Source organism: Xylanibacter caecicola, assembly GCF_013166515.1.
Taxonomy (GTDB): domain Bacteria; phylum Bacteroidota; class Bacteroidia; order Bacteroidales; family Bacteroidaceae; genus Prevotella; species Prevotella caecicola.
In genome coordinates this window covers 230,687-346,029 of sequence record NZ_JABKKJ010000001.1, presented here as the reverse complement: position 1 = coordinate 346,029, position 115,343 = coordinate 230,687, and the positions used below count along the sequence as shown (strand labels likewise).

Annotated in this window: 99 protein-coding genes and 2 tRNA genes (2 of these 101 running past the window's edge); 38 read left to right on the top strand and 63 right to left on the bottom strand. The window is 48.4% G+C overall.

Annotated features, from left to right (window positions below):
- Positions 1-499, top strand: partial view of a 5'-nucleotidase C-terminal domain-containing protein gene (locus HPS54_RS01415; protein ID WP_172343705.1) — the 3' portion only. 275 nt of this gene lie to the left of the window's left edge; the window shows 499 of its 774 coding nt (coding positions 276-774); its start codon lies off the left edge, out of view; it ends in the stop codon at positions 497-499.
- 15 nt (positions 500-514) lie between these two features.
- Positions 515-1,351 (top strand): bifunctional metallophosphatase/5'-nucleotidase, encoded by an 837-nt coding sequence (locus HPS54_RS01410; protein WP_172343704.1) that lies wholly within the window; start codon positions 515-517, stop codon positions 1,349-1,351.
- Between the two features lie 50 nt (positions 1,352-1,401).
- Here HPS54_RS01410 and pgeF read toward each other — a convergent pair whose 3' ends face one another.
- From pgeF to hpt, 4 genes are all read right to left on the bottom strand, one after another.
- Entirely contained in the window at positions 1,402-2,181 is a 780-nt protein-coding gene (pgeF, locus tag HPS54_RS01405; RefSeq protein WP_172343703.1) for a peptidoglycan editing factor PgeF, read from the bottom strand.
- Positions 2,178-3,347 (bottom strand): GTPase ObgE, encoded by a 1,170-nt coding sequence (gene obgE, locus HPS54_RS01400; RefSeq protein WP_172343702.1) that lies wholly within the window; start codon positions 3,345-3,347, stop codon positions 2,178-2,180. The genes pgeF and obgE overlap by 4 nt, the downstream gene beginning before the upstream one ends.
- Before the next feature lie 57 nt (positions 3,348-3,404).
- Entirely contained in the window at positions 3,405-3,977 is a 573-nt protein-coding gene (locus HPS54_RS01395; protein WP_172343701.1) for an adenylate kinase, read from the bottom strand.
- Positions 3,978-4,118: 141 nt separating this feature from the next.
- A complete protein-coding gene (gene hpt / locus HPS54_RS01390; RefSeq protein ID WP_172343700.1) occupies positions 4,119-4,658 on the bottom strand; it encodes a hypoxanthine phosphoribosyltransferase in 540 nt (179 codons plus the stop codon).
- Positions 4,659-4,743: 85 nt separating this feature from the next.
- On the opposite strand from hpt, the gene HPS54_RS01385 reads away from it, so the two are divergent.
- Positions 4,744-6,261 (top strand): NAD(P)H-hydrate dehydratase, encoded by a 1,518-nt coding sequence (locus HPS54_RS01385; protein WP_172343699.1) that lies wholly within the window; start codon positions 4,744-4,746, stop codon positions 6,259-6,261.
- A 25-nt stretch (positions 6,262-6,286) separates the two neighbouring features.
- Positions 6,287-7,351, top strand: coding sequence for a DUF4831 family protein (locus tag HPS54_RS01380; RefSeq protein WP_172343698.1), 1,065 nt, complete (start codon positions 6,287-6,289; stop codon positions 7,349-7,351).
- A 201-nt stretch (positions 7,352-7,552) separates the two neighbouring features.
- On the opposite strand, the gene HPS54_RS01375 is transcribed toward HPS54_RS01380, so the two are convergent.
- Both HPS54_RS01375 and HPS54_RS01370 read right to left on the bottom strand, forming a co-directional pair.
- Complete coding sequence (locus HPS54_RS01375) at positions 7,553-8,557, bottom strand: class II fructose-bisphosphate aldolase (protein ID WP_172343697.1); 1,005 nt, start codon at positions 8,555-8,557, stop codon at positions 7,553-7,555.
- A 485-nt stretch (positions 8,558-9,042) separates the two neighbouring features.
- Positions 9,043-11,994, bottom strand: a complete 2,952-nt coding sequence (locus HPS54_RS01370; RefSeq protein ID WP_172343696.1) for a PEP/pyruvate-binding domain-containing protein — start codon at positions 11,992-11,994, stop codon at positions 9,043-9,045.
- A 642-nt stretch (positions 11,995-12,636) separates the two neighbouring features.
- Here HPS54_RS01370 and HPS54_RS01365 point away from each other — a divergent pair.
- From HPS54_RS01365 to HPS54_RS01335, 7 genes are all read left to right on the top strand, one after another.
- Positions 12,637-14,496 (top strand): fibronectin type III domain-containing protein, encoded by a 1,860-nt coding sequence (locus HPS54_RS01365; RefSeq protein ID WP_172343695.1) that lies wholly within the window; start codon positions 12,637-12,639, stop codon positions 14,494-14,496.
- An 11-nt stretch (positions 14,497-14,507) separates the two neighbouring features.
- A complete protein-coding gene (locus tag HPS54_RS01360; protein WP_172343694.1) occupies positions 14,508-17,363 on the top strand; it encodes a thiol protease/hemagglutinin PrtT in 2,856 nt (951 codons plus the stop codon).
- Positions 17,364-17,368: 5 nt separating this feature from the next.
- Complete coding sequence (locus HPS54_RS01355; protein ID WP_172343693.1) at positions 17,369-18,661, top strand: O-acetylhomoserine aminocarboxypropyltransferase/cysteine synthase family protein; 1,293 nt, start codon at positions 17,369-17,371, stop codon at positions 18,659-18,661.
- Between the two features lie 138 nt (positions 18,662-18,799).
- Positions 18,800-20,137: an NADP-specific glutamate dehydrogenase gene (gene gdhA, locus HPS54_RS01350; protein ID WP_172343692.1), complete on the top strand. Its 1,338-nt coding sequence runs from the start codon at positions 18,800-18,802 to the stop codon at positions 20,135-20,137.
- Positions 20,138-20,599: 462 nt separating this feature from the next.
- Complete coding sequence (locus HPS54_RS01345; protein WP_172343691.1) at positions 20,600-20,944, top strand: hypothetical protein; 345 nt, start codon at positions 20,600-20,602, stop codon at positions 20,942-20,944.
- Between the two features lie 31 nt (positions 20,945-20,975).
- On the top strand, positions 20,976-21,164 hold the full coding sequence (locus tag HPS54_RS01340) for a hypothetical protein (protein WP_172343690.1): 189 nt from the start codon (positions 20,976-20,978) through the stop codon (positions 21,162-21,164).
- A 374-nt stretch (positions 21,165-21,538) separates the two neighbouring features.
- Positions 21,539-22,042, top strand: a complete 504-nt coding sequence (locus HPS54_RS01335; protein ID WP_172343689.1) for a septal ring lytic transglycosylase RlpA family protein — start codon at positions 21,539-21,541, stop codon at positions 22,040-22,042.
- Positions 22,043-22,226: 184 nt separating this feature from the next.
- Here HPS54_RS01335 and HPS54_RS01330 read toward each other — a convergent pair whose 3' ends face one another.
- A complete protein-coding gene (locus HPS54_RS01330) occupies positions 22,227-23,015 on the bottom strand; it encodes a glycine zipper domain-containing protein (RefSeq protein WP_172343688.1) in 789 nt (262 codons plus the stop codon).
- Between the two features lie 278 nt (positions 23,016-23,293).
- Between HPS54_RS01330 and HPS54_RS01325 the strand changes: the two genes are divergently transcribed.
- The 4 genes from HPS54_RS01325 to HPS54_RS01310 all read left to right on the top strand — a co-directional run bounded on the left by HPS54_RS01325 (position 23,294) and on the right by HPS54_RS01310 (position 33,949).
- Positions 23,294-23,758, top strand: a complete 465-nt coding sequence (locus tag HPS54_RS01325) for a MaoC family dehydratase (protein ID WP_172343687.1) — start codon at positions 23,294-23,296, stop codon at positions 23,756-23,758.
- A gap of 105 nt (positions 23,759-23,863) precedes the next feature.
- Positions 23,864-24,586, top strand: a complete 723-nt coding sequence (locus HPS54_RS01320; RefSeq protein ID WP_172343686.1) for an SH3 domain-containing protein — start codon at positions 23,864-23,866, stop codon at positions 24,584-24,586.
- Between the two features lie 761 nt (positions 24,587-25,347).
- Positions 25,348-27,657 (top strand): M6 family metalloprotease domain-containing protein, encoded by a 2,310-nt coding sequence (locus HPS54_RS01315; protein ID WP_172343685.1) that lies wholly within the window; start codon positions 25,348-25,350, stop codon positions 27,655-27,657.
- A gap of 142 nt (positions 27,658-27,799) precedes the next feature.
- Positions 27,800-33,949 carry a GLUG motif-containing protein gene (locus tag HPS54_RS01310; protein ID WP_172343684.1) on the top strand — a complete coding sequence of 2,050 codons (6,150 nt, stop codon included), beginning with the start codon at positions 27,800-27,802 and terminating at the stop codon, positions 33,947-33,949.
- Between the two features lie 1,035 nt (positions 33,950-34,984).
- On the opposite strand, the gene HPS54_RS01305 is transcribed toward HPS54_RS01310, so the two are convergent.
- A complete protein-coding gene (locus HPS54_RS01305) occupies positions 34,985-36,397 on the bottom strand; it encodes a right-handed parallel beta-helix repeat-containing protein (protein ID WP_172343683.1) in 1,413 nt (470 codons plus the stop codon).
- A gap of 225 nt (positions 36,398-36,622) precedes the next feature.
- Here HPS54_RS01305 and HPS54_RS01300 point away from each other — a divergent pair, with 225 nt between their 5' ends.
- Positions 36,623-37,333: a YiiX/YebB-like N1pC/P60 family cysteine hydrolase gene (locus HPS54_RS01300; protein WP_172343682.1), complete on the top strand. Its 711-nt coding sequence runs from the start codon at positions 36,623-36,625 to the stop codon at positions 37,331-37,333.
- Positions 37,334-37,398: 65 nt separating this feature from the next.
- On the opposite strand, the gene HPS54_RS01295 is transcribed toward HPS54_RS01300, so the two are convergent.
- The 38 genes from HPS54_RS01295 to HPS54_RS01110 all read right to left on the bottom strand — a co-directional run bounded on the left by HPS54_RS01295 (position 37,399) and on the right by HPS54_RS01110 (position 60,458).
- The gene (locus HPS54_RS01295) at positions 37,399-38,538 is read right to left on the bottom strand and encodes a hypothetical protein (RefSeq protein ID WP_216653010.1); all 1,140 of its coding nucleotides are present in this window, start codon (positions 38,536-38,538) and stop codon (positions 37,399-37,401) included.
- 529 nt (positions 38,539-39,067) lie between these two features.
- The gene (gene rplQ, locus HPS54_RS01290; protein ID WP_172343681.1) at positions 39,068-39,559 is read right to left on the bottom strand and encodes a 50S ribosomal protein L17; all 492 of its coding nucleotides are present in this window, start codon (positions 39,557-39,559) and stop codon (positions 39,068-39,070) included.
- A gap of 87 nt (positions 39,560-39,646) precedes the next feature.
- Entirely contained in the window at positions 39,647-40,639 is a 993-nt protein-coding gene (locus HPS54_RS01285) for a DNA-directed RNA polymerase subunit alpha (RefSeq protein ID WP_172343680.1), read from the bottom strand.
- Positions 40,640-40,650: 11 nt separating this feature from the next.
- On the bottom strand, positions 40,651-41,256 hold the full coding sequence (gene rpsD, locus HPS54_RS01280; RefSeq protein WP_172343679.1) for a 30S ribosomal protein S4: 606 nt from the start codon (positions 41,254-41,256) through the stop codon (positions 40,651-40,653).
- 68 nt (positions 41,257-41,324) lie between these two features.
- Complete coding sequence (gene rpsK, locus HPS54_RS01275; protein WP_172343678.1) at positions 41,325-41,711, bottom strand: 30S ribosomal protein S11; 387 nt, start codon at positions 41,709-41,711, stop codon at positions 41,325-41,327.
- Between the two features lie 11 nt (positions 41,712-41,722).
- Positions 41,723-42,103, bottom strand: a complete 381-nt coding sequence (gene rpsM, locus HPS54_RS01270) for a 30S ribosomal protein S13 (RefSeq protein ID WP_094401291.1) — start codon at positions 42,101-42,103, stop codon at positions 41,723-41,725.
- 81 nt (positions 42,104-42,184) lie between these two features.
- Positions 42,185-42,301: a 50S ribosomal protein L36 gene (gene rpmJ / locus HPS54_RS01265; protein WP_006950529.1), complete on the bottom strand. Its 117-nt coding sequence runs from the start codon at positions 42,299-42,301 to the stop codon at positions 42,185-42,187.
- A 15-nt stretch (positions 42,302-42,316) separates the two neighbouring features.
- Complete coding sequence (gene infA / locus HPS54_RS01260) at positions 42,317-42,535, bottom strand: translation initiation factor IF-1 (RefSeq protein ID WP_004341775.1); 219 nt, start codon at positions 42,533-42,535, stop codon at positions 42,317-42,319.
- A 2-nt stretch (positions 42,536-42,537) separates the two neighbouring features.
- A complete protein-coding gene (gene map, locus HPS54_RS01255; RefSeq protein WP_172343677.1) occupies positions 42,538-43,338 on the bottom strand; it encodes a type I methionyl aminopeptidase in 801 nt (266 codons plus the stop codon).
- A 12-nt stretch (positions 43,339-43,350) separates the two neighbouring features.
- Entirely contained in the window at positions 43,351-44,694 is a 1,344-nt protein-coding gene (gene secY / locus HPS54_RS01250; protein WP_172343676.1) for a preprotein translocase subunit SecY, read from the bottom strand.
- 4 nt (positions 44,695-44,698) lie between these two features.
- Positions 44,699-45,145: a 50S ribosomal protein L15 gene (gene rplO, locus HPS54_RS01245; RefSeq protein ID WP_172343675.1), complete on the bottom strand. Its 447-nt coding sequence runs from the start codon at positions 45,143-45,145 to the stop codon at positions 44,699-44,701.
- 30 nt (positions 45,146-45,175) lie between these two features.
- Complete coding sequence (gene rpmD, locus HPS54_RS01240) at positions 45,176-45,352, bottom strand: 50S ribosomal protein L30 (protein ID WP_172343674.1); 177 nt, start codon at positions 45,350-45,352, stop codon at positions 45,176-45,178.
- An 11-nt stretch (positions 45,353-45,363) separates the two neighbouring features.
- Positions 45,364-45,876, bottom strand: coding sequence for a 30S ribosomal protein S5 (gene rpsE, locus HPS54_RS01235; RefSeq protein ID WP_172343673.1), 513 nt, complete (start codon positions 45,874-45,876; stop codon positions 45,364-45,366).
- Positions 45,877-45,882: 6 nt separating this feature from the next.
- On the bottom strand, positions 45,883-46,227 hold the full coding sequence (gene rplR / locus HPS54_RS01230) for a 50S ribosomal protein L18 (protein WP_172343672.1): 345 nt from the start codon (positions 46,225-46,227) through the stop codon (positions 45,883-45,885).
- 18 nt (positions 46,228-46,245) lie between these two features.
- The gene (rplF, locus tag HPS54_RS01225; protein ID WP_172343671.1) at positions 46,246-46,812 is read right to left on the bottom strand and encodes a 50S ribosomal protein L6; all 567 of its coding nucleotides are present in this window, start codon (positions 46,810-46,812) and stop codon (positions 46,246-46,248) included.
- Positions 46,813-46,828: 16 nt separating this feature from the next.
- Positions 46,829-47,224, bottom strand: a complete 396-nt coding sequence (rpsH, locus tag HPS54_RS01220; protein WP_172343670.1) for a 30S ribosomal protein S8 — start codon at positions 47,222-47,224, stop codon at positions 46,829-46,831.
- A gap of 109 nt (positions 47,225-47,333) precedes the next feature.
- The gene (rpsN, locus tag HPS54_RS01215; RefSeq protein WP_172343669.1) at positions 47,334-47,636 is read right to left on the bottom strand and encodes a 30S ribosomal protein S14; all 303 of its coding nucleotides are present in this window, start codon (positions 47,634-47,636) and stop codon (positions 47,334-47,336) included.
- A gap of 5 nt (positions 47,637-47,641) precedes the next feature.
- Positions 47,642-48,196, bottom strand: a complete 555-nt coding sequence (rplE, locus tag HPS54_RS01210) for a 50S ribosomal protein L5 (protein ID WP_172343668.1) — start codon at positions 48,194-48,196, stop codon at positions 47,642-47,644.
- Positions 48,196-48,513: a 50S ribosomal protein L24 gene (gene rplX / locus HPS54_RS01205; RefSeq protein WP_172343667.1), complete on the bottom strand. Its 318-nt coding sequence runs from the start codon at positions 48,511-48,513 to the stop codon at positions 48,196-48,198. The genes rplE and rplX overlap by 1 nt, the downstream gene beginning before the upstream one ends.
- A 21-nt stretch (positions 48,514-48,534) precedes the next feature.
- A complete protein-coding gene (gene rplN / locus HPS54_RS01200) occupies positions 48,535-48,900 on the bottom strand; it encodes a 50S ribosomal protein L14 (RefSeq protein ID WP_007899763.1) in 366 nt (121 codons plus the stop codon).
- Positions 48,901-48,902: 2 nt separating this feature from the next.
- Complete coding sequence (gene rpsQ, locus HPS54_RS01195) at positions 48,903-49,169, bottom strand: 30S ribosomal protein S17 (protein ID WP_172343666.1); 267 nt, start codon at positions 49,167-49,169, stop codon at positions 48,903-48,905.
- Positions 49,170-49,171: 2 nt separating this feature from the next.
- Complete coding sequence (rpmC, locus tag HPS54_RS01190; protein WP_172343665.1) at positions 49,172-49,366, bottom strand: 50S ribosomal protein L29; 195 nt, start codon at positions 49,364-49,366, stop codon at positions 49,172-49,174.
- A 2-nt stretch (positions 49,367-49,368) separates the two neighbouring features.
- The gene (gene rplP, locus HPS54_RS01185) at positions 49,369-49,797 is read right to left on the bottom strand and encodes a 50S ribosomal protein L16 (protein ID WP_172343664.1); all 429 of its coding nucleotides are present in this window, start codon (positions 49,795-49,797) and stop codon (positions 49,369-49,371) included.
- Positions 49,798-49,811: 14 nt separating this feature from the next.
- Positions 49,812-50,531, bottom strand: coding sequence for a 30S ribosomal protein S3 (gene rpsC, locus HPS54_RS01180; protein WP_172343663.1), 720 nt, complete (start codon positions 50,529-50,531; stop codon positions 49,812-49,814).
- 5 nt (positions 50,532-50,536) lie between these two features.
- Positions 50,537-50,944: a 50S ribosomal protein L22 gene (rplV, locus tag HPS54_RS01175; protein WP_172343662.1), complete on the bottom strand. Its 408-nt coding sequence runs from the start codon at positions 50,942-50,944 to the stop codon at positions 50,537-50,539.
- Between the two features lie 35 nt (positions 50,945-50,979).
- Positions 50,980-51,246 carry a 30S ribosomal protein S19 gene (rpsS, locus tag HPS54_RS01170; protein ID WP_172343661.1) on the bottom strand — a complete coding sequence of 89 codons (267 nt, stop codon included), beginning with the start codon at positions 51,244-51,246 and terminating at the stop codon, positions 50,980-50,982.
- A 21-nt stretch (positions 51,247-51,267) separates the two neighbouring features.
- Positions 51,268-52,092 (bottom strand): 50S ribosomal protein L2, encoded by an 825-nt coding sequence (gene rplB, locus HPS54_RS01165; RefSeq protein WP_172343660.1) that lies wholly within the window; start codon positions 52,090-52,092, stop codon positions 51,268-51,270.
- A gap of 7 nt (positions 52,093-52,099) precedes the next feature.
- Complete coding sequence (rplW, locus tag HPS54_RS01160; RefSeq protein ID WP_172343659.1) at positions 52,100-52,393, bottom strand: 50S ribosomal protein L23; 294 nt, start codon at positions 52,391-52,393, stop codon at positions 52,100-52,102.
- Positions 52,394-52,407: 14 nt separating this feature from the next.
- Positions 52,408-53,037 (bottom strand): 50S ribosomal protein L4, encoded by a 630-nt coding sequence (gene rplD / locus HPS54_RS01155; RefSeq protein WP_172343658.1) that lies wholly within the window; start codon positions 53,035-53,037, stop codon positions 52,408-52,410.
- Positions 53,037-53,651 carry a 50S ribosomal protein L3 gene (gene rplC, locus HPS54_RS01150; RefSeq protein WP_172343657.1) on the bottom strand — a complete coding sequence of 205 codons (615 nt, stop codon included), beginning with the start codon at positions 53,649-53,651 and terminating at the stop codon, positions 53,037-53,039. Before rplC ends, rplD begins: the two co-directional genes overlap by 1 nt.
- Positions 53,652-53,674: 23 nt before the next feature.
- Positions 53,675-53,980, bottom strand: coding sequence for a 30S ribosomal protein S10 (gene rpsJ / locus HPS54_RS01145; protein WP_024990908.1), 306 nt, complete (start codon positions 53,978-53,980; stop codon positions 53,675-53,677).
- A gap of 113 nt (positions 53,981-54,093) precedes the next feature.
- Positions 54,094-56,211: an elongation factor G gene (fusA, locus tag HPS54_RS01140; RefSeq protein ID WP_172343656.1), complete on the bottom strand. Its 2,118-nt coding sequence runs from the start codon at positions 56,209-56,211 to the stop codon at positions 54,094-54,096.
- 21 nt (positions 56,212-56,232) lie between these two features.
- Positions 56,233-56,709: a 30S ribosomal protein S7 gene (gene rpsG / locus HPS54_RS01135; protein WP_172343655.1), complete on the bottom strand. Its 477-nt coding sequence runs from the start codon at positions 56,707-56,709 to the stop codon at positions 56,233-56,235.
- A gap of 140 nt (positions 56,710-56,849) precedes the next feature.
- The gene (gene rpsL, locus HPS54_RS01130) at positions 56,850-57,233 is read right to left on the bottom strand and encodes a 30S ribosomal protein S12 (RefSeq protein ID WP_172343654.1); all 384 of its coding nucleotides are present in this window, start codon (positions 57,231-57,233) and stop codon (positions 56,850-56,852) included.
- 524 nt (positions 57,234-57,757) lie between these two features.
- Positions 57,758-58,285 carry an outer membrane beta-barrel protein gene (locus HPS54_RS01125; protein WP_172343653.1) on the bottom strand — a complete coding sequence of 176 codons (528 nt, stop codon included), beginning with the start codon at positions 58,283-58,285 and terminating at the stop codon, positions 57,758-57,760.
- Positions 58,286-58,697: 412 nt separating this feature from the next.
- On the bottom strand, positions 58,698-59,018 hold the full coding sequence (locus HPS54_RS01120; RefSeq protein ID WP_172343652.1) for a DUF3467 domain-containing protein: 321 nt from the start codon (positions 59,016-59,018) through the stop codon (positions 58,698-58,700).
- A gap of 11 nt (positions 59,019-59,029) precedes the next feature.
- Complete coding sequence (trpS, locus tag HPS54_RS01115) at positions 59,030-60,121, bottom strand: tryptophan--tRNA ligase (RefSeq protein WP_172343651.1); 1,092 nt, start codon at positions 60,119-60,121, stop codon at positions 59,030-59,032.
- Positions 60,122-60,215: 94 nt separating this feature from the next.
- A complete protein-coding gene (locus HPS54_RS01110) occupies positions 60,216-60,458 on the bottom strand; it encodes a hypothetical protein (protein ID WP_172343650.1) in 243 nt (80 codons plus the stop codon).
- A 659-nt stretch (positions 60,459-61,117) separates the two neighbouring features.
- Between HPS54_RS01110 and ribD the strand changes: the two genes are divergently transcribed.
- Positions 61,118-62,083: a bifunctional diaminohydroxyphosphoribosylaminopyrimidine deaminase/5-amino-6-(5-phosphoribosylamino)uracil reductase RibD gene (gene ribD / locus HPS54_RS01105; RefSeq protein ID WP_172343649.1), complete on the top strand. Its 966-nt coding sequence runs from the start codon at positions 61,118-61,120 to the stop codon at positions 62,081-62,083.
- Here the strand turns inward: ribD and pelA are convergent.
- Both pelA and HPS54_RS01095 read right to left on the bottom strand, forming a co-directional pair.
- Complete coding sequence (pelA, locus tag HPS54_RS01100) at positions 62,080-63,198, bottom strand: pectate lyase (protein WP_172343648.1); 1,119 nt, start codon at positions 63,196-63,198, stop codon at positions 62,080-62,082. The two genes, ribD and pelA, sit on opposite strands and share 4 nt — an antisense overlap.
- 298 nt (positions 63,199-63,496) lie before the next feature.
- Positions 63,497-67,846 carry a choice-of-anchor J domain-containing protein gene (locus HPS54_RS01095; protein WP_172343647.1) on the bottom strand — a complete coding sequence of 1,450 codons (4,350 nt, stop codon included), beginning with the start codon at positions 67,844-67,846 and terminating at the stop codon, positions 63,497-63,499.
- Between the two features lie 447 nt (positions 67,847-68,293).
- Here HPS54_RS01095 and HPS54_RS01090 point away from each other — a divergent pair, with 447 nt between their 5' ends.
- Positions 68,294-70,717, top strand: coding sequence for a right-handed parallel beta-helix repeat-containing protein (locus HPS54_RS01090; RefSeq protein WP_172343646.1), 2,424 nt, complete (start codon positions 68,294-68,296; stop codon positions 70,715-70,717).
- 480 nt (positions 70,718-71,197) lie between these two features.
- On the opposite strand, the gene HPS54_RS01085 is transcribed toward HPS54_RS01090, so the two are convergent.
- The 7 genes from HPS54_RS01085 to HPS54_RS01055 all read right to left on the bottom strand — a co-directional run bounded on the left by HPS54_RS01085 (position 71,198) and on the right by HPS54_RS01055 (position 78,986).
- Positions 71,198-72,517 (bottom strand): acetylxylan esterase, encoded by a 1,320-nt coding sequence (locus tag HPS54_RS01085; protein ID WP_172343645.1) that lies wholly within the window; start codon positions 72,515-72,517, stop codon positions 71,198-71,200.
- A gap of 17 nt (positions 72,518-72,534) precedes the next feature.
- Positions 72,535-73,437, bottom strand: coding sequence for a helix-turn-helix domain-containing protein (locus HPS54_RS01080; RefSeq protein WP_172343644.1), 903 nt, complete (start codon positions 73,435-73,437; stop codon positions 72,535-72,537).
- 113 nt (positions 73,438-73,550) lie between these two features.
- The gene (locus tag HPS54_RS01075; RefSeq protein ID WP_172343643.1) at positions 73,551-74,021 is read right to left on the bottom strand and encodes an RNase H family protein; all 471 of its coding nucleotides are present in this window, start codon (positions 74,019-74,021) and stop codon (positions 73,551-73,553) included.
- 99 nt (positions 74,022-74,120) lie between these two features.
- Entirely contained in the window at positions 74,121-74,489 is a 369-nt protein-coding gene (locus HPS54_RS01070; RefSeq protein ID WP_172343642.1) for a four helix bundle protein, read from the bottom strand.
- A gap of 46 nt (positions 74,490-74,535) precedes the next feature.
- Positions 74,536-76,353: an arginine--tRNA ligase gene (argS, locus tag HPS54_RS01065; RefSeq protein ID WP_172343641.1), complete on the bottom strand. Its 1,818-nt coding sequence runs from the start codon at positions 76,351-76,353 to the stop codon at positions 74,536-74,538.
- A gap of 208 nt (positions 76,354-76,561) precedes the next feature.
- Positions 76,562-76,954 carry a hypothetical protein gene (locus HPS54_RS01060; protein WP_172343640.1) on the bottom strand — a complete coding sequence of 131 codons (393 nt, stop codon included), beginning with the start codon at positions 76,952-76,954 and terminating at the stop codon, positions 76,562-76,564.
- A 115-nt stretch (positions 76,955-77,069) separates the two neighbouring features.
- Positions 77,070-78,986, bottom strand: coding sequence for an AAA domain-containing protein (locus tag HPS54_RS01055; RefSeq protein WP_172343639.1), 1,917 nt, complete (start codon positions 78,984-78,986; stop codon positions 77,070-77,072).
- 593 nt (positions 78,987-79,579) lie between these two features.
- Here HPS54_RS01055 and eno point away from each other — a divergent pair.
- Positions 79,580-80,887 carry a phosphopyruvate hydratase gene (eno, locus tag HPS54_RS01050; RefSeq protein ID WP_172343638.1) on the top strand — a complete coding sequence of 436 codons (1,308 nt, stop codon included), beginning with the start codon at positions 79,580-79,582 and terminating at the stop codon, positions 80,885-80,887.
- A gap of 171 nt (positions 80,888-81,058) precedes the next feature.
- Entirely contained in the window at positions 81,059-82,696 is a 1,638-nt protein-coding gene (locus HPS54_RS01045) for a pseudouridine synthase (protein WP_172343637.1), read from the top strand.
- 141 nt (positions 82,697-82,837) lie between these two features.
- Here the strand turns inward: HPS54_RS01045 and HPS54_RS01040 are convergent, their stop codons facing one another.
- Together HPS54_RS01040 and HPS54_RS01035 are read right to left on the bottom strand one after the other, a co-directional pair.
- The gene (locus HPS54_RS01040; protein WP_172343636.1) at positions 82,838-84,871 is read right to left on the bottom strand and encodes a protein-disulfide reductase DsbD family protein; all 2,034 of its coding nucleotides are present in this window, start codon (positions 84,869-84,871) and stop codon (positions 82,838-82,840) included.
- Positions 84,872-84,874: 3 nt separating this feature from the next.
- A complete protein-coding gene (locus HPS54_RS01035) occupies positions 84,875-86,161 on the bottom strand; it encodes an L-cysteine desulfidase family protein (protein ID WP_172343635.1) in 1,287 nt (428 codons plus the stop codon).
- A gap of 221 nt (positions 86,162-86,382) precedes the next feature.
- Here HPS54_RS01035 and greA point away from each other — a divergent pair, with 221 nt between their 5' ends.
- Positions 86,383-86,850, top strand: a complete 468-nt coding sequence (gene greA / locus HPS54_RS01030; protein WP_172343634.1) for a transcription elongation factor GreA — start codon at positions 86,383-86,385, stop codon at positions 86,848-86,850.
- A 6-nt stretch (positions 86,851-86,856) separates the two neighbouring features.
- Positions 86,857-87,258, top strand: coding sequence for an HIT family protein (locus tag HPS54_RS01025; RefSeq protein ID WP_172343633.1), 402 nt, complete (start codon positions 86,857-86,859; stop codon positions 87,256-87,258).
- Positions 87,259-87,342: 84 nt separating this feature from the next.
- Here the strand turns inward: HPS54_RS01025 and HPS54_RS01020 are convergent, their stop codons facing one another.
- Entirely contained in the window at positions 87,343-88,434 is a 1,092-nt protein-coding gene (locus HPS54_RS01020) for a mannose-1-phosphate guanylyltransferase (protein WP_172343632.1), read from the bottom strand.
- Positions 88,435-88,579: 145 nt separating this feature from the next.
- Here HPS54_RS01020 and HPS54_RS01015 point away from each other — a divergent pair.
- From HPS54_RS01015 to HPS54_RS00940, 16 genes are all read left to right on the top strand, one after another.
- Positions 88,580-88,661, top strand: a tRNA-Leu gene (locus HPS54_RS01015).
- A gap of 175 nt (positions 88,662-88,836) precedes the next feature.
- Complete coding sequence (locus HPS54_RS01010; protein ID WP_172343631.1) at positions 88,837-89,646, top strand: Fic family protein; 810 nt, start codon at positions 88,837-88,839, stop codon at positions 89,644-89,646.
- A 345-nt stretch (positions 89,647-89,991) separates the two neighbouring features.
- A complete protein-coding gene (locus HPS54_RS01005) occupies positions 89,992-90,693 on the top strand; it encodes a NigD1/NigD2 family lipoprotein (protein WP_172343630.1) in 702 nt (233 codons plus the stop codon).
- A 36-nt stretch (positions 90,694-90,729) separates the two neighbouring features.
- On the top strand, positions 90,730-91,326 hold the full coding sequence (locus HPS54_RS01000; protein WP_172343629.1) for an RNA polymerase sigma factor: 597 nt from the start codon (positions 90,730-90,732) through the stop codon (positions 91,324-91,326).
- Positions 91,298-92,575, top strand: coding sequence for an outer membrane beta-barrel protein (locus HPS54_RS00995; RefSeq protein WP_172343628.1), 1,278 nt, complete (start codon positions 91,298-91,300; stop codon positions 92,573-92,575). Before HPS54_RS01000 ends, HPS54_RS00995 begins: the two co-directional genes overlap by 29 nt.
- 235 nt (positions 92,576-92,810) lie before the next feature.
- The gene (locus HPS54_RS00990; protein ID WP_172343627.1) at positions 92,811-93,398 is read left to right on the top strand and encodes a serine O-acetyltransferase; all 588 of its coding nucleotides are present in this window, start codon (positions 92,811-92,813) and stop codon (positions 93,396-93,398) included.
- A 124-nt stretch (positions 93,399-93,522) separates the two neighbouring features.
- Positions 93,523-94,080 carry a sugar O-acetyltransferase gene (locus tag HPS54_RS00985; RefSeq protein ID WP_172343626.1) on the top strand — a complete coding sequence of 186 codons (558 nt, stop codon included), beginning with the start codon at positions 93,523-93,525 and terminating at the stop codon, positions 94,078-94,080.
- Positions 94,077-94,568, top strand: a complete 492-nt coding sequence (locus HPS54_RS00980) for a low molecular weight protein-tyrosine-phosphatase (protein WP_172343625.1) — start codon at positions 94,077-94,079, stop codon at positions 94,566-94,568. The genes HPS54_RS00985 and HPS54_RS00980 overlap by 4 nt, the downstream gene beginning before the upstream one ends.
- 294 nt (positions 94,569-94,862) lie before the next feature.
- A complete protein-coding gene (locus HPS54_RS00975) occupies positions 94,863-96,170 on the top strand; it encodes a hypothetical protein (protein WP_420907304.1) in 1,308 nt (435 codons plus the stop codon).
- 19 nt (positions 96,171-96,189) lie between these two features.
- Complete coding sequence (locus tag HPS54_RS00970) at positions 96,190-97,431, top strand: imelysin family protein (RefSeq protein ID WP_172343624.1); 1,242 nt, start codon at positions 96,190-96,192, stop codon at positions 97,429-97,431.
- 228 nt (positions 97,432-97,659) lie between these two features.
- Positions 97,660-99,336, top strand: a complete 1,677-nt coding sequence (locus HPS54_RS00965) for a di-heme oxidoredictase family protein (protein ID WP_172343623.1) — start codon at positions 97,660-97,662, stop codon at positions 99,334-99,336.
- Positions 99,337-99,478: 142 nt separating this feature from the next.
- On the top strand, positions 99,479-101,671 hold the full coding sequence (locus HPS54_RS00960) for a cytochrome c biogenesis protein CcsA (RefSeq protein ID WP_253951900.1): 2,193 nt from the start codon (positions 99,479-99,481) through the stop codon (positions 101,669-101,671).
- 599 nt (positions 101,672-102,270) lie between these two features.
- On the top strand, positions 102,271-105,603 hold the full coding sequence (locus HPS54_RS00955) for a hypothetical protein (RefSeq protein ID WP_172343621.1): 3,333 nt from the start codon (positions 102,271-102,273) through the stop codon (positions 105,601-105,603).
- A 9-nt stretch (positions 105,604-105,612) separates the two neighbouring features.
- Positions 105,613-105,822, top strand: a complete 210-nt coding sequence (locus HPS54_RS00950; RefSeq protein WP_172343620.1) for a hypothetical protein — start codon at positions 105,613-105,615, stop codon at positions 105,820-105,822.
- 228 nt (positions 105,823-106,050) lie between these two features.
- Positions 106,051-109,134, top strand: coding sequence for a hypothetical protein (locus tag HPS54_RS00945; protein WP_172343619.1), 3,084 nt, complete (start codon positions 106,051-106,053; stop codon positions 109,132-109,134).
- A 9-nt stretch (positions 109,135-109,143) separates the two neighbouring features.
- Positions 109,144-109,323, top strand: coding sequence for a hypothetical protein (locus HPS54_RS00940; protein ID WP_172343618.1), 180 nt, complete (start codon positions 109,144-109,146; stop codon positions 109,321-109,323).
- A gap of 248 nt (positions 109,324-109,571) precedes the next feature.
- Here HPS54_RS00940 and HPS54_RS00935 read toward each other — a convergent pair.
- The 5 genes from HPS54_RS00935 to HPS54_RS00915 all read right to left on the bottom strand — a co-directional run.
- Positions 109,572-109,646, bottom strand: a tRNA-Val gene (locus HPS54_RS00935).
- Between the two features lie 193 nt (positions 109,647-109,839).
- Positions 109,840-110,991, bottom strand: a complete 1,152-nt coding sequence (locus HPS54_RS00930; RefSeq protein WP_172343617.1) for an OmpA family protein — start codon at positions 110,989-110,991, stop codon at positions 109,840-109,842.
- Between the two features lie 148 nt (positions 110,992-111,139).
- Positions 111,140-112,945 carry a DNA mismatch repair endonuclease MutL gene (gene mutL, locus HPS54_RS00925; protein WP_172343616.1) on the bottom strand — a complete coding sequence of 602 codons (1,806 nt, stop codon included), beginning with the start codon at positions 112,943-112,945 and terminating at the stop codon, positions 111,140-111,142.
- Between the two features lie 12 nt (positions 112,946-112,957).
- Positions 112,958-114,676, bottom strand: coding sequence for an OstA-like protein (locus tag HPS54_RS00920; RefSeq protein ID WP_172343615.1), 1,719 nt, complete (start codon positions 114,674-114,676; stop codon positions 112,958-112,960).
- Positions 114,673-115,343 carry the final stretch of a peptidylprolyl isomerase gene (locus HPS54_RS00915; protein WP_172343614.1) on the bottom strand. It continues 775 nt past the right edge of the window, so 671 of the gene's 1,446 nt are visible here — the last part of the coding sequence; the start codon falls outside the window, past its right edge — the gene reads right to left on this strand; its stop codon occupies positions 114,673-114,675. The genes HPS54_RS00920 and HPS54_RS00915 overlap by 4 nt, the downstream gene beginning before the upstream one ends.

Sequence of the window (115,343 nt, the reverse complement as noted above, 5' to 3'; positions counted from 1 at the left end):
GATACACGGCAGCGCGGACTACGGCGAGAAGCCCGACTTCTCGGTATACAACATCGGCGGCATACGGTCGGCATTTGCCGAGGGCAACGTGACATACGGCGATGTGACAGACGTGGCGCCTTTCGACAACAAGATATACTTCATGACGCTCAGCGGAAAGAAGGTCAAGGAGCTGTTCAGACAAATAGCCGGTACAGGCGGCGAGGGTGTAAGCCACGGTGTGGAACTGGTAATAGACGGCAAGGGACACCTGCTGTCCGCACGACTGAACGGCGAGGAGGTAGACGAAAGCAGAAACTATCGCGTGGCAACGCTCGACTATCTGGCACAGGGCAACGACAAGATGCTGGCGTTCAAGGACGGAACAGACATTAACGCACCGGCATCTGACGACAACAACGTGCGTTTTATAATAATGAAATACATGAGCGGACTGATGAAGAGGGGCATTGCCGCCGACTCGAAGATAGAAGGACGCATAACCGTAAAACAACAGTAAGGAGGAACGGACATTATGAAAAGGCTTTTTATCGTATGCATGATATGTGCCGCGGCAATGGCAGCAAGGGCACAGAAGGAACTGACAATACTGCACACCAACGACACGCACAGCTGCGTGTCGCCGCTGAACCCCAATCTGGCAGACACCATGATTGCCAACCGCGGGGGCTTCATACGCCGTGCGGAAATGGTGAGACAGGAGCGCGCAAAGTGCCCGGGACTGCTGTTATTGGACAGCGGCGACTTCTCGCAAGGCTCACCTTATTATAATATATATAAGGGCGAGGTTGAAGTGGGACTGATGAACCTCATGGAATATGACGCCGCCACAATAGGCAACCACGAGTTCGACTTCGGTCTGGAGAACATGGCAAGGCTCTTCCGCATGGCAAAGTTTCCCATTGTATGTGCCAACTACGACTTTACGGGCACACCGGTGGAGGGACTCGTGAAGCCATACGTAATAATACGCCGCAACGGATTGAAAATAGGAATATTCGGTCTTTCGCCCAAAATGGAAGGACTTGTCCTTGCCGGAAACTGTAAAGGCGTGAAATACAAAGACCCTATAAAAGCGGGCAACGAGACGGCTAAGATGCTTAAGGAAGAGAAGCGGTGCAATGTGGTGATATGCCTGTCGCATCTGGGCTGGAACATCAAGGGAACGGACGACACGGAGATGATGCGCGGAACACGTAACATAGACCTGGTACTGGGCGGACATTCCCACTCGTATTTCAAGGAACTGCGATATGAGAACAACCTCGACGGCACTGCCGTGCCTAACGACCAGAACGGGAAACACGGCGTTTTCGTGGGCAAACTGAAAATAAAATTCGATAAAAAGTAGAACCGCAAACCGTAAGGCAACGGCATAGGGTGACGGCAAACAGGCAGCCGTCACTTCAGAACGACACCTGTGAAGATACGTCCGGAGGCTGTTCCGAGCCTTCGGGCGGAGAAATAGTCGGCTGAATTGTTATATGTGCATATTCCGCACATCTGTATATTACCGGCAGGAATGCCCGAAGCCACCAATTGCAGACGGTTGCACGTGGGCAGGTCTATATGCCATCTGTCTCGGCGGAACGATATATCGTCCATTCTGAAACCGTTATTCAGGAATTCATCGTACACTTCATCGCCTACCTCAAAGGCATCGCCCGATATGCCGGGACCGACAACAGCCTTCATCGTATGCGGTGACGAGCCGTAGCGGCGGCACATGGCGGCAACGGCTTTTTCGGCAATGCGCGCCACAGTTCCGCGCCAGCCGGCATGAACTACGCATGCCGCATGGCACACGGTATCATAGATGATAACAGGAATACAGTCGGCAGTGGACACGCCGAAGCATACGCCCGGCACATTGCTCATAACGGCATCGACGCCGTCGAGTATGTCTTTGCGACGGCATGCGGACATGGAAAAGAAATCAGGTTCAACCACGGCAATCTCCGTGCGATGAACCTGATGTGGTAAAAGAAGATGACTGTCGTCCACGCCAAGCAGACGACAGAGAGTCTCGCGGTTTGCCGTCACAGCCTCTGAGGCATCTCCACAATAAGGATTAATATTGAAACTGCCATACGCGCCGCGGCTTACACCGCCGTGACGGGTGGAACTGAACGCCGTAACCTGCGGCGCAATATCATAATATGTCAGCCCCGGGGCTTTCATTCGTCTATATCGACAATTTCGTAATCGTCGAGTTCGTCAATGTCTTCGATGTCTTCATCATCAACAAACTCAATGTTGTCCTCGCCCTCTATGTGCAGCTCTTCGGACAGACGGCTCATGTCCTTGTCGCGATGAACAAGCGTGTCTTCTGCCGTGATGTCATGGAGTTTGTTGCTCTCGCTGTTCAGTTCGCGCCACAGCACATCCTTCAGTTCTTCAAGACCTTGACCCGTAACGGCAGAAATGAACACCACGGGTATATCGTCGGGCGTGGTCTCGCGGAGCATCTCTATAAGTTCGTCGTCCAGAAGGTCGCACTTGGTGACGGCAAGCACACGGTGTTTGTCTGTCATCTCAGGGTTGAAACTGCTCAGTTCGTTGAGAAGTATCTCGTATTCGCGCTTTATATCGTCAGTATCTCCCGGCACCATAAAGAGCAACAGCGAGTTTCGCTCGATATGACGAAGGAACCTCAGCCCCAGTCCTTTGCCCTCGCTGGCACCCTCGATGATACCCGGTATGTCTGCCATGACGAACGACTGGCGGTCGTGATAGCTCACGATGCCGAGCGAAGGTTCGAGCGTTGTAAACGGATAGTTGGCAATCTTGGGACGTGCACTTGACAATGCGGACAGCAAAGTACTCTTACCGGCATTGGGGAAGCCCACCAGACCCACATCGGCAAGCAACTTAAGCTCCATTATAACGGTAAGTTCTTGCATCGGTTCGCCCGGCTGAGCATAGCGCGGAGCCTGGTTGGTGGCTGTCCGGAACTGAAAGTTGCCCAGTCCGCCTCGACCACCCTTGAGCAACATAACGACCTGTCCGTCGTGCATCACATCACATATAAACTTACCTGTCTCGGCATCATACACAACCGTTCCGCACGGCACGTCTATATACTCGTCCTTTCCATCGGTACCGTGACATTTGTCGCGACCTCCGTTTCCACCGTGTCCGGCACGTACGTGGCGCTGATACTTGAGATGAAGCAGCGTCCAGTAGTTATGGTTTCCACGCAGATAGACATTACCTCCGCGACCTCCGTCGCCCCCGTCCGGTCCTCCATTGGGCTGATACTTTATGTGGCGCAAGTGCATGGAGCCACGACCGCCCTTTCCGGAACGGCAATAAATCTTTACGTAGTCTACAAAGTTAGATTCCATTATTATTGATTTGGGGTTTCGGAATATGTTTCGTCAATGCGGCGGCACTGACCTTTATTATACGTTTTCGATAACGTCGCAGACATCGGCGAATATGCGGTCAAGGTCGCCAAATCCGTCGATGTGGTGGTGCAGGCTCTCTTTCTTGTACCAGTCTATGAGCGGAGCCGTCTGGTTGTGATATACATCAAGACGCTTCTTTATCGTTTCCTCATTGTCATCGGAACGACCACTCTCCTTGCCACGGTTGATGAGACGTTTCATCAGTTCGTCTTCCGGCACGTCAAGCTCTATCATCGCGGCAATATCATGCCCGCGTTCGGCAAGCATATTCTTAAGTGCCTCTGCCTGTGGAATGGTGCGCGGAAATCCGTCGAATATCACACCGTTATGCTCACTGCCAAAGCTGTCGTATACGTTTGCCAGTATATCGATCATCAGTTCATCGGGGATAAGCTGTCCGTTGGATATGAACTTGTTGGCTGTAACACCAAGTTCCGTACCCGCCTTTATCTCTTTACGGAGCACATCACCCGTGGAAATGTGTTCCAGTCCATACTTGTCGATAATGAGATCGCTCTGTGTTCCCTTACCGGAACCCGGTGCTCCGAATATTACAATATTCTTCATTGTCCTTTTCTTTGTTGTATTTAAAAACCAAACCTATTACTTTTTTACATACAGACATTGTGCGCCGCCGCAATAAAAGGTGCCCGCACATGCCGTCAGGGTATAAATATAGGGATACGGCATGCCGCATCCCTGCAAGGATTATTCCTCTACCAAAGTGTATATATCGCGCAGGTTGCGTCCCTGCTGGTCGTAATCAAGACCGTAGCCCACGATGAAATCATTCGGGATTTCCATTGCCGCATACTCTATGTTGAGGTTTATTTTCAGCTTTTCGGGCTTCAGTAGCAGTGTACAAATATGTATAGACTCGGGATTGCGGGTGCCCAATGTGTCTATCATACGCTTCATCGTAAGTCCCGATTCGACGATGTCTTCCACAATGATAACCGTTCTTCCCGCCAGGTCTTCGTTAATTCCGATGACCTCTTTTATCTCGCCCGTGGATGTGGTTCCCTGATAAGAAGCAAGCTTGACAAAAGATATCTCACACGGAATGGTTATCATGCGCATCAAGTCGGCAGCAAACATAAACGATCCGTTGAGTACTGCAAGCAGCAGCGGGTTCTTGCCTGCCATGTCGGTATTTATCCTGTCGGCAACGGCTTTGACTCGTTTTAGTATCTCTTCTTCAGGATAAGAAGTCTCAAACTTCTTGTCCAAAATGTTTATAACAGCCATAATTGCTTTTTATTTTGGCACAAAATTACTAAAAATATATCAAACAATAAGCACTGATTGGTATTAATTTAGTATTTTTGCAACGATGAAGATTTTTACCGGAGCTCAGGTTAAGGAGCTTGACAAATATACAATCGAACACGAGCCGATAAAGTCGGAGGATTTGATGGAACGTGCGGCGGATGCGCTCACACGTGCCATTACCGCGTCTTGGGGCACGGATACAGCGGTGGTGGTATTTGCCGGACCGGGCAACAACGGCGGCGACGCACTGGCAGTGGCACGAATGCTGGCTGAAAAAGACTATCGGACAACCGCATATCTGTTCAATATCGGCAACACGTTGTCCGAAGACTGCACAATAAACAAGAAGCGGTTGCAGGACTGCAAGAAACTTAGGAAATTCATAGAAGTAACCAACGAGTTCGACCCTCCACGGCTTGAAAAGGGCATGTTGGTCATCGACGGACTGTTCGGTTCGGGGCTCAACAAGCCTCTTGCAGGAGGTTTCGCATCATTGGTAAAATACATCAACCAGTCTCCGGCGCAGGTGGTGAGTATCGATATACCGTCGGGACTGATGTCAGAAGACAACACTTACAGCGTAAGGGCAAACATCATCAAAGCCGACATGACGCTTACGCTACAACAAAAGAAACTTTCTTTCATGTTTCCCGAGAACCAGAACTTCATCGGAAAACTGCAAATTCTCGACATCGGACTGAGCAAAGACGGTATCGAGAGCATACCTGCCACATACTCGGTGGTAGAGGAAAAAGATATAAAAGCACGCATCCTGCATCGCAACAGCTTTGCACATAAAGGCGATATGGGTAGCGCATTGCTCATTGCCGGAAGCTACGGGATGGCAGGAGCCGCCGTTCTTGCGGCAAAGGCATGCCTGCGTTCCGGAACCGGAAAAGTGACGGTAGGAACACCAAAGCGCAACAACGATATCCTGCAAATATCCGTTCCGGAAGCGATCGTGCATCATGACAAGGACGACAAGTACTTCACCGAACCGATAGACGTGGAAGAATTCGATGCTCTCGGCATAGGTCCGGGACTGGGACAGAATGAAAACACAGCCATTGCACTTATCACCCAAATAAGGAAAACACAGGTTCCGATTGTGCTTGACGCCGATGCATTGAACATATTGGCAAGCCACCGTGCATGGCTGCAACAGCTTCCGAAAGGCATAATAATGACTCCCCATCCCAAAGAATTCGAACGTCTGGCGGGCAACCACTATGTAGACAGCTACGAAAGACTGTGCAAGGCACAAAGCATGGCACAGCAACTGCACGCCTATATAATACTTAAAGGGCATCATTCGGCACTCTGCCTGCCCGACGGAACAGTCATCTTCAACTCTACGGGCAATGCCGGAATGGCTACGGCGGGCAGTGGCGATGTACTGACAGGCATCATCACGGGACTGCTGGCACGGGGATACAAACAAGCCGAAGCATGCCTTACGGGAATGTACCTGCATGGTATTGCCGGCGACATTGCCGCAAAAGAGAAAGGAATGGAAAGCCTCACGGCAGGCGATTTGATAGAAAAAATACCACAGGCATTCGCATTTCTGGACAAATAACAACTGGAAACAATCCGTAAGATCTATGAAAAAGTTTATAACAACAGCCGTTATCGGCTTGTTATTCATGTCTTCTGCCATGGCGCAAGACGACATGCCGACAGTACAGGGTACAACTTATTTCCTCCCGAAAACAGCACTTCGCTTTTCCATATTGGCTGAAAAGAAGACGTATACGCCGGGCGAATATGCCAAATATGCCGAGAAATACCTACGTAAAATGGATGTTTCGCTCGAGCCGGAAACGACATACCGCATATTGAACGTCAACATATCATCGTTCGGCATGCCCGATTCTACAAAACAGTATGTGGCGAAAAACGACGCGAAACACAGCATATCGACACTCCAAAGAGACGAGAACGGAGTGCTACTTGCCGTAAACACCACCAACACGCGCACCACAACAGAGCCGGAAGCATTCAAGCCGGCAAACAAGGTGAAGCCTCTTAATCCGCGCGACTTCATGAACGAGGAGATACTTTCTGCCGGAAGTACGGTCAAAATGGCAGAACTCTGTGCCCGCGAGATATATGACATACGCGAAAACAAAAGCCTTCTTAACAAAGGACAGGCGGACTTCATGCCTAAAGACGGTGAGCAGTTGCGCATCATGCTGGAAAATCTTAACACGCAGGAAGCGGCACTTCTACAGTTGTTCGACGGCACGACACAAACCGACACCATTGAAAAGGTAATAACATTCATACCTTCAAAAGAAACGGGAAAACAGGTTCTGTTCCGCTTTTCGTCAAAGATCGGTTTCACAGATGCCGACGACCTCGCAGGCAGACCTTATTATATAGATACGGAAGACCTTCACGTAATGCCTGTAATAAAGACCACTATAGAGGAGATCAAGAAAGAAAAGGAAGACTCGGGGATATGTGTCAACCTGCCCGGAAAAATAAGAGTGACACTTTATAAGGGAACCGATGTGTGGGCAGCATACGAACTTTACGCAGCACAATACGGCATGGTGGAAGCCCTGAACAGCAATATGTTCAGCAAGAAGTTCACCACAAACCTTATATTAAATCCTGTAACGGGCAACGTGGAGAACATCAGTACAGAGATGATAAAGAAATAGGCGGGGCGTCAAACGTCACGATCTGCAAGCGCGACAGCGCCATGTCACGACACGACCGCAACCCAGAAACACATTCCGGACACGCAGCACTGCAAAAAGAAAGACTAAAATCATAAAAGCATACATATACTAAAAAGCAACCGGAGCAGCCTTCTTGCAAGACTGCTCCGGTTGTTTTATGCTATTTCAAGATGCCTTCTGTTATTCAGCAAGTTTGCCGTCAGAACCCAGCACATCAATAATCTTGTGCTTGTACATCTTCTCCATCTCGTCGCGTGCAGGACCGCAATACTTACGTGGGTCAAACTCGCCCGGCTTCTCAGCCAATGTTTTACGAACGGCTGCTGTAAAAGCAAGACGTGAGTCAGAGTCGATGTTAATCTTGCAGACAGCACTTGCCGAAGCCTTACGCAACTGCTCTTCGGGTATTCCGACTGCATCGGGCAGTTTTCCGCCATATTCGTTGATCATGTCAACATATTCCTGAGGAACAGAAGAAGAACCGTGCAGCACGATAGGGAAGCCCGGCAATTTCTCCATGATAGCATCGAGAACGTCGAAAGCAAGAGGAGGAGGAACCAGTTTGCCTGTCTTCGGGTCGCGTGTACACTGCTCCGGCTTGAACTTATATGCTCCGTGGCTTGTTCCGATAGAGATAGCCAGCGAGTCAACACCTGTCTTTGTAACGAAGTCGATAACCTCCTCAGGCTTTGTATAGTGAGATTCCTCAGCCACGACCTCATCCTCAACACCGGCAAGAACACCAAGCTCGCCCTCAACGGTAACATCGTGAGCATGAGCATATTCAACAACCTTCTTCGTAAGAGCTACGTTCTCGTCGTAAGGAAGAGCCGAACCGTCGATCATTACAGAAGAGAAGCCCATGTCTACACAACTCTTGCACAACTCGAAACTGTCGCCGTGGTCAAGATGCAGAACAACCTCCGGATGCTCGCAGCCCAGTTCCTTTGCATATTCAACGGCTCCCTGTGCCATATACTGCAGAAGAGTCTGGTTAGCATAGTTGCGCGCTCCTTTCGACACCTGAAGTATAACCGGTGACTTCAGTTCAGAAGACGCTTTGATAATAGCCTGCAACTGCTCCATGTTATTAAAGTTGAAAGCAGGTACTGCATAACCTCCGTTGATGGCTCTCTTAAACATTTCACGTGTGTTTACCAAGCCCAGTGTTTTATAACTTGCCATAATTTTTTAGTTGATATTATATGTTAAACAAATTCAAATGCGAGACAAAGGTAATATTTTAATTTATCAATACAAAGGGTTGAACACTTTTTTTACAGTCTTCGAGATAATATTATAAGTTCGCGTACCTTATATATAAAAGCGGCGTATGGACATAAAAAAAGGTGTACCGCTGTACACCAACCTTGTTAACCTTAAATCTAATACTATGAAAAACACATTGCAAAGATAATGCTTTTACATATACGGCGCAAGCATATCTTATATTTTGTGTGCGCAAACAATTCTTTTTTGACTTAAATCAAAGGGTATAACAAACGTTCTTTAATTAAGAAATAAGAAGTAAGAATTAAGAAAATATGCTTTGAAGGGATATCAATTGGTCTGATAGGTATAATTAGTCTAATAGGACTAATACAATTATCAAAGCATATTTTCTTAATTCTTAATTCTTACTTCTTAATTACCCCGCTCTTAATTCTTAATTAAAACACCACCACTCCCTCCTGTTTCATGCCGTCCATCATTATCTTCAGAGGCTTGTCAAAGCGCACATGGCGCACAAGAGACGTTTCCTCCACGGCAGGCATACTGTCAAGTAGCGCCTTGTTGTATATACCGCTGCCGTTGTTTGCATCTATCGTAAAGTATCCCACACCGAAACTTGTAAGGTTCTGGAAGAAGTGCGTGCCCTGACTGGGATCCACATTGTAATTCTTCAGAGCAACTTCTACGATGACACGGGCGGCACTTATGTGAGGCCACTTCACGGGAACGCCCAACCAGTAGTCGCTCGAGCCCCAACGCCCCGGTCCCACAAGCACATAGTTGCGCCTCTCGTCAAGGAATTTGCGGTTTATCCTCTCCACCTCCTCGGCAACGCGCGGATTGTTGGCAGCAGTAAAGTCATCGTCCGTCTTGACATACACCACGTCCGTGACATCGCTGCTTATGCCATGTCCAAGCGAATTGTGCGAGCGCAACAGGCAGTCGGCATCGGCAATAGAGGCAATGTCTTCATCGAGCACCTGCTTGCTGTCGACGATCGGACGTATCTGCAACAGATAAAACTCCCCGGTGCGGTCTTCGTTCAGATTGCATGCAAATTCTATCTCCACAGGGCGCTTCATGCCCTCGGCACCAAACCTCATAGACATCCTCAACAGTTCGGGCAACGGGAAGACGCCCTGCTGCAGCACGCCGCAGAAGGATATTATCTTGCGTCCGCCGTCGTATATGCCGTCGCGTATCACCTGGTCATACGGATCATACGTCGATGCTATATAATTCAGCGAACCGTCCTTGTCAGCATCCTTCACCTTCATCTTGCGTATATTGAAACCGTCATCCACCTTGAAATCATTGCCTACATGCGTCATGTCGAGCGCATAGAAATGTGTCTGCGTCTGCCTCAACGCTACTTCCATTTCGCTTGTCTGCAACACCTGATCGGGATGATACGGACTGACGCGCAGCGTCTGTCCCCCGTCGACGATATATTTTCCCAGTCCGAGGGCAAGGCTTGCCACGCCCTCTTCCGCCGTCTCATAACCAATGGGATAATAGTTTATCGAGCGCAGCACACCGCTTATGTTGGGATAGAAGTAGTCTCCATACTGTTTTCCTACAACCTCTTGCAATATCACCGCCATTTTCTCCTGATCTATCACGTTGCTCGTTGCCGTCATGTAAGCCTTCGAGTCGCGGTAGTAAACCGACGCATATACGCTCTTTATAGCCGCCGCCAGCATCTCCAGCATCTGCGCTTTGTCATCAAGGCGCGGTATCATGTATGTGGAATATATGCCTGCAAAGGGCTGATAGTGCGAGTCTTCCAGCAGGCTCGAAGAGCGCACGGCGACAGGACTGTTGGTCGCCTCGAAGAAGGTATAAAAGTCTGCCCGGAACCTGTCCGGCAACTGTGCTTTAAGGAAATGTTCCAATATCTCATCGTCCGAAGCATCGCTCAGAGCAACCTGATACAGGTTATTGTTGTCCATAAACTCGTCGAACACATCGGTACACAGCACCACCGTCTTCGGTATGGATACCTTCACACCCTCGAAACCGTTAAACTCCGGATGTTTTTTTATGATGTTGTCGAGAAAAGCCAGTCCCCTACCCTTTCCGCCAAGCGAACCGTCGCCGATACGCGCAAAATGGCTGTAGGCATCGAAGCGGTCGCGGTTGAACAACGCCACGATACCGATATTCTTCATGTGACGATACTGAACTATGGCGTCGAAGATAATCCTGCGGTGGGCGTCGACGTCCTGCAGGCGGTGCCATGTCACGGTCTTGAGAAAAGCCGACACGGGGAATATGGCACGTGCACACAGCCAACGGCTCATGTGGTTGCGCGATATATGATAGAGCATCGAGTCGTATGGAATGTTGAAGATGTTGTCCTGCAGTTCCTTCAAACTGCGCACACGCTTTATCTCCTTGCGTGTGGCAGGGTCGCGGAATATGAAGTCGCCAAAGCCCATGTGCTCCTCCATTATCCCGCGCAGGTCTATGTTCATCTTTTTCGAGTTCTTGTCTATGAACCTGAAGCCCTCTGCCAGCGCCCTTTCGCGGTTTGCCGTCTCGCTGCTCTGTATTATCAGCGGTATGTATTCGTCGCGCCGGCGTATCTCGCGCAACAGTTTCAGTCCTGCATCGGCATCCTTCACACCGTCTTTCGGAAAGCGGCAGTCGGATATAACGCCCAAAGTGTTGTCGGCATACTTGTCATACAACTCCATCGCCTCCTCGTAGTTGCGCGCCAATACCACCTTCGGGCGTCCGCGCATGCGCAGCGTCGCACTGTGCGGATTCAGCGCCTCGGTGGCAAAACGCTGGCTTTGTGCCAGTATATAACTGTACAGGTTGGGCAGCACCGACGAGTAGAAGCGTATCGAGTCCTCCACCAATAGAATCATCTGCACGCCCGCCTCGTTGATGTCGTGCTCAATATTCATCTTGTCCTCGATGAGCTTTATTATAGAGAGTATAAGGTTTGTGTTTCCGAGCCAACAGAATACATAGTCGAAAATCGACAGGTCTTCGTTCTCCATACGCCTCGTTATGCCATGCGAGAAAGGTGTCAGCACCACGCACGGAATGTCCGGGAAGCGGTCTTTGACGGCACGCGCCACGGTAAAAGCATCGTTGTCTGCATTTCCCGGCATACATATCACAAGGTCCACGGTTGTGGCATTCATCACCTCCATAGCCTCTTCTATGGTACTCACCTGCGTGAATGCCGGCGGATAGCGCAACCCCAACGCAGTATATTCGTTGAATATTTTCTCGTCCACACGCCCGTCGTCCTCCAGCATAAAGGCATCGTATGGATTTGCAACGATAAGGACATTGAATATGCGGTGTGTCATAAGATTGACAAACGACACGTCCTTAAGATAGAATTTGTTCCACTCCTGAGGTATGTTCATAGGTGTATTCATTTTTAATAGGACTATGAAAAGGTAATGCAAGCCGAGCGCAATCAAGCTTGCTTGATTATGCAAAGATAAGATAAAACGGCGAGACACATCAACAAAGATTTAATAAAAACGCGCTATATTTTGCACATTATAAAACAGCACACCGACGGTCGTTTTCCAAAAGATGGCTTTTCGGCTTGCAAAAGGTGCCCTTTCAGGCTCTAAAAGGCGGCATATCAGAGGCTGAAAGGTGTCCTTTTAGAACGCAAACGGTAACATTCTGACAATCAAAACGTTGCAATATGCAAGAAAAGCGATATGGTATTGGTGGGAATTCTGAATTAAGACACTCGGAAATACCAGCCGACACACGCCCGCCATGCCGCAAAACAACGGCAGAAAACCGTGCCAAAGACACCTTACATGCTATTTCACAAATATCATGAAGTAAACTGTTTTCAGCTTTTCAGTATCACAAAGACAATCAGGACACAATATTAACATTCATTGATTTTGCCGTACAAAATTTTATCTTTATATTTGCAAATGGATACTTGCAATACGGACAGGACGCAGGAACATCCGTTTCCACCCCGTCAATATAAATAGAGAGAAATAAACATTTACACATCATTCTTAAGAAAATCATTTATGAATACGAAAAAGTTACTTGGTTCATTAGTATTATTTATGTTCTGCACTTGCATGTCGTTTGCCCAGGATGCAGACGTAACGGTTTTATTGGACGAGAAGTTCGATGCCTTTACGGAAGGAACGGTGGATGCACCGGCAACAACAGATATCAGTACGCCAACTTACAGCGGCAAACTCGCCACCACTCTCTCCGGGTGGAAAGGCTCAAAGGTCTACGAAGCAGGAGGAGCACTTCTGATTGGTGATGGCGGAAACATTGAGACAGCGAGACTGTCGGGCTACAGTTACGGCAAGACGATAAAGATAACGCTGGATGTAAAGAGCCGTGCATCGTATGGCGGAATTGTTACGGTGAGCATGGGGAGCACATACAGCCCATACATAAACCAACAGACAGAACTTGCCGACGACAATTGGCACACCATAACAATATACAGTGCATCCGCATCAAGTACATACGGATTGAAAATATCGCCGCTGCTAATCTTCGAAGGCATACTTATAGACAACATTAAGGTTGAAATGAGCGACAAATTTGTAGCTCCTACTACGGCAAAACAGCCTGAAGATGCAACCGCCACATCGTTTACAGCTAAATGGGACAGAATTTCAGGTGCAACGGCTTATCTGCTTGACGTGTATACAAAGGCAGACGGTACCGATGAAAAAGAATATCTTCTTAAAGACGACGAGGTAACCACTACCTCTAAGAGAGTTGAAGGACTTGAGGAAGGAAAGACCTATTACTATACCGTTCGCACAAAGAAAGGCGAGAATATATCCGACTACTCTAACGAGATAGAAGTGGTTGAAGTGATATCAAGCGTGGACGCTCCAAAGGCAATTGCCGCCACAAACGTTACGGCAAACGGCTTTACGGCAAACTGGGAGGCTGTGGCAAAGGCTGCCAAGTACGATGTTCTGCTGTTCAAGACAGAAACAATGGCTGAAACAACAGAGAAGAGAATACTCGATGAAGACTTCTCGGGAGTAACCATCGGTTCGCTTACAGGTACTGTGGAATACGGCAAGACACAGGAATATCTTGATGCCTATACGACTGTTCCGGGATGGTATGGCGTAAGTCATTGCTTCGCAAAAGGATACATGGGTATAGCACCTTTCAGCGGTCCGGGAAGCATTACGACACCGGCACTCGACTTTACCGCCAACAACGGCGCAGGCAAACTGACAATAAATATGGCAGAAGGCGCTTACGGAAAATATAATGCAGGATATGAGGTAACCATAAATCTCTACAACGGCAATGAAGAGACAGCGGCAGAAACAAAGACCGTGACTTTGGAAGAGGGCTTCAAGGAATATACAGTAGAATTCACAAAAGGCACAGCCGAGAGCTATATTGAAATTGTGTACGGTGGAGAAAAGAAACTGTTCGTAGACTATATGTATGTCACAACAACACTGAAAGCAGGCGACAAGTACACATCGCTTGTCGAGACAAGAGAGGTGGAAGGCGACAAGACATCTACGGATTTCAGCGTAACTCTTGACGAAAACACAAGCTACTCATATCAGGTGACAGCATACGTGCGCACGGTTGTAAGCGGCGAAATAGACCTGCTCGGCTCTGCCCCGTCGAATGCCGTAGAGGTAAAGCTGACTCCTTCGGCAATCAACGGCACCGAAAACGACATCAATGATACAACACTGCGCATCGTAGACGGAGGCGTAAGCGTAACGCTCGGAACCGAAACGACAATCTATGTGTACGGCATGGACGGACGTCTGATAAAGAGCGTAAAGGGCAACAAGGGCAACAACAACATCGGCATGGCACGCGGTGCGGCTATAGTAAGAGCCGGAGACAAGAGCTACAAGGTTGTAATTCGCTAACATAAGCACTTATGAAAAGATACATATTATCTTTGTCATGCCTCGCTCTCGGTATCGTTTCGGCAATAGCCGGTCCTATAGGCAGGAACCGGGCAGAGGCATTGGCAAAGGATTTCATGAACAAGCGATGCAGTACAACTGCATCGCTTAAATGTATTCCGGTACGCAAGGGTGCCAAAGCACAGGCAAAGGACAACGAAAAACTGTACGTGTTCAACATCGGCAGCGACGAAGGCTTCGTCGTGGTGGCGGGCGATGACAATGCGGTTCCCGTACTGGGATATGCCGATACGGGCTGTTTCAATTCTAAAGACATTCCCGCAAACATGGCAGAATGGCTAAAGTTGAACGAAATATATGTGGAGCACTGCGCCCGGGCAGGCGCCCCGCAGACCGCCGGCACGTCTCGACAGGGCACCGTGGTAGTGGATCCGCTGTTGGGAGATATAAACTGGGGACAGGACTATCCGTTCAATGAGAAGTGCCCCACATACACATCGGGCGGCACCGCAAAGCACTACTACGTGGGATGCGTGGCAACGGCGGCGACACAGATAATGAAATACCATAATTATCCGCAGCGCGGCACGGGGAACAAGAGCTACACATGGAACGGTAAGGAGCTGGCAGCCGACTTCGGCAGCACGGTGTACGACTGGAACAACATGCTGCCTTTCTACCCCGAAACGGGTGCGACGCCAAGTCAGACAGATGCCGCGGCGACACTTGCGGCAAACTTCGGCATAGCCGTGGAAATGGACTATTTGCCTGAAGGCAGCGGTGCATTGTCTATGCTTGTGCCGGGTGCTCTGCGCGATTATTTCGGATACGACGGTGCGACAGTGATGCGCAAACGTGCTTATTACAGCAGCAGCGAGTGGCTGGAACTGATAAAGGGCGAGCTTGATGCCGGCAGACCGGTGTATTATGGTGCGACGAGCGACACCGGAACGGGCGGACATGCCTTTGTGTGCGACGGCTACGACTCGGAGGGTTATGTGCATATCAACTGGGGATGGTACGGTCGCAGCAACGGCTACTTCCTTGTAAACCACCTCAATCCGAGCGAACTCGGCGTGGGAGGAGGCACAGGCGGATACAACCGCGACCAGGAAATAATAACGGGCATACAGCCGGCAACGGGCACGAACAACGGTTTCTGTCGCCCGTTGTACAGCAGTTCGGTATATTGTTCTTATTTCGGTACGGACTTTATGCTTATGACCAACCTGTCGAACTACGACACCAAACCTTTCGACGGAGAAGTGGGCGTAGCACTTACAAAAGGCGGAACGACCGTAAAGATGCTGCATGTCGAAAGCCTGCACATGGACGGTTACGGCAAGAACAGAGGTTCTTCATCCATTCCGCTGTTTACAATAAAAGGAATTTCGACCAACACCGGCACGTCTGTTGCCGACGGAGAGTATGACATAATACTTGTCTTTCGTGAATCGGCAGAGGCTGACTGGCAGACAATAAGACACGAGAACAGCAGCCGCGGCGCGGTTAAAGCCACTGTAAAGAACGGTGTGATAACGACAGACAACGACAATGCCACGCATCCGGACGTGTCTATGCTCACCCCTCTGACGCCCGACGGTGACGTATATGCACAAGGAAGCGCGCTGTTCCGCATGAAGTTGCGCAACAACAGCAGCAACTTCGACCTGAAACGGATAACAATGGTGTTCGTTCCGGAGGACAATGCGGAGAAAGAATGGGCATACAGCAACTATGCAAACGTGTACAACGAAAGCACCGAAAGCATTGATTTTCTTATAAACCTTGACTCTTCCATGCCCGAAGGCACATACCATATCACACTGTTTGAAGACGGACACAGAGACCACCCGTTCAAACTCGCAGAGGGAGACGAGGGCATAATAACCGTCCTTCCGCCGTCGGCAGTACCGGTAATGCGCATGACGCAGAACGCCCTATGGCGCAACGCCACAGACACGGACATACTTCAGGGCGACAACGTGACCATTGCCTTGAACGCGCGCAACTATGCCGCGGCAGGCAAGGTGGGCATGACAACATGGCTCACGGACGTAAACAAGCCCGAGAACTCTTATCTCTTCCAGCAAAAGAACCTTGAGGTGGGACAAGGAGAAGCGGTAACCGGAACGTTCTACCGTAAGCTCCCGGTAGACCCGGGGACATATCGTGTGGATGTAAAATACACTACGGAAGACGGCAATACAACAACCGACGCCGTGGCTGAAGCATGCACGGAGACAATGACAGTAGGCGAAAACACATCCGACGTGTTGGTAAACGCCGTATCGTTAAATTTCCCGGACATTATATATAAAGGTGAGAACGCGACCGGTAGCATCACGTTGCAAGCTCCGCAGAAGTTCATCGGCACCGTATATATAAGGGCAAGACAACACACCATAACCAACGGCGAGATTATATACATGGGTTCGCAGACAATAAACGCGGGCGAAACGAAGACCATAAACTTCACATACCGCAGTCCTGCCGTAGCTCCCGGAGAGTATGTAATACTCGTTGAAGCAAAACAGGGCGGCAAGGAAGGCACCGTAGGTTCATACCGCAACTGCTACAAGCTGTTCGCCGTGAAAGAGCGTCCGACGGGCATAACCGACATTACGGCAGGCAACGAAAGCAACGGAAACATATCGGTGGCATACGGCGACGGCATGTTGCAGATATGCAACGGCAAGGGATATAATATTAATAAGGTGGAGGTGTTCGGTGCAAACGGACAGTGTGTACTGTCCGCAGGTAACATAAAAGGCAATTGTATACCGGCAAATACATTGGGGCACGGCATGTACATAGCACGCATATACACCGACAGGGGAACATTCAACAACAAATTTATAAAATAACTGACATGGAAAATAAACTGAAAAGAGGCACACTTTGCGTACAAGGAGGGTGGAAGCCGAAGAACGGAGAACCGCGCGTACTGCCCATCATACAGAGCACGACATTCAAATATGACGACAGCGAGGAAATGGCAAAGCTGTTCGACCTTGAAGCAACGGGATATTTCTACACACGCTTGCAGAACCCCACCAACGATGCCGTGGCACAAAAGATAGCCGACCTTGAAGGTGGCGTGGGGGCAACGCTGACATCATCGGGACAGGCGGCAAACTTCTACGCAATCTTCAACATCTGTTCGGCAGGAGACCACATCGTAACTTCCAACGAGATATACGGCGGTACATACAACCTCTTCGGTGTCACACTGAAGAAACTGGGCATAGAATGCACCTTTGTCAATCCCGATGCGCCGGAGGAAGAGATACAGAAGGCTTTCCGCCCCAACACGAAGGCGATGTTCGGAGAGACCATCTCAAACCCGGGATGCAATGTGCTCGACATCGAGAAGTTCGCGCGCATAGCACACGGCAACGGTGTTCCGCTGATCATAGACAACACCTTTGCCACGCCTATAAACTGCCGTCCGTTCGAGTGGGGATGTGACATCGTGACACACTCCACCACAAAATACATGGACGGACATGCAACGGCTGTAGGCGGAGTTGTGGTAGACAGTGGCAACTTCGACTGGGAAGCGCATGCCGGAAAGTTCCCCGGACTGACGACACCGGACGAGTCTTACCACGGGCTGACATACACAAAAGCCTTCGGAAAGATGGCATATACCACCAAACTGGTTGCCCAGCTGATGCGCGACCTCGGCTCCATACAAAGCCCGCAGAACGCATTCCTGCTCAATCTCGGTCTGGAAACGCTGCACCTTCGCATGCCTCAACACTGCCGCAATGCACAGGCAGTGGCAGAGTTTCTGCAAGAAAACGAACACGTGGCATGGGTTCACTACTGCGGACTGAAGGGCGACAAGGCTTACGAACTGGGACAGAAATATCTTCCAGAAGGCTCATGCGGAGTGATGTCATTGGGATTGAAGGGCGACCGCGACACTGCAATAAGGTTCATGGACTCGCTTAAGATGATAAACATAGTAACCCACGTGGCAGACGCACGCACCTGTGTACTGCATCCGGCAAGCCATACGCACCGCCAGCTGACCGATGAACAGCTCAAGGAAGCAGGCATAGCCCCCGACCTGATACGCCTTTCCGTCGGCATAGAAGACGTGGACGACATAATAGCCGACCTCCGACAGGCGCTCGACAAGTCGGTACAAAAATAACAGAATATCATCCGTAATATCATAAAGAAAGCAGGACGCGATAAAAACGTCCTGCTTTTTTTGGTCGTTACAATAAAATTCCATACTTTTGTGATATAGTTATTACAAACTGTCAGTTCAACTTTTAAATATACTACTATGGATGTTGAGAAAATTATGGTCGACCTGGAGAAGAGACATCCGGGTGAGGCAGAGTATCTGCAAGCTGTCAGAGAAGTGCTTATTTCCGTAAAGGATGTGTACAACAAGCATCCTGAGTTTGAGAAAGCAAAGATTATCGAGCGCATCGTAGAACCCGAACGCATCGTAACATTCCGCGTTCCATGGGTCGACGACCGTGGCGAAGTGCACGTAAACCTTGGTTACCGCGTGCAGTTCAACAGTGCGATAGGTCCGTATAAAGGCGGTCTGCGCTTCCACCCGTCGGTAAACCTTTCAATACTTAAGTTCCTCGGATTTGAACAGACATTCAAAAACGCGCTCACAACACTGCCCATGGGCGGTGGCAAGGGTGGCGCCGACTTCTCTATCCGCGGACGCAGCGATGCTGAAATCATGCGCTTCTGCCAGGCTTTCATGACCGAACTGTACCGCCATATAGGTCCGGACGAAGACGTTCCGGCAGGCGACATCGGCGTCGGAGGCCGTGAAATAGGTTATCTCTTCGGCATGTACAAGAAACTGAAGCACCAGTGGCACGGCGTGCTTACGGGCAAGGGACTCGAATGGGGAGGCTCACGCATACGTCCGGAGGCTACCGGTTTCGGTGCATTGTACTTCGTTAACGAGATGCTTCAGACACATGGCATCGACATAAAGGGCAAGACCGTTGCGATAAGCGGCTTCGGAAACGTGGCATGGGGAGCAGCGACAAAGGCGACAGAACTTGGCGCTAAAGTCATAACAATATCCGGTCCGGACGGCTACATATACGATCCCGACGGCATAAGCGGCGAGAAGATCGACTATATGCTTGAGCTTCGCGCAAGCGGAAACGACATCTGCGAACCATACGTAGAGGAGTTCCCGGGTGCTAAATTCGTTGCAGGCAAGAAGCCGTGGGAGGTGAAATGTGACATAGCACTGCCATGTGCAACACAGAATGAGCTTAACGGCGAGGATGCAGACATGCTGCTTGCAAACAGCCCGCTGTGCGTTGCCGAAGTCTCGAACATGGGCTGCACCGCCGAAGCAGTGGAGAAATTCGTTAACGCCAAGATGCTCTTCGCTCCCGGCAAGGCTGTAAACGCAGGCGGAGTGGCGACATCCGGACTCGAAATGACACAGAACTCGATGCGCCTTACATGGAGCGAGAAGGAAGTGGACGAGAAACTTCACTACATCATGCACTCCATACACGAGCAGTGCGTGAAGTTCGGAACGGAAGAAGACGGCTACATCGACTATGTAAAGGGTGCCAACATTGCCGGCTTCATGAAGGTTGCAAACGCCATGATGGCACAAGGCGTGGTATAATAAAGATATATAACACAGGCAAAGCCCCGCTGACCGTCACTTCGGTCTGCGGGGCTTTTATCGTTTAAAAGAGACGTTTTAAAGATAAATTATGAATATCGGGGCAATATAAAACGTTTTTAATTTAATTGGATTTAATAGTACTGAATAAACCGTATTTTATTTTTTATATTCTCCCCGTCAGCATTATATTTGCAAATGAACAGCAACTCAAAAGGTTTAAAGGTTGTTTCAGGATAACAATATAATGTCCCCGCATAAAGAGAAGGGAAAGGGGCGGGGACAAATATCTGACTTATTAACAACAAAAAGGATGAAGAAAAGAAACAGAAACAACGGAAAGGAAACAACGGGGAACGGCACCGGCAACTGCACGGGCATATGAAACCGCCAACGGCGGACGCCCCGAAACGGGAAAAAGGATAACAGATAAAGGTATAAACAATTTAAAACGGAGGAATTATGAAAAAGATTGTAATCGCGGTAATCGCATTTGTATCGATGATGACGGTAGCATCATGTGACAACAACAAGTCTTCAAACAAACATCACTGCACGACAAACTGTATAGAAAACGACATCGACGACGTGGAAGAAGACGTAAAAGATGGTTATGAAAATACAAAGGAAAAGGTGAAAGAAGGCTACGGAGACGCCAAGCAGAAGGTGGAAGAGGGCTACGACAAGACAAAAGAAAACGTCAAGGAGGGCTATCAGGACGCTAAAAGAGGCGTAAAGAAAGGCTATCAGAACGTGAAGAAAAATGTGAAAGAGGGCTACAATGACGTCAAGAAGGAGTTGAAATAACATATTGTCTAACAACTAAAAACGGAAGATTATGATTGGGTTTATTATTTGGATTGTCGGCGTTGTCCTTACAATAAAGGCCGCCATCGAGATTGCAGGCATGAATGTTTCATTGTGGAAAAGGATTGTTGCCATTATCCTGATACTCGCAACAAGTTGGTTGGGACTGATTTTCTACTACCTTATTGCAAGAGGACGCATGGAGTCGTGGCTCAGCTGAGTTCAACCATATATTGTCAAGGCGTGCCGTCCACCGTATAAAAGCGGGGACGGCACGCTTTTTTACTCCGTCCAATATACTCCCGCCCGACAAAAAACAAATAAATTTGTTGTTTTGTTCTCGACTTATCCGATTATTTGACGTTGCCTCCGGCTCGTCCAATATACTCCCGCTCGACAAACAACAAATAAATTTGTTGTTTTGTTCTCGACTTATTCGTATATTTAACTCACAAAATCGGCTTCGCCACCGCGAACCTGGCTAAAGCCAAACTATCGCTATTTTGTTTTGTCGAATATTCTTTGTATATTTGCAGGGGAAACACTTATGTTTCAATACCTTAACTGTTAGAAAACACTTTAAAACAGACAACCATGAGAAACGTTCTTTTTATCATATCACTGTTGTGCACAATGCTCATTCTACCGCTACAGATAACGGCACAGCAAAAGGGCAAAGCATCGTTCTACTCAAAGAAAATAACAGGCGCAAGGACAAGCAGCGGAGAGCGTCTTCACCACGACAGCCTTGTATGTGCACACCGGACTTTTCCTTTTGGAACAAAACTTAAGGTGACAAACCCGGCAAACGGAAAGGAAGTAATCGTAAGGGTGATAGACCGCGGACCGTTCAGGAAAGGACGGATAATAGACCTTTCGTGGCGTGCAGCCAAAGAACTGGGCATGCTGCAACAGGGCGTGGCAATGGTAAAGGTGGAGAAATATGTGGAGAACAAGGGCATACCGTTCAAGCAGGAGACCGAACTGCCGGAACTGGATTACGAGATTACGAACAACAACGACGGCATGACACCGGCATGGCAGGAAAAGAAAGAGAACGCAAAGAAAGACGACAAACATGCCGACAAAGAGAAATAAAGCCTGAAAAGCACAACAGAAAAGAAACATACGGGAAACAGACATCCGCCTGATATCAGCATAATAATCCTTTATATACTGCCGATATCAGGCGGATTGCCATACAACTGCCGGAAGACATGCACGGAGGTACGATGCTGCCGGCAAGCGATAATATGTTCTGCCATATTCTCCGGAAGACAGGCTATCGTCTTTTTTCCGTGGCAACACCGAAGTCGTGTACCTCTGTCACCGCGCTGTCGCCCTTCGCCGCATATACTCTGAACATCGCAGTGCCGTCCTTTATGCGCCTGTCTGCCTTTACCATAGCCGTATAGCGTATGCCCCTTCCGGGCAAAATCTTCTCCACACGTATGCCTTCGGAGATGTATATGAGCCTGTTGCCGCTCGTCTCCTCCACCACCGGACGTATGTCGTAATATGCCGACGACGAGCTGTTGTACACCTCAAAGACCACCTTGCCAATCTCTCCGCCACGCATGACATTGTCGCCGTCGGCATCAACGAAACGCAGATTGCGTATCTCCAATGTCCCTTCGCGGGCATTGTCTGCCACAGGACCGCCTATTCTCATCGTCGGAACAGTATCAGGTGCAGGCGCCAGATCATAGTCGTAAAGCACATCATCGCCGCTGCCTGAAGGGTCGAAACCGCTATCGTCATTGCCGACACGCTCATATCCGTAGCTGCCGGCACCGTCATCGCACTGCCGCCTGCTGCTCTTATAGTCCTCATACTTCTTCTGCTGCGCCTTGTCTGCCTGCGCTCCGATGACGCCACCTATTACGGCGCCGCCCGCCATTCCTACTATCGTACCGACATTGCTGCCATGATAACCGCCGTTTATACCGCCGATTGCCGAGCCGAATATAGAACCCAACGCAGCACCGTTGTAAGCACCGGAACCTGTATACGTGCCGCAACTGCTCATCAACAGAGCCGTACCAACCAACAAAACACCTGCTTTCTTCATAAAATATATTCTTTATGTCATCTAAAAAATAATGCAAGCCGAGTGCAATGAAGCACGCTTCATATTGCAAAGACCCAACTTTATATATTGCAAAGATAGCGAATAAAAGTATAAACAACCATATCAAATCCCTAAAACGGCATAGGGTTTTCCCTAATCGGCATGTGCCAGATATGCAAATACTCGTACAAAGCGGCACAAAATAGGGAAATTATGTATAAATTTGCATTGTCTCATTTAAAGACAGAAACATTATAAACCTTATAAAAACAACAAACATGGAAAAGCTGATCGTAAACTCATACGAGGAATTTGCTTCACACTTAGGACAGGTTCTCGGTACATCCGACTGGGTAGAGGTAAGCCAGGAGCGCATAAACCTCTTTGCCGACGCCACTCTCGACCACCAGTGGATACACGTGGACACCGAGCGCGCAAAGACCGAAAGCCCCTACAAGAGCACCATTGCACACGGTTATCTGACGCTGTCGCTGCTGCCGCACATGTGGAACCAGATTATAGAGGTGAACAACCTTAAGATGATGGTAAACTACGGCATGGACAAGATGAAGTTCGGACAGGCGGTAGTGACAGGCAGCAGTGTGCGTCTCGTCACCACTCTCCAGTCCATTGCCAACCTGCGCGGCGTGTGCAAGGCTGAGATAAAGTTCAAGATAGAGATAAAGGATGCGCGCAAGCCTGCTCTTGAGGGCGTCGCCACATTCCTCTACTACTTTGAATAATACATTTTTACACTATCCTTTGCAGGGTCACGCCGCGTAAAACGGCACACCTCGCCCTGCAAAGGATTTAATGACAAGAGGTATATTAATACAGGAAAAAACACTATGAAAAGAATTATCACCGCCATTTGCGCACTCCTGACATTGCAGTGTGCATACAGTTTCGACAAGAAAGTACTGTTTATAAAGAACAATGTGAACCTGCGCGAAAGCCCCAATACAAATTGTGCAATAGAGGGAAAGATGCACGAAGGCTGCATGCTGGACTATGTGGACGAGGAAAACGGTTGGACAATGGTGGTATGGCCCGACGAGAAAGACAGCGTGGCATTCGTGGCAAGCAACTTGGTGAAGGTGCTCGAATGCTCTCCGGTGACAAAGGAAACACTCGGACGCACGTACAATGCCATAGGACAGACATGCGACAGCTGGCACGACGGCACCTTGTTTTTCAACGCCTCGCGCCTGCCATACGTGGCTGTAAGCGAAAGTTGGGCACGCGACGACATCGACGGCAACCCCATATCGGCAAACATGAGCAGCAGTATATGGAAGTTCACCGGCGCCAACAGTGCCGACATATACACCGGATACAACAGCTACAACTTCGATGACAAGAGCATATCCACGGCAAAACTAATGTCGGAAGAAGAAAAGCTGAAAAGCAACGAGACCATTTTCTACAACGAGGAGATGAAGCTGATATGTGTTCCGTGCGAGTTTCTCAATACCAAAGGGAATGTTGTCAACGGCGGAACGGCATTCGTCTGGGACGAAACACCCGGAGAATACGAGGGCAAAAGAGCGCCGGCATTCACAGCACATTAACATCACACAAACTTATAAGACCGAAGCACGCTGCGCGGACACATTGTAACGATTTCCGCCCGCGTGCTTTCTTTTTGCTTTTCCGTAACCCCTCAATACTGCGTTCCTCGCAAACAAGTTATCCTTCTGCCGTAAATTCGCCAAAGAAACGCGTGCAACTGCAATCGTCACAATATCAACATTTTACACCGTCGGATGTTAATTTGTGCATCGAAAAGACGTTCCCAACCATCTCAAAACAGCTGTTTTAGGGTGCAAAACATGCCATTTCGGGTCGCAATATCCCACACTTTGCCGCCTGAAACACGGCATATAAGGATGCAAAAGCAGCCCTTTTGCATCCTTAAAGCACTGCCTTTGGAAAACAATACATAACAAAACAGCCTGTCACCCCACTTTTATCACTCCCCGCAACTCTATTTTCCACATTTTCATTGACAAAACACAAGTGGCAAAAAGAAAGGGAATACGCCTCTTTCTGCATCTATGTGTCACTGCGGAAAGCTATATTCATCATCAAGAAAGCATGAATAATAATCCGTATTATTCACATCAATGCATATAACAGATTAAAAGTATTCATTACACTTATTATTCAAACAATAAGCAAAATATCGCCTATTACACTTTATTAACACTTTTTCAGGGGGGGGTAATTATACACTTTAATTATTTTTGCAAAAGTAAATTGTATTTAGCAAACATGAAACAATTGTATTTGCATACGGTTTAAACCATTCTTTATAATAAAGCTTGCATAAATGAAAAAAGTCATCCTATTCATTATCCTGTCGGTATTTTTCCTCGATGCCAGTGCCATACCGGCAAATTCCAAACCTGTCAAGATCACCCAACCGGACGGTTCGGCACTTACCATAGTGTTGCATGGTGACGAGTTTCTTAACTATACCACCACTACCGACGGATATACCGTGATGCTCAATGAAAGCAACGGCGCATGGGAATATGCCGTAAAAGACGGTCGCGGACAGCTATGCCCCGGCGGAATACAGGCACGCGAGGCGGAAGAACGCACACCGGAGCACAGGAAATATCTGTCCGGAATACCGGTCGGCACAATACCGGCACAAACCGAGAACCAGAAAAGCCTGAGAAAGACAGCCGACGGAATAAGCCGCGCGCCTATGATGAAACTGAAGACCGGACAGTACGACTACAGCAAGTTCCGCGGTCTTGTAATCCTTGTTGAATACAACGACGCACCTTTCACACGAAACGACATTCTCGATGTCTTCACGGACATGATAAACAAAGAGAAATATGACGGCTACATGTCAAACACGCTCATACCGTCGAAAATAGAATGTACGGGCAGCGTGCGCGATTATTACTACGAAAACTCGCATGGAATGTTCAATCCGACCTTCGATGTATACGGTCCGGTAAAGATTGACTACTCACAGTTCTACGCCAGGCAGACCGCAGCAGCCCAAATACTTGTAGAAGCAGCACTAAGGGCAGCCGACAAGGATATAAATTATTCTATCTACGACACCGACGGCGACCGCAAAGTAGATATGGTATACTTCATCTTCTCGGGTGCAGGCTCGAACTTCTCCGGCAACGACAACCGACTGATATGGCCACACGCATCGCAGATAATGTCATTGTCGCTCGACGGTGTAAGCTTCGGACGATACGCATGCTCAACCGAACTCTACGGCAAACCGGGAAACAAGCAACTTGACGGCATAGGTACGATATGCCACGAGTTCAACCATGTGCTTGGACTGCCCGACCTGTACGACACGGACTACGAAGCGTCGGGCGGTCAGAGCGTCACTCCCGGCAAATGGTCCGTAATGGCGCAGGGACCATACCTGAACATGTCGCGCACGCCTTGCGGATACTCGTTATACGAGCGTTATGCGCTGGGGTTCTCACAGCCCGTAACAATAGACAAGGAAGGCACTTTCACTCTCAAAGCACTAAACGAAACCAACGAAGGATACAGAATAAACTCATCTGTAAAAAACGAATATTTCCTTATGGAGAACCGGCAGCGCACACGCTGGGACGAATATCTGCCGGGCGAAGGCATGCTTGTATACCGTGTGGACTCGACAAACGTGGACGTGTGGGAGAACAACAAGGTAAACGTAAACCCGCTGCACTGCTACTATGAGCTTTTAAGAGCCACACCGAAGACAACGTCAACATCGGTTACCGACAGCGACGGCGACCCGTTCCCCGGTTCGGGCATGGTGACAGAACTTACCAACACGACAGCTCCGTCATTGCAGTCGTGGGCGAAAATAGGCACTCCACTCGTGATAAAAGACATAGCCCGCTCGTCCGACGGCACCGTATCGTTCAGGACGGAGAGCGAAGACATACCTGTATTAATGGAGACATTCGAAGAAATGGACGTGACAACGACCGACGCACATAACGTAGCGGGAACCTTTACAGACTGGTCTTTCACAAAAGGCGCCACGATAGACGAAACCGGTTTTGACACTCCCGACATGGGCAGACGCGCGGCAGCGACGGTAAAGTCGGGCGAGATAACATCCGGAACGGTAACGCGCGACATTGAGAGCATGTCCGTGACGGTATACAACGCGTCTTCATCATCCGCCATCATCCGCACATATATGTCGGCAGACGGAGGATCTACATGGACGTCGCTGCCAAATCTCGACGGAACAACCAACCCGTCCGTAGCATCAGAAAGCGTAGTGACACTTACATACAATCTTGGAAATATCAGCGATGTGATGTTCAGATTTGTACAGTACTCCGGACACAAAACGCAGAAATGCTACTTCGACAACATAAGGATAAACTGCAAACCTGTATCCACCGGCATAGGCGCAACAACCGGCACACCGCTCAATGACGCAATAACAAACATCGGCGGAAACAGCATCGAGGTGAGTTCGGGAGCCGGAGACGGCACACCGGTATACGCATATACCACACAAGGCATGCAGGTGGCAGCGACCGGACTCCGAGGAGGAAAGGCAACGCTTCATCTTCACGCACCGGGCATATATATAATAAGGTGTGGAGAAAGAACCGTCAAGACTGTTGTCGGCAGGCAATGACAAAGCCTGCACGGACGACACGCACATAAAAAAAGAAAAACCGTAAGACCCGCTCCGCCGGCGATAACGAGGACGCGCCACGGGCAAAGCAGGTCTGCACGGCATAACAAGAAAAACAACAAGGTCCTCATCACCACTCAACATGAGAAAGATTTATTCTTTTCTGCTTACAGTCATGACGATGTTCGTGGCAATAAGCGCAAACGCACAGGAAGGGATTGAGAGTATGAGTGCCGTGGAAAACCCTGCAGGAAAAGCAGCGCCTGACATACAGGTGCCTGTATTCGACACAGGTGCAATGCCTTCGCTTAAAATTGCGGGCAACACGGCTCTCAAGGCAGACCTGTCCCTTGCAGCGCAGAGTAGCAGAGCAAAGCGTGCCTACACGCAAAAGGCTCCGCCAACATCCACAGCCCAACTCAGCGGCGAGTATGTACTGTCATTCAACACGCTCAGCACCTCGAGTTTTGACGGAGGAAGCAGTGTGACAGTAGAACCCGACAACGAAGGCGACAGTATCACCATCAAACGCTTCTGGGCAGGACACGACGTGCGTGCGCATGTAAACACCGCCACGGGCGAGGTGACCATACCGCGACAGTATCTCTATACTGACGCGACATTGGGAAGAATGTTCGTGGGAGTAATCAATGCTGACGGTACGGTGAACAAGACATCACAGATTACCGGTACGGTAGATGCTGACGGAAACTTCGACATTTCTACATGGTGGGCGGTATGGGCAACCGAAGGTACTGTAGCCGACAAGTTCGTAGGAGCATACTACAACCTCAAGATAGAAAGAGGCAACGGAACAATACAGTATACGAACGAAGACGGAGCAAAAAGATACGCCGTGCGCATAGAGCAGACGGCAGCGAACCTGCTTACCGTAAAGAACTTCTTCAATGCCGGACTGCCTGTAGAGTTCGACCTCAACAGGGACCGCACCGCAACGATAAGGTCACAGGTAGCACTGATAAACACCAGCGGAAGCTGGAGCACCATAAAGTGCACGGAATTCAACGAAGCCGGAAATCTGACCAAATACTCACAGACCATAACCACAGACAAGGCGGCAGCAGACAACAACACAACCATTACATGGAGCGACTGGTCGCTGCTCACCACCGGATATTATGCAGGACGCATGCTGACGGGAACACTGACGGCAGACAATGCTTTCTCTTATCCGGAACTGTCGGTATCTGAATTTGAAGGCGAAGGAACTGAGGCGAACCCGTATAAGATATCATCTCTTGACCATCTCATCCTGCTTGCCGACAGGGTAAACCAGGACGACAACTATGTAGGAACGTACTACAACAACACCTATACACGTACATACATAGGCAAGTACTTCGAGATTACCAATGACATTGACATGGGCAACTATCGCTTCGAGGCAATAGGCTCCACATGGAGACAGCGCTTCGCAGGTGTGCTCGACGGAAAAGGACATACCATCAGGGGGCTTAACGTGAACGGAAGCCTTGATAAATATGCCGGACTCTTCGGTATGTGCGACACGGTTTCGGTACTGAAGAACATCGTTCTTGAGAAGCCGGTGATAACGTCTGATTATTACTATGCAGGAAGTCTTGTAAGCTGGACGCTCGGAGACATAGAGAACATAACCGTGAACTCGCCTGAAGTTACCAATACCAGCCGCATAGTGGCTGCAGGAGTTGCAGGTATTGTAAACAGAGCTGACAACTGTCACGTGACAAACGGCGTGATCAGCGGAGCGGGATATGTAGGCGGCGTGGCAGGAGAGGTTCACGGCGGCATATTCAACAGCAGCGCAACCAATACCACGGTATATGCCTACGGAAAGGACTACCCGTCAGGAGGTATAGTTGGTAACCTTTTCAAGTCTGACGGAAAGAACCTTTACTTCACCGGCATGGTACGCTACGACCAATATGTAGAGCAGATTCTCGGTGGCGTGGCAGGAAACCTGTCAATGGGAACACTCGAGAACTCGTTCTTTGCAGGTCAGGTTGTGGGCTACAGTGCCGAGTCAATGGTAGGCGGCGTGGTAGGAAGATTATTCGGAAACGTAAAGAACTGCTACTCGGCAGGCCGTATACACTGCTACTCAAGGAAGACCGGAGGTATCATAGGACAGGTTTACAAATATAGCCCGGATAACGACGGCAACTACATACAGTCCGAAGTGCGCAACTGCTACACATCAGCGTCCGTTGCAGCAGAGACTTACATGTACGACAAGAACGAATGCCGCGAAGTTATCGGTACAATAGAACCGGAGACAACGCCTGTACTGGAGAACGTATACTTCAACAACCAGATTACCAATTTCTATTCTACTCGCTTCGGTGTATCCACTGCCGAACTGACATCGACAACAGGTCCGAAGGGATTTGACGCATCGGTATGGGTATTTACCGAAGGCAACTACCCGCGTATAAAAGGTCTGGAAGAAACAGAAGCGGCTAAATACAGTGCATCTGCCGTAATACCGGACAGCAAGAGCAGTTTCAAGAAACTGTCTTCCGATGCAAGGCTTACTCCGCTCGGCAACACGAAGTTCTACTTTGTAAAAGACAAAAAACTGTACACAAACGGTCACTATGCATCAATCATCGACAACAACAGCATAAAGATAGGCGAAGAGTTCGGTACGGACACGCTGTTCGTGGTAAACGGCAGTGTGCAGGCATATCACACGATAAGCATAGCGCCTATACCGTTTGAAGGTGACGGAACGGCAGAAAGCCCGTATCTCATAAAGACCAAGGCAGACCTTATAGCACTGTCTGAAGCCACAACGACGAAGGGACAGACATTCCCCGAGACATTCTTTGAGATGACCAACGACATAGACCTTGAGTATGACGAGAAGTTCATCGGAATAAACAGCTCGTCGACAGATGCGCACAACCAGTTTGCCGGTTCGTTCGACGGTAAGGGATATGCCATACACAAGATGAAACTGAACTGCATAACATGGACAACAGAGCCTAAAAACGGAGAACCGGGAACACTGGACACCAAAGGCTGCAAATCGTACAACGGTTTTATGGGACGCATCGCAACAGACGGTGTACTGAAAAACCTCACGATAGCGGCGGATGCCGACCTCACGTTATACGGCACATCGGCAGCATTGGTAGGCTATCTTTACGGACGTGTGGAGAACTGTAAGAACTATGCCGACGTACTCGGAGTTTCGTGCTGGGTTGGAGGTATCGCCGGACAGGCACTGAAAGAGAGTCATATCGTAAACTGCTATAACGCCGGAAACATAACTTCAGGATACATGCAGGTTGGCGGTATAACCGGTACGGCATACGGAACTATAGAAAACTGCGTGAACACGGGTGACATCAGAGTAGAGCTTATAGCCACTAACTATAAGAAGAACCTGAACCGTGCCGGAGGCATTACCGGTTCTGCAAGCGGATGTATCATCAAGAACTGTATGAACTACGGTACGGTATATGCAGAGAACGACAATGCCGGCGGCTTGTCCGGTGCACTTGCCGCAACAGCCACTACAGGTGTAGGCAAGGACGACGTGTTTACATCCATAAACGTGGGTACCGTATACTGCGGAAACTCTGCAACAATTGGAGCCATAGGAGGTCTGGCAGGAACAAAGACCTGCAAGGATGTATATTGGGATGCACAGCTAATACCGCTGAAAGCAAACAGCAATGCCGATGCCGAAGGTATGACGGGAGTTGAGACCGATGTGCTTACATCAGGCACTGCACTTGAGAACTTCGATGCATCACTATGGGATTTCACAAAGGGCATGTATCCGGCACTAAAACAATTTGCAAACGAAGAGAAAGTAGCGGCTGCACGTAAGGTGATACTAAGTATTCCTAACGGAAACAACGCCTTTGACCTTCACATAGACGCAACACTGTGCAATGATGCCGAATGGAGCTTGGCAGACGGAACGGTATTCTCGATAGAGGGAAACACACTGAAATCTCCTGCCACGGCAGAGACTGTGCTGACCGACACTCTGTATGCAAAGAACACGGCGGGCGTGATAAAGCCTATACTTATCAAGTCGCTTCCGGCAAACCCATTGTCAGGAGCAGGTACGGAAGCTGACCCGTATATAATAAACAATGCGGAAGAGTGGAATGCACTGGCATCGTATATGTCTGCAACCATGAACGACATGACCGGCATGTACATAAAGGTAGCTGCCGACATAGACTTCAACGGTAAGGATATAAGCAAGCTTGCTGCCGACGGAACAACCGTACTGAACGGTACGCTCGACGGAGACAACCATACCGTGAAAGGACTGGCACTGAAGATGACTGCCAACCAGGCAGGTGCGGCAATTGGTACCATCGGCGCGGAAGGTATGCTGAAGAACATAACGTTCGAAGGTACAATGACATCAGCATATACATACGCGGCAGGAATAGTGGACAAACTGTACGGAAGTCTTGACAATGTTGTAAACGGCATAAACGTAACAACAACCAAGGCTTATGCCGGAGGCGTGGCAGGATATATCTACACCGGCGCCAAGCTGAACAGGGTTGTGAACAAGGGAACGATAAGCGGTTCGGCTACATACGTGGCAGGATTGTCCCCATACGCCCAGGCCGGCGTGACATATACAGACTGCGGCAACGAGGGAAAGATTGTAAACACCGGTACGACCGCCGCATCGTACACGGCAGGACTGATCGGAAACTCGCTGGCATCTACATTCACACGCTGCTACAACAGGGGTGAGTTCGAGATAAAAAACAATACCACGGTTGGAGTGGTAGGTGGTCTGGTGGCAAATGCCGTAGGCTCGAAGGATGCTCCCGACTACATCTTCACGGACTGCCGCAACGAGGCGGACATAACGGCAAGTCACAAGATTGCCGGCTTCGTAGCTGCCACACCGACATCATCAACGGCTGCTGCAAACGCAAGATATACATTCACGGGATGTTACAACACCGGAGACATCAGCGCAATATCGACCAAGGTCGTTTCAAGCGCACCGACTGCCGGCATCATAACATCATATACGGCAGGAACAAGTTTCACAGACTGCCACAATGAGGGCAACATCCTTTCTGAGAAGAATATATATGCAGCAGGAATAGCAGGAAGCTATGTGAATGCAGGCACGGCAGATAATCCGGTGGTGTTCAGCCACTGCAGCAACAGCGGAAACATCGTTGCCGACGGTAACCAAGGCGGAGGCATCGTAGGATATGTGACAACACATGTATACCTCGACAATTGCAGCAACAGCGGAAATATCGAGGGTAACCAGATGGTGGGAGGTATTGCATCGGCATTTGCCGGAACGTCTCCAAAGATGATAAACTGCTACAACACCGGTAATATAACGGCAAAGGCTTACCGTGCAGGCGGACTTATTGCATGGGGTGCCCCGACAAACGGCGTGATCGAGAACTGCTGGAACTCGGGCAACGTGGCATCAACATCGGAGACTGACGGTACAAAAGCTACCGACGCATGCTCGATAGGAGGTCTTGCCGGTGCCAATAGCGGAACGTTCACAAACTGCTACAACACAGGCAAGATAACCGGTAAGTCGCAGGTTGGCGGTCTGGTAGGAACTCCGACAAAAGCCAAGACATCATTCTACAACTGCTACAACGCGGGCAAGATTGTCGCACCGGCGGACACATGCGGCTCGATAGTGGGCATCAGCACGCTGAACAACGGCAAGGTATGGACCGCCGACAACAAGGTTGAGAATACATACTATGTAGACGAGAACACATGCACGAACGATGTTGAAGGACTTGGCACGGCAATATCGCGCAAGGAACTTGCCACGCTCGACATGGGCGAGGGATTTGTATCCGTGGACAACTACTCACTGCCCGTCATAGCGGCATTCGAGAAGAACGACACCGCTCTCTTCCACGCTGCCGAGCTGATACTGTCGGACGGTGACACTTTCGACAATGTCACAAGTGCGTTCCATGTAGGTATTCCGGATGTGGTGACATGGACCTCAAACTGTGCCGACATTGTATTCAACGGCAACACGGCGGACTTCAAGACGGATGTCAATGCAGACGTCATCGTGAAAGCGACAGTAGGAGAGCTGACTAAAGAGTATGCCATAAAGGTTGCATACACCGCAAGCGGCATAAGCGGCATAGTCAACGGCAAGGATATCGTAAAGGCGGTATATTACAATGCGGCGGGAATGCTTGTCGAGCAGCCTGCGGCAGGTGACGGAAGAATGTATATCGTTGTGGTGACACGCTCCGACGGAAGCAAGGAAACAGTGAAGCTTATCAACAAGAAGTAAGCTGATTCTCTGAAACATCAAGTTCCCGAACTTTTCGGATCGGTAAACCCGGTTATCAAGACACCGTGGATTTACAGAGATTTGAAAGGTTCGGGAACTTTATTTATACCGGATACGCCACACATAAGACAAAAGCGTAACGAATGTCAGGCATGTCTATTCGTTACGCTTTATCTATTTGCAATTTATCTATGTGTTTGTCTTAACATCATCGAACAATATCATCAGTACGGTACTTATGATATTTAATGTGAGTTCGACGAATCAGACAAACCACCCCTGCCCCTCCTTTGGAAAAGGAGGGGACGCTGTGCGGACACCTTACATATATATAATATGTATGTTTATATTATACATCACCTTTTTTAATTGAATACCTCCTGCGTGTCCCCTCCTTTTCCAAAGGAGGGGCTGGGATGGTTTGTAATATAATAGGGAATATGAATTCGTCGGACTCACTATTTAACGTGAGTCAGGCGTTTTTTATCACAGCCGGACTTGTATCCGATATTTAAGGACATTGCATGGCATCCTTAAACAGGTGTTACAGATTTCCATAGCATATGCCGGAGATTTCTGTACTATATGCTACAGATTCCTGTACTATATGCTACAGATTTCTCTACTATATGCTACAGATTTCTCTACCATATGCTACAGATTTCTCTACCATATGCTACAGATTTCTCTACCATATGCTACAGATTTCTCTACCATATGCTACAGATTTCTCTACCATATGCTACAGATTTCTATCTCATATGCGTTACGATTCTATCTCATATGCGTTACGATTCTATCTCATATGCGTTACGATTCTATCTCATATGCGTTACATTTCCATCTCATATGCGTTACATTTTCATCTCATATGAGATAGAAACGTAACGCATATGCCGGAGAAACCCGTACAGCATGTTTTAAGTTTTCATACACCGTCCCGGGGTAGTTTGACAAGGAAAATAAATTCGTCAAACTCACATTATTCGCATTTTTATGGAACTATAACAGGGTTCGCATTTGTGTCCTTTTTAATCACTTCACGGCAATCTTGCGTATAGTTGCAGTATTGCCTGCAAAAGTCTTGATGATATATATTCCACGAGGAAGTTCTCCGGTATCTGCCGTATTAATGACATTGCCGTCAAGTGTGTATATCATTGTGCGGGTATCGCTTGCGGTAATGGCATCGACGGCTGTGGGGTCGGTATCGAGAGCCGGCATGAATATCACCTCGCCGAGAGCAGAATTGTCGTTCTTGTGGAACACTACAGTCTCTATACTCTCGCGGTCTTGCGTTGCCACGCTTTTCCAGTGGTTGCCCTGCGCGTATACAGTGTTGCCGGAATTATTATACAAGTCGTATATGGTGCCGCCGAAACCATTGTTAAGAAAGACGTTGAGCCCGGGGTTATAGTCGGCGGCGTTCTTGTTCTCGGTCTTTCCAACGTTGACGTCACGACCTCCGATTATGGTTATGCCCCACAGGTTGCCCTCGATGTAATTTCCGGTTATAATGGTGCTCTGTGTTTTATACGGGTCGTAGATATTGATACCGCTGCCGCCGTTGTTAGGATTTGTCTCATGGTTGTTGTTCACGATGATGTTGTTTTTTATCGTGGCTGTCTGTTCACAATATGTTGCCAGTCCGAAGCGGTTGTCCCTTATCTCGTTGCCCTCGATGAGCGTATTGAGTTCGCCTGTCAGCCCTACAAGGTTTGACACCACAATGCCTCCCACCATATTGTGTGCCGGGTTGCCCGTTATCCGGCAGTTGCGTATCACCACTTGTGCCGCCGTGGTGAGGTTTATCTGCGGAGTGTTCATATTGGCTGTACCGTTGCCTGTCATCGTACAGTTTTCTATCGTAACGGGCGTCATATAATTGGCTGCTCCCCCAATGGCGCTTTTTGCACACTCGGTAAATGTACAGTTTGTTATGCGGAACTCGGCTCCGCTTGTTCCCATATTAAGTGCCGATGAGCCTGATACTGCGTTGTGACGTGTAAATGTGCAGTTGTCTGCCTCGAGACCGAAGGCGCCGAAGTTCTTCAGCCCGGCATATTCAAAGTCGATGTTGGTAAAGTATGTAACACTTTGATCGTTGTCCACGAAAATGCCGTATGGTTTCGACGTGTCGTCGGAAGCGGTGAAAAGAACGCGTTCTCCGGCTCTGAAGTCGGCATCTCCACATATTGTCAGTCTGATGTTGTCGCCCATCATAACCTTTATCCCCTCTTCTATCTTGAACTTGTCGCCTTGTGCTATCTCCACGTTGCCGGTCATTTTGAACGTCTTCGCTTCTGTCTTGACAACTCCCGTCCCTGCTGTCTCTGCCAGCATAGTCATTGTCCACACGGTACCGTTTCCTGTAGTCTTGAAATCACCCGCCATGATGTTGTTCATGGTCACTACTGTAGCAAGGAATGTAAGAATAATCTTTCTCATTTCTGTTCTTTGTTTTAAGTTATCGGATATAATTCGTTTTCGATTGCCGAGGCGCGGCTTATCTTATGCAAAGATAATGCAAACCGAGCGCAATGAAACTTGTTTCAAATTGCCGAGGTGCAGCTTATCTTATGCAAAGATACGCTTTTTATGATGTTTCTAAGACATTGCATACCGTTTATCGGTATAAAATGTTATCTTTGTTTCAACAATTTTCGGGAAGTTATGGATAGAATTAGTTTAATCACAGTATTTATATTCACTCTGTGCATGAACACATACACTGTTTCGGCTGAAAATTCAGAACGTATTGACAGTATTAAAGGTGATACGGCAGAAATACGGTGTGCCACCGTGCCATGGAGTATGGCGGTGGACAATCTGCACGATTGCGATCTGCTGTTCCAATCGTCACGCTCGGCAAATGCCATTACCGATGTCACCCGTGGTGTGGCAGGCATGAACATAGACCATGTAGGTGTGTTTGCCCGACTCGGTGGCAAGCCGTCGGTGATAGAAGCATTACCGGGTCGTGGAGTATGTATAACTCCGATAGACTCGTTTATGGTTCGTGGAGCATCCGGCAGCACCTGCCGACCTGTGGCTGTGGGACGTGTCACAAGCAATCTCGACTTCGATGTGTCTCTTTACCGTGTGTCACGTTTTATCGGAAGCAGATACGACAGTCTATATCTGCCCGATAACAAAGAGATTTATTGCAGTGAACTGGTACAATTGAGTTTTGTAGACAAAGACAAGAACCTTATCTTTGATACCGTTCCCATGACATTCCGGGACGAGACAGGAACCATTCCCGACTATTGGAAACGTTTTTATGCCCGCCACGGTATGCCGGTACCGGAAGGAAAGCCCGGCACCAATCCGGGGGAGATGTCTCGCCGAAAGAATGTAAGGATAGTGATGATTATGAGGTGACAGTCTGCCAAAGTGGCAAACGACTATCACCTACAGAACTGATATAAAGTCCGGAATAAGAATGCTTACACCTCTACACAGAACACTTCAACATCCTTATCGGTACGGGCATTGAAGTATATCTTATCGCCTCTGTGACTGTATATGGGATGCGGATGAGCATCCTGTCCCAACCAGTCGCTCTTGTGCTTGCACAGCGGTATCCATTCTAACTTTCCTTTATCCCAATCGGGAACAACACGCGAGATGTATTCACCGTCTTTCTTGTGAGGGTCGGGACCGTTGTCGGTGCTGTTTTCCCGTACCGGCTTTTGTTCATCCGTGAATTTGAAATATCCGTCACAGCAAAGTATTTGGTTGTGATCCATTGTGAAATGTCCGTATGCGTTGTACTCTTCGGGCAAGGCTATCTCCCAATATCGGTGTGTGGACAGTTCATAACGTCCAACCATGGCAGGTCCGTCGGCATATCCGCCATGGTATATTATGAAATTGCCGTCGTCACTCCACATCTCGTGGCATACCCAATCGGCGGCACGGCGAGGATATCCGCATGTATCGCCAAGGGTGTCTTCGCCCTCGGTGCGAACGCGCGTAACCTCGTCGGTGGCATGATTGTAAAGCCAGATGCGGCGAATGCCACAGTCAAAGCTGCTCCACTCGTGGTTGAACATTATAATATCGGGGTTAACGGGGTTAAACTGCACGTGGGTAATCCAGCATTTGGGCACACGTTTCTCATAGAGCCGCTCGCCCGTTGCCGTATCATAAACGCAGAGATAACTGCTGAGATTTTCCTCCTGCACGCGTCCGTCGATATCATATACGGGACGTTTGTCAAGTCCGGAGCCTTCGGTATCGGGATCGAAGTCAAGGCAACGCCCGTCTGTCATGGGCACGCAAAGCAACTTGCCGTCGTCACTGACATGTGTAAAGGCTGTCATGCGGTGGTCGGGAACGATGTTCAATACGGTAATCTTGCCGTCGGGTTCTGCCTTGCAAATCTTGTCGTCTTGTATGAAATATATTATGTCGCGGTGTGGGTCGAGGCATACGCTCGCCTTACCGAGTCCCTTGTCTTGCACGCCGGCAAAATATACATAGCTTTTAAGTATGCCGCCGGTATTGGCTGTTATCATACGCTCATCACCGGTATGCAGGTCGCGCATCCACACGTTGGGATGTCCGTCACGATCGCTTATCATATACAATCTTCTGTCATCAATACTAAGTGACGAGCAGGTGAAATAAAGCAACTGGGTGTCAAAATGTCCGCATTCTCTGCATCCTGATACAAGAGTGCGTTTTTTACTTGTCTGTTCTCCATATATGTATTATCGGTTATCGTATTTATAGCCTTATTGTGAAACCACCGAAAGTAAAGCATACACATGTATACTTATAACCAACGGACATATCCACAGGCGGCAGTCAAAGTTAATACTTTTTTGCCAATATCATAATATATGGTGCATAAAAACATTTCAATGTATATATAAAAAACAATGATGATACATCAAAAAGATGCGGAGGGAAGAAGATAAAGGGAGATATGAGAAAGATAAAGGAAGATAAAAGACGTATGTTTTGTCGCTTCATATACTGCTATTGCCTTTATCTTCCGTGGCGCAAGCCACATAACTTCTCAGAACCTCTCTTAACTTCGTATTAAAAAAACGGGACTGTGTCGGTTTTGACACAGCCCCGTATATCATTATCCTATTTAGAGGATACTTATTCAGCCTTAGGAGCCTCTTCTGCAGCAACAGTCTCTTCTGCAACAGGAGCTTCTGTTGTCTCAGCCTTCGTTGACTTGCGGCTACGACGTGTCTTCTTGGCAGCAGCCTTCGGAGTCTTAGCCATGTTCTCATCATAGTCAACAAGCTCGATGAAAGCCATTTCGGCAGCATCTCCCTGACGGGTACCAAGCTTGATTATACGTGTATATCCTCCCGGACGATCTGCAACCTTTACTGAGATTTCTTTAAACAGCTCGGTAACAGCGTATTTGTTCTGCAAATAACGGAAAACAACACGACGTGAGGTCGTTGTGTCATTCTTAGAACGTGTTATCAGAGGCTCTACATACTTCTTCAAGGCTTTGGCCTTAGCAAGAGTCGTAGTGATTCTTTTGTGCATAATCAGCGAAATTGCCATATTTGCAAGCATGGCCTTACGGTGAGATGCAGTACGACTCAAATGATTGAATTTCTTATTGTGTCTCATTTTGTTTTTTACTTTAATGGATTTCAGAAAAGCAATCGTGAATATCTCGTTCGTATCGAACGGCATTACACGACTGCCCGTCCGTTATTATTCCTTATCCAATTTATACTTTGAAATATCTGTTCCAAACGAAAGATTCAGACTCTCGAGCAAATCATCAAGCTCTGAAAGCGATTTCTTACCGAAGTTACGGAACTTAAGAAGGTCTGTTTTATTGTACTGTACGAGATCACCAAGGGTCTCGACATCTGCTGCCTTAAGACAGTTGAGGGCACGGACACTGAGGTTCATGTCAACAAGACGTGTCTTAAGCAACTGACGCATGTGCAGCACTTCTTCATCAAACTCCTGATTGCCGTCAACATCATTGCTCTCCAAAGTAATCTTCTCATCAGAGAAAAGCATGAAGTGATAGATAAGGATTTTTGCAGCTTCTTTCAGTGCGTCCTTCGGGTGAATGGAACCATCGGTTGTAACTTCAAGTATGAGTTTGTCATAGTCGGTCTTCTGTTCGACGCGATATGGCTCAACAGCATACTTTACGTTACGGATAGGTGTGTAAATAGAATCGATTGGAATTACGTTGACATCAGTGCAGAACTCACGATTTTCATCGGCCGTAACATAGCCGCGACCTTTGTTTATGGTAAAATCTATCTGCATTGAAGCTTTGGCATCTAAATGACATATCACCAAATCAGGGTTTAACACTTCAAATCCAGTCAGATACTTACCTATGTCGCCTGCCTTGAATTCTGTTGAATTTTCTACAGTGACACTAACTTTCTCGTTCTCGAATTCTTCTACTACTTGCTTGAATCTTACTTGCTTCAAATTCAAGATAATGTTGGTAACATCCTCTTTTACACCAGGCACAGAGGAAAACTCATGCTCAACACCTGCAATCTTTATAGTGTTGATGGCATAGCCCTCTAATGATGAAAGGAGTATGCGGCGCAAGGCATTACCAATAGTAACACCAAAGCCTGGCTCTAAAGGACGGAATTCGAACTTGCCGAATTTGTCATTAGCCTCCAGCATTACAACTTTATCAGGTTTTTGAAATGCTAATATCGCCATTAATTTAATGATTATTTAGAGTACAACTCAACGATTAACTGTTCCTTTATATTCTCCGGAATATCTGCACGTTCCGGCTTGTGGAGAAGTTTTCCACTCTTTGTGGCATTGTCCCACTCTATCCAAGGATACTTAGTGTGGTTGAAACCTGCCAAAGCTGCCTCGATAACTTCAAGAGACTTTGCCTTCTCACGTACACCGACAACCTGACCGGGCTTAACAGAATAAGAAGGAATGTTTACAACCTGACCGTCAACAACGATATGCTTGTGGCCTACCAACTGGCGTGCAGCCGCACGTGTGGGAGCTATACCAAGACGGAATACAACGTTGTCAAGACGGCACTCGAGATTCTGCAGCAGAACTTCACCGGTAATGCCGTCAGCCTTTGCTGCTTTCTCGAACATATTGCGGAACTGACGTTCCAATACGCCGTAAGTGTATTTAGCTTTCTGCTTCTCTGCCAACATGACACCGTACTCAGACATCTTTCTGCGACGGTTGTTGCCATGCTGTCCAGGAGGGAAGTTTCTCCTAGACAAAACTTTGTCTGCGCCGAAGATAGCTTCTCCAAAACGGCGCGCAATTTTTGATTTCGGTCCAATATATTTAGCCATAATTAAAAATATCTTTAATGTTCTTGTTAAGTCTCTAAGGTCTTTCGACCTTAAAGACTGTAAGTTTATTATACACGACGACGCTTCGGAGGACGACATCCGTTGTGCGGCAGCGGAGTAACATCAACAATTTCTGTCACTTCTATACCTGCACCATGTACGGCACGGATAGCCGACTCACGTCCGTTACCCGGTCCCTTAACGTATGCCTTTACTTTACGCAGTCCTAACTCAAAAGCAACCTTGGCACAGTCTTCTGCTGCCATCTGTGCTGCATAAGGAGTATTCTTCTTCGAACCACGGAAGCCCATCTTTCCTGCTGAAGACCAAGAGATAATTTGTCCCTCGCTATTAGCCAAAGATACTATAATGTTGTTGAAAGAGCTGTGCACATGAAGTTGTCCCATTGCATCAACCTTTACATTTCTCTTCTTTGCGACTGTTTTCTTTGCCATAACTCTAATTATTATTTAGTAGCCTTTTTCTTATTAGCAACAGTCTTCTTCTTACCTTTGCGAGTACGAGCATTATTCTTTGTACTCTGACCGCGAACAGGAAGACCATTACGATGTCTAACTCCACGATAGCAACCAATATCCATCAGTCGCTTGATATTCATCTGGATCTCTGAACGGAGATCACCTTCAACTTTGAATTCAGCGCCGATAATTTCACGGATTTTAGCTGCCTGATCATCAGTCCACTCGTTGACTTTCAAGTCACGGCTAACGCCAGCCTTGTCCAATATCTTTGCTGAACTACTTCGACCTATACCATAGATATAAGTCAATGCGATTTCGCCACGCTTGTTCTGGGGCAAATCTACTCCAACAATTCTTATTGCCATTGTTAATTAAATAAATTGATAAAATTAATTGTTTGTTTTCTTTTTAACCGGAATAAAGCAAAAGCTTATTTCCAAATCAAATTAGCCCTGACGCAATTTGTACTTAGGGTTTTTCTTGTTGATCACGAACAGACGACCTTTACGACGAACTATCTTACAGTCGGGTGTGCGCTTCTTTAATGATGCTCTTGTCTTCATATTTCTCTAATAGTTTTATTTGTATCTAAATACTATTCTGCCTTTTGTCAGATCGTAAGGACTCATCTCTACTTTCACTTTGTCACCCGGCAGAATTTTTATATAGTGCATCCTCATCTTACCAGATATATGCGCTATAATTTGTACTCCATTCTCAAGTTCTACACGGAACATCGCATTTGAAAGCGACTCTACGATCGTACCATCTTGTTCTATCGCGGACTGTTTTGCCATAATTAATTTCTTGTTTGTTCTAAATGCTCTATTTCTTCAAATGAGGAAAGTATTTCAGATCTACCCCTGCGTATCACAATGGTATGTTCAAAGTGGGCGGCAGGCTTTCCGTCTGTAGTTCTTATTGTCCACCTGTCAGGCATCATGTATATCTTACGATCACCCATAGTTATCATTGGTTCTATGGCTATACACATTCCTGCCTTGAGCATTATACCGTTTCCACGATGACCATAATTAGGTACTTTTGGTTCCTCATGCATAGACTTTCCTATACCATGACCGGTAAGTTCTCTCACTACACCATAGCCTTCTTCTTCACAATGTTCTTGTATAGAACTTCCTATATCACCAAGATGCTTTCCAGCTGTAGCGTTCTCTATCCCCTTGTAAAGTGCTTCCTTTGTTGTTTTCAACAAATTCCTCGTATCAGGAGCAACCTCACCTACACAAAACGTATAGCAAGAATCGCCGTTAAATCCTTCAAGCAATGCACCGCAATCAACGGAAATGATATCACCGTCTTTCAAGATTGTCTTGTCATCCGGAATACCGTGAACTACTACATCATTTACAGATGTACAGAGACTTGCCGGAAATGGCTCTCCAAATGGATTGGGATAGTTCTTGAATGTTGGAACAGCTCCATTATCTCGAATATATTCTTCCGCAATTTTATCCAGTTGGAGAGTCGTTACACCTGGTTTTATATGCTTGGCTACTTCTACTAATGTTTTACTCACCAGTTGATTTGCCTTACGCATCAAATCTATCTCATCCTCTGTTTTCAGAAATATCTTCATCTACAAAGAATACTAATATGCAGAAACTCCGCTCTTGTTTCCACGGACACGACCTGAATTCAAAAGACCGTCATAATGACGCATCAGCAAATGACTCTCTATCTGCTGGAGTGTATCAATAACAACTCCGACAAGAATCAAAAGAGATGTGCCTCCGAAGAACTGGGAGAACGCTTCCTGAACATTCAGCAGACTGGCAAGAGAAGGCATTATCGCAATGAAAGCGATAAACAATGATCCGGGACCGGTAATACGAGACATAACTGTATCTATATAATCAGCCGTATCTTTACCTGGTTTAATACCGGGAATAAAACCATTGTTACGCTTCATATCCTCTGCCATCTGAGTTGGATTAAGAGTTATAGCTGTATAAAAATATGTAAATGCTATAATCAAAAAAGCAAATATAAAATTATACAAGAAACTTCTATGATCCATTAATGAACGGAGGAATTCTCCATTTGCATTACCAGAATACTGCACAATAGTCAGAGGTATAAACATAAGAGCCTGTGCAAAAATGATAGGCATCACATTTGCAGCAAACAACTTCAATGGCACATACTGACGCGCACCGCCATACTGTTTGTTACCAACAATACGCTTTGCATATTGTACAGGTATCTTACGAGTACCTTGCACCAAAAGTATTGCTGCACATACTACTGCATAAAGAATGAGAATTTCAACGATAAACATAACCAAGCCACCACCTGTAATAGCAGTGAATCTAGAAGTTATCTCTTGAATGAATGCCTGTGGCAAACGGGCTATGATACCAATCATAATAATGATAGAAATACCATTTCCTATTCCTTTGTCAGTAATACGTTCACCTAACCAAAGTACAAACATACTGCCGGCAGCCAAGATGATTGTGGCAAGAAACATAAACGCAGACCAGTCTATGCCTGACGCCAATGCTCCATATGCCTGCATCTTAAGATTCATCAGGTATGAGGGCGCCTGAAACAATAAAATTGCAACAGTCAAAACCCTCGTATACCAATTTATCTTCTTACGCCCACTTTCACCTTCACGCTGCATCTTCTGAAAATAAGGTACAGCAACGGCAAGAAGTTGCATGACAATAGAAGCTGAGATGTAAGGCATAATTCCTAATGCAAAGATAGACGCATTGGAAAATGCACCACCGGAGAACATGTCTAACAGCGACATAAGACCACCGCTAGTCTGTGACTGTAGTTTTTCCAACATGGCAGGATTGATACCCGGAAGTACCACAAACGAGCCAAAACGATAGATCGCTACAAACAAGATGGTGATAAGGATACGCGTACGCAAATCCTCAATACGCCAACAATTCTTCAGTGTCTCAATAAACTTTTTCATTTACTTAGATTATAGTTGTGTTACCGCCAACTGCCTTTATTGCCTCTTCAGCAGTCTTAGAGAAAGCATTAGCTTCTACGTCGAGTTTTACAGTAAGCTCACCAGTACCCAATACTTTAACAAGTTCATTACCGTTTGTAAGACCGGCATCCTTAAGCTCCTGAATACCTATCTTGGTAAGACTTCTTGTCTCTGCAAGTTTCTGCAATGTGGAAATATTTACTGCAAAATACTCTTTGTGATTGATATTCTTAAAACCAGACTTCGGGACACGACGCTGCAAAGGCATCTGACCACCCTCAAATCCAATTTTTCTCTTATAACCAGAACGTGCCTTTGCACCTTTATGACCACGTGTAGAAGTTCCACCCAGTCCTGATCCCGGACCACGACCGATACGACGGCGTGAATGTGTAGAGCCTTCAGCTGGCTTTAAATTATTTAGTTTCATAAATCGATTCTATTAAAATGTGATGATTAATTATTCAACAACAGTTACCAAATGATGAACCTTTCTTATCATACCACGGACACTAGGATTATCCTCAAGTTCTACAACTTGAGAGATCTTGCGCAGACCTAATGTTGTAAGTGTACGCTTCTGATCAATAGGAGCACCTATCTTACTTTTAATCTGTTTGATTTTTATTGTTGCCATTTTATATCTCCTTATCCTCTAAATACTTTATCCATACTGATACCACGAGCCTTTGCTACAGTATATGCGTCACGCATCTGACTCAGAGCTTCAATAGTAGCCTTTACAAGGTTATGAGGGTTAGAAGAACCCTTTGACTTTGCCAAAACGTCTTTCACGCCAACGCTCTCAAGCACAGCACGCATTGCACCACCTGCAACAAGTCCGGTACCAGGAGCCGCAGGACGCAAGAAAACTTTAGCACCACCAAATGAAGCTTCTATCTCATGAGGAACCGTTCCTTTAAGAACCGGAACTTTCACAAGGTTCTTCTTTGCAGATTCCACACCTTTTGAAATAGCTGTAGTAACCTCACCAGCTTTTCCTAATCCCCAGCCGATAACGCCATTACCGTCACCAACAACGACGATGGCAGCAAAAGTGAAGGTTCGACCACCTTTTGTTACTTTTGTAACACGGTTAATAGCAACCAGTCTGTCTTTTAATTCAACGTCACTATTTATTTTAACTTTATTCATTGCCATAATCGTTTAAAATTTAAGTCCGCCTTTACGTGCTGCATCAGCAAGTTGCTTAACTCGACCATGATACAGATAACCGTTACGGTCAAATACTACCTGAGAGATGCCTGCATCCAAAGCTTTCTTTGCAATAACCTCACCAACCTTAGCTGCCTGTTCAATCTTAGGCATGGTCTCCATACCCAAAGAAGAAGCTGAAGTCAAAGTTGTACCCGTCTGGTCATTTATGATCTGAACATAGATCTGCTTATTGCTACGAAATACGCTCATACGCGGACGCTCAGCTGTTCCGTTTACGTTCTTACGGATTCTGAATTTTATCTTAATTCGTCTTTCTACTTTCTTTGTTGTCATAATCGTAAATTATTAAAGTTACTTAGCTGATGCTGACTTACCAGACTTTCTGCGAATAACCTCACCCTTGAACAATATACCCTTTCCTTTATAAGGTTCAGGTTTACGGAAAGAACGAATTTTTGCACATATAAGACCTAACAATTGCTTGTCGCAAGACTCCAATATGATAACAGGATTTTGATTTCTTTCAGACTTAGTCTCAACCTTAACCTCTGACGGCAATTGGATGAAAATGGGATGAGTATAACCCAAAGAGAATTCTATAAGATTTCCCTGATTTGACACACGGTAACCTACACCTACAAGTTCAAGTATCTTCTGGTACCCTTCACTAACGCCCACTACCATATTGTTTACAAGTGAACGATAAAGACCATGGAATGCCTGTTTCTGCTTGCAGTTAACCGGGCTGTTCTCATCTATCTCAAAAATAACATGACCATCTTCTATTTTCATTATAATAGAAGAATCTATTTTCTGCGAAAGTTCACCTTTCGGACCTTTCACGGTCACAATACCCCCGTTTTGTGAAACAGTAACACCAGCAGGAATGCTAATTGGTAATTTTCCTATTCTTGACATATTCTAAATCCTCCAATTAATATACAAAACAAAGAACTTCGCCACCAATTTTCAGATCTGCAGCCTCTTTGTTCGTCATTACACCCCTGGATGTAGATATAATTGCTATACCTAGTCCGTTAATTACTCTCGGCATGTCCTTATAACCTGTATACTTACGCAAACCAGGTGTAGACACTCTCTTCAAGCACTTGATTGCACTTGTCTTTGTTTGAAGATCATACTTCAAAGCAACTTTGATTGTACCCTGAGGTCCATCCTCTATAAACTTATAGTTAAGGATGTAACCTTTCTCGAAGAGGATTTTTGTAATCTCTTTCTTCAAGTTTGAAGCCGGTACTTCTACAACACGGTGATGAGCCATGATTGCATTTCTCAACCTCGTCAGATAATCTGCTATTGGATCTGTCATAAAATATAAATGTTTAATTAATCGGGACTACCCCGACAATATTAAAATATTCTGATATAGATCAGTGATGACTGACAACCCAGAAGCCATCATTCATCACTTATCTTTTTTACCAACTGGCTTTCTTCACTCCAGGAATAAGTCCAGCTGAAGCCATCTCACGGAACTGAATACGTGAAATTCCAAACTGACGTATATATCCTTTTGGACGACCGGTTACCTTGCAACGATTATGCAGACGTATAGGATTTGCATTCTTAGGAATAGCCTGAAGTTTGCGTGCAGCCTCATAAGCTTCTACAGGATCCTCTGTCGTTGCTATAACTTTCTTCAATGCTGCACGCTTTTCTGCATAACGTGCAACAAGTTTCGCACGCTTAACTTCGCGAGCTTTCATTGATTCTTTTGCCATATCTCTTAATCGTTTTTAACATTCTTAAAAGGAAGACCAAATGCCTTAAGCAAAGCATAACCTTCTTCATCTGTATTAGCAGATGTAACAAACGTTATGTTCATACCCTGAATACGATCTATTGAATCGATGTTAATTTCAGGGAAGATGATCTGCTCCTGAATACCAAGCGTATAGTTTCCACGACCATCAAACTTGCTCTCAATACCTTTAAAGTCACGGATACGAGGCAAAGCTACACGAACCAACTTCTCTAAGAATTCATACATACGCTCACGACGCAATGTAACCATTACACCGATTGGCATTTTCTTACGAAGCTTAAAGTTTGCGATATCCTTCTTTGAATACGTTGCAACTGCTTTCTGACCGGTGATTGCAGATATTTCGTTTATTGCTACATCAATAATCTTCTTATCCTGTGTAGCATCACCCAAACCCTGATTTACAACTATTTTCTTCAATACAGGAATCTGCATCTTTGAAGAATAGTTAAATTGCTTCTGCAATGCAGGAGCAATACTCTCAGCATATTGTTTCTTTAACTGTGCCGTATTCATTATTTAATCTCCTCTCCTGACTTTTTAGCAATGCGAACAACATTCTTACCCTCTCTCTTTACAGAGACACGAGTAGCCTTGCCACTCTTAGGATCAATAAGGCTAAGATTTGAAATATGTATCGGAGCTTCCTGCTTAATGATGCCTCCCTGAGGATTCTTAGCAGAAGGTTTTGTACTCTTTGAGACCATATTAATGCCCTCAACAATAGCACGCTGCTCTTCTACCAAAACCTTGAGCACCTTACCTTTTTTGCCCTTATCCTCGCCGGCAAGAACAATAACGGTATCGTTTTTCCTTATATGTAACTTACTCATTACTCTTTACTTTTACTAATATTAAAGAACCTCAGGTGCCAAAGAAACGACTTTCATGTTAACTGCACGAAGCTCACGCGCAACCGGACCAAAGATACGGCTACCGCGAAGTTCTCCTGCATTGTTCAACAACACACAAGCATTATCGTCAAAACGGATATAAGAACCATCTGCACGACGAATTTCTTTTTTTGTGCGAACAATCAAAGCCTTAGATACTGCACCCTTTTTCAAATCACTTGATGGAATAACGTTCTTGACAGCAACGACAATAACGTCACCAACACTTGCATAACGGCGGCGGGTTCCACCCAATACACGAATACAGAGAGCTTCACGTGCACCGCTGTTATCACAAACTGTAAGTCTTGATTCTGCTTGTATCATAATTACTTAGCTTTTTCAATTATTTGAACTAATCTCCATCTCTTTGTTTTGCTCAAAGGACGGGTCTCCATAATGAGTACTGTATCACCTACATTAGCCTCATTATTTTCATCATGTGCATGGTATTTCTTTGTTTTCTGGACAAATTTACCATATATCGGGTGCATCTCCTTGAACTTAGCTGCAATAACAATGGTTTTATCCATTTTGTTGCTTATAACGACACCCTGTCTTGTTTTTCTTAAATTTCTTGTTTCCATCTGGACCATTGTTATTTATTAAGTTCTCTCTGATGAAGTTCTGTTTTCATACGTGCTATATCACGACGAGCGGCCTTAATCTGAGATGGATTCTCCAGCGGTGTGATTGCATGATTCAATTTCATCTGATCATATTTCGCAACCTCAGCTTCCAGTCTTTCAACCAAATCTTTGGTTTCCAGTTCTCTTACTTCTTTAATCTTCATAATTAAGCGTTTTTATCGTAATCACGTCTAACAATAAATTTAGTTTTAACAGGCAGTTTCTGAGCTGCGAGACGAAGAGCCTCCTTTGCTATATCAAAAGAAACGCCCTCTACTTCAAAGAGAACACGTCCCGGAGTAACAGGAGCCACCCATCCGGCGGGATCTCCCTTACCTTTACCCATTCGGACGTCTGCAGGCTTGCGTGTTATAGGTTTGTCCGGGAATATACGTATCCAAACCTGACCCTCACGTTGCATATAACGATTGACAGCGATACGAGCCGCTTCAATCTGACGGCTATCCAACCATTTTGCCTCAAGCGTCTTGATGCCGAATGACCCGAAAGCCAGTTGTGTTCCTCTATGAGCGTTGCCTTTGTTGCCACGCCCGTCCTGAGGTCTTCTATATTTTACTCTTTTTGGCTGTAACATGATAGTTCCTAACTTTAACGGTTATTGTTTCTCTTGCGATTAACTCTCGGTTTTCCATTTGAACGTCCACCCTGTTTCTCTTGTGTGAAATTAGGTGCAAGGTCACGTTTTCCATAAACCTCACCACGACAAATCCAAACCTTAATACCCAACAGACCCACTTTTGTAAGAGCCTCTGCCTGGCAGTAATCAATGTCTGCGCGGAATGTATGGAGCGGAGTACGTCCTTCCTTATACATTTCCTTACGTGCCATTTCTGCACCATTCAGACGACCCGTAATCTGAACCTTTACTCCTTCGGCACCAGCACGCATCGTATTTGCCACAGCCATCTTTATTGCACGACGGTAAGCAATCTTACCCTCAACCTGGCGCGCAATATTATTAGCAACAATAGACGCATCGAGTTCAGGCTTCTTTACCTCAAAAATATTGATTTGAATCTCCTTGTCATAGAGCTTCTTCAATTCTTCCTTCAACTTGTCAACATCCTGACCACCTTTACCAATGACGAGACCCGGACGAGCCGTACAAATAGTAATGGTAACGAGTTTCAGTGTACGTTCAATGACAATACGAGATACATTAGCCTTTGCCAAGCGCTCGTTAAGATACTTACGGATCTTCATATCCTCCACGAGGTTATCTCCAAAGTTCTTGCCACCGAACCAATTTGAATCCCAGCCTCTTACAATTCCGAGACGATTGCTTATCGGATTAACTTTCTGTCCCATTCTATTTATTTATTTTCATCATTAGTTTTAGCATCAACAAACAATGTAACATGGTTACTGCGTTTGCGTATTCTGTAACCGCGTCCCTGCGGAGCCGGTCTCATGCGTTTCATGGTAACGCCTTCGTCTACAAAAATTTTAGATATATACAGTTCACCATCTTCTGCCTTGCGGTCATTTTTCGTCTCCCAATTTGCAATAGCCGAACGTAAAAGTTTTTCAACGTCAGCAGCAGCAGCTTTCTTAGAGAATCTCAAAACACCAAGGGCACGATTCACCTCCATACCGCGAACCATGTCTACGACATAACGCATTTTGCGAGGAGAAGAAGGAACACCTTTCAACTTTGCGAAATACAATGTCTTAAGGGCTTCTTTTCTTTTTTCAGCTGATATTTTTTTTCTTGCTCCCATTATATTTTTCTTTTTTATTCAATGGTTAAGCCTGCTTACTTCTTATTACCGGAATGGCCACCGAAACGACGTGTAGGAGAGAACTCACCCAGCTTGTGTCCCACCATATTCTCAGTAATGTAAACAGGAATAAATTTGTTTCCGTTATGAACAGCTACAGTGTGTCCCACAAAGTCAGGGGAAATCATTGAAGCTCTAGCCCATGTTTTAACGACATTCTTCTTACCACTTTCATTCATAGCGAGAATTTTCTTCTCAAGTGATACGTTAATGTACGGACCTTTTTTTAATGAACGACTCATAATTTGCTCTAGTTTACGTGATTATTTTTTAGCTCTTTCAATAATGTACTTGTTAGAAAGTTTCTTAGGAGCTCTTGTCTTAAGACCCTTTGCATACAAGCCCTTGCGTGAACGCGGATGACCTCCGGACTGACGTCCTTCACCACCACCCATCGGGTGATCATGCGGGTTCATAACAACACCACGGTTATGCGGACGACGTCCCAACCAACGAGAACGACCGGCTTTACCAGACTGTTCCAATGCATGGTCGGAGTTACCTACACTACCAATGGTAGCCTTACAAGCACTTAAAATCTTACGAGTTTCGCCAGAAGGAAGCTTTATCACACAATAGCTACCCTCACGAGAAGTCAACTGAGCAAAATTACCAGCCGAACGAACGAGTAATGCACCTTGTCCCGGGCGCAATTCAATATTATGAATTACAGAGCCCACAGGAATGTTTGCAAGCGGAAGAGCATTACCAATCTCAGGCACTGCATCCGCTCCAGACATCAAAGTTGCACCTACCTGAAGTCCGTTAGGAGCAATAATGTAACGTTTTTCACCATCAGCGTAGAACAACAATGCGATACGAGCCGAACGGTTCGGATCGTATTCGATTGTCTTTACTACAGCTGGAACACCATCTTTCTCACGTTTAAAATCAATAAGACGATACTTTTTCTTATGACCGCCACCAATATAGCGCACAGTCATTTTACCGGTGTTATTACGACCACCTGTTGAACGTTTACCGTAAACGAGAGACTTTTCTGGCACGGATGCAGTAATTTCTTCGAACGTGCCAATAATCTTGTGTCTTTGACCCGGAGTTACCGGTTTAAATTTACGTACTGCCATTTTTTATTTAAATATTGCTGTAAAAATCTATCACTTCGCCCTCTTTAAGAGTAACGACTGCTTTCTTGAACGCATTCTTCTGTCCCTTAATCAGACCAGCCTTTGTGTAACGGCTTGAACGTTTTCCGGCATAACGAAGAGTGTTCACATCTACCACCGTAACATTGTACAGACTCTCAACCTCATTCTTAATTTGGAGCTTGTTGGCTTCAGGACGAACAACAAAGCCGTAACGGTTAGGTTGCTTATCTGTTATTTTGGTCATCTTCTCAGTAACCAATGGTTTTATTATAAATGCCATATCTGTTTATCTCCTTATTTTGTTAAGATTCCGTCAATTGCTTTCAAAGAATTTTCAGTCAAAACTAAAACGTCAGCATTCAGCACCTTATAGGCGTTGATGTTTGACGCAAGCATGACTTCTGTCCCTTGTAAATTACGAGCTGACAAATATACATTTTTATTTACTTCCGGCAAAGCCAAAAGCATCTTACGACCGTCAACTTTAAGATTTTTAGTAATATTTACGAAATCTTTTGTTTTCGGAGCGTCAAATGTGAAATCTTCGAGCACAATAACAGCATTCTCCTGTGCCTTATAAGACAGCGCGCTCTTACGTGCAAGAAGCTTAACTTTCTTGTTCAACTTAAAGCGATAGTCACGTGGTTTAGGTCCAAAAACACGACCTCCGCCAACAAGAACCGGAGATTTGATGTCACCACGGCGTGCACCACCGCCACCTTTCTGACGTCCGAGTTTACGTGTCGAACCTGTTATCTCACTTCTCTCTTTTGACTTAGCCGTACCCTGACGCTGATTGGCAAGATACTGCTTCACGTCCAAATAAAGAACGTGGTCATTGGGTTCAATTCCAAAGATAGATTCGTTTAACGTAACCTTTCTTCCGGTCTCCTGACCATTGATATTTAATACGTTAATTTCCATTATTTCTGAATTAATACGGTTGAACCTTTACATCCAGCTATCGAACCCTTTACAAGGATAAGATTATGTTCTGGAATAACCTTTAACACTCTGAGGTTTTGAGTTGTCACTCTGTCACCACCCATCTGTCCTGCCATACGCATTCCCTTGAATACTTTTGCAGGATAAGAGCAGGCACCAATTGAACCCGGCTTACGGGCACGGTCGTCCTGTCCGTGAGTACTCTGACCGACACCGCCAAATCCATGACGTTTCATGACACCTTGGAAACCTTTACCTTTTGATGTACCGATAACATCTACAAAAGCTGCATCATTAAAGATTTCAACCGTAATAGTATCACCGAGGTTATATTCCTCGTCAAACTTGAACTCGGCCAAGTGTCTCTTCGGTGTTGTACCGGCTTTCTTAAACACGCCCATCATCGGCTTTGTGGTGTTCTTTTCCTTTGCTTCACCATAAGCCAGCTGAACTGCATTATAACCGTCTTTCTCAACAGTTTTAACCTGAGTTACAACACAAGGACCTACTTCGATAACAGTGCACGGTACATTCTTACCGTCGGCACTGAAAACGGATGTCATTCCGATTTTTTTTCCAATTAATCCTGGCATTTCAATTAATATTAAAATTATAACTACACTTTGATTTCTACTTCAACACCACTTGGCAATTCCAACTTCATAAGAGCGTCTACAGTCTTAGCCGTTGAGCTATAGATATCGATAAGGCGCTTGTAGTTGCTAAGCTGGAACTGCTCACGTGCTTTCTTGTTTACGAAAGTACTGCGGTTCACAGTGTAAATACGTTTGTGTGTGGGCAATGGAATAGGACCGCTTACAATAGCGCCCGTTGCTTTCACAGCCTTCACGATCTTCTCTGCTGACTTGTCCACCAACTTGTGGTCGTAAGACTTCAGCTTAATTCTGATTTTCTGACTCATCTCTATTTTTATTAATAATATTATTATGCGATAATGAAGACCGCTGTTTAAGAGTCATTCGCTAAACAGCGGTCTCTCATGATATATTTCCGTTCTATATACCTTATTATATATTAAACAAGGTCTGTACGTCCCTTTATCTCTTCCAATACAGTCTTGGCTATAGTGCTTGACAGCGGAGAGTGATGATCGTATTCCATAGAGCTTGTCGCACGTCCCGATGTGATTGTACGCAATGCTGTTACATATCCGAACATCTCAGCCAGCGGAACCATGGCACGTATGATACGTGCACCGCTTCGTGTCTCGTCCATGCCCTCAACCTGTCCGCGACGCTTGTTCAAGTCACCGATGACATCACCCATGTTTTCTTCAGGTGTAACAACCTCAAGTTTCATGATAGGCTCCATCAGCACAGGACCGGCCTTAACACATGCGCTCTTATAAGCGTTCAGAGCTGCAATTTCGAAAGACAACTGGTCAGAGTCTACGGGGTGGAAAGAACCGTCAAGCAAAGTAACCTTCAGACTATCCACAGGATATCCGCCGAGAACACCTGTCTTCATTGCAGATTCAAAACCTTTCTGTACGGAAGGAATGAATTCCTTAGGAATATTACCACCCTTGACTTCGTTGATAAACTGCAGACCACCCTGCTTGAAGTCCTCATCAACCGGACCTACATTGACAATGATGTCGGCAAACTTACCACGTCCACCACTCTGCTTCTTGTAAACCTCGCGCAGATTGACAGTCTTGGTGATAGCCTCCTTATAGTTAACCTGAGGCTTACCCTGATTACATTCAACCTTGAACTCTCTCTTCAGACGATCGATGATGATATCCAAGTGAAGCTCACCCATACCGGAGATAACAGTCTGACCGCTCTGCTCGTCCGTATGAACAGTAAACGTAGGATCTTCCTCGGCAAGCTTTGCAAGACCGATACCCAGCTTGTCAACGTCTGCCTGGCTCTTCGGCTCAACAGCAATACCGATAACCGGATCGGGGAATGACATGGACTCGAGTACTATCGGGTGCTCTTCATCACAAAGAGTGTCACCTGTGCGGATATCCTTGAAACCAACGCCTGCACCTATATCACCGGCATCGATTGCCTCCATAGGAACCTGTTTGTTAGAGTTCATCTGGAAAAGACGGCTTACACGCTCCTTCTTGCCCGAACGGGTATTGTATACATAAGAGCCGGAAGCCACCTTACCGGAATATACACGGAAGAATACGAGACGTCCTACATACGGGTCTGTAGCGATCTTGAACGCAAGTGCAGAAGTAGGAGCATCCTCAGAAGGCTTACGATCTTCCTCCTCACCTGTAGACGGATTTGTACCAACGATGTTAGGAGTATCGTTAGGTGCGGGCAAGAATGCACACACATAGTCAAGCAGGGTCTGTACGCCCTTGTTCTTGAAAGAAGAGCCACAGATGACAGGAGTGCACTCCATAGAAAGAGTACCCTTACGTATTGCTCCCATTATCTCCTCCACTGTCAGAGATTCCGAATCCTCAAAATACTTCTCCATCAAAGACTCGTCAAACTCAGCGACAGCTTCGAGCAACTTTCCTCTCCACTCTTCCACCTCGTCTGCCATGTCTGCGGGGATGTCAGTGATTTCAAACTCAGCACCCTGTGTCTCATCATGCCATATCACAGCTTTCATCTTGATAAGGTCAACGATGCCCTTGAATGTCTCCTCGCTGCCGATAGGACACACAAGAGATATAGGATTAGCACCAAGAACTTCTTTCATCTGACGCAGTACATCGTAATAGTCTGCACCCGAACGGTCCATCTTGTTTACATATCCAAGACGGGGAACGTTATACTTATCAGCCTGACGCCATACTGTTTCCGACTGCGGCTGCACGCCACCTACGGCACAATATGTAGCCACAGCTCCATCGAGAACACGCAATGAGCGCTCAACCTCTGCGGTAAAGTCAACATGTCCCGGAGTATCGATCAAGTTTATCTTATACTGCTGGTTGTTGTACTTCCAATAGCAAGTGGTCGCAGCAGACGTAATGGTAATACCACGTTCCTGCTCCTGAGCCATCCAGTCCATTGTTGCAGCACCGTCATGAACCTCACCAATCTTGTGAGTCTTACCCGTGTAATACAGGATACGCTCAGATGTCGTTGTCTTACCGGCATCGATGTGAGCCATAATACCGATATTACGGGTCAAATGTAAATCTTGCTTTGCCATTATTATTATCCTGTCTGATTATTAAAACCTGAAGTGAGCAAAAGCACGGTTAGCCTCAGCCATACGGTGCATATCTTCCTTACGCTTGTAAGCGCCGCCCTGATTGTTGAACGCATCCATTATCTCGGCAGCCAATCTGTCTGCCATAGACTTGCCCCCGCGCTTGCGTGCGAAGTTGATCATGTTCTTCATCGAGATGCTCTCTTTGCGATCCGGACGTATTTCTGTAGGAACCTGGAATGTGGCACCACCTATACGGCGGCTCTTAACCTCAACCTGAGGAGTGATGTTATCAAGAGCAGTCTTCCATATCTCGAGTGCAGACTTCTCCTCATTAGACATCTTTTCCTTAACAGTGTCCAACGCTTTGTAGAAAATTTCGTAAGACGTATTCTTCTTTCCGTCATACATCAGGTGGTTTACAAACTTAGAAACCTTCTGGTCATTGTAAACGGGATCCGGCAGGATCACGCGCTTCTTTGGTTTTGCTTTTCTCATTTTGATTTTGAAAATAAATTCTGCATGGGGCTGTTTCCTTCGTTCTTCAGCGCCCTCACCCAGGCACTTACTCAACCTTTATAACAAATCTCCAGCAAAACGATTAATAAAATTTATATGTCCTGTTGTTGCAATCAAGATTATTTCTTAGCTGTCTTAGGACGCTTTGCACCATACTTTGAACGGCGCTGTGTACGGTTTGCTACACCGGCAGTATCAAGTGTACCGCGAACGATGTGATAACGCACACCGGGAAGGTCTTTTACACGACCGCCGCGTACAAGCACGATAGAGTGCTCCTGCAGGTTGTGTCCCTCTCCGGGGATGTAAGAGTTAACCTCTTTCTGGTTTGTCAGACGAACACGGGCAACTTTTCTCATTGCCGAATTAGGTTTCTTCGGTGTTGTTGTGTACACACGAACACATACACCACGACGCTGAGGACATGCATCCAAAGCCGGTGACTTGCTCTTGTCAACAAGCGCCTTTCTACCTTTTCTTACCAATTGTTGAATTGTAGGCATTGTTGTTAAATTTTAATTATTATATGTTTTTTCGTTATTATCAACACTTTACACAGTCCACACGATGGACTATTTTGGGGTGCAAAATTACAAAGAATAATCCGAAATACCTAATTATAAGAAATACAAAGAACCAAAGGGTAATTAAAATTAATATCATATAATATCCGTTAACATAAATTATATATTCCATAACACACCATGATGTATGTTTTATGAAAATATAATGCCATATCTGCCAGTCGTTTCACACTTATATTACCTCATTAAAGATGATTGTTGGCAATTTATCTCTGTGATATTAATTATATAATATAAGGTAAACAATAAGATAATGCAAGATAAATAATACGGCAGAAAGGCAGATAACAAAAGCCGCAGGACATGAACATAGGGACAAAAAGCGTTTCCGGACGTTCTCAAAAAGAACCGTCCGGAAACTGCCGTTACCTCATCTATAATATAATAAGGTGTAGAACAGGGCAGGTGCATCGTCTGTCAAAGACCGCCCTGCCCTGCCGTATTTACAGATTGTAAAGTATACTGAACGTTATGTTGTTGCTGTCAAGGTCGATGCCCCACTCTTTCGACTTGTACTTTCCATGGTCGGTGCGCTCGCTCGATTGGTTGTAACCGATGAAGCCCACATGCGTAACAAAGCTCAGACGCTTGTTGAGATTTATCGCAACACCCGGTTTCAGACCAATCTGATATGTGTCTCCGACACCGTTTACATGTCCGTAACCAACCGTTCCGTCACAGAACACGTCCACATATTTAGAGTGCAATGCCGTGTAACGTGCGTAAGGGTTCACCGTGAATGACTTGTTGCCGTTGTCGGCACCCTGCCAGCCGACCACAACACCTGCCGCCCATTTGTTATTGAGGTGATAACCAATCTCCGGCAACAGCTTGTAAGTGGTGTTCTTCTCCGTTGTCTCACCATTCTTATACTTGGCGCTTCCGATGCCAAAGCCGCCTCCTACATAAACCTGTGCACTGAGACTCGACGCCATAAACAGCGCCACTGCTGCTGTAAAAATCTTCTTCATCTTCTTACCCTTTCTTTTAGTTGTTAATAAATCAGTTAATTTTTATAGTTGATAACAGTGATATATCTGAACATCTTTTTTACTACTGCAAAGAAAGAGTATTTTCGGGAAACGGCAAAATATGTCAAGTTATTTTCCGTTTTAGTAAGTCCTGTTAAGAATAATGCATCCAAAAGACATATTATGACAGATAAATGTAAATAAATATGACAAGATGCTACAAAGTCGCACAATATGTTATGAAGTGTATAAACGGCAGCGACAACATGCGGATGTTTGCCGCCCCGCAGTCGGAGAACAACATATTATATATAAAAACAATCCGGAAACACCGGTATCTGCCGCCTTATGCCGACGGTATACACCGATGTTTCCGGAATAACGTCACGCGCCACGCCCCTGTCGGGACATGTCACGCCTCACCTTTATTGATGCTGAAAGGCGCAACGGTGCGCGGTTCCTGATTGGGAATCTGTATTTTACCGAATTCGTTTTCATAGCGCAGTATATTCTCCTGCAGCGCCATAAGCAGACGCTTTGCATGTTCGGGAGCAAGTATCACGCGACTTTTTACCATAGGTTTGGGCACACCCGGAAGCATACGGGCAAAGTCAAGGATAAAGTCCGAACTGGAATGGGTGATAATGGCAAAGTTGGCATATTCGCCCTGAGCCACATCCTGCGGCAGTTCCATCTGGAACTGTCCCTGCTGCTTGTTCTGATTATTGTCCATAGTATGATTGATTATATTTTGTTTCTGAATCTTTCCGACTGCTCACGTATCAGTTCCGCATCGTCAAAATAGTTTATGCGCATTGCCTCACGCACGTCGTGCAGCGTCTGCGCCGCCACCTCGCGTGCCACAGCCGAGCCTTTCTTCAGTATGTTGTACACCTCGGGGATGTCCTGCTCGAACTCATGGCGGCGACTGCGGATAGGTTCAAGACGTCTGTCGAGCACCTTTATAAGGAATTTCTTGCACTTCATATCGCCAAGACCGCCACGCCGGTAGTGGTCTTTCAGTTCATCCAGACTCTTATATTCCGGTAAGAACTCGGCAAAATCATCAGCCGTAGAGAACGCGTCGAGATATGTAAACACCGTGTTTCCCTCAACCTTGCCCGGGTCTTCCACGCGCAGATGACCGGGATCGGTGTACATGCTCTTCACTTTCTGCTGCATTTCCTTCGACGTGTCCGACAGATATATGCAGTTACCGAGCGACTTGCTCATCTTAGCCTTGCCGTCGGTTCCCGGCAGGCGCAGGCATGCCTGATTGGAAGGCAGCATTATCTTAGGTTCTACGAGCACCTCACCATATATATTATTAAAGCGCTTCACTATCTCGCGCGTCTGCTCGAGCATCGGTTCCTGGTCCTCTCCGGCAGGCACGGTGGTGGCTTTGAACGCCGTGATGTCGGCAGCCTGACTTATGGGGTATGTGAAAAAGCCCACCGGTATGCTTGTCTCGAAGTTGCGCATCTGTATCTCCGTCTTGACGGTAGGATTGCGCTGAAGGCGCGAAACGGTGACAAGGTTCATGAAATATGTCGTGAGTTCCGCCAGTTCCGGTATCATCGACTGCACGAAGATAGTAACCTTTTCGGGGTCAAGACCTGCCGACAGATAGTCAAGAGCCACCTCTATAAGGTTCTGCCTTATCTTCTCCGGATTGTCAGCGTTGTCGGTAAGTGCCTGTACGTCTGCTATAAAGACAAACATCTTGTCATAGTCTCCTTCGTTCTGCAGCTCCACTCTGCGTCTGAGCGAACCTACATAGTGTCCAAGATGCAGTCGTCCTGTGGGGCGATCGCCCGTCAATATTATCTTTCCCATTTACAATTGATTTACCATAAATTGTGATATAAAGGCAATGCAAGCCAAATGCAAAGGTAGAATAAATTATCGGTTATACGAAAGAAAAGGATGTTTATTTGATAATTAGAGTGAGTTCGGGAAAGATAGAATAAGGAGATAGAGGGAGATAAGGGAAGATATAAGGAGATAAAAGACGAATGTCCGATTGCTTGTTTAAAGACATTTGTCCCTTATCTACTGTGGCGCAAGCCACATATCTTCCCTTATCTCCTTTTATCTCCTTCCAAAAAAGAGCCTTTTCACCGGTAGGGATGCTCCATGGAGCATCCGAAACCGCATGGCATGTTTCATCCATAATAACTTCGGATGCACCAGGGTACATCCCTACCGGCGGAGGAAACCGAGCGCAAAATGTAACCAAAGGCAGCGTTTGTGCAGCAAAGTGTCACGGTAAAAACGTCCGTGTTTTTTGCCAAACGAGAAGGGCAGCGGTGGCGTTCGGGGCATCGGCAAGGGCAGAAAATGTGGTTTTCGGGGCGAAAGGTACATGTTTTGAATTGCAAAAGAGCACATATTGCATTGCAAAACACGGCATTTCACACCGCAATATGCCGCATTTTGCAGTGTAAAATGCCATGTTTCAGCTTTCGAAATGCCGTTTTCCGCTGCAAAAAGGGGCGTTTTTATTGCACATATACAACATTTCTTTTGTAATCATTTGATACTCCGCGTATTATCTCTGCACACATTTCCTTGCCGTTTTTACGGTCTTCGGGATTTTTATTTGCAAACTCCGCCGTATTTTGGGGTTATGGAAAATCAATTAGAAAGCGTAATGGCGCAAATCGTAACATGCCGTAAGAACGGGGCATCGCTTTTTCAATGCAATTTATCTTCATTGCGTTTCATTTGCATTATCTTTGCATAAGATAAGCTACGCCTCGGCAATCTGAAACACGTTTCATTGCGCTCGGCTTGCATTATCTTTGCATTAATAAACGAAAAATATAACATATGGACAACAAGGCTAAAGACGAGATGTATATGCGCAGGTGTATACAGCTGGCTAAGAACGGACTTCTGAGCACCCGTCCCAATCCTATGGTGGGGGCAGTGATTGTGTGTGAAGACAGAATTATAGGCGAGGGCTACCACATACGGTGCGGCGAGGGGCATGCGGAAGTGAACGCCTTTGCCTCGGTAAGGCAGGAAGACAGCCACTTGATACCTTCTTCCACCATATACGTCAGCCTTGAGCCGTGTGCACACCATGGCAAAACGCCGCCATGTGCAGACCTGATAGTGAGCAAGGGGGTGCGCCGCGTTGTCGTGGGATGCGTGGATCCGTTTGCAAAAGTGCAGGGACGGGGTATCGAGAAGATACGCCGGGCAGGCATAAAGGTAACGGTGGGGGTGCTCGAAAACGAGTGTCGCGAACTCAACCGCCGCTTCTTCACATTCAATACCATGCACAGACCATACGTGATATTGAAGTGGTGCATGACTGCCGACGGCTTTCTCGACGACCATTTCCATCAGATGGCGCTGTCGTCGCCGTTCACCATGATGTTGTCGCACAAGCTGAGAGCAGAGAACGAAGCCATATTGATAGGGCGCATCACCGACGAACGCGACCATTCGAGATTAGATGTGCGGCACTGGGAGGGTAAAAATCCGATGCGTATCGTGATAGACCGCAACCACCCGTGTTTCCCCGAAATTGACTTTAACAGCGATGTTGTACCCCAGATACTCGAATGTCTGTACCGCCGTGGCGTGCAGTCGCTCATCGTGGAGGGTGGAACAGTGACCCACAACTCGTTCATCGACGCCGGATTATGGGACGAGATACGCATAGAGATGTCGCCCGTAACATCCGGAGGAGGAACCAAGGCACCCCAGGTTCCGGCAGATGCCGTAAGCGTAAGGCGCAGGGAGTATGACGGGAATGTGATAATTAATATGAGGAGAAGGGATTAAAAGGAGAGCCCCTTGCGCCACTTCTCATATCGCGCAAGCACTTTCTTGGGCTGGTCCGTATACCACGAGTAATGGTTGCGGCGCTCATGCCCTATCTCCGAGACGTCATATTTCTTCACACCGTCGCGGTCGCAGAAGAAAGGACGGTTGTCTTCGAGCGTATAGAAGCGCGCCCACAGAGTGTCGCACGCCGCATCTGCCTGTGTGTTCTTCACCATACGGTAGTCGCGTCTGCCCTCTCCGTCGATAAAATTCTCACGTTTCAAGTCGGTTATCATGCTTCGTCTGAACCATGCCACGGCATTGTCGACAGCCTTGACCACCGCCTCGGAGGGGCGTTCTTTCATGGACATAAGGAACAGCACTATGCCTGCCGACTCTGCCCCGCTCAACGATTCCAGTTCGTAAGCACGTGCCGGAGCCGGCAACAGGGTGTGCTCGTCGTGCTGGGCGCACCACACCGTGGGCACTCCTCCCTGCACAACCTGCGTATTAAGGATGCAGTCCACTCCCTTCTTCACAGCCTCCGACGCACGCCGGCGCATATCATCGGGCACGAACTTATATCGTTTCTTGCCGCGGCTGACATCATACAACACCTTCAGCACATTTTCCATGGCATTGTCGTTATATGTTATGTGCGTGTAATAGCCATAGTTGCGCGGATAGAACTGCGGCCAACCGCCGTTGTCATACTGCGACTCCAGGAGATATTCCAAGCCGTGCAACGCTCCTTCGGCATAGTGCTTCTCGCCCGTGGCATCATACAAACGGGCAAGAAAAACAATCTCCGTCATCGTGGCATTGTTGTCTATGGTGGTGTCGTCGAGGTTGCCTTTGTTCCTTTTCAAGTTCTCTTTCTCCTCCTCCGTAAGCTCCGCGGGCATATATATGTTCTTTGCCCAACCGCCGTTGTCATACTGATACAGCAGCACATTGTCGCCGATGCGACTTGCCTCTGGCGTCGAGAAAAAGGCATCGGTCTCGGTTCTGGCAATCCGGGGCCACTCTTTAGACGAGCGTTTCTCCTTGTAGGTTCGTTCCGTTGCATCCTGCTGTGCATATATATATAATGTACACGCGAGGAAAACACTAAATAAAAGTATTCTTTTCATAGTCGTTGAATTTGGTTATCAATAGATTTCATTATTTTATCCGGCATCCTCCGGCAATAGCACAAATTGCCTGCGACTGCCGAGACACAGATTGTCTCTTGCAAAGATAATGCAAATAAATCAAAACATGCACACCGCATGGCGGTAATACGGTATATGGCACGGCTATCGGGCATATATATATTATACAACGGTAAAGCCCGTTCAATGTAACAACAATAAAAAAACGGCACCGCCAATGATTGCCTTCAAAACAATCAACGGCGGTGCCGAATAAAATACAACCGTTATCCAAACCCTATCGCTGGGTTCTTACTACAAGTTTGCGTACAACGTCACCTACTTTCACTATATACACACCGTTGCCTGCCGGTATGTCGGTAATCGTCTTGCCAAGATCATTGTATACAACCTTGCCGTCTATAGAAGAAACCGTAATATGCTTGCCGTTGCATCCCGTAATACGGATGCAGCCTGCAACTACACTTATATCGGCTTTTCCCGACAATACTCCGTCAACAGAAGAGGTGATTGCCGTTGCCACGTTCGACCCTTTCGACTCACGTTGCTCGTAAACGGCAGTAACCACCCACGCACATTCTTCCGGATTGTCAACATTGTCGGTATATGTCGTACCGGTTACAGGTGTCTCGTTTATACGCTCATTGTTGCGGTACACGTTGTATCCTGTAAGCACGAGATTGCCCGAAGACAGAGGAGCATAAGTAACGTCGTCAAGCATCAGCATGAACGAGTTTGTCGCATACGAACGGATTGCAAAGTAGCGCGCTCCCTCAGGCAGAGCCACCTCATAGCGTGTCCATTGACCGGGCACCTTATCCACATCAAGTTCTGTGGGGACAAAATCCGAAGGTTCTAACGAGCCGGTGGAATAAAGCACTTGTATCCGTTCCTGATCATCTGCACTGTAGCTGCGGGCATAGAACGACACTGACTGTGCATTGCCGCTAAGCTCGGGAGAGATAGCCCAGTCGTCCGTGGTACCTTGGTCATAACGGGCAAAGGCTGCAAGATACTGCTTTCCGGAGTGCGGTGCCAAAGGTTTGTTGCCCTCAAATATGCCTGTAGCACTGAACATGAAGAACGATGCAAGTGTCTTGCCGGGCTCTATGCCGGGCACTTCCACTCCGGCAAAACCGCAGACGGCAGCCTTGTCAAGGTCTCTCATCACCCAACCGTCGGCATAGTGGCTCCATGCAGCGGTGCTTTCAAAGTCATCGGTAATTGCGGCATCGGGTTCCGTGGCAAGCACAGGTGCGTCCCAGCTCAGGAGAACACTTTGTCCGGAGCGTGTTGCCGTAAGGTTTGCAGGAGACGGTGCGGTCGATACAACAGGACTGACAGTCACTGTTTCGGAACGGTTGTTGTCTGTTACAGCATCATCGGGATGTGAGACAACAGCCTTATAGCTGACCGGCTTATCCGAAAGGGCACTCATTTCCAAAACGAACTCAACAGAGGCTTGCGCACCGGAGGCTATCGTTCCGGCACTGACTGTATTGCAAAGCACATCGTCGGCATACAGTTCTACATCAGCACCGGTTGCAACCTCCGAACCATTGTTTGTCAAAGCCACGGTAACCGTGAAGTTCTCGCCCGTCCGTACATACGCCGGTGCATCGATACCGGTGATTTCAAGTTCCACTCCATCTATATCGTCAATATTAATATTATCGATGAACGTCGATGTATAAGGTCGTTGCGAAGTAGTTGCAACAAAACGAAGACTGATATCGGAACCAACGTATGCACCAAGCGGCACCATGACTTCGTGCCAGCCCTGTTCTGCACCCATTTCCACAACAGTCTTGTTCAGAACCTCGGTCCATTCGCCGCCATCGGCACTTACGGAAACAGCCAGTTTGTTAAGGTCAAGACCGCTGTTGTCCGGTGTATAGCTATAAAAGCGCAGCACAGGTGCCTTCTTTTCGGCAAGACTTATCTTTCCTGTGATCATTGCTCCGCAATAGTCGGAGAAGTAACCGTTCATCACCATATATCCGCCGTCCCCATCTTGCGACACGGCATCATCGTTATCCGTCTGTATAGTCCAGTTTCCATAGTTGATACGCTCTGTCGTATAAATGGTAGAAGCCTTTCCGCCGGCATACGACTCATGGAATTCAGTGTATGGTGTACCTGCCGGAATAGTCTTGGTCTGAGTCTTCTCACCCTCACCGCGGTCGGTCACAGCAGACACAGAATATCTTACGAACTGTTGTTTTCCGTCATCGACACCCTTGAACGTATATTGTATATCCTTTACATTCTCTGCTACAACAGCTCCATTCTCTGTATCATCATATATGTTATAGCTTACCTTATCGGGGTTAATAGACTGTCCGTCTGCCGAGAGGGACACCTTCTCCCACGACAGTTTTATTTCTCCGGGAGCCGTTTCCGATATCTCGACCGAAGCGGGAGCAGCCGCAACAGGAGTTCCCAAAAATGCAGTTACGGCAGACGTCATGCCAGAACCGTTGCCATTCACGGCAACAGCCGAATAAACATAGTCGCCACCTTTTTCAAGAATATCATCATATGTCAGCTGTCCTCCGGTAGCCGGATTGTCAAAAGTATGGATAACCGCTCCGTCGCGACTGAGTTCTATCTTGTCTATCGACGTGATAGTATTTCCCGACAGATCTGTCTTTGGAGCCGTTAAAGAGACCGTTGCCTTGTACTCGCCATTGGCATCGGCTGTCACAAGCAGGTTTTCCGGAGCCTGCGGAGCACCTGCATTCAACCCGCTCTCAACCTTTATTTCGCAAACTTCGAGGTTAAACATGTTGGCTTCGGAGATACCGTGAAGACCTAAATGGTAGATACCGGACACTGAAGGCTTGATAAAACCGCCAAGCTCTTTATACTCTCCGGACAGAGTGGTAGGGTCGACGAGCACGTCTGTCATGTCTGCCACCGTGTTACCCACACCCCATTTTGCCTCGATAATCTCTGGATAGCGTTCGTTGGAGCAGCGAGCCTTGAATGTTGCATGATACACCTTGCCGGCTTCCAAACTCAGTGGAGGAGACATCAGCCAGTCGTCCATCTTGACACTTCCATATTTCACGCGCACCATACCGGAGCTATATTCCCATGTCTTACCGTCCTTATTGGCGTCGATCACGGTAAAGAAACTCAGTGACTCGGAGCTTTTAAAGTTCTCTTGCCATGGAAGAGAAGCCGTTCCACATACCACCTTGTTTGATTCTACGGTGCCCGAAACAAAGCCGTGGTTGTCTGCCGACACTACATAGCTGTATGCAACCATGCCGCCGGAAGCATCGGGCGTGTCTTCAATCGATGTGGCGGTGGTCTTCTCCGATACGACGACCTCGTCTGGCAAACGTTTCACCGTATAAGTCACGGCGGCGGCATCAACATATCCTCCGTCGGCAGATGCCGTCACTGCATTCCACGAAACGCCTATCTTATTGCCTGAAGTTTTCACGGCACTTACGTTTTCGGGAGCCTGCGGAACGCCAAATCCAACGAAGCGGTCGACGGCAACCTTGGGCGACGAACCTTTATCGTTGGCAACAGACACGGTGAACTGATAATTTCCACGTTCAGCCACAGTGATGTCTGCATTTACCGTTTCACCGAACGATGTGCCGCCTGTAGCAACCTCACAACCGTTCTGAAGGACGGTATATGTCAAAGCGCCGGAAGCCGGTGTTCCGTCAAAAAGAGTAGACGGAGCCTTGAACTGCAATGAGCCGCTCAGCGAACCGCCGTCGAAAGCTGCAACAACATCGGTGACTGCCGCAGGCGCATCGTCCTCTGCCAGGGGAGCAGGCACATAGAGACCTACAACCTGTTGGCGTTGGTCAAAATCCATAACCTTTGTCGCAACACCGGTGGTGAGATCCACTTCACACAGATATGAAGTTGAAGCATCGGGACCGACTGTCCAGAACATGCGCCCGCTACGTGCCTCGATTGTCGCCGACCCTGTAAGCAGAGGCAACTGTCCCGTCTCGCCAACGAGCACAACGTCTCCCGTCAGACGGTCTATCTTGTAAAGCGATGAAGATTTAACTTTCACTGAAGTTCCCGACCCCTCTACATCCGACTGTATACCGTAAAGCTGTCCGGAGGGTGCTGCGGCGATTGCCACCCACACACCGTCCATCTCCTTTATAGGAGTGACCGTCTCGCCGGATTTGTCGTAAGATATTGTTGCAAGTACCATACCGGTATTGGCTGCATTGGAAAACAGACCGTATATTTTGCCGTCATACGGATTGTAAGTCAGGTCATACGGCAGAGCCGTAAGCTTGGGATAGTTGGTCCAGAGTTTCTTTCCGTCCTCCATGGAATAGGCATCCACGTATATAATAGGTGAACCGTATTCGGCATTGCACCTTGTCGCATAATATACGTTATCATACAACACACCGGCATAAAACGCGGCATATCCGGGACTCATCTCAAAATTCAAGGACCATGCCTCACCCTGTGCGGACGGCAAAGTCCACAGACCCGTGGTAACCGAACCGGACGATGAGGATACCACCATACCGTTCATTTTCGGTATGGACGGAGACACATCAGAAGCCAAAGCCTTGACGGATGCTCCTGCAACAACTATTGCCAGAAGCAACTTAAATAACTTTTTCATTCAATAATAATAATGTTTTATATGATGCTGTCACAGAACCGGCATCGCCCACAACAGCATCAAAGGTTTAAATTAGCGCTGACAAAAGTACAACATATCGGTGATATAACGGACACTTTACAACAACAAAATGTCTTTTTGCAACCTTCTTGATGACAAATGCATGCTTTTTACGACCATGCATTTGCTTTATCGGATACTTTCCGTATATTTGACTTCGCCTTCGTCTTCGTTCAATATACTCCTGCTCGACAAAAAACAAATGAATTTGTTGTTTTGTTCTCGACTTATTCGTATATTTGACGCACAAAATTGGCTCCGCCACCGCGAACCGGACTAAAGTCCGACTTTCGCTATTTTGTTTTATCGAATATTCTTCGTATATTTGCAATATCCTTAATAAAGGTGAATTACTAATCTATAAACAAACTATTAACCTAACAAACAATGTCTAAACAATTCAAAGGGCTCCCTTTTAAAGGGAAAGCCATCATCATGTCTTTTATCGGCATGATGTGCGCCATTGCAGCATCGGCAGGCGCTATCCATGTATCCACAAGCGGTAACGACAACAACGACGGAAGTAAAGAAGCGCCATTGCTCACAATCCACAAGGCGGTGGAGATTGTAAACCCGGGCGACACGATATGGGTGCACGGCGGGCGATACGTCATCAGCGAGCGCATAAAGATACCGCAGAAAGCCACGTCGGCAGAGAAGAGGTGCTACCTGTGGGCGGTGCCGGGCGAGGAAGTAATCATCGACGGCTCGGGCATGAAGCACACCACAATGGAGGCGTTCAAGATGGGGCGCTGCATCTACGTGAACCACCTTGCCAACTACTGGCACTTCAAGGGACTGACGATGTGCAACGCCGAGGACAACGGCATGAAGGTGGAAGGCTCGTACAACATCATAGAGCAGTGCGTCTTCCACGACAACAACGACACGGGACTGCAAATCGGCATGTACAAGGACTTCTCGATAGAGGAGACGAAGTCGCTGCCGGCAGGTACGCCGCAGTTCAACCCCGGCTACCAGTTCTGCCGCGGCAACAAAGTAATCAACTGCGACTCGTACAACAACTATGACAGCCGCACTTACAACGGCACCGACGACGGCGGCGACGCCGACGGCTTTGCCTGCAAGCTGTTCCCCGGTCCGGGCACGGAGTTCCGCGGATGCCGCGCATGGACAAACAGCGACGACAACTGGGACTTGTACATGGTTTATCATCCCGTGGTGATTGACAGTTGCTGGGCATACCACGGAGGCTATACGCCGGCGGGCACTGCCGTGGGCAACGGCAACGGCTTCAAGCTCGGAGGCGGCGGCACGTCGGGCGGTGCGGCGTTCGCACAGTCGCTCGGAGCACACGTGGTGACAAACTGTGTGTCGTTCGGCAACCTGCATAAGGGTTTCGACCAGAACAACGCATACGAGGGAATGTATGTCGTGAACTGTACGGCATGGGGCAACGAGTACAACTACCGCTTCCCCACCGTGTTCCAATATGGCGGCATGACGATACGCAACTGCATCGGCTGGGGCGCTACGAAGCTGAACCACGAGTTCCTGTCGGCAGACAAGGCGGGGTCGGTTGTTCCGGATACCGAGTTCAACTCGTGGACAACGATTGACGGCTGCGAACCGTACAAGGAAGGCAACAAGAACAGCGCCGGCGTGAAGCAGAAGACCGCCGACCACTCGGGCGAGTTCCTGTCGCTGAGCGTGGAGGACTTCATGGCGCCGCGCGAGGCGGACGGTTCGCTGCCCAAGAACAACTTCGCACGGCTGAAGACGGGCAGCATATTCAAGGACAAGGGCACGCCGATGGTGGGCTTCACGCCCAAACGCCACCTGCCGCTGGCAGAGGCAACAGCCGCAAACCTCGAGCTTACCGAGGCGGACGACCTGTACATGCCCTACAACGACGCTGCACCGGAGATGGGCGCGTTCGAACTTGACGGTGTTCCGGCTGACGTGACAGTGCCCGAAAAGGCGACGCTGACGTGCATCACGGCAAACTCGGTGCAGGAAGTGGTGAAAGGAAAAGCCATAGAGGACATCGTGTTCGAAATGGGCGGCGCTGCGACGGGCGCGACGGTGGAAGGACTGTCCGAGGGGCTGACTTCGGCAATAGACGGCAACATCATAACAATCAGCGGCACGCCGCAGGCAAGCTGCACGTTCAAGGTTACGGTGACGGGAGGTCCGAAGGACGTCGTGACGACGGGCATCATCACATGCGTGACGCCGTTCGTGGTGCTGACGGGCGACTGGTATCATTTCCAGGACGCGGCGGACAACCTGCCAGCCGACCTTAAGGAAGTGATATCCCTTGTCCAGAGCGGCGACGCGACGGCAACTACCGTCACGAGGATAGTGCCCGACTACACAGAGACGGGCGGCGTGATACCCGGAGGATGCACACAGGGCGCTCTCGTGCTGTCGCGCAACGGCGGAGTGAAGTGGACGTTCGGCGAGGGCGTGCTGCAGCTGCTCGTAAACCTGCACATCACCGGCGGTCGCACGTTCCGCATAGAATATGCGCTTGCCGACGGAACGACAGGCACGGCAAACGTGGCGAAGATGAGCAAGGGTACATACTGCAACTGGGACGTTCTTAAGAACGCGGGGCTTTCGGACAAAAGCGAAAGCATAAAGAGCATCACCCTGATAAACAACAACACGACCGGAGAGGTGCGTATATATGATATGTACGTGCGCGTGCCGGACAACGGAACGACTGGCATCGGCACAGCCGTAACGGGCGAAAAGACCGCGCGCGTAGTGAAGTTCGTAAAGGGCAACCGCATCGTCATCGAAAAGAACGGCGTGAGATACAATGCCATGGGGCAGCGCATCTGACGGAGGAGCATTTATAAAAGATAAAGAGTATCTTTTAAGGAGATAAAGGAAGATAGGAGAAGATAACGTGGCTTGCGCCACGGGAGATAAAGGACAATAGTCTTGGAACAAGCGACAGGGCATTTGTCTTTTATCTCCCCTTTATCTTCTCCTATCTTCCTTTATCTCCTTATTATATATACCTTATTTCCTTATTATATCCCCTATCCTCCTGATACCATTGTCCTTTATCTCCCGTGGCGCAAGCCACATTTCTCCCTTTATCTCCATTCTATCTCCTTATTATATACCATCCCCCTGCAAACGGGGCACGTGCCGGACGAAATTTTGGATCGATCCAAAAAAATTTTTGGAACGTGCCGGAAGAAATTTTGGAACGTTCCAGAAAAAATTTTGGATCGATCCAAAAATTATTTTCGATCGATCCAAAATTCCATATATCGCCTCTCTCTGTGAAAAGAGACGCTCCGCAGTATGTTTTCAAGGCTTTTTCCGGAGGTGGCGCCTTATCCATTCGAACTGTCCGTACTCCGTTGCGTCCGACGTCCAGTGCTCGTTTATCGGCGTTATAAGCGATTCTTTCGGACACGAAAGTACGTTCCACACGGCATAGCTCGTCGTCGGCGGGCACGTGTCGTCGTTATAGCCCCACGTCATGTAGGTATCCGCCTTGACATGACGGGCGAAGTTCACCACGTCGTAATACGCCATCGTCCTGATGTTGTCCGTCGTCATCATGCCCATCATCTTGTTGAAGTGAGGATACCCTCCGGTCTTTCCGGCGGAGTATGCCGCCATGTCGCTCAGCGCGGGGTGGTTGACAACGCACTGCGTGACGCGACTGTCCAGAGCCGCCGCCACTATCGCCAGGGCGCCACCCTGACTGCCGCCCTGCACCGCAAGGTTCGTACCGTCCCACTGGGGCAGCGACGCGAGCAGGTCCAGCGCCCGCACGAGGGCGAGATAAACGCGCCTCATGTAGTAGCGGTCGCGGTTGTCCAGTCCGTTTGCAAGATACCCGTTGTCGCGCCCGTTGAAGGCGTTGCTGATGTCGCGAAACATCGGTTCGGGCAGCCGCGGGTCCAGTCCGTGTATCTCCATCTCGAGCCTTATAAAGCCGTTCTCGCCATAGTAGCGGTGGCGCAGCGGCTCCTTTATCGTCTTTATGCCCGCTCCAGGAGGGCAGAGCACGGCGGGACAGCTGCCGGCGGCGGCATCCTTGGGTATGAAAAGATATCCGTAGACCGCCTGCCCCCGGCCGTTAAGCTCGAGCCTGACGAGGAAGCAGTCCATCTTCGGCGTGCAATACTCCCGGGCAAGCTCCTTCGTGAACGCAAGAGGGCGTGCCCGCATCTCGTCGATGCCGTCTTTCCAGTACTCCATGAAGTCCGCCGGTTCCTTGGTGAAGGGGCGTATCTTGTCCACCGAGAAGCCCACCTTTATATGATGACTGTATTTCTTTCCGCCGACGGTCGCCGTCAGTCGGAGGTCGCGGAAGCCCGGCGTCTTTCTTGTGCCGATGTTCACGCGCGCCCTGCCCCGGCTCAGCTTCACCGTGCCGTCGACGTCGCCTTTCATCATGTCGTCCGCCACGGAATAGCTCACCACGGCGTCCTCGGGAATGCCATACCTGTAGAGCTGCACGTCCACAACCGCCTTCTCACCCGTCTCATAGAGCCAGTCGGCATGGTCGGGCACGGTCACCCACAGCACGTCCGAGCGATAGGGATAGTTCTCCGCGCCGCTCCTCACGAGGCAGCAGCACAGAAACAATGTAATAAGAATAAATCTGCTTTTCATTTTTATCGTGTGTCTTGTCATTGCATCAGTCTGTATTCGCCCGGCGTCTTGCCCGTGGCGCGCTTGAAGAAGCGGTTGAAGTGCTGCGAATACTGAAAGCCCAGCCTGTTGCTTATCTCGCTTATCGTGCGCGTGGTGCCGAGCAGTTCGTCCTTGGCAAGCTCTATTATCTTCACGCGGATATACTCCTGCGGCGTGCGCCCCGTCTCCTTCTTTATCAGATCGCCGAAGTAATTGGGCGACAGGAAACACTGTTCGGCAAAATACTTCACCGACGGCAGACCCTCATGAGCAGGCTTGCCGCCCTCGAAGTAGCGGTTCATCTCGCTCTCGAACTTCGTCAGCACGTCGTGGTTCGCCTCCTTGCGCGTAACGAACTGACGCTCGTAAAAGCGCATGCAGTAATCGAGAAGCATCTCTATGTTGCTGCATATAATCTTACGCGAGTGACGGTCGGCTGGTCGCTCCGTCTCTTCCTTTATACGTGCAAGACAGTCGCAGAAAATCGTCTTCTCCTCTTCGGAGAGGTGCAGCGCCTCGCGCGAGGAATAGGAAAAGAACGAGTATCGCTTCATCTCGCGTGCCAGCGACGTGCCGCGGATAAGGTCAGGATGGAAAAGAAGCCCGATGGCGTTGGGCTTGAAGTCGGGCACACGCTTCACATGGACCACCTGCCCAGGCGCGAAACTCGTCACCGTACCCTCCTGATAGTCGTATGGCTGGCGTCCGTAGGTGATATCCCCGCAATATGTCTGCTTCAGAAAGACGGCATACATGCCGTAGCTGAACGTCGTTTCAACAGGAAGTGCCGACGGATCGGTGCCGTGAAGGTCTACCACCGCAACCAAAGGGTGGTGCGTCTCAAAACCGTAAATGCTGTTGTAAGACTCTGCCGAGTCTATCCTTATCACCTTTTCCATATACAAATACTTTGCTCCTTTACCCACAAAATTAACAAAAAAGATGCTATCTTACAATATATCAGGCATAAAAAAAGAACTTCCATGCCCTTGCCGCCGCACCGCATGCCGCGTCATTTCCGCCCGAAGTCGGCAGGCACCTCGCCCCACTTCGCTGTCTCCCACTTTATCACGGGCACCCTCACCTCATGCGTCCTCAGCCACGCCTCGGCACGTTCTATGATGCCGTAAAGCTGCTCCGTCGCGGCATTACGCTCCAGCTTTGTCTTGCACTTCTTCTTGCTCACCCACAGAATGGCGTTGTAGCTGTCGCTGTATATAACCTTGTCCTTTATCCCCTGCCGCTCCATAAGCGCCATGGCGTGCACAATGGCAAGAAACTCGCCTATGTTGTTGGTGCCGCGGAGCGGTCCGAAGTGAAACACCGTCGCGCCAGTGGCAAGGTCCACACCCCTGTATTCCATGGGACCGGGATTGCCGCTGCACGCCGCATCCACCGCCCATGCGGCGGCTTTCACGTCCTTGTGCAACGGCAGCACAGTGTCGTTACGCCAGTCGGGAACGTCGGATAATTTATAATTCATAATTTATAATTTATAATTGGGAGGGGATACGATTGACAATTTATAATCGGGTGGGATGCGATTGATAATCTACAATTGATAATTTATAATTGAGGAGGACTATTGTTTGCTGTTTTCCTTTACCGACTTTATAATCGATGTAAGCAGCTTTATAAGCTCTATGCAGTCTGCCTGCATGCAGTCTGCCTGCTTCACCGATATATATTCGGCATCTCTCAACAACTCTATCCAATACTCTGTCTCGCTTGCTTCTTTCAGGGCGATATACAATTTCGTAATAAAATCGGGCTTTGTCTGTGCCCGTTGCGACTCTCTGACGTTGGCGCATACACTCGTTCCGCTTCTCAACAGTTGCTTACCTATTATATAATTGCCGCCATTGTCGCACAGATACTTGTACAACTTGACGCATCTCAGGCTGAAATCATAGCTTTTCTGCACAACCGCATTGTCCTCACGCCCCCTCATCGCGTCCCCAGAATTATAAATTATCAATTATGAATTATAAATTAAATCACATTCTCTCCGGCACTTCGATGCCCAGCAACGCCATTCCGTTCTTTATCGTCTTGGCGACGTTCTGTGCCAGAACAAGGCGCACGAGAACCTTGGCGGGGTCTTCCTCACGCAGAATGCTGTAGTCGTGATAGAACTGGTTGAACTGCTTCGTCAGCTCATAGCAGTAGTTGGCAATGCCGCTCGGACTATAGTCCTTGCCAGCCTGAGCCACCGCTGCGCCATATTCGCTCATCTTCTGTATCAGCTCCACTTCCTTGTCGTTCAGCGGCATGTTGCTGTCAAGCGTCTCGGGAACGGCAATCTGCTGTTCCGCAGCCTTGCGCATGATGCTACGTATACGGGCGTATGTGTACTGGATGAACGGTCCTGTGTTTCCGTTGAAGTCGATACTCTCCTCCGGATTGAACAGCATGTTCTTGCGTGCGTCCACCTTGAGGATGAAGTACTTCAACGCTCCCATACCTACGATACGTGCAATCTCGTTGCGCTCCTCCTCGGTCATGTCGTTGAACTTGCCCAGCTCTTCGCTCGTCTTCTTCGCGTCGTATATCATTTCGGCAACAAGCTCGTCGGCGTCCACCACGGTTCCCTCGCGGCTCTTCATCTTTCCGTTGGGCAGCTCCACCATTCCGTATGAGAAGTGTACAAGCTCTTTACCCCACTTGAAGCCGAGACGGTCGAGCAATATAGACAGTACCTGGAAGTGGTAGTTCTGCTCGTTGCCCACAACATATATCATCTTGTCTATGGGATAATCCTTGAAACGCATCTCCGCCGTGCCGATGTCCTGCGTCATATATACCGATGTGCCGTCCGAACGCAGCAGAAGTTTCTGGTCGAGTCCCTCGCCGGTGAGGTCAGCCCACACGCTGTTGTCGTCCTTGCGGAAGAAGAGTCCCTTTGCAAGTCCCTCTTCCACCTTCGCCTTACCCTTAAGATAAGTGTCCGACTCGTAGTATATCTTGTCGAAACCGACGCCCATTGCCTTGTACGTCTCGTCAAAGCCGGCATAAACCCAGTCGTTCATCTTCTTCCACAGGGCGCGCACCTCGGGGTCGTTCTGCTCCCACTTCACCAACATCTCGTGAGCTTCCTTGATGAGCGGAGCCTCTTCTTTGGCTTTCTTCTCTGCCTCTTCGGCACCCATGCCCTCTGCCACATACTGCTCCGTGAGCTGTTTCACCTCCGCACGATAGTGCTTGTCAAAAGCCACATAGTAGTCGCCTATCAGGTGGTCGCCCTTCTTGCCGCTCGTCTCCGGTGTCTCGCCGTTGCCGTATTTCAGCCATGCAAGCATCGACTTGCATATATGTATGCCGCGGTCGTTCACTATGTTTGTCTTCACCACTTTGTTGCCGTTTGCCTGCATTATCTGCGCAAGGCTCCAGCCGAGCAGGTTGTTGCGCACATGTCCGAGGTGAAGGGGTTTGTTGGTGTTGGGCGACGAATATTCTATCATCACCAGCGGACTGTCTTCGCCCGCCTGCTTCTCGCCGTATTTCTCGTCGGCGTTGATGCTGTTGAGCAGCCCTATCCATGCCGCGGGGGCGATTACAAGATTAAGAAATCCTTTCACCACGTTGAATGTAGAAATGTTCTCGTCGTTCGCCTTAAGATATTCGCCTATCTCCTGCGCCGTGTCCTCCGGCTTCTTGCGCGATATCTTCAGAAAGGGGAACACCACCAGCGTGAGGTTTCCCTCAAACTCGCGCTTTGTCTTCTGCAACTGCACCATCGTCTCCGGCACGTCCGCGCCGTAAAGTTCTTTCACCGCCTTGATGACCGAACCGCATATCTTATTTTCTATACTCATACCTTATTATATATATTTGCGGGTGCAAAGGTAATAAAGAATTAAGGAAATTAAGAATTAAGAATTAAGAATTAAGAGTTAAGAGTTAAATATTGAGGGTTTACAGGGGTACTTTTTGCAAAAAAGCATATAAGCCATATAGGGCTTATAAGTCATATTAGTCTTATTAGTCCAATTAGTCTAATTGATGAAGCGCGCCGGCAAATTCTTAACTCTTAATTCTTAACTCCTTCAGCTTCTCCATCTTACTTTTCCGTTCAAACGAAAATGTCTTGCTGTTGCGGTCTATAAAACTGAAAAGATTAATGGCAAGTGAAATGATATTGCCGCGTACCGGCTCCGATAGCATGTCCGCCTCGGCATAATACAGCTCGGCAAGCATCTCCATGCGGTACAGACGCTCGCTCTCGGGATATTTTGTGAACGACTGCATGATGTCGTCCACGGACATTATGTGGTAGAAGTCGTATGGTCCCACATACTGCTCATAAAGCTTTCGCAGAGCCTCGCGCCTGCCTTCAATCTCCTTTTTCTCAAGCATCCGGGCAAGTGCCGCCATAAACTCGCGGATAAGGCGCATGATATAGTCACGTTCAAGCATCGCTTTTATAATTTATAATTCATAATTTTTAATTTATAATTGGTGCGGGGACAACAACCCGCCAATTCGTAATTCGTAATTCCAAACTCGTAATTCGTAACTTCAAACTCGTAATTCAAAATTCCAAACTCCTGACGTATTCATACAGTTTCTTGTAAAACGGATGGCGCGTCATCGTACCGGCATCGCCCAGAATGATGAGTTTCATGCGGGCACGCGTCATCGCCACGTTCATGCGGCGCAGGTCACGAAGAAAACCTATCTGCCCTTCGGCGTTGGCACGCACGAGGGATATTAGGACTATGTCGCGCTCCTGTCCCTGAAAACCGTCCACGGTATTTATGCTGATGAGGTGGCGGAAGGGTTTGAAAAATTCCTTTTTCTTTATCAGCCGACGCACATATTGCACCTGTGCACGGTAGGGCGAGATAACGCCCACGTCTATACTCTCGTCGAGCACACGCTGTTTGCCTATCTTCTTGAAATAGCTTTCGAGCGTGGCAAGTGTCAGCATCGCCTCCGCCTTGTTTATCCTGCCAAAGCTCTCGCCCACAAACTGTTCCTCGAACAGCGGTCGACCGTCATTGTCCGTACCTATCTCCGATGTGTCAATCCACACCATCGGCGTGTCATAGTCCAGTATGCCGCGATGTCCCACCTGCGGTGCGCTCTCCACCATGCCGCCATAGAACCAGTCGCTCGAGAACCTCATTATCCGCTCGTTCATGCGATACTGCATCTTTAGCAGTGTCACCGCCTCGGGCTTAATCTCGGCTATGCGCTCCATGAGCGTCCTGCCCAGTCCGCCACGCATGGATTCGACACTCTTCACCGTAGGTGGCAGCTGACAATGGTCGCCGGCAAGTATAACGCGCGATGCGCGCCGCAACGGTATCCAGCAGGCAGGTTCGAGAGCCTGCGCCGCCTCATCTATGAACAATGTGGCAAACTTCATTCCATCCAAAAGGCGGTTGGCGGCACCCGTCAGTGTGCAGGCTATCACGCGCGCCTCGCCGAACATTTCGGCGTTTATGCGTATCTCTATCTCCGTGGCACGGCTCTTCAGGCGGTCCAACTTTGTGTGATAGCTGTCGTCGTATCTGCGGTTTCGGGCGCCACGCAGCTCTCTTATCGCCTTGCGTATGCTCCACAGCTGCGGATAGTCGGGATGTGCCTCGAAACGACGTTCGTAGGTGAACGACAGCATCTTGTCGTTCACACGCGTGGGGTTGCCCAGACGCAGAACGTTGACGCCGCGGTCCACAAGTTTCTCGCTTATCCAGTCCACCGCCATGTTGCTCTGCGCGCACACCATCACCTGGTTCTCGCGGTGCAGCGTCTCGTATATAGCTTCGACAAGTGTCGTTGTCTTCCCCGTTCCGGGAGGTCCGTGCACCACCGCCACGTCCTTTGCCCGCAGCACATTGTTCACCGCCTGCTCCTGTGTGGAGTTGAGCCACGGAAAGCGCATCGGGGCAAACGTAAATGTCTCGGGTGCACGGCGCGAGCCGAACAGGTCGCGCAGATAAGCAAGACGGTTGCCCTTGGCGTTTATGGCACGGTCGAGAGCCTCGAACATAAGACGGTAGCTCGTCTCGTCGAAGAACAGCTGCACACCGGCGTTCTCCATGTTCTGCAGTGCCGGTATGGACGAACTGTCGGGCAGCGACACCACCATACGGTCGCCGTCGACATAGCTCACGGTACCCGTGACGGTATGGAACCTTATCTTGTCCGACACGGAAAAGAAACACACCGGTCGCCCGAACTCGAAGTTATGCTCCACATCGTCATCGGCAGTACGGTGCACTTCTATCACCTGTTGGTTTAGCGAATTGTAATAGCTTCGCCCCATACGCACGGGAAACCAGGCATCGCCGCGCTTCACCTTGCGTGGCAACGCCTCGGCATTGCTGTGCCGGCGATATTCTTCCTTCTCCTCCTCATACTCCGTTTCGAGCAGTTTGCGCAACATCAGTAGCGCCTGAACGGGAGGCACAGGAGCGTTATTTTTATATTGTTTGTATGTCATTGATTTTCAATATCTTACCTTTTGGGTTCCAAAACACCGTCTTTCAGGCTCCAATATGCCGCCTTTCAGAGTCTAAAAGGCGGCATATTGGAAGCCCAAACGTCACCTTCCGGGAAACAAGCGGCACACTCATGAAGTTTTCCACGTGTGCCGGAACGGCATAAACATCTGTGTGTCCTATGCAAAGATAACAAAAAGTATCCAAACATAAACAACCGGGCGTATAATAACGTGTAGGGACATATTCTTGTATTTGTCCGCCAAACAGCCATTGAATATCATGATGTTATAAACGGACAAATACAAGAATATGTCCCTACTGGTGCTGTATTAGTATTTTGGCATGCCATTCATTGACAGTTTGCAATACAACGGAGAAAGCCTGTTAAAATGCCCCACCAAAGCCTGCGGGTGATCTCCCGCGATGCACGGGCAAAAGGGTATGAAATCGGCAGGGAGACGGCAACGGGTTAAAAAAAATTAAATGAAAGGAAATAAGAAAGTACTTTATTCTCTATATTGGTTAAATGAAAGTATCTTTGCACGTGCAATTTGGTATGTAATTTAAATGTTTTTAAATAAAATAAGCAATTATGAAGATTGAGAAAGTTCATGCAAGAGAAATCCTCGACTCAAGAGGTAATCCTACAGTTGAAGTTGAAGTAACACTCGAAAACGGCGTTATGGGCCGTGCAGCCGTTCCGTCAGGAGCATCTACAGGCGAAAACGAGGCACTGGAACTTCGCGACGGCGACAAGAACCGCTATCTTGGCAAGGGCGTGCTGAAAGCTGTTGAGAACGTAAACACTATCATCGCACCGGCTCTGAAAGGCGACTGCGTACTGAACCAGCGTGCAATCGACAATAAGATGCTTGAGCTTGACGGTACTCCCACAAAGAGCAAGCTGGGTGCAAACGCCATCCTCGGCGTGTCACTGGCTACGGCACAGGCTGCTGCAAAGGCTCTGGGCATGCCGCTCTACCGCTACATCGGCGGATGCAACGCTTACACAATGCCCGTTCCGATGATGAACATCATCAACGGCGGTGCTCACTCTGACGCTCCCATCGCTTTCCAGGAGTTTATGATACGTCCCGTAGGCGCAACGTCTATTAAGGAGTCTATCCGCATGGGTGCAGAGGTGTTCCACGCACTTGCAAAACTGCTTAAGGGTCGCGGACTGTCTACAGCCGTAGGTGATGAGGGTGGTTTTGCACCTAACTTCGACGGCATAGAGGACGCTCTCGACAGCATCATACAGGCTATCAAGGACGCTGGTTACGAGCCGGGCAAAGACGTTAAGATTGCCATGGACTGCGCTGCTTCCGAGTTTGCAGTACAGGAAAATGGCGAATGGTTCTACGACTACCGCCAGCTGAAGAACGGAAAGAAGAAGGATCCTAACGGCAAGAAGCTCTCGGCAGACGAGCAGATAAAGTATCTCGAGGAACTTATAACAAAATATCCTATCGACTCTATCGAGGACGGTCTTGACGAGAACGACTGGGAAAACTGGGTTAAACTCACCGCTGCCATCGGCGACCGTTGCCAGCTTGTAGGCGATGACCTGTTCGTTACAAACGTTAAGTTCCTCCAGAAGGGTATCCAGATGGGTGCAGGAAACTCTATCCTCATCAAGGTTAACCAGATAGGTTCACTGACAGAGACACTCGACGCCATCGAAATGGCTCACCGTCACGGTTACACGACAGTAACTTCTCACCGTTCGGGCGAGACAGAGGATACAACAATCGCTGACATCGCAGTGGCTACAAACTCCGGTCAGATAAAGACAGGTTCTATGAGCCGCACAGACCGTATGGCTAAGTACAACCAGCTTATCCGCATCGAAGAGCAACTGGGCGCAGCTTCAAAGTATGCTTATACAAAGTTGAAGTAAATCCAAACTTCACATAATGACAATGAGGGGAGCCCGCACGGGGCTGCCCTCATTTTGTTTAAGGCAGGGGGCTTGGTTCCTGTCTGGTTTTATAAGCCATATAGGACTTATAAGACTTATAGGTCCTATAAGACATACAAATCCAATATACCATATCAAAAAGAGCATAAAATGACATTCCATCCGCTATCCACCGACATACCAAAACCGCAAAAGTTCACGTTCCCTTTCTTCTACGAACCTCATCCCTTGTGCCTTCTCGCCGCCCGTGAGGTGCAGGAATATATCGAGACACACCGCCTGTGTGACGGTGACAAGGACGGAGGAAAGATGTTCGGCGTACTTGTTGTGGAGGACGGCGAAGGACAGACGGGGTATCTTGCGGCGTATTCCGGACTACTGCAACATGCCGGAGATGACGGTTTCTTCGTTCCGCCAGTGTTCGATGCACAGCAACCGGGAGGGTATTTCAAGACGCACGAGAGCGAAATAACTGCTCTGAACATCGAGATTGACCGTATAGAACAGAGCAGGGAATATGCCGAAGCGCGCAAGGAGGCAGAGAGGATAAAGGCGGAAGGTGACGAAAGGATATGCCGTTACAGGGAGGAAATGGCACGGGCAAAGGCGGCAAGAGACGCGCGACGCCACTCTGCCGAGCCTGTAAAAGAAGAGGAAGAGGCGGCAATGGCAGGCGAAAGCCAATTTATGAAAGCCGAATTGCGGCGCATGAAGAAGTTTTACGTGGAGAAAACGGCAGAGGCTGCCCGGCACGCCGATGTGTTGGAAGGAAGGATAAAGGCACTGAAAAGGCAGCGCAAGGAAATGTCTGACGCCCTCCAAGAGTGGCTGTTCCGCCAATATGTGCTGCTTAACGCCCACGGCGAGGCGAGGGACACGATAGACATATTCATGGAACAGACGGGAAAGATGCCTCCGGCGGGAACGGGAGACTGTTGCGCGCCGAAGATGTTGCAGCATGCTTTCAGAAACGGTTTGCGTCCTATCTGCATGGGTGAATTCTGGTGGGGAGCACCGCCGGCAAACGAACTGCGCCGGCAAGGGCACTTCTATCCGTCGTGCAGCGGCAAGTGCAAGCCGTTGCTTAGACACATGCTGAAAGGTATAGAAGTTGATACCGACCCGTTATCCGCTGCCAAAGCAGCCGCCTTTTGTGCCGGAAAAGAGGCTTTTCCGGATATTGTTTATGAAGACGAATGGCTTATGGTCGTCAACAAGCCGGCGGATTTTTTGTCCGTGCCGGGACGTTCGGAGCGTCCTTCCGTATTATCGTTCGCAAAGGAACGTTGTCCCGATGCCGACGGTCCGATGATTGTACATCGTCTCGACATGGCTACATCCGGACTTTTGGTGGTGGCGAAGACCAAGGAGGTGCACCGTTCATTGCAGGAGCAGTTCAGGCAGCACAGCGTCAGAAAGCGTTATTATGCGGTGCTCGACGGCGCATGGCGCGGTGCAGCACATGGCACGATATCACTCCCTCTCTGTCCGGACATCTTCGACCGACCGCGTCAGAAAGTGGATTATGCCAACGGCAAGACGGCAATAACAGAGTTTCGTGTAATAAAAACAGAAGGAGGAAAGACACACATTCATCTCTTTCCGCACACCGGACGCACCCACCAACTGCGTGTGCACTGTGCCCACAGCGACGGTCTGGGCATTCCGATAATGGGAGATGAACTGTATGGGAAGAAAGCAGACCGTCTGCATCTGCATGCGGAATATCTTGAATTCACACATCCGGTTACTCTCAAACGCCAGGCGTTTGAGGTAATTAAGAATTAAGAGGTAAGAATTAAGAATTTGCTGCCGCGGTTCTTACAAGCAATTAACCTATAGCCCGCAATCTATAGAACCTATAGAGCCTATATAATCTATAGAATTTATAAGCAAAAACCGCGGCAGCAAATTCTTAATTCTTACCTCTTAATTCTTAACTTTCTCAATTCCCTTCTTAAGGAAATCCACATATTCGCCCACATCTTCCTTATAGCTGAAAGAAGAACCGAGGACATTTCCCTGCGCATCGACAGGCACATAGAACGGTTGGACGAGTGCTCCGAACTTGCGTTGCTGCAAGTAGCTCCACTTGTCTCCTATTGTGCGGAGGGTCTTGCTGGTACCGTCCGGCAGGCTCACTTCCATCGGCTTGGCAAGCGGACGCTTGTCGTCTACGTAAAGGGAGATAAGGATATATTCGTTGTTAAGAATGTCGGCAACCTGCGGATCGGTCCATACAGATGCCTCCATCTTACGGCAGTTGACACATCCGAAGCCCGTAAAGTCTATCAGGACGGGCTTTCCCTGCGATGCGGCGGCAGCCATTCCCTCCTCATAATCGGTATATTTAGGCTTCACTTCGTTGTGATAAAGATTGAAGTCCTGCGTGTTCATCGGCGGTGCAAAGGCACTGACAGCCTTACAGGGAGCACCCCACAGACCGGGAATCATATATACCACGAAAGCAAAAGACACCATACCGAGCATTATGCAGACAACGGGCATGGGCTTGTCTTCGCCGTACATGTCGCTCTGGAACTTGAGTTTGCCTATAAGATACAGACCGAGCATGCCGAAAATAACTATCCACAGGGCAAGGAACACTTCGCGGTCGAGCAGTCCCCAGCCGTATGCGAGGTCGGCAACGGAGAAGAACTTAAGGGCAAAGGCAAGTTCGATAAATCCGAGAACAACCTTTATGGTGTTCATCCAGCTGCCCGACTTCGGAGCCTGCTTGAGCCATGTGGGGAACAGGGCGAAGAGAGTGAAAGGCAAAGCGAGGGCAAGGGCAAAGCCGAACATACCCATGGCAGGTGCCATGTAGCTGCCTGACGTAGTGACCTCGACAAGCAGGAAACCAATGATGGGTCCCGTACATGAGAACGAAACAAGTGCAAGAGTGAACGCCATGAGGAATATCGACAGCAAACCGCTTGTCGATGACGCCTTGCTGTCTATCTTGTTGGTCCACGATGAGGGCAATGTCAGCTCGAACCAGCCGAAGAACGACAGGGCGAAGACAACAAGAAGAAGACAGAAGATAATGTTTACAACAGCATTGGTGGCAAGGGCATTGGCAAAGCTTGCACCGAAAATGACGGTCAGGGCTATACCCAACGTTAGATAAATGACGATTATCGACACTCCGTATGTAATGGCGTCGCGCACTCCTTTCTTCTTGTCCTTGGCACGTTTGAGGAAGAAACTGACCGTCATAGGTATGATAGGCCACACGCAAGGGGTGAAAAGCGCAACGAAACCGCCGACAAGTCCCATAAGGAATATGTACAGAAGGGAACGGTCGGTATTACCGTTGTCTCCGTTAAATGCCTGCAACTCCTTTATCATGGGCTTCCACAAGTCGCCTCCTATATTGGCAGACAGGGTGTCGGCAACAGCCGCCGTATCGGCGGAAAGACTATCAGCGGTGACGGCAACCGGCGTTTCCGTCGCTTCGTCCTTAACCTCTTCCTTTGCCTCAGGGGCACCATCGGGACCTTTTCCGCTATAAGAGAACTCCACCTGAGTCGGCGGCATACAGTTCTCGTCATTGCATGCTCCATATTCAAGATAGCCCTTCAAGCGGTATGTCTTTCCCGTTATCTGATACCGTTGCACAAAGGTAACGCTCTTTTCGAAGTAGCGCAGCTTCATTCCGAATATCTGGTCAAAGTTCGAGATCTCACGTCCCAGCGCCTTCAGCTTGCCTATCGGCTTTGCGCCTTCAGCCTTTTCTGTATTGAGAACGGCTGATGTCGGACCGTCGGCGGGCAGTCCGGTAGAATACACATGCCACCCGTTGTCTATCTTTCCGCTGAATATTACGTCCACCTCGGTGGGAGACACTACTTTCTGCTGCACCGAGAAATGAACGGGAAGGTCGCCCTGCGCCATGACACCGGCAGCATGCAACGCCGCGAAAAGAGTCACGGCAAGCATCTTGAAACTTATTCTAATCATATATTATTTGGTTTTGTTTGTCATTATATTCATCACAAAGCGGTCTGTCTCGCTCATTCCCTTGCTGCCGATGTCGGTAAGATTGTGTATGCTGCGGTCCACATCATCGTCTATGATGCCCTCTACGGACGTCACATGTTTGTTCTGTATCGCAAGCATGGCACTCATCACCGCCGTTCCCACGCCTGTAGTCAGCTTCAAAGCACAGCTCGGTTTCGCGCCGTCGCATATCATTCCGGTGAGGTTTGCAATCATGTTCTTCACCGAAAATGCCACCTGCTCATATGTTCCTCCCATAAGATAGGTTATTCCGCAGCTGCTTCCCGTACTGGCAACGACACATCCGCAAAGGGCGGAGAGCGCTCCGAGAGCCTGCTTTATATATATCGCCGTGAGGTTGCTAAGCACAAGTGCGCGTATGAGTTCTTCTTCGGTGTTGTGGTTTTCCTCGGCAAACACCACCACAGGCATGGTGGCACAGATGCCCTGGTTGCCGCTTCCGCTGTTGCTCATCACGGGAACCATGGCTCCTGCCATACGCGCATCGCAGGCACAACTGGTTACGGAGAGTATGCGCGAGAATATTCCATCGCCCATGATACCGCGTCCCAAGGGACTGCACAGTGTCTTGCCGAGGGCATGACCGTAGTTCTCCGTCAGTCCGCTGTGCGCCGCGTTCTCATTAAGGTGCTTGGCTTCAAGTATGAATTTTATGTCGTCCGTGCATGTCGTCGTGGCATACTCATACACTTTTCTCAACGTCAGTGGAACACAAATGCTCTCCTCGCTCACGGTGCCGGCCTGTTTCTCGAGAAGCACGTCACAGTTCTTCCTCAGATATACAAAGTCCGTATGATGCCCCTTTATTATCGCCTCGGTCTCGTCTTCGCCGCTCCTGCACAGCACACGTATGAACAGCTTGTCGGTGTCGTGCTCTTCAAGGGCAATCTTTATGCGCCCTTCACCGACATATCTGCGCGCCTTCTCCACGGCAACGGCATCGGTGTCGCGAAGCACTTCAAGCCCCAGTTCGTGCCTGCCCACAATCGCTCCCAGTGCCACAGCAATGGGAAGCCCCACCATGCCTGTGCCGGGAATGCCCACACCCATGGCATTTTTCAGTATATTCAGACTGAGACTGAGTTCTATACTGTCGGGAACACGCCCCATAAGAGCCGATGCACGAGACACGCACAGGGCAACGGAAACCGGTTCGGTGCATCCTATCGCCGGCACAACCTGACTGCGTATCAGGGCTGTAATGGCACTTCTTTCAGCATCTGTTATCATAAACCTTATATCATTATATATAATGTATCTATCTGCAAAAGTATAAATAAAACATCTAAAAGCAATGCTTTTAGCATATAAAATATTGGCGGATTGGAAAATAATGGCTATCTTTGCAAAAGAGTTAAGTTTACGAAGGATAATGGATTCTGACACCGCACAGATGTCAGAATCCGTTATTTTCTTTACCATTTGAAAAACTGAAAACACAATAAACAGTTATGGCATACATGTCACAGGAAGGCTATGATAAGATGATAGCCGAACTTCAGCGTTTGGAAAGTATCGAACGCCCGAAGGCTTCTGCCGCAATAGCAGAGGCAAGAGATAAAGGAGATTTGAGTGAGAACTCGGAGTATGACGCGGCAAAGGAGGCACAGGCTCATCTGGAAGACAAGATAAACAAGATGAAACTTGCCATTGCCGAGGCAAAAATCGTGGACACTTCGCGCCTCAGCACCGAATGCGTGCAGATCCTTTCCAAGGTGGAAATGACCAATATGGCGAACAAGGCGAAGATGACATACACCATTGTAAGCGAAAACGAGGCAAACCTGCGCGAGGGAAAGATATCCATCAAGACGCCCATTGCACAGGGACTGCTCAACAAGAAGGTCGGCGACGAGGTTGAGATAACAATTCCGCGCGGAACGATAAAGCTGCGCATAGACAAGATAACGATAGAATAAACGGTCATGGCAGGAATATTCTCAAAGATAGCGGCGGGCGAGATACCCAGTTACAAGTGTGCGGAGAGCGACAGGTTCTATGCCTTTCTCGACATCAGCCCTCTCGTAAAGGGACACACTCTTGTAATACCGCGCCGTGAGGTTGACTACATCTTCGACATGGAAGATGATGAGATTGCCGAGTTTCAGGTGTTTGCCAAGAAGGTGGCAACGGCTATAAAGAGAGCTTTCCCGTGTATAAAGGTGGGACAGGCAGTGCTCGGTCTCGAGGTGCCCCATGCCCACATACACCTCATACCGATGCAAAGCGAGAAGGACATGCTCTTCTCCAACCCCAAGCTGAAGCTCGATGAAGACGAGATGAAGGCAATTGCCGGGAAGATTTACGATGAGTTCTGCAAGCTGTAAGCACGTCTTACGAAACGCAAAATACAAAAGGCGGGTGTGTCAAAATAAGCCGACACACCCGCCTTTTGTATTTTGCGTAACAGTCTAAATGAACTCATCACCGTATTTTATCTGCACTTCATTGATATACTTACGTATCAGTGCCGATGAATCTCCTTTCTTGCAGATAAGCAAGACATTGCCTTTCTCAGCCACAATATACCCGTCAAGCCCGTGTATCACGCCGAGGTGGTCCTTCGGAAGCTTCACAATGTTGTTGCTGCTCTCGGCAAGAACCACCTTCGAACCTATCACAACATTGTCGTCATCGCCCTTGCTCATGCTCTCGTATATGGAGTGCCACGTACCGAGGTCAGCCCAGCCGAAGTCGCACCGCATAACATAAACGTTGTCGTTCTTCTCCAATATACCGTAGTCTATCGACAGGTTGGGAAACGCAGGGAAGTTCTCCTCAATGAAATCAAGCTCTTCTTCAAACGTAACCGGATGTCCTCCGGTATCTATCTTGCGGAACACCGGAGGGAAGATTTTCTTCATACACTCGCGGAGATACTGCACGTTGGCAAGGAAAAGACCTGTGTTCCAGTAGAACTCGCCGCTGTCCATGAACATGCGGGCAAACTCGCGGTCGGGCTTTTCGGTGAATGTCTTAACCTTGTATACATTCTCTGCCTTCGCCTTCTCGCCCATCTGGATATATCCGTAGCCGGGTTCCGGACGCGTGGGCTTTATCCCCATTGTCAGAAGAGAGTCGTTGCTGCCTACGAAGTCAAGTCCTGCAAGGACATTCTCCCTGAACTTATCTTCATTGAACACAGCCTGATCCGACGGCACCACCACAATGCGCGCATCGGGATTTACATGCACTATGCGGTATGTTGCCCATGCCACGCTCGGCGCGGTGTTGCGGAATATAGGCTCACTTAGTATTCTTTCCCTGCTTATCCCCGGCAACTGTTCCTCTACAAGATGCTCATACTCGTGGTTTGTACTTATATATATGTTTTCCTCGGGCACTATTCCGGTCATCCGCTCGTATGTCTGCTGCAACAGAGTCTTGCCCGTTGAAAAGAAATCAAGAAACTGTTTGGGACACTTCTCCCTACTGCACGGCCACAACCTGCGCCCCTTTCCACCGGCAAGTATCAGGCAAAAGTCATTCTCGTTGTATTTCATAATATATCAGTTCATGATTAATGGTGCACTAATATACATATTATTACCGACACTGCCAACGGTTTTTAAGTTTTTTCATACAAAAGTTTGCCGTTTAAGAAATTATCAGTATCTTTGCACCGTCTTATGAAAAGGCATCTGAAAAGCCCAGATGGCGGAATCGGTAGACGCGCTGGTCTCAAACACCAGTGGAGCAATCCGTGCCGGTTCGACCCCGGCTCTGGGTACAGAAGCAAAAGCCAAGAGTTGGATTATCAACTGCTTGGCTTTTTATTTTATCATATAATCAACCGCTTTTTACCTGCATTTACGAAATAAGAAGCATAGAAATGGATGCTTTGCTTGGTGGAATGAAGTAAAAACAGTACCTTTGAAAAAGTTAAACAAATCAAACATCGACCGATGGAACATGATATATGGCAAGAAACAGAAGCACTGCACCGGACGTTTGTAAGGCTCGGTATCAGTAATGCCGTGGACTACGAGAAGTACTACCTGTATTCTCTTATTGCCCACTCAACCGCCATTGAAGGTTCAACACTGACAGAAATGGAAACCCAGTTGCTGTTTGACGAAGGTGTTACTGCTGGCGGCAAACCTCTTGTTTATCATCTGATGAATGAAGACCTGAAACGTGCCTACGAGCTGGCAAGGGAAAAAGCCGTGCAAAAAGCACCCATTACTACTTCTTTTCTAAAATCACTTAATGCCTCTCTGATGCACTCCACCGGAAGCATACATAACGTCATGGGCGGCTCCTTCGACTCATCCAAAGGCGAATTCCGCCTCTGCGGTGTTACAGCTGGCGTCGGCGGACATTCTTACATGGGTTATCAGAAAGTCCCGACGAAGGTCACAGAGCTGTGCCGTCTGCTGCAAGAACGTATCAACACGGCTTCTTCTTTCCGTGAACGATACGAGCTCAGCTTCAACGCCCATCTGAATTTGGTAACCATTCATCCATGGGTCGATGGCAATGGGAGGACCTCCCGTCTGCTGATGAACTACATCCAGTTTGTCTATAACCTTTTCCCTACCAAGATATTCAAGGAAGACCGGGATGAGTATATCCTCTCCTTACGCCGGTCACAGAATGAAGACAGCAACCTGCCTTTCCTCTCTTTTATGGCAAATCAACTAAAGAAGTCTCTCACATTGGAAATAGAACGGTTCCATGCTTTGCAAAAAAGAGGATTTAACTTTATGTTCTGAAAGTTCCCACAACACTGACTTTTCATATAAGAGCCACACCTTATATATTATAAGGAATTAGCATCCTGTGTCCCGTCCTTGCTACGTGAATATATAAAAGCACGTGAGCTGGGGATAAAAATCAGTATCTTTTTTATCGGAACCTCATCCATTACCAAGATATAAAAATGAGTTCCCGTTTGCCAATAAATCATAACCGGAGGGTCATTTAAGCATTTTTTCGTTATTTGCATGCAAGGTTTATGGCAAAAGGGGTTACATTTGTAGATGCCGTTGATAACATACAGGACAACGGCAGGAGATATAAATAAATGAAAGAAACAATAAGAAAGAAGGAGAAAGATTATGAAAGGACTAAAGACTATTGCAGTAATTTTCACCGCCGCACTTGCCATGACGGCATTGCAGTCGTGCGACAACGACAATGAATACATCTACACCGGCGCGTATCCCAACGCAATGGTAACGGTTAAGAAAACAGCTGACGGCGGCGTATACCTGCAGCTGGACGACAAGACCACGCTGCTGCCCGTCAACATGAAGAAGTCTCCGTACTATCTCGACGAGGTCAGGGCATTTGCATCCATAAGGTTCACCGATGACGACAGTAACGGATACACCAAGGCGGCATACGTTCAGTATCTTGACAGCGTGCTGACGAAGTTCACGGCTCCCGACCTCGGCACAGGCAACGACGAGGCATACGGTAACGACCCCATAGACATCGTGCGCGACTGGACCACCGTCGTAGAGGACGGATTTATCACCCTGCGCATACGGGCACCATGGGGAAACAGCAGCAAGGCTCACTATATAAACATGCTCAGAAACACCAACGGCGAAAATCCGTACGAGGTTGAACTGAGACACGATGCACGCGGGGACATATACGGACCGTCGCGCGATGCCGTCGTGGCGTTTAACCTCAAGGACCTGCCCGACACCGGCGGCAAGACGGTGAAGCTGAAAGTGAAATGGAAGTCGCCCGCAGGCACAAAGACACACGAGTTTGACTACCGCAGCCGCGGCACGCAACCTGAAGAATAAGCACGGAAGAAGACACATAACGCCCTTACAAAGGCAATGCAGGAACACGGAGAAATAAGCGGGCAGGACCTGCCCGGACTTATAAGACAGGGAGATACCCATGCGATGAAGGTTCTTTACCTTCGTCACATAGGGTATCTCAAAGCCGTTTGTTCGCGCTACGTCACAACCGACGACGACGTAATGGACATCCTGCACGACAGTTTCATAAAGATAATAATGTCCATAGGCAGGTTCACCCCACGTGGCGAAGGCTCTCTGCGCAGCTGGATGGCACGCATTGTCGCCAACGAATCCATCGACTTTCTCCGCAACAACGCACGGCTGCTCATTGTCGACGACGAGAGCAGCGCCATGTCCATGGAGAGCGAAGAGCCTCCGGAGACCGACGACATACCGCCCGACAGGCTGCACGAGATGATAAGACAGCTGCCCGAGGGCTACCGCACGGTGCTCAACCTCTACGTCTTCGAAGGAATGAGCCACAAGGAGATAGCGGCAATGCTGGGCATAAAAGAAAGCTCGTCGGCATCACAGTTTCACAGGGCAAAGAGCATATTGGCAAGGAAAATCAAGGAATATCAATCATCAAGACATACGGTTTATGAAAGAAGAATGGACAGACAGGCTTAGGGACAGGCTCTCGGGATATGAGGAGAGCGTGCCCGAGGGATTGTGGGAAGACATCGAGTCCGCTCTCTCAAGCCGTATGACGGCAGGCACACCGCAACGAAAAAGCCGGGCGGCAGCAGTATTACGGCGCACCGTGGCAGCCGTCATGGCTGCGGCTGCGGCAGTGGTGACAGGATATATGCTGATAACGGGCGGCAGCATGTCCGGCGTAAAAAAGGCGGAGACAGATGTCGTGACGGGAAGAAACAGTCTTGGTGGCGGCAGCGGAAACGGCGCAAAAGGCACAGCGGTGGCACATGAGGCTGGTTTACTGGCGGCTGTCGCTGACGAGAACACACACGCCGCTTCCACAAAAGAGCCTGAGACATGGACACCGGAGAATGCTACGACAGACGCCGCGGGCACAATTACGGGACAGCATACGGACACCCAAGAACCAACTGAGCACAGGGGCAGCAACAATAAAAGCGGCTCAAGCACCATCGGCAAGGGCAAGGACAACAGGCAAACGGCGACATACGGCACTATGCCGGAGCACGCAGGCAATGGCGGCGGGCGCATATCGCTTTCCCTGTATGCACAGAACAGCACAGTGTCCACACAGCGCACGGCGGCACAGGGCACTCCCCTGCTCTTCTCATCGCCAACGTCATCCGCGCCCGGAGGCAACGCCGAGGGCATACAGCAGGACATGCTGAGCATACTGTACACAAAGCAATATACGGACATACAGAGCACAAAGCATCATTTTCCCATACGTGCCGGCGTGTCCATCCGCTACGACACGGGCAGCAGAACAGGCATAGAGAGCGGACTGACGTACACTCTGCTGAGGTCTGAGATAATATCCGGTAACGGGAAAACACTTAGAAAGACACGCCGCAGGCTGCATTATATCGGCATACCGCTCAACATTTCTTACACCGCATGGCGCGGCAGGCATCTCGAAGCATACGTGTCGGCAGGCGGCGAGATACAGAAGTGCGTGTCGGGAAAGGACGACACGGAGACCGTAACGAACGGCATGGTAACGTCTGCAGAGAGCACCGCCACGAAAGAAAACCGTCTGCAACTGTCCGCAGGTGCCGCGGCAGGCATACAATACAACCTCTCCCCCTCCATAAGCATCTATGCCGAACCGGGCATCAACTGGTATCCTGACAACGGCAGCAGCATGGAGACAATATATAAAGACAAGCCGCTGAACTTCAGCGTAAAGGCGGGAGTGAGGGTAAGAATTACGAATTAAGAGTTAAGAATTAAGAACTAAGATGGGCGGGGAATTAAGAATTAAGAGCATAGAAATTAAGAATTAAGAGTTAAGAATTAAGAAAATATGCTTTGGGCGGGCATCTATAGGACCTATAGGACTTATAAGACCTATAAGACTTATACAACCACCAAGGCATATTTTCTTAATTCCCCGCCCCTCTTAATTCTTAATTCTTAACTCTTAATTCTTAATTTCTCCGTATCTTTGCACCATGAACAGATACACACAATGCGCCCTTCTGTCGGCATCGGCACTGCGGATGATACCCCACATACTGTTTTACATGTCACGCAGGCACACTTTCGACGCCGACCTTGCCCGATACGGGGAGGGCAGCGGAGGAGTGCTCACCTTCATAAAGGTATGCACACGGCAGAAGTCGTTCCGCAACCTATTCTATTACAGGCTGGGCGAATACCGCTCGGTGTTCATAAAATGGATGCTGCCTGAAGACGGCTCGCTCCACATCTGGTGCCCGCACATAGGCTCAGGATGCCACTTCGAACACGCCTACTCCACCTATTTGAATGCCGAAGCCATAGGCGACAACTTCTACTGCCTGCACCTCGTGACACTGGGCAACGGCAAGGGCGGACGCCCAACCATTGGCAACAACGTGAAGATTTATACAGGTGCCACCGTCTTCGGCGGCGTGAAGATAGGCGACAACGCTACCATCGGAGCCGGAGCAGTGGTGTTCTGCGACGTGCCCGACGGATGTACGGTGGTGGGCAATCCGGGCAGGATTGTTGCAAAAGACGGCATTTTGCAGTCTGAAACGCCACCTCTTGGCGTCTGAAATGCCATGTTTTGGAAGCCAAAAGACGGCATTCTGGAAAGCGTCAGGTAACATTTTGAATGTCAGTACATTACAATATTCAATATCAGAACCCTATAACCACACATCTTAAAACCTCAAAACAATGAAGACAGAATTTGAAAAGATGCGTAGTCAGGAGCTTTACGACTTCTCCGACAGCGAAGTATTGGCAAGCGTGGAACGTGCAAACAAGCTCTGCGCCAGGCTCAGTCTGCTTACAACAACAGACGGGGACTATCGCGATACCATAGAACGGCTCATACCGGGAATACCCAAGAACAGCACTGTCGCCCCGCCGTTCAGGTGCGACCACGGTCATGGCATAGTCATAGGCGAGAATACCTTTATAAACTACGGCGGCATATTCCTCGACGGCGGCATGATACGCATAGGGCGAAATGTGAAGATTGGTCCCTCGTGCCGCATCTACACCCCACAGCATCCCGTAGACTATATGGGGCGGCGCGAGCCGAAGGAGACGGCATATCCCGTAACCATAGGCGACGACACATGGATTGGCGGCAGCGTGACGATATGCCCGGGAGTTACCATAGGCAGCAGATGTGTGGTGGCGGCGGGCAGCGTTGTCATACGCGACATACCCGACGACTCGCTTGCAGCAGGCAATCCTGCCGTAATTAAAAGGAGGCTCGGACAATGAAGAACGGCAAGGACATAAGGAAAATACTCTTTGTATGCCTCGGAAACATCTGCCGCTCGCCAGCCGCCGAGGGCGTTATGAAGAAGATGCTCTGCGATGTTGATGCAGAAGAGGATTTTATCATCGGTTCCGCCGGCATAGGGGCATGGCACGCCGGAGAGCTGCCCGACATACGCATGCGCAGGTGCGGAGCCTGCCGCGGATACTGTTTCAACAGCCATGCACGGCAGATATGCCGTGAGGACTTCAGCCGTTTCGACCTCATCGTGGCAATGGACAACGACAATGTGAGGGCGTTGCGCCCGCTTGCACGTAACGACGGCGAACGCAGGAAGATTGTCTGCATGGCAGATTTTTTTACTGGTAACAGCCATTACACCACCGTTCCCGACCCGTATTATGGCACGGAGCGCGATTTTGAGACAGCTCTTGACCTTATTGAAGACGGATGCCGGGGACTGATAAAGCGGATTTATGACGATGTCTGACCGTTTTTCTCCGCTTTTTTGAATGCAGGATGTCATATCCAAAAGAAAACAACGGCTGGCACCATACCTATTAATTGCCATACACATAATACCGAACAATCGGTATCATAATGGCATTTCCACACGCAACAGACGCATAAGACAATCCCGGAGACCTGCAGCGGCACGTCCCGATACCCTAATATAATTACAGGAAAGTTGCAGTTTTTGTTATCGCTTTTTACCGATTTTTAAGTATTGTACACATTTAATTATTACAATACTTTTGCATGCGAAAACAAAAACTGCAATGAAATGAAAAGAAATCTGATATCATTAATGATGTGCGCGGCAGTGTATTCCACAGCCACAGGAACAGCCCGTGCGCAAGTGTCGGCAGCGGACAGTGTGATGCAACATGCCAAGGGAAACCGCCTGAGCATAGGAGGCTACGGCGAGGTGGCTCTGTCACGCAACTTCTACAGCGACAACGTATACCGTTACTCACGCCCCAACCAGTATAAGGACGACCCTGCCCACGGGCGTTTTGACATACCGCACGCAGTGATATATATCAGCTACGACTTCGGCAAAGGCTGGACAATGGGAACCGAGATAGAGTTTGAACACGGCGGTATGGGCGGTGCCGTGGAGCGTGAGTTCGACGAAGCTGCCGAATGGGAACAGGAAACGGAGAAAGGTGGAGAGGTCGAGCTGGAGCAGTTCTGGATACAGAAGTCGTTCGCCCGCTGGGCTAATGTGCGCATGGGTCACATCGTCGTGCCCGTAGGTCTTAACAATGCCCACCACGAACCGCTGCACTATTTCACCGTCTACCGCCCCGAGGGAGAAAACACCATCCTGCCGTCAACATGGCACGACACGGGCATCAGCTTCTGGGGACGGTACGGCGACTTCCGCTACGAGCTTCAGGTTCTTGCCGGACTGGATGCCTTTATGTTCGACCGTGACGGCTGGATACACAACGGTCCGAAGTCGGTATTCGAATATAAGGTAGCCAACAAATACGGCTTTGCGGCACGCATAGACAACTACACAATACCCGGCTTGCGCATAGGACTGAGCGGATACTACGGCGAAGCGATGCACAACACGTTCCCGCATGACATGGAGAACACCTACGGACACATCAAGGGAAAAGTTGCTATAGGTGCCGTTGACTTCACATTCAACCGTTACAACTGGATTGTACGCGGCAATGCAGACTACGGATATGTGGGCGATGCCATGACGATAAGCAACCTGAAACGCAACATCACGTCCAACGACGCCCCGTACAGCAGCACGCCGGTAGGCAAGAATGCCGTCGCCGCAGGCATAGAGGCAGGATATGACATCTTCTCACAGATACCCGGATTGAACGCCGACAACCAGAAGCTGTATGCTTTCGGCCGCTTTGAGTATTACAACTCATACATCCCCGACAAGGTACAGGCGGACTATTCGTACACTGCGAAGAAGAGAATAGCAGCCGGACTGAACTATTATCCGCTGCCGCAGGTAGCCGTTAAGGCGGAATACTCGCACCGTTTCCTCAAAAGCGGATACAACAATGAGCCGTCGGTATCGATAGGCGTTGCATACGAAGGATTTTTCTTATAAACAAATTAATATACAGACAATGAAAAAACTATCCAGTATTTCCAAGGCACTCATGATGGGAGTGCTCTTGACTTTCAGTCTATCATCGTGCAGCGATGACAACGGCGGAGGCGACGACTTCTCCGCAAAGGACTCCGAACTGTCCGCCCTTACAGGCAGATACGTAAACGACGTGATATACGTTACGTACGGCGAGCTTGCCTCGCAGACCGAAAGGCTTTACGAACAGCTTGATGAGGCAAAGTCAAAGTTCAGGGCAAACACCCTTACACAGAATGACATTGACAATATCTGCACGACGTTCCTCGCAGCGCGCGCCGCATGGGAGAAGTCTGAAGCGTTCCTCTTCGGTCCGGCAACGACATTCGGCATCGACCCCCACATCGACACATGGCCTCTCAACGTGACACAGCTTGCCATAGACCTGAGCAACAGCGAGAAGGTAAACACCCTTGACGGAGAAGACGGCATAGAGTATGCACGCACCGGACTCGGCGAGAGCCTGCTCGGCTTCCACGGCATAGAGTTCATCATCTTCCGTGACGGACGCAACCGCACGCTTGCCGAGCTCCGCAGCAACGAGACCGACAACGCCTTTGCCGGCAGGACGGTGACGGGAGAGCAGGAACTAATCTTCGCCACAGCCGTGGCAGGAGACCTGCGCGACAAGTGCTTCCAGCTCGAGGTTTCGTGGATGGGCGACAAGGCACCTGCAAGCCACATAGACCGTGTGGAGGAATGTGAGTTCAACACAACGGTGAACGGCAACGGGCTCAGCTTCGGCGAAGACATGCTCAATGCGGGCAAGGCGGGAAGCACATACACCACATGGCGCAATGTGACAACGACAATTCTCGTCGCCGGATGTGCCAACATCGCGCAGGAAGTGTCAGACCAGAAGATGGGTCAGGCATACCGCGGCGATGACGTAAACTACATAGAGTCGCCTTACAGCAAGAAGTCGTTCCTCGACTTCTACGACAATATCATCAGCATAAAGAACAGCCTTTACGGCAACATCGACGGCACAACGTGGCACCGCGAGTCGGTAATGGCATATCTTACGCAGCACAATCCTGACATTGCCGCAGAGCTTAATGCAAGGCTTAACGGCGCACTGACAGCACTGACGGCATGCCGCAACAGCGGAACGGCATTCGTGGACGCTCCCAACGCGGCATACGTAAAGACGGCAATGGACGCCATCGGCGACCTCGACGAGAAGCTGAACGAGGCTGCGCAGTGGATTGCAAGAAACTGACACGGATATCCATACCGGTCATTTGCAGGGTGTTTCAAAATTCAACTCTTCCAACCTGTAGGGACATATTCTTGTATTTGTCCGTCAAATAAATACTGAAAATCAATCTGTTATAAGCGGACAAATACAAGAATATGTCCCTACAGGTTGCTGTATGAGTATTTTGACACACCCTCATGGCTAATATTCCTTATCAGACAAAAGAACATATAAATAAACCAAGGAAACATGAATTTAAGAAAAGGAACAAGCCTTCTGCTTGTAGGCGGCATGCTGGGCATGTCGCTGTTGTCGTGTTCAGACGACGACAACATCAACCCCGGTGCCGGCAATACGGACGACGTAAACTTCATAGGCAAGGCTGTGGGAAACTTTGAAGCGTCTGAATGGTATCCCGGAGGCGAACTCGGAACGACCGGCAACGTAACGGCGGGATGCTATGAGGACGAGACTCCCGCCGTGACGCAAATGGGACTGACGGACCACTTTAACCGTGGCGAACTGTTCTTTGAGCGCAACGTAACGACAGACACGCCGCCATTCAACGGCCTCGGTCCGGCGTATGTCCGCAAGTCGTGCCTTGACTGCCACCCGGGATACGGGCACGGGAAGCGTGTGAACAAATATACGGCAGAATGGGGAAACGGATATCTGCTCGTGGTATATCATCCCGCAGACGGCGACAACAGCGACGACGGTCCGTACATCACGGAGGTTACGGGCATGCCGCAGACAAGGGCAACATCGCCTTTCCTGCCTCCTATAGAGGAAGAGCAGATACAGCTGGAATGGAAAAACATCACGGCAATGGAGAGCGGCATACCAATGGCATTCCCCGACGGCGAGAAGTATGAGCTTATCTATCCGGAACTGAACATCCCGGCAAGTGCCTTCAATACAGACCCCGTGCCGACCAATCTTGCCTTCCGCCTTGAGTCTACAATCGGCATCATCGGTACGGGACTGCTCGACGCCATACCCGAGGAGGATATAAAGAAGCAGTATATGGAAGAGGCAAAGTATGCTGAACTGAACCCTAACTTCTGGGACAAGGCTGCAAACGACTGGGCGGCAGGGGCATGGTACACGCTTGCCGACGGACAGAAGAAGATAAAGCGTTTCACATACGCCATGACACGTGCCTCGCTGCAGGACGGTGCCGGTGCAAACGCCATCTGGAACATACCCAACGTGAGCCGCAGCGACCGCCCGTATCTTTACACCACCGACGCGTGGGCAAACGCAATGTCGAAGAACAGCTCGGTGATAAGCAGCATAAAGGCAAACCCCGCGTCTCCATATTATGCCGACGGAACGGACGAGGGAATAGCCGATGCGGTGAAGAACCTGCTCTCTCCAAAGACCAACCAGTTTGACAACCGCTGGCACAACTTCACCCCTGACATGTCTGACGACAACTACTACTCGTTCCTTGTGTGGCACCGCGGACTGTCAATACCGCGCGCACGCAACCTCAACGACAGCGAGGTACAGCAGGGAAAGAAGGTCTTCATGCAGATAGGGTGTGCCACATGCCACCGCCCGTCATGGACAACAGGCAGCGACGACTACTGGGCACCGGCATGTATCGGCGGACGCGAGCTTCCCAAATATCCCAGGCAGAAGATATATCCGTATACCGACATGATACAGCACCGCCTGTTCATGAAGAACGGCATACACGGCTCATGGTGCCGCACGACACCGCTGTGGGGACGCGGACTGTCAATGGTCAACACCGGAGCTGAGGACCGGCTGCACGACTGCCGCGCACGCAACGAGATAGAGGCAATAATGTGGCACGGATACAGCAAGAACTCCGATGCCTATGAGTCTACGCTGAAATTCTACAACCTAAGCAAGCGCGACCGCGACGCTGTCGTGAAATTCCTGAGGTCCATATAACCATGATGACATGCCGGGATATATATACATGCCAGCAAAGGCATCTTTATATATTCCGGCATATCTCTTTCATAACCACACAAGCCAGATATATATGATCCGGAAGACTGTCATTTCCCTATATTGCCTTATTATAATATGTATGGGCACTGCAACTTTCATTGAAAAATGGTACGGTACGGAGTTTGTACACCTGCGCATATACGGTGCATGGTGGTTCACGGCGGCATGGGGGCTGCTTGCCGCTGCCGGAATAATATATTTTGTCAGGTCGCATGTGAGACGCCGCTCCGCTACAGCCCTTCATCTTTCGTTTGCCATAATACTGCTTGGAGCCATGCTCACCCGCGTGTCGGCACGGCACGGAAGCCTGCATCTGCGCTGCGGCGAAACAGCCGGCAGGTATTATGCAGACTGCGGCAACGGAAATACGGAAGAACTGACGTTGCCGTTCGAGATAAGCCTCGACTCGTTCTACATTGACTATCACGAAGGGACGGAGGCTGCCGCAGACTATGTGTCTGTGGTGACCGTCAGGGACAACGGCGGCAAGACACGGCACAAAGTGTCGATGAACAAGATATTATCGCACAATTCCATGCGGCTGTATCAGGCATCATACGATGAGGACGGGCAAGGGAGCGTGCTCGCCGTCAGCTCCGATCCGTGGGGAATACCCGTAACCTACACGGGATATGCCCTGCTCTTCCTTTCGCTGGCATGGATGCTTGCCGACCCCAGGGGCGGTTTCCGCCGCCTGCTGCGGCATCCGCTGCTGCGCAGGGGCGCGCTCATCATGATATTGTCTGCCGCCGGAGTCCATACAGTGTCTGCGGTTCCGGCACGGCCCAAAGACGTGGCAGGGAAGTTCGGGCAGCTTAACATCCTCTACAACAACCGCATCTGCCCGATGCAGACATTCGCCATAGACTTTACCAAAAAGCTGTACGGTGACACAAGCTATAAAGGATACACGGCAGAGCAGGTGCTGACAGGATTTATATTCTATGGCGACGAATGGAGCAACGAACCGGTTATAAGGATGAAAGGCGGTGCAATGAAGTCGCGGCTGCAGCTGCCCGGTTATGTCAGCGTGAACACTTTCTTCAACCGTGATATGGGCGGATATACCATAGGTCCGTATCTTCAGGAATATTACAAGGGGGCAGACGACGAGTTCCACAGAAACGTTGCTGACATGGACGACAGGCTGCAACTGGTAATGAACCTGCGCCGCGGCACGCTGCTGAAGGTATTCCCGTGCACGGACAGCAGCGGGCACACGGTGTGGCATGCACCAACAGGCAAACTGCCCGCCGGCATGGATGAGACGCAAAAGGCATATATACAGAATGTGTTCACGCTGCTCTACCAGTATGTCATGGCGGCAGACACGGCAGGCTTCCGTGCCGTGACAGACAAGATGATAAGATACCAGCACAAGAACGGCGGCAACTCCCTGCCAGGCAAGAACAGGATAACGGCAGAAAGGATTTACAACGCCATACCGTTTGCAAAAATCCTCTTTATGGTAAACCTCGCCATGGGGCTTGTCACGCTTGCTGCCGCCATATTCCGGCTTACGCACAGAAACACGGAACGCTACAGGCAGAAGCTGTACAGCCATGCCGCAACGGCTGTAATGGCTGCATCTTTCGCCGCGCTGACCGTCTGCGGGGCACTGCGCTGGATTGTCAGCGGCACGATACCGATGGCTAACGGATACGAGACAATGCTGCTCATGGCATGGTGCATACAGTTTGTGTCCATAGTCACTTACCGCCGTTTCAGGATAATGCAGACATTCGGCTTCCTTCTGTCGGGCCTCTTCCTGCTCGTGGCGCATATCAGCGGCATGGACCCGCAGATAACCCACGTCATGCCCGTGTTGTCGTCGCCGCTGCTCAGCATACACGTATCCATGATAATGATGGCGTTCGCACTGCTGTCGCTGACATTCGTCTGCGGCATGACGGCACTCACGCTGCATGCCGCACGCAAAGGGACCGGCGTGGAGACAGCCACGGACATGGAGGCACTGCGCCTGCTTTCACTCCTTTTCCTCTATCCCGCACTTGCGACGCTCGGTGCGGGCATATTCATAGGTGCCGTATGGGCAAACGTGTCATGGGGCACCTACTGGAGCTGGGACCCGAAAGAGGTATGGGCGCTCATTGTCTTCATGGTCTACGGATGTGCCGTACATCACCGTTCCATACCGCAGATGCGCCGCCCCATGTTTTTCCATGCCTTCATGACTGCCGCGTTTCTCACCATACTGATGACATATTTCGGCGTGAACTACTTTCTCGGAGGCATGCACTCTTATGCTTAAACTTGCCTGTCAAGGCATCTCCCTGCACACATTCCCGTACCGGGCGTTCATGCCTCATTCCTGTTGGCAGGGTTACAACAGGCATGAACGGGCACGGATGTTCCGGTCTGTTACATTTCAGGTGCTTTTTCTTACGGTTTTCTGTCACGGCAGCCCGGTTTCCAAAAGGCGGTCTTTTGGCGTCCAAGAGGTCATCTCTTAGCTTCCAAAAGACCGCCTTTCAGAGCCTCAAAGACCATGTTTCAGAATGTAAGACATCTGTAGGATGAAAATATCCTGCATTCTGACACACCTGCGTTGCCGCTTCCGGAGCAACTGCCGGGGTATATATTTTTAATACAACAGAATGATAAAAAATGGTAAATTGTCAAAAAATACCATTCTCCAAACTATGATTTTTGTATTAAAATAATGGTAAAATAATTCAAACGGGATTTTTATTTACATACAAATACATTCGTTAACACTCATTAACGGGGGGGGTAATTGAATGTTATTCCTTTACTTTACATTTGCAGCGGTATAATCAGGCAATCTGGTTTAAGTGATGTAATTATAACTTTTCTATTAACAAAAAATTAACAAAAACAAAACCTTTTATGTTTAAGTTTTTACGTGTTTATGTCTTTTCTGCACTCCTGCTGTGCTGTAACAGCATGATTAAGGCAGACTCTGAGACTTTCAGGGTAAAATTCATAGGCACAGCAGATGCCTCTACAATTCCGTTTGGTACTGAAAATGTGAAAATGTTGTTTGGCAATACGTATACCACAGGCAATGTGTGGAGAAGCTACACACGTACAATTAATAAAACAACGGTGTATACTGTAAACTGTGGCGACGACGCAAAGCTGGCAGACGGAGTTTCCAACCCCAACGGAAAAATCCCGGCAAAAGGATGTTATTATCAGTTCACTCCGCTGAAAGACGGAACTCTTGATGTGAAGCTTGTTATAAAAACCACACAAGAACGTAATTTGTATATAATAGACGAAAACGGAAATTCAATATATAATGCTGTTTGTGTGCAGGATGACAATACGCAGTTGCCTTATAGCAACAATGCCTTTACCATTCCAAATACCACCAATGCATATCGGTCGATTAACTGTAGAGTCAATGTAAGTGCAGGCACTACATACTATATATATGGAGGCAGCACAAGACCGGGCTTTGCAGGCTACGACTTCTATCCGGCAGGAGCGACGGAGACTTTGGCTTTTACCAAGACCGATGATGCAAATAAATATGTAGGTACTACAAAGACATTCGACAATACGAATGTAACGCTGACACTTGGCGAGGACGGAACGGCAGATGCAGCAAAACAATGGAAATGGGAAAACAGAGTGGGTGATTATGTTTCATACCTTTCCGGAACCAACGCATCTTTAACTGACAACGACATACCTGCTTCAGGATGCTATACCCGATATACGGCAAAGACCGACGGAAAGCTGGTTGTAAGGCTGATAACAAAGACGGGAGCCGGAAAGAGTTTTAAGATTATCGACAAAGACGGCAACGGGATGCCTGCCGTATGTATATATGAAGGAAAGAGACTTGAAAGTACAGAAGCTGGAACTTTCACCCTGCCGAATGATAATGTATATCACCTTATCTTATGCGAGATTTATGCAAAAATCGAGGGCGACTATTATATATATGGTGTAGGTACAAGGCTCGGCTTTGCCGGATACGACTTTATGCCGGCAGGAACTGCCGAGAGCCTTGAAGTGGACAAAGACCAGAAGCCCGGAAAAACTTATCAGACACTTTCACGCTCTGAAGAGAAAAACGCCGAGGACAACAGCGGAACGCTTCAGGCAAGCCTGTCTCTCACGCCGGCATTGTACATAACACTTGGAAACGGAACATGGAGTGCCCCTATGACGATAGAATCACAAAAAGAAGACGGGTATAAACTGGCATCCCACTTTGAGTGGGAGATTATTCCGGACAGCAAGTCGGTACCTACGGACGGCAAGGATCCAAACAGCTATTTCTTCGATGGCAACGAGAACAAATCACTGCCTGTAAAAGGAGCGTTCTATACCATTACGGCAATGAAGAGCGGCACAATATACCTGTATTTTGACAAAGATGACAAGACAAAGTTCGGACAACTGTGGATAACCGACTCTAAAGGCAATCCCGTTGAGGACTATCCAAACGGTATTTACGACAACAAGGCAGAAGGTGGCATAGCATTATATAATACCACACAGTCGTTCATGTTCCATGCTACGGCAGGCACTACATATTATATATTCAACAGCCAGAGAGAATGGGACGGAAAATCTTACAATAATCCTAACCGCATTCGTCTTGCCGGAGTAATCTATTCAGACGGTGAAACAAACATCACCGACAATTATTATAACATAATGAACGGCAACGTACATGAGGTCGGCGACCAGATAAAGATTCCGGGCATGGTAATGACATTCGGCGGTCAGGACAAGAAGAACAACATATACACCATGGCAAAGCAGGATGATGTATTCATTGCCTATAAAGCCGATGACAATGTGGAGCTTCGCTATGGATATGCCACGGCAGGAAACGAGACTCCGACAAACGAACTGAGGAATATCTCGGGCATGGGCAGCAATACGTTCAGCCCCAACACAAACACCCACAGCCTGCCATTCTATGGCACATACTATAAGTTTGAACCTCAATGCAGCGGAGAACTTACTGTACACGTACTGCAGAACGGCGCGCTCGACCTTGACGAGAACGGAGTACCGAATAATGATGTAGTAACAAAAAAAGAACTCAAAGTCCGCCCGCTCTATATTGCCGATGAGAAGGGAAACACCATAAATGCAAAAGAGGTGAAAGTAAACGGGCAATTGAAGTTTGAGCACAACGGAGAATATGATTTCACGAGTTATGAGAACTATAACGTATATAAGGAACAATGGGAAAAGGCTTCAAAAGGCAATAACTTTGAAATATCAGGAAACGGTGACGGCGGATATGTTCTTATAAACAAAGCATACTGCAAATACATATTTGACGTAAAGCCGGGCAAGACATACTTTGTATTCACAAACTCGAGCAAACTGGGTTTCTGCGGACTTAAGTTCATACCAAATGAAAATAACACGGCAACGCCTGTCACTCTTTACGAGAAATCGACAACAGAACCGTTGTTCACAAAGGATACAGATGTGACAATAACATATAATAGGAGTTTCAAGGCTGACACATGGATGCCTGTAACGCTTCCGTACAGTATGACGGAGACACAGGTTGAAAGAACCTTCGGAGAGGGAACAATGGTTATATACTTCGACGGCATAGAAGGAAACACGATAAAGTTCAAGAAGCATGGCTATCAGATGATAGTTGCAGGAAGACCTTGTTTTGTGAAGCCTACTAAGAGCGGGACGGGTTTCGGACCTGTTTCTGAAACGGATGAAGCTCATAATGTTGAAATAAACAAGGCTGTAACGAATTTCAACTCAGGCTTGGCATACGTTACCATAGATGGTGAGACCATCGAACTCGACAAGAACGGCAAGAAGGACGGCACGCTTAACGGCAAGTTCAACTTCACACTCAACGCTTCTTACATAAAACAGGAAAAGGCACTTCTTCCGAACGACTACTACTTTGGAGGCGACGGCAAGATATACCGCACACAGGAAGGTGAGAATTGGGACATCAAGGGTTACCGCTCTTTCTTCAAGTGTAGCGACAACACATCGGGAGCCAAGGCAATTCTTAACGGTGCTGACTTCGGAGAGGACAGCGGCACAACGGCGATAGACCATGTTACAGCAGACAACGGCAACGTAATCTCTGCAAATGCAGTAATCTACGACCTAAACGGAAGGATTGTGAAGACAAACACAGAAGGACTTAAAGACCTCGTAAAGGGTGTGTATATAGTAAACGGAAAGAAAGTAACGGTTAAATAAGAGACAACGATGAAAGAATTAAAAGGATATATTGCCCCGTGCATAAATGTATTTGAGATAAGCACAGAGTATATGATGATGGCAGGTTCGGGACCGGATACGGAGACGACAGATCCGGGAGGGGGCAAAGTTCCTGGCGGTCCGGAGACAGGCACGGGCACGGGCGAAGGTCCCGGAGCAAAGCCTTACACGCCGTGGGAGAATGACGGAGAGTGGTGAGGCTCATTCAAGGACGATAAATACATTTGACCAATAACCCCAAGGCGGGTGTATAAGAATCTTGTGTTCTATTAAGTGTAGGGACTTTTTCTTGTAAATGTCCGGCATACAGTCACTGATTGAAAAGCTGTTACATGCGGGCACTTACAAAAAATGGTCCCTACTCTTGGATTTCTGCACATATCCACGATACGCCTTGCCATGACATAAAGACCTTAAAGAAACACTATGATACGAAAGATATTAACTACGATACTGCTTGCCATAAGCGTCTGCACACTTGCACAAAGCGTAAAGGTACCGGCATTTCCCGGAGCCGAGGGCTTCGGACGGTATACTACGGGCGGACGCGGCGGAACGGTATATCATGTGACGACGCTAAGCGACGACAACACTGCAAACCCGGCAGCCGGAACCTTCCGCCATGCGTGCAGGCAGAAGGATGTGCGCACGATAGTTTTTGACGTTTCCGGAACAATATATCTGAAAGCAGAGCTGAAGCTACAGAACGGCAATGTCACCATAGCCGGACAGACGGCACCGGGCGACGGCATCTGCATTGCGGGCTATCCGTTCGTGATAGCGGCAGACAACGTGATAATACGCTTTGTGCGCTTCCGCCCCGGAAATGAGAATGTGGCTTTTCATGAGGGCGACGGACTGGGCGGAATGGACAGGGAAAACATTATCGTAGATCACTGCTCGGTTAGCTGGAGCATAGACGAGTGTCTGTCGGTATACGGCAGTAAGAACACTACTGTGCAGTGGTGCATCGGCGCGCAGAGCCTTGTAAGTTCCGGACATGCGAAAGGCACGCACGGATATGGCGGCAACTGGGGCGGCAGCGGCGCTTCGTATCATCACAACCTGCTTGCCCATCACGACTCGCGCGTGCCGCGTCTCGGTCCGAGAACGGGAACACAGACCGACGAGCGCGTAGACCTGCGCAACAACGTGTTCTACAACTGGGCTGGCAACGGATGTTACGGCGGCGAGGGCATGAACGTAAACATTGTGAACAACTATTACAAGCCGGGACCTGCCACGCAGACCCGGGGCGAGAACATACGCAAGCGCATAGCGGCAATAGGCGTGAGGACAACAGAATATACAAAGCACGACACGGATACGCCCAACGGCTGGGACGCGATGTGGCACGTATGGGGCAAATACTTTGTTGACGGAAATTTTAACCCGTCGTACAGCGACGTGACGAACGACAACTGGACGTATGGCATATACAACCAGACGGCGAACGATGCCAGCGTTGACTACACCTATACGCAGGAGACAAAAGATGCCATGCGCCTGAGCAATCCCATTGAGTTTGCCGGAGTGACCACACACACTGCCTCTGCGGCATACGAGAAGGTTCTGGCATACGCCGGGGCGTCTCTCCACCGTGACGCGCTCGACAAAATGATAGTGGACGACACACGCAACGAAAAGGCGACATGCACGGGAGGGCAGTATACAGACAAGAACGGTAATCTGAAGGAAAGCCTTCCGGGACTGATAAACAGTCAGGATGATGTTGTATATTCCGACGGAACAAAGGGCTGGCCCGTCCTCAACAGCACAGCCGCGCCCACGGACACCGACGGCGACGGCATGCCCGACAGCTGGGAGAATGCAAACGGACTTAATCCGAATGACAAGACTGACGGTGCCCTTGTGACCGTTAACGGATATACTAATCTTGAGGTTTACATGAACAGTCTCGTTGAGGACATCACGACATCACAGAACGCCGGCGGAAGCATCGAAGGAGATACTGATACAGACAAGGAAGAAACAGAGGTGGCGGATGAGTATGAGATATCCGCCGTGACGCATGTGGGCAGCGACGGCTGGGACTTCAACGGCGGCTTCAGCATAACGACAGGGAAAGGCTATGCCTCTGCGGCATCAAAGTATGTGAAATATTCGGCTGGCGAGACCTTTGTTATAAACATACCGGAAATGATGTCCATAGAGAAGGTGAGGATTATCGGCTACGGAAATGATGCCAACACGGATACATATCTCCATACGCTTGGAACGGCGACATACGGAAGCACCGACTATGTTTTCCCTAAAGGAAAATCGGAAGCGAACAACCGCGACTATACAATAGAACTCACATCGCCAGTCTCAAAGACTCTTCCATTTGTGTTTAAAGGCGGGCAGGCATGTATGCGCATCATACTTTATCCTGTCAAGAACGCCGTTACACAGGCTGGAGGGGAGTATACAATATCAAAGGCAACCAATACAGGCACAAACACATCGGCTATATGGAACTTCAACAACGGCATAACCGTTACCAACGGAAACAACAAAGGCTACAACGCAGGAGACAATGACTGTATAAAATACTCAGCCGGAACTCTGTTTACAATAAATCTTCCTGAAGGCATTAGCGTCAGCAAAGTAAAGATAAACGGTTATGACAATTACGCCGACGGTGACTCTTATCTTGCTGAGCTGAACGGAAAGACATTCTCCAATACTGATTATGTGTTCCCTAAGAAAGGTACAGACGGCTCGGCTGTGATGAAAGAATACACCATAGCCCTTGACAATCCGGCAAGCGGAAAGCTAACCTTTAAGGCAGCAGGCAAGCAGGTTGTATGGGCTATAACGCTGTACACACTGCCGGAAATAACGCTCAGCGAGCACAGCGTGGCACTTGGCGTACCGGCGGGACCGGCAAACATAACGCTTGTACGCACGCTGTCGGACACATATTGGAATTCGTTCTGCGTGCCCTTCGACATATCCGCCGACAAAATAAACAATGTACTTGGAGATGCAAGGGTACTGCAATTCAGCAGCGTTAACGGCAACACAATGATTTTCGAAGAGACAACAGAAGGTATCAAAGCCGGCATACCATGCCTTATAAAGCCCAACAGCACGATTAAAAACCCGCGTTTCGAGAACGTAACCGTAGTGACGGAAGCACCGAAAAGCGTGACAATAGACGGATGCAGCTACATCGGGACGTACACAAAATATGCCATGGAATATGGCGGGACAGAGCTTATGTTCAACACCCGCAACGGTCTGTCGCGACCAAAGCAGGCACCGGACAACGTAATGAGGGGACTAAGGGCATATTTCAGACTGCCGGCAACGCAGGCTGCAAGTGCAAAGGTGATGATACCCGGCGGCACGACAGGAATAGAAGAGATACCCTATGAGCCATGCAAGGCATCGCACAAGGGCATTTACAACCTTAACGGGCAATATGTCGGCACATCCGCCAAAGGATTGCCAGAAGGCATATATATCGTCAATGGAAAGAAAATGGTAATAAGCAACAAATGACGGAACAGAATGATGAAGAAAAAAGATTATATCAAACCTGAAATCAGCGTAATATCGGCAGAGCCGATGATGCCGCTTGCCGAGTCGTTTACACCCCCGGACAAGGATAACACCGAAGAAGATGCAGACGATGCCGCGGCAAAGCCAACGTTTCCTATACCTGACATTTGGGATGAAGACTTCAACTGACTCGTGCATAGTCACGCACGCAGTCAGAAGCTGTATACCACAATGTAATATATTTTAGTTGTTTTTTTCAGGAGGGTGTGCATAGTTCTTAATACGAACGGCACTCCCTCCTTTTTTATCGGCTTTGCAGAAACATAACTTCGGTGAACTTACGTTTTCTAACAATGAACAATCAACGGCAGCCGCCGTGATTACTTATAAGAAAACAAAAGACACCATTCAATTCTTGAATGGTGTCTTAAATATTGTGGGCGTTGACGGATTCGAACCGCCGACCCTCTGCTTGTAAGGCAGATGCTCTAAACCAGCTGAGCTAAACGCCCTTACTTATCGTAAGCGGTTGCAAAGATAACAACTTTTATTAAAACGACCAAACTTTGTCCTTGTTTTTTATTGTTGATGCAATAAAAATATGTCTTTAACATGTTATGGGCACCACAACAGCCATAAAAAGAGTGTGCGTATCATCGCAAGCGAAGATACGCACACCTTAAACATTATTCAGTCTATGCTGTATTATTCTACAATCTGAACAGTAGCACGGCGGTCGAATGAAACAGGTGACTCAACACCGAGTTCCTTAACACCACCCTTGGCAGCTGTTGAAATCTTGTCGCGGCTTACGCCCATCTTAACGAGCTCTTCAACAACCTGGTTTGCACGGTTCTCAGAAAGTTTCTGGTTGATTGCGGGAGTACCTGTAGAGTTGTCTGCATAACCTGTTACGAGGATATTAGAGTTGTTCTCCTTAGCATACTTTGCAAGAGCCTTAACGTTAACAAGGTCTTTCGGGTTAGCAACGTCGGTCTTTGAGATGTTGAAGAATACAGAAACCGGAGTTGTGATGAATTCCTTGATAGACTTTGTCACTGCAGGAGCAGGAGCCGGCTTCTGGTTTGCAAGCATGTTCTTCAGACGGTCGATTTCAGCCTTTTCGTCAGCGAGCTGAGCGTTAAGAGCGTCAATCTGAGACTGTGAGAGAGCCTTGATTGCGTCAACATCCGGAGTCTTGTTCCATGTTGCCTTGCCTAGGTTGTATGTCAAACCAACCTCTGCATAAAGGATGTTAGCATGGCTGTCCCAGAAACGCTTGCCCTCATTAACCTGTGATCCGGGGAACACGAGGTCGTTCTCCATACGGTTCCAACCAAGTTCGAGGTTTACTGCAACCTTCTTTGAAAGATAGAACTGGTTAAGAATACCTACGCTGAGACCCATTGCGTAAACATTGTCTGAGCAGTTACGGCCGATGCCACCACCTATGAAAGGAACAAGGTTGTAGATACGGTCAGGGTTGTAACCGCAAATCATGTTGCTCAGATTGAACAGAGCCTGTCCCTGAGCATTCCAGTATTTATAGCTATGCTCTAGAGCCTTACCCCATATACCTGAAGCCTTAACACGAAGACCGAGACCCGGAGTAAACCACTTACCAAGAGCTATGGAAGCCTGAGGATTTGAACGGAAGCTCTTCAACGGATTCTTTGTAAAGCCAAAGCCGTGTTCCTGTGCACTGTAAACAGCTGAATACTGTGCACCAGCCTGAATGAACCAATTACTCCAAAAAGAGTTTGTTGCAACGCTGTACTTCTCAGTAGCGTCTGCATTCTGTGCCATAGAGGCAACAGAGATACCGGCAAAAGCCAGTACGAACAATAATTTTCTCATACGTTGTTTATTATTAAATAATCAATAATTTGTTTTTTAATGTTGATTAATTTTGGGTACAAAGATACACTATTTTTTTATTATATATACCTTTTTATATAGAAATATTTAACAAATATAAAAATATACTATATTATGGCACAGTGTTTTACCCCAACAGCCGCTCCATTTCCGACTGTCTGAAAATTGTCAGTATGCTTTTTCCGTCTGGAGTATAGTTTACATTGGAACATGCGAAAAGCTCGTTTACAAGATTTTCCATTTCATTGTTGTTAAGGACTTGTCCGTGGGGTATTGCCGCATTGCGTGCCAAAGAGACAGCCAGGGAGTGGTTGATGTCAGACGCGACGCCTACACCGTTCTCCGCCGCCGTCGCCACCATGTTGCATACAAGCTCAACAACGTTTATCCCTTCTATTCCCGACGGTATACCATTCACAGCATAGCTGCCGCCTCCAAGATCGGAAATATCAAAGCCGAGCTTTTCCATTTCGGGCTGCACTTTTTCCATGACGATAGCTTCCTTGTGGTCAAGCTGGACAATCTCGGGGAACAACACTTTCTGAACACTGCCGGTCCTGCCGTCAAGCTGCTGCATATAATTCTCATACAGGACACGTATATGAGCACGGTGCTGGTCGATTATCATAAGCCCGGATTTTACTGCCGTCATTATATATTTGCCCTTATACTGATAATGTACAGGGGACTTTTCATCTACGGCATCCGGTCTTTCATCATCCGGTTTGTCTGCAAACAAAGGCATTTCTTTTATCTGTGAGGCATCAGGAGTGGTGTATAGCTGCTCCCAGTTTTCGGGAACATAGTTGCTGACTGGCGTTTCCTTAAACGGATTATAAACGGGATTTATGTCTATCTTTGGGACAGGCACTCCCATGCTCCCTGCCTCAAACACCGGAATTTCAGGTTTTCCCTCCGTGTCGAAGTCAATTGAAGGCACATCGCTGAACTTGCCTACAGCCTCTTTTACGGCAGCCATGAGGATTTGCCAGATGGTATGCTCGTTCTCAAACTTTATCTCCGTCTTTGTTGGATGTATGTTTACATCTATGTCGCGCGGCTCAACTTCCATATATATAAAATAAGGTATCTGTTCGCCGACGGGTATCAGACGCTCGTATGATGCCATCACTGCCTTGTGAAAATAAGGATGCTTCATGTATCGCCCGTTGACAAAGAAATATTGCTGCACATTCTTCTTTTTTGCCGACTCAGGCTTTCCTACAAATCCGGAAATCCTGCAAACAGTCGTATCTACGCTCAACGGAAGAAGGTCGTGATTTATACGCTTGCCGAAAATATCAACTATTCTCTGACGGACACCGCCGGCACGCAGGTTGAACATCTCCGTGCCATTGCTGTGCAAAGTGAAGTTTATCTGCGGATTGACAAGCGCAATGCGTTCAAAAGCAGCTACAATATTACTCAGTTCGGTTGAGTTTGACTTGAGGAACTTACGCCGTACAGGCACATTAAAGAACAAGTTCTGAACAAGGAAGTTACTCCCGACGGGACATGACACAGGCTCCTGCCCCGTAACCTTGGATGCCGAAACGGACAGCATAGTGCCAATCTCTTCTCCCGGCGTACGCGTCTTCAGTTCCACCTGTGCCACTGCTGCGATTGATGCCAGTGCCTCGCCACGGAAACCCATTGTCTGAAGCGCAAACAAATCACCGGCATTACGTATCTTCGATGTGGCATGGCGTTCGAACGAAAGGCGTGCATCAGTCTCCGACATACCTTTTCCGTCGTCGATGACCTGTATAGATGTCCTGCCGGCATCAACCACCAGAACATTTATGGTCTTCGCTCCGGCATCGACAGAGTTTTCCACAAGTTCTTTTATCACCGATGCCGGACGCTGTATGACCTCACCTGCGGCAATCTGATTTGCCACCGAATCCGGCAGAAGCTGTATTATATCGCTCATTATTTATTTCAATTAATTATTGTCCGGCATCCCCTTCTTATCGTCTTCAGCCGTCACACTGACCGAACTGACCTGTCCTCCTGATATCTGCTGTAGCGGAGCCGCATGACGCGTTACGGTCTTCAGTGCCGTCCCGTCTTTCTTCCCGCGCCAGTTGAATATATCGTGTTTGTCCACCGGACGTATATAGTCGAACCATGCAAAATTAGGAAGCTTATAACGTGAAGGCGGTATCTGCGTCATCGGATACATCGTACCGCTGTTCTTCGGAGTCCATATACGCTGCAGCTGACGGTCTTTCATATACATGCGCAGCGTGTCCGTCTCAAGATACACAAGCCCCATAAGCGTGCTGTCCTTATCGTCCACAGGGTAGAAGACCACCATCACATTGCCGCGTGCCTCGGTTCCGGTAAGCTCTCCCTTGTCAAAATAGGCAAACATCTCACGCGATGCCACCTGATTGTAATGCTTTCCGTCATGAAGAAGTTCCGCAGACAATGCCTGGTTTATAACATGTGCACGGTCCAGCGTGGAGTCTTTCATATAAACCTTTATCACCTCTCCAAGCAACTGACGGTCGCCATTCCATGTTATCGGGTCCTTGTACATAGTCATGCACGAGTCCTTCGAATTATACACAAGCGAGTCGCATACAGCCTGGACATCGGTGCGGAAAGCCCTCACCCTGTTATAACAGTGCAATGTACGGTACACCGAGTCCGTCTCAATGTCGTATGTATACATTCTTATGGTGTCCGAATGTACAAAGAGAGTATCTTTCTGCGAATAGTCCTTCATCACGGCACTATCCGTAGCGAGCGCCATTCCGGCTTTGTCATTATACCAGAAATAGTTACATGTCAACTCATTCTTGTTTTCACTATCCTTATACACCACATTATCATACCCTCTGCTCACACCTGTCTTTTCATCATAGAACAGGCTGTCGCCCGTAAGTTCCTTTCCTTTATTGGTCAATGTTGCACGCCCGTACAATCTTGCCACCTCCTTATTGGTATCATAAAAGCCGTCGGTGGTGTTTATCACGCTCTCTCCGGACGTGATGCGCGAAGGTCCCACCACATGTGCAAGCGATGTCTTCGTGTCATAATAAAGGGTATCGGTGTTAAGAAGAAACTTCTTGTTCTTAAGACTTACATCATAATTGAATATCGCCTCGCGCGTTTCCGTATCATATTCTCCCCAGTCCGACACCAATACATTGTTCTTGTCTACCATACGTCCGCCTTCAAAAAAATATCCTATGCCGTAAAGACGGTCGTAGTTAAGACTGTCCGTATACAGTTTCGTCCCGCGATGAGTAAGCACAACATTGTTTCTTGCCTCTGCCATTTGGTTGTCACCGTCATAAAAAGCATAGTCGCTGAAAAGAGACAAAGTATCTCCCTGCAACATCCTTACATGCCCGAACGCCTTGAAAGAGTTCGACTCCTGATAAAAGTATGCACTGTCGCACGTAAGCTTTGCCCCCTTGTGACGGAATGCTACATTGCCGTTCAATATCTGTGCATTGGGATTACGTCCGTACTGGTCATAGTGCAGAACATCCGCATGAATAAGATATACGCGCTCATTTGTCTTGGTACGCGGTTTCTTCTTCGGCGCCATTTTAGACTGTACCAAACATAGTCCAAACAGGCATAGAACAATTACAAGAATTATCCTATGCCCGCCGTATTTTCCTTTATTGTTATTTCTTATTGTCATTTAATCCAGCCCTGATATTCAAAATCACAGTCCTTATAGCGGTTGTTCATCCTGACGTACGTGGTTTTAAGCTTATCCTGAATCCATTCCTTGATAAAATCTTCCCTGCGTTTGGCAAGCACCTCATTCTTCAGAACTTGGAAATCCTCCGTTATGGTGGCACGGTGCGCCTCCACCCGGCTCTTCAATTTAGCTATTACACACACACGTTTGCCACGGCTGTCTATCATGTTGAAAGCATGCGAAACCTCTCCAACCTTCAACGTGTCCACCACCTTGGCTATTTCAGGCGGCAGATCCTGCATACGGAACTTGCTGGTACGTCCTGCCTCAGACGAGTTTGCCATAAGTCCGTGATTGTTGCGGGTATCCTTATCATCCGAGACATACACCGCAGCATCGTCAAATGTATACTTTCCTTCACGTATGCTTGTCGCCACAGAGTCAAGAACAACCTCAGCCTCGTCAACTGCCTCCTGAGATATATGCGGCTTGCGCAATATGTGGCGTACCTTTATCTTGTCACCGCGCTTGTCAACGAGCTGTATTATATGATAACCGAACTCGGTTTCAACTATCTTCGAAATCTTCTTCGGATCTGTCAGATTAAAGGCAACCGCCGCAAAAGCAGGGTCGAGCAGTCCGCGCCCCACATAGTCGTCAAACT

Coding starts and splice junctions, on each gene's coding strand:
- HPS54_RS01410 (WP_172343704.1), top strand. CDS start 515: ATGAAAAGGCTTTTTATCGTATGCATGATATGTGCCGCGGCAATGGCA.
- pgeF (WP_172343703.1), bottom strand. CDS start 2,181: ATGAAAGCCCCGGGGCTGACATATTATGATATTGCGCCGCAGGTTACG.
- obgE (WP_172343702.1), bottom strand. CDS start 3,347: ATGGAATCTAACTTTGTAGACTACGTAAAGATTTATTGCCGTTCCGGA.
- HPS54_RS01395 (WP_172343701.1), bottom strand. CDS start 3,977: ATGAAGAATATTGTAATATTCGGAGCACCGGGTTCCGGTAAGGGAACA.
- hpt (WP_172343700.1), bottom strand. CDS start 4,658: ATGGCTGTTATAAACATTTTGGACAAGAAGTTTGAGACTTCTTATCCT.
- HPS54_RS01385 (WP_172343699.1), top strand. CDS start 4,744: ATGAAGATTTTTACCGGAGCTCAGGTTAAGGAGCTTGACAAATATACA.
- HPS54_RS01380 (WP_172343698.1), top strand. CDS start 6,287: ATGAAAAAGTTTATAACAACAGCCGTTATCGGCTTGTTATTCATGTCT.
- HPS54_RS01375 (WP_172343697.1), bottom strand. CDS start 8,557: ATGGCAAGTTATAAAACACTGGGCTTGGTAAACACACGTGAAATGTTT.
- HPS54_RS01370 (WP_172343696.1), bottom strand. CDS start 11,994: ATGAACATACCTCAGGAGTGGAACAAATTCTATCTTAAGGACGTGTCG.
- HPS54_RS01365 (WP_172343695.1), top strand. CDS start 12,637: ATGAATACGAAAAAGTTACTTGGTTCATTAGTATTATTTATGTTCTGC.
- HPS54_RS01360 (WP_172343694.1), top strand. CDS start 14,508: ATGAAAAGATACATATTATCTTTGTCATGCCTCGCTCTCGGTATCGTT.
- HPS54_RS01355 (WP_172343693.1), top strand. CDS start 17,369: ATGGAAAATAAACTGAAAAGAGGCACACTTTGCGTACAAGGAGGGTGG.
- gdhA (WP_172343692.1), top strand. CDS start 18,800: ATGGATGTTGAGAAAATTATGGTCGACCTGGAGAAGAGACATCCGGGT.
- HPS54_RS01345 (WP_172343691.1), top strand. CDS start 20,600: ATGAAAAAGATTGTAATCGCGGTAATCGCATTTGTATCGATGATGACG.
- HPS54_RS01340 (WP_172343690.1), top strand. CDS start 20,976: ATGATTGGGTTTATTATTTGGATTGTCGGCGTTGTCCTTACAATAAAG.
- HPS54_RS01335 (WP_172343689.1), top strand. CDS start 21,539: ATGAGAAACGTTCTTTTTATCATATCACTGTTGTGCACAATGCTCATT.
- HPS54_RS01330 (WP_172343688.1), bottom strand. CDS start 23,015: ATGAAGAAAGCAGGTGTTTTGTTGGTTGGTACGGCTCTGTTGATGAGC.
- HPS54_RS01325 (WP_172343687.1), top strand. CDS start 23,294: ATGGAAAAGCTGATCGTAAACTCATACGAGGAATTTGCTTCACACTTA.
- HPS54_RS01320 (WP_172343686.1), top strand. CDS start 23,864: ATGAAAAGAATTATCACCGCCATTTGCGCACTCCTGACATTGCAGTGT.
- HPS54_RS01315 (WP_172343685.1), top strand. CDS start 25,348: ATGAAAAAAGTCATCCTATTCATTATCCTGTCGGTATTTTTCCTCGAT.
- HPS54_RS01310 (WP_172343684.1), top strand. CDS start 27,800: ATGAGAAAGATTTATTCTTTTCTGCTTACAGTCATGACGATGTTCGTG.
- HPS54_RS01305 (WP_172343683.1), bottom strand. CDS start 36,397: ATGAGAAAGATTATTCTTACATTCCTTGCTACAGTAGTGACCATGAAC.
- HPS54_RS01300 (WP_172343682.1), top strand. CDS start 36,623: ATGGATAGAATTAGTTTAATCACAGTATTTATATTCACTCTGTGCATG.
- HPS54_RS01295 (WP_216653010.1), bottom strand. CDS start 38,538: ATGATAAGCGATCGTGACGGACATCCCAACGTGTGGATGCGCGACCTG.
- rplQ (WP_172343681.1), bottom strand. CDS start 39,559: ATGAGACACAATAAGAAATTCAATCATTTGAGTCGTACTGCATCTCAC.
- HPS54_RS01285 (WP_172343680.1), bottom strand. CDS start 40,639: ATGGCGATATTAGCATTTCAAAAACCTGATAAAGTTGTAATGCTGGAG.
- rpsD (WP_172343679.1), bottom strand. CDS start 41,256: ATGGCTAAATATATTGGACCGAAATCAAAAATTGCGCGCCGTTTTGGA.
- rpsK (WP_172343678.1), bottom strand. CDS start 41,711: ATGGCAAAGAAAACAGTCGCAAAGAAGAGAAATGTAAAGGTTGATGCA.
- rpsM (WP_094401291.1), bottom strand. CDS start 42,103: ATGGCAATAAGAATTGTTGGAGTAGATTTGCCCCAGAACAAGCGTGGC.
- rpmJ (WP_006950529.1), bottom strand. CDS start 42,301: ATGAAGACAAGAGCATCATTAAAGAAGCGCACACCCGACTGTAAGATA.
- infA (WP_004341775.1), bottom strand. CDS start 42,535: ATGGCAAAACAGTCCGCGATAGAACAAGATGGTACGATCGTAGAGTCG.
- map (WP_172343677.1), bottom strand. CDS start 43,338: ATGAAGATATTTCTGAAAACAGAGGATGAGATAGATTTGATGCGTAAG.
- secY (WP_172343676.1), bottom strand. CDS start 44,694: ATGAAAAAGTTTATTGAGACACTGAAGAATTGTTGGCGTATTGAGGAT.
- rplO (WP_172343675.1), bottom strand. CDS start 45,145: ATGAAACTAAATAATTTAAAGCCAGCTGAAGGCTCTACACATTCACGC.
- rpmD (WP_172343674.1), bottom strand. CDS start 45,352: ATGGCAACAATAAAAATCAAACAGATTAAAAGTAAGATAGGTGCTCCT.
- rpsE (WP_172343673.1), bottom strand. CDS start 45,876: ATGGCAATGAATAAAGTTAAAATAAATAGTGACGTTGAATTAAAAGAC.
- rplR (WP_172343672.1), bottom strand. CDS start 46,227: ATGACAACAAAGAAAGTAGAAAGACGAATTAAGATAAAATTCAGAATC.
- rplF (WP_172343671.1), bottom strand. CDS start 46,812: ATGTCAAGAATAGGAAAATTACCAATTAGCATTCCTGCTGGTGTTACT.
- rpsH (WP_172343670.1), bottom strand. CDS start 47,224: ATGACAGATCCAATAGCAGATTATCTGACGAGGTTGAGAAATGCAATC.
- rpsN (WP_172343669.1), bottom strand. CDS start 47,636: ATGGCAAAAGAATCAATGAAAGCTCGCGAAGTTAAGCGTGCGAAACTT.
- rplE (WP_172343668.1), bottom strand. CDS start 48,196: ATGAATACGGCACAGTTAAAGAAACAATATGCTGAGAGTATTGCTCCT.
- rplX (WP_172343667.1), bottom strand. CDS start 48,513: ATGAGTAAGTTACATATAAGGAAAAACGATACCGTTATTGTTCTTGCC.
- rplN (WP_007899763.1), bottom strand. CDS start 48,900: ATGATACAAGCAGAATCAAGACTTACAGTTTGTGATAACAGCGGTGCA.
- rpsQ (WP_172343666.1), bottom strand. CDS start 49,169: ATGGTCCAGATGGAAACAAGAAATTTAAGAAAAACAAGACAGGGTGTC.
- rpmC (WP_172343665.1), bottom strand. CDS start 49,366: ATGAAGATTAAAGAAGTAAGAGAACTGGAAACCAAAGATTTGGTTGAA.
- rplP (WP_172343664.1), bottom strand. CDS start 49,797: ATGTTACAGCCAAAAAGAGTAAAATATAGAAGACCTCAGGACGGGCGT.
- rpsC (WP_172343663.1), bottom strand. CDS start 50,531: ATGGGACAGAAAGTTAATCCGATAAGCAATCGTCTCGGAATTGTAAGA.
- rplV (WP_172343662.1), bottom strand. CDS start 50,944: ATGGGAGCAAGAAAAAAAATATCAGCTGAAAAAAGAAAAGAAGCCCTT.
- rpsS (WP_172343661.1), bottom strand. CDS start 51,246: ATGAGTCGTTCATTAAAAAAAGGTCCGTACATTAACGTATCACTTGAG.
- rplB (WP_172343660.1), bottom strand. CDS start 52,092: ATGGCAGTACGTAAATTTAAACCGGTAACTCCGGGTCAAAGACACAAG.
- rplW (WP_172343659.1), bottom strand. CDS start 52,393: ATGGCATTTATAATAAAACCATTGGTTACTGAGAAGATGACCAAAATA.
- rplD (WP_172343658.1), bottom strand. CDS start 53,037: ATGGAAATTAACGTATTAAATATCAATGGTCAGGAGACCGGAAGAAAG.
- rplC (WP_172343657.1), bottom strand. CDS start 53,651: ATGCCAGGATTAATTGGAAAAAAAATCGGAATGACATCCGTTTTCAGT.
- rpsJ (WP_024990908.1), bottom strand. CDS start 53,980: ATGAGTCAGAAAATCAGAATTAAGCTGAAGTCTTACGACCACAAGTTG.
- fusA (WP_172343656.1), bottom strand. CDS start 56,211: ATGGCAAAGCAAGATTTACATTTGACCCGTAATATCGGTATTATGGCT.
- rpsG (WP_172343655.1), bottom strand. CDS start 56,709: ATGAGAAAAGCAAAACCAAAGAAGCGCGTGATCCTGCCGGATCCCGTT.
- rpsL (WP_172343654.1), bottom strand. CDS start 57,233: ATGCCTACAATTCAACAATTGGTAAGAAAAGGTAGAAAGGCGCTTGTT.
- HPS54_RS01125 (WP_172343653.1), bottom strand. CDS start 58,285: ATGAAGAAGATTTTTACAGCAGCAGTGGCGCTGTTTATGGCGTCGAGT.
- HPS54_RS01120 (WP_172343652.1), bottom strand. CDS start 59,018: ATGGACAATAATCAGAACAAGCAGCAGGGACAGTTCCAGATGGAACTG.
- trpS (WP_172343651.1), bottom strand. CDS start 60,121: ATGGGAAAGATAATATTGACGGGCGATCGCCCCACAGGACGACTGCAT.
- HPS54_RS01110 (WP_172343650.1), bottom strand. CDS start 60,458: ATGGATGAAACATGCCATGCGGTTTCGGATGCTCCATGGAGCATCCCT.
- ribD (WP_172343649.1), top strand. CDS start 61,118: ATGGACAACAAGGCTAAAGACGAGATGTATATGCGCAGGTGTATACAG.
- pelA (WP_172343648.1), bottom strand. CDS start 63,198: ATGAAAAGAATACTTTTATTTAGTGTTTTCCTCGCGTGTACATTATAT.
- HPS54_RS01095 (WP_172343647.1), bottom strand. CDS start 67,846: ATGAAAAAGTTATTTAAGTTGCTTCTGGCAATAGTTGTTGCAGGAGCA.
- HPS54_RS01090 (WP_172343646.1), top strand. CDS start 68,294: ATGTCTAAACAATTCAAAGGGCTCCCTTTTAAAGGGAAAGCCATCATC.
- HPS54_RS01085 (WP_172343645.1), bottom strand. CDS start 72,517: ATGAAAAGCAGATTTATTCTTATTACATTGTTTCTGTGCTGCTGCCTC.
- HPS54_RS01080 (WP_172343644.1), bottom strand. CDS start 73,437: ATGGAAAAGGTGATAAGGATAGACTCGGCAGAGTCTTACAACAGCATT.
- HPS54_RS01075 (WP_172343643.1), bottom strand. CDS start 74,021: ATGAATTATAAATTATCCGACGTTCCCGACTGGCGTAACGACACTGTG.
- HPS54_RS01070 (WP_172343642.1), bottom strand. CDS start 74,489: ATGAGGGGGCGTGAGGACAATGCGGTTGTGCAGAAAAGCTATGATTTC.
- argS (WP_172343641.1), bottom strand. CDS start 76,353: ATGAGTATAGAAAATAAGATATGCGGTTCGGTCATCAAGGCGGTGAAA.
- HPS54_RS01060 (WP_172343640.1), bottom strand. CDS start 76,954: ATGCTTGAACGTGACTATATCATGCGCCTTATCCGCGAGTTTATGGCG.
- HPS54_RS01055 (WP_172343639.1), bottom strand. CDS start 78,986: ATGACATACAAACAATATAAAAATAACGCTCCTGTGCCTCCCGTTCAG.
- eno (WP_172343638.1), top strand. CDS start 79,580: ATGAAGATTGAGAAAGTTCATGCAAGAGAAATCCTCGACTCAAGAGGT.
- HPS54_RS01045 (WP_172343637.1), top strand. CDS start 81,059: ATGACATTCCATCCGCTATCCACCGACATACCAAAACCGCAAAAGTTC.
- HPS54_RS01040 (WP_172343636.1), bottom strand. CDS start 84,871: ATGATTAGAATAAGTTTCAAGATGCTTGCCGTGACTCTTTTCGCGGCG.
- HPS54_RS01035 (WP_172343635.1), bottom strand. CDS start 86,161: ATGATAACAGATGCTGAAAGAAGTGCCATTACAGCCCTGATACGCAGT.
- greA (WP_172343634.1), top strand. CDS start 86,383: ATGGCATACATGTCACAGGAAGGCTATGATAAGATGATAGCCGAACTT.
- HPS54_RS01025 (WP_172343633.1), top strand. CDS start 86,857: ATGGCAGGAATATTCTCAAAGATAGCGGCGGGCGAGATACCCAGTTAC.
- HPS54_RS01020 (WP_172343632.1), bottom strand. CDS start 88,434: ATGAAATACAACGAGAATGACTTTTGCCTGATACTTGCCGGTGGAAAG.
- HPS54_RS01010 (WP_172343631.1), top strand. CDS start 88,837: ATGGAACATGATATATGGCAAGAAACAGAAGCACTGCACCGGACGTTT.
- HPS54_RS01005 (WP_172343630.1), top strand. CDS start 89,992: ATGAAAGGACTAAAGACTATTGCAGTAATTTTCACCGCCGCACTTGCC.
- HPS54_RS01000 (WP_172343629.1), top strand. CDS start 90,730: ATGCAGGAACACGGAGAAATAAGCGGGCAGGACCTGCCCGGACTTATA.
- HPS54_RS00995 (WP_172343628.1), top strand. CDS start 91,298: ATGAAAGAAGAATGGACAGACAGGCTTAGGGACAGGCTCTCGGGATAT.
- HPS54_RS00990 (WP_172343627.1), top strand. CDS start 92,811: ATGAACAGATACACACAATGCGCCCTTCTGTCGGCATCGGCACTGCGG.
- HPS54_RS00985 (WP_172343626.1), top strand. CDS start 93,523: ATGAAGACAGAATTTGAAAAGATGCGTAGTCAGGAGCTTTACGACTTC.
- HPS54_RS00980 (WP_172343625.1), top strand. CDS start 94,077: ATGAAGAACGGCAAGGACATAAGGAAAATACTCTTTGTATGCCTCGGA.
- HPS54_RS00975 (WP_420907304.1), top strand. CDS start 94,863: ATGAAAAGAAATCTGATATCATTAATGATGTGCGCGGCAGTGTATTCC.
- HPS54_RS00970 (WP_172343624.1), top strand. CDS start 96,190: ATGAAAAAACTATCCAGTATTTCCAAGGCACTCATGATGGGAGTGCTC.
- HPS54_RS00965 (WP_172343623.1), top strand. CDS start 97,660: ATGAATTTAAGAAAAGGAACAAGCCTTCTGCTTGTAGGCGGCATGCTG.
- HPS54_RS00960 (WP_253951900.1), top strand. CDS start 99,479: ATGGGCACTGCAACTTTCATTGAAAAATGGTACGGTACGGAGTTTGTA.
- HPS54_RS00955 (WP_172343621.1), top strand. CDS start 102,271: ATGTTTAAGTTTTTACGTGTTTATGTCTTTTCTGCACTCCTGCTGTGC.
- HPS54_RS00950 (WP_172343620.1), top strand. CDS start 105,613: ATGAAAGAATTAAAAGGATATATTGCCCCGTGCATAAATGTATTTGAG.
- HPS54_RS00945 (WP_172343619.1), top strand. CDS start 106,051: ATGATACGAAAGATATTAACTACGATACTGCTTGCCATAAGCGTCTGC.
- HPS54_RS00940 (WP_172343618.1), top strand. CDS start 109,144: ATGATGAAGAAAAAAGATTATATCAAACCTGAAATCAGCGTAATATCG.
- HPS54_RS00930 (WP_172343617.1), bottom strand. CDS start 110,991: ATGAGAAAATTATTGTTCGTACTGGCTTTTGCCGGTATCTCTGTTGCC.
- mutL (WP_172343616.1), bottom strand. CDS start 112,945: ATGAGCGATATAATACAGCTTCTGCCGGATTCGGTGGCAAATCAGATT.
- HPS54_RS00920 (WP_172343615.1), bottom strand. CDS start 114,676: ATGACAATAAGAAATAACAATAAAGGAAAATACGGCGGGCATAGGATA.